Origin of the sequence: Blautia sp. MSJ-36, assembly GCF_018917985.1 — a bacterium.
Classification (GTDB): Bacteria; Bacillota; Clostridia; order Lachnospirales; family Lachnospiraceae; genus Blautia_A.
In genome coordinates this window covers 1-115,343 of the sequence record NZ_JAHLPQ010000001.1, presented here as the reverse complement: position 1 = coordinate 115,343, position 115,343 = coordinate 1, and the positions used below count along the sequence as shown (strand labels likewise).

General features: G+C 44.0%; 106 protein-coding genes, 1 pseudogene and 1 riboswitch (1 of these 108 running past the window's edge). Of the genes and pseudogenes, 7 read left to right on the top strand and 100 right to left on the bottom strand.

The features are described 5' to 3' along the window. Window positions 1–559, bottom strand: the 5' end (the start) of a protein-coding gene (locus KQI39_RS00535) for an HlyD family efflux transporter periplasmic adaptor subunit (RefSeq protein WP_216415744.1). The gene continues 2,072 nt to the left of window position 1, outside the view; the window shows 559 of its 2,631 coding nt (coding positions 1–559); it begins with the start codon at window positions 557–559; the stop codon falls past the left edge of the window. A 310-nt stretch (window positions 560–869) separates the two neighbouring features. On the opposite strand from KQI39_RS00535, the gene KQI39_RS00530 reads away from it, so the two are divergent. Further along, on the top strand, window positions 870–1,457 hold the full coding sequence (locus KQI39_RS00530) for a cytidylate kinase-like family protein (RefSeq protein WP_216415742.1): 588 nt from the start codon (window positions 870–872) through the stop codon (window positions 1,455–1,457). 604 nt (window positions 1,458–2,061) lie between these two features. On the opposite strand, the gene KQI39_RS00525 is transcribed toward KQI39_RS00530, so the two are convergent. From KQI39_RS00525 to ptsP, 56 genes and pseudogenes are all read right to left on the bottom strand, one after another. Next, the gene (locus KQI39_RS00525; RefSeq protein WP_216415739.1) at window positions 2,062–3,168 is read right to left on the bottom strand and encodes a DUF362 domain-containing protein; all 1,107 of its coding nucleotides are present in this window, start codon (window positions 3,166–3,168) and stop codon (window positions 2,062–2,064) included. A 5-nt stretch (window positions 3,169–3,173) separates the two neighbouring features. Then, window positions 3,174–3,827: an ABC-2 transporter permease gene (locus tag KQI39_RS00520; RefSeq protein ID WP_216415737.1), complete on the bottom strand. Its 654-nt coding sequence runs from the start codon at window positions 3,825–3,827 to the stop codon at window positions 3,174–3,176. Further along, the gene (locus KQI39_RS00515; protein WP_216415735.1) at window positions 3,824–4,675 is read right to left on the bottom strand and encodes an ABC transporter ATP-binding protein; all 852 of its coding nucleotides are present in this window, start codon (window positions 4,673–4,675) and stop codon (window positions 3,824–3,826) included. The genes KQI39_RS00520 and KQI39_RS00515 overlap by 4 nt, the downstream gene beginning before the upstream one ends. A 41-nt stretch (window positions 4,676–4,716) precedes the next feature. Then, complete coding sequence (locus tag KQI39_RS00510) at window positions 4,717–5,097, bottom strand: GntR family transcriptional regulator (protein ID WP_148446424.1); 381 nt, start codon at window positions 5,095–5,097, stop codon at window positions 4,717–4,719. Window positions 5,098–5,261: 164 nt separating this feature from the next. Continuing rightward, a complete protein-coding gene (locus KQI39_RS00505) occupies window positions 5,262–5,816 on the bottom strand; it encodes a helix-turn-helix domain-containing protein (protein ID WP_216415734.1) in 555 nt (184 codons plus the stop codon). A gap of 69 nt (window positions 5,817–5,885) precedes the next feature. Beyond that, window positions 5,886–6,734, bottom strand: coding sequence for an alpha/beta hydrolase (locus KQI39_RS00500; protein ID WP_216415732.1), 849 nt, complete (start codon window positions 6,732–6,734; stop codon window positions 5,886–5,888). A gap of 41 nt (window positions 6,735–6,775) precedes the next feature. Then, window positions 6,776–9,091 (bottom strand): transglutaminase-like domain-containing protein, encoded by a 2,316-nt coding sequence (locus KQI39_RS00495; protein ID WP_216415730.1) that lies wholly within the window; start codon window positions 9,089–9,091, stop codon window positions 6,776–6,778. A 14-nt stretch (window positions 9,092–9,105) separates the two neighbouring features. Beyond that, window positions 9,106–10,278: a DUF58 domain-containing protein gene (locus KQI39_RS00490; protein WP_216415728.1), complete on the bottom strand. Its 1,173-nt coding sequence runs from the start codon at window positions 10,276–10,278 to the stop codon at window positions 9,106–9,108. 1 nt (window position 10,279) lies between these two features. Next, window positions 10,280–11,227, bottom strand: coding sequence for an AAA family ATPase (locus tag KQI39_RS00485; RefSeq protein ID WP_216415720.1), 948 nt, complete (start codon window positions 11,225–11,227; stop codon window positions 10,280–10,282). Further along, a pseudogene (locus tag KQI39_RS00480) lies at window positions 11,224–12,522 on the bottom strand (leucine-rich repeat domain-containing protein); the annotation flags it as partial. The gene KQI39_RS00485 and the pseudogene KQI39_RS00480, both read right to left, overlap by 4 nt. 12 nt (window positions 12,523–12,534) lie before the next feature. Then, entirely contained in the window at window positions 12,535–15,420 is a 2,886-nt protein-coding gene (locus KQI39_RS00475; RefSeq protein ID WP_216415717.1) for a leucine-rich repeat domain-containing protein, read from the bottom strand. Next, window positions 15,417–16,505, bottom strand: coding sequence for a hypothetical protein (locus tag KQI39_RS00470; RefSeq protein WP_216415715.1), 1,089 nt, complete (start codon window positions 16,503–16,505; stop codon window positions 15,417–15,419). Before KQI39_RS00470 ends, KQI39_RS00475 begins: the two co-directional genes overlap by 4 nt. Beyond that, a complete protein-coding gene (locus tag KQI39_RS00465) occupies window positions 16,506–18,230 on the bottom strand; it encodes an ATP-binding protein (RefSeq protein ID WP_216415714.1) in 1,725 nt (574 codons plus the stop codon). 163 nt (window positions 18,231–18,393) lie between these two features. Then, window positions 18,394–18,996: a bifunctional phosphoserine phosphatase/homoserine phosphotransferase ThrH gene (gene thrH, locus KQI39_RS00460; RefSeq protein WP_148446440.1), complete on the bottom strand. Its 603-nt coding sequence runs from the start codon at window positions 18,994–18,996 to the stop codon at window positions 18,394–18,396. A gap of 226 nt (window positions 18,997–19,222) precedes the next feature. Then, window positions 19,223–20,614, bottom strand: coding sequence for an alanine/glycine:cation symporter family protein (locus KQI39_RS00455; RefSeq protein ID WP_216415712.1), 1,392 nt, complete (start codon window positions 20,612–20,614; stop codon window positions 19,223–19,225). A 248-nt stretch (window positions 20,615–20,862) separates the two neighbouring features. Continuing rightward, window positions 20,863–22,257 carry a magnesium transporter gene (gene mgtE / locus KQI39_RS00450; protein ID WP_216415710.1) on the bottom strand — a complete coding sequence of 465 codons (1,395 nt, stop codon included), beginning with the start codon at window positions 22,255–22,257 and terminating at the stop codon, window positions 20,863–20,865. 615 nt (window positions 22,258–22,872) lie between these two features. Then, window positions 22,873–23,436 (bottom strand): Fe-S-containing hydro-lyase, encoded by a 564-nt coding sequence (locus KQI39_RS00445; RefSeq protein WP_173737229.1) that lies wholly within the window; start codon window positions 23,434–23,436, stop codon window positions 22,873–22,875. A 1-nt stretch (window position 23,437) separates the two neighbouring features. Then, window positions 23,438–24,280 carry a fumarate hydratase gene (locus tag KQI39_RS00440; protein ID WP_216415709.1) on the bottom strand — a complete coding sequence of 281 codons (843 nt, stop codon included), beginning with the start codon at window positions 24,278–24,280 and terminating at the stop codon, window positions 23,438–23,440. Between the two features lie 51 nt (window positions 24,281–24,331). Continuing rightward, entirely contained in the window at window positions 24,332–25,942 is a 1,611-nt protein-coding gene (locus KQI39_RS00435; protein ID WP_216415707.1) for an FAD-dependent oxidoreductase, read from the bottom strand. Between the two features lie 13 nt (window positions 25,943–25,955). Next, entirely contained in the window at window positions 25,956–26,633 is a 678-nt protein-coding gene (locus KQI39_RS00430) for a 2Fe-2S iron-sulfur cluster-binding protein (RefSeq protein WP_216415705.1), read from the bottom strand. Window positions 26,634–26,902: 269 nt separating this feature from the next. Beyond that, window positions 26,903–27,757 carry an FAD/NAD(P)-binding protein gene (locus KQI39_RS00425; RefSeq protein ID WP_216415703.1) on the bottom strand — a complete coding sequence of 285 codons (855 nt, stop codon included), beginning with the start codon at window positions 27,755–27,757 and terminating at the stop codon, window positions 26,903–26,905. Continuing rightward, window positions 27,750–28,787 (bottom strand): 4Fe-4S dicluster domain-containing protein, encoded by a 1,038-nt coding sequence (locus KQI39_RS00420; protein WP_216415701.1) that lies wholly within the window; start codon window positions 28,785–28,787, stop codon window positions 27,750–27,752. Before KQI39_RS00420 ends, KQI39_RS00425 begins: the two co-directional genes overlap by 8 nt. A 3-nt stretch (window positions 28,788–28,790) precedes the next feature. Then, window positions 28,791–29,765 (bottom strand): 4Fe-4S dicluster domain-containing protein, encoded by a 975-nt coding sequence (locus tag KQI39_RS00415; RefSeq protein WP_216415699.1) that lies wholly within the window; start codon window positions 29,763–29,765, stop codon window positions 28,791–28,793. Next, window positions 29,753–30,196, bottom strand: a complete 444-nt coding sequence (locus KQI39_RS00410; RefSeq protein ID WP_216415696.1) for a hydrogenase iron-sulfur subunit — start codon at window positions 30,194–30,196, stop codon at window positions 29,753–29,755. The genes KQI39_RS00415 and KQI39_RS00410 overlap by 13 nt, the downstream gene beginning before the upstream one ends. After that, window positions 30,187–32,175, bottom strand: coding sequence for a 4Fe-4S binding protein (locus tag KQI39_RS00405; RefSeq protein WP_216415694.1), 1,989 nt, complete (start codon window positions 32,173–32,175; stop codon window positions 30,187–30,189). The genes KQI39_RS00410 and KQI39_RS00405 overlap by 10 nt, the downstream gene beginning before the upstream one ends. Window positions 32,176–32,179: 4 nt before the next feature. Beyond that, window positions 32,180–32,569, bottom strand: a complete 390-nt coding sequence (locus KQI39_RS00400; protein WP_118063559.1) for a 4Fe-4S dicluster domain-containing protein — start codon at window positions 32,567–32,569, stop codon at window positions 32,180–32,182. Beyond that, window positions 32,566–33,360, bottom strand: a complete 795-nt coding sequence (locus tag KQI39_RS00395) for a CoB--CoM heterodisulfide reductase iron-sulfur subunit B family protein (protein ID WP_216415692.1) — start codon at window positions 33,358–33,360, stop codon at window positions 32,566–32,568. Before KQI39_RS00395 ends, KQI39_RS00400 begins: the two co-directional genes overlap by 4 nt. Window positions 33,361–33,722: 362 nt before the next feature. After that, window positions 33,723–35,162 (bottom strand): L,D-transpeptidase family protein, encoded by a 1,440-nt coding sequence (locus KQI39_RS00390; RefSeq protein ID WP_216415690.1) that lies wholly within the window; start codon window positions 35,160–35,162, stop codon window positions 33,723–33,725. 217 nt (window positions 35,163–35,379) lie between these two features. Next, a complete protein-coding gene (locus KQI39_RS00385) occupies window positions 35,380–36,624 on the bottom strand; it encodes a 3-isopropylmalate dehydratase large subunit (RefSeq protein WP_021652999.1) in 1,245 nt (414 codons plus the stop codon). Window positions 36,625–36,643: 19 nt separating this feature from the next. Beyond that, window positions 36,644–37,135: a LeuD/DmdB family oxidoreductase small subunit gene (locus KQI39_RS00380; RefSeq protein WP_021653000.1), complete on the bottom strand. Its 492-nt coding sequence runs from the start codon at window positions 37,133–37,135 to the stop codon at window positions 36,644–36,646. A gap of 44 nt (window positions 37,136–37,179) precedes the next feature. Next, the gene (locus tag KQI39_RS00375; protein ID WP_118071372.1) at window positions 37,180–38,430 is read right to left on the bottom strand and encodes a 3-isopropylmalate dehydratase large subunit; all 1,251 of its coding nucleotides are present in this window, start codon (window positions 38,428–38,430) and stop codon (window positions 37,180–37,182) included. A 3-nt stretch (window positions 38,431–38,433) separates the two neighbouring features. Continuing rightward, window positions 38,434–38,916, bottom strand: a complete 483-nt coding sequence (locus KQI39_RS00370; RefSeq protein ID WP_021978214.1) for a LeuD/DmdB family oxidoreductase small subunit — start codon at window positions 38,914–38,916, stop codon at window positions 38,434–38,436. 139 nt (window positions 38,917–39,055) lie between these two features. Then, window positions 39,056–40,192, bottom strand: a complete 1,137-nt coding sequence (gene fliB / locus KQI39_RS00365; protein WP_216415688.1) for a flagellin lysine-N-methylase — start codon at window positions 40,190–40,192, stop codon at window positions 39,056–39,058. Between the two features lie 139 nt (window positions 40,193–40,331). Further along, window positions 40,332–41,714 (bottom strand): MATE family efflux transporter, encoded by a 1,383-nt coding sequence (locus tag KQI39_RS00360; protein WP_334300784.1) that lies wholly within the window; start codon window positions 41,712–41,714, stop codon window positions 40,332–40,334. Between the two features lie 126 nt (window positions 41,715–41,840). Further along, window positions 41,841–42,464 (bottom strand): collagen-like protein, encoded by a 624-nt coding sequence (locus KQI39_RS17605; RefSeq protein ID WP_305839028.1) that lies wholly within the window; start codon window positions 42,462–42,464, stop codon window positions 41,841–41,843. A gap of 126 nt (window positions 42,465–42,590) precedes the next feature. Continuing rightward, window positions 42,591–43,670 carry a tetratricopeptide repeat-containing glycosyltransferase family 2 protein gene (locus KQI39_RS00350; RefSeq protein ID WP_216415682.1) on the bottom strand — a complete coding sequence of 360 codons (1,080 nt, stop codon included), beginning with the start codon at window positions 43,668–43,670 and terminating at the stop codon, window positions 42,591–42,593. A gap of 140 nt (window positions 43,671–43,810) precedes the next feature. Then, window positions 43,811–45,115, bottom strand: coding sequence for a putative ABC transporter permease (locus tag KQI39_RS00345; RefSeq protein ID WP_216415680.1), 1,305 nt, complete (start codon window positions 45,113–45,115; stop codon window positions 43,811–43,813). Window positions 45,116–45,271: 156 nt separating this feature from the next. Beyond that, window positions 45,272–45,922: an HAD family hydrolase gene (locus KQI39_RS00340; RefSeq protein ID WP_253293007.1), complete on the bottom strand. Its 651-nt coding sequence runs from the start codon at window positions 45,920–45,922 to the stop codon at window positions 45,272–45,274. A 15-nt stretch (window positions 45,923–45,937) separates the two neighbouring features. Continuing rightward, on the bottom strand, window positions 45,938–46,411 hold the full coding sequence (gene ribH, locus KQI39_RS00335) for a 6,7-dimethyl-8-ribityllumazine synthase (protein WP_216415678.1): 474 nt from the start codon (window positions 46,409–46,411) through the stop codon (window positions 45,938–45,940). A gap of 29 nt (window positions 46,412–46,440) precedes the next feature. Beyond that, on the bottom strand, window positions 46,441–47,658 hold the full coding sequence (locus KQI39_RS00330; RefSeq protein WP_021977316.1) for a bifunctional 3,4-dihydroxy-2-butanone-4-phosphate synthase/GTP cyclohydrolase II: 1,218 nt from the start codon (window positions 47,656–47,658) through the stop codon (window positions 46,441–46,443). A gap of 18 nt (window positions 47,659–47,676) precedes the next feature. Then, the gene (gene ribE, locus KQI39_RS00325; protein WP_021977315.1) at window positions 47,677–48,330 is read right to left on the bottom strand and encodes a riboflavin synthase; all 654 of its coding nucleotides are present in this window, start codon (window positions 48,328–48,330) and stop codon (window positions 47,677–47,679) included. Next, window positions 48,312–49,439, bottom strand: coding sequence for a bifunctional diaminohydroxyphosphoribosylaminopyrimidine deaminase/5-amino-6-(5-phosphoribosylamino)uracil reductase RibD (gene ribD / locus KQI39_RS00320; protein ID WP_021977314.1), 1,128 nt, complete (start codon window positions 49,437–49,439; stop codon window positions 48,312–48,314). The genes ribE and ribD overlap by 19 nt, the downstream gene beginning before the upstream one ends. A gap of 275 nt (window positions 49,440–49,714) precedes the next feature. Further along, window positions 49,715–49,829, bottom strand: a riboswitch (FMN riboswitch). Between the two features lie 119 nt (window positions 49,830–49,948). Continuing rightward, complete coding sequence (locus KQI39_RS00315) at window positions 49,949–50,716, bottom strand: zinc ribbon domain-containing protein (protein ID WP_216415676.1); 768 nt, start codon at window positions 50,714–50,716, stop codon at window positions 49,949–49,951. Between the two features lie 183 nt (window positions 50,717–50,899). Next, window positions 50,900–51,838, bottom strand: coding sequence for a translation elongation factor Ts (gene tsf / locus KQI39_RS00310; protein WP_174087808.1), 939 nt, complete (start codon window positions 51,836–51,838; stop codon window positions 50,900–50,902). A 36-nt stretch (window positions 51,839–51,874) separates the two neighbouring features. Beyond that, window positions 51,875–52,618, bottom strand: a complete 744-nt coding sequence (rpsB, locus tag KQI39_RS00305) for a 30S ribosomal protein S2 (RefSeq protein ID WP_173762312.1) — start codon at window positions 52,616–52,618, stop codon at window positions 51,875–51,877. Window positions 52,619–52,797: 179 nt separating this feature from the next. Continuing rightward, window positions 52,798–53,565: a pseudouridine synthase gene (locus KQI39_RS00300; RefSeq protein WP_216415673.1), complete on the bottom strand. Its 768-nt coding sequence runs from the start codon at window positions 53,563–53,565 to the stop codon at window positions 52,798–52,800. Next, the gene (locus KQI39_RS00295) at window positions 53,565–55,748 is read right to left on the bottom strand and encodes a DUF6449 domain-containing protein (protein ID WP_148446479.1); all 2,184 of its coding nucleotides are present in this window, start codon (window positions 55,746–55,748) and stop codon (window positions 53,565–53,567) included. The genes KQI39_RS00300 and KQI39_RS00295 overlap by 1 nt, the downstream gene beginning before the upstream one ends. Continuing rightward, window positions 55,723–56,625 (bottom strand): ABC transporter ATP-binding protein, encoded by a 903-nt coding sequence (locus KQI39_RS00290; RefSeq protein WP_173762314.1) that lies wholly within the window; start codon window positions 56,623–56,625, stop codon window positions 55,723–55,725. Before KQI39_RS00290 ends, KQI39_RS00295 begins: the two co-directional genes overlap by 26 nt. Continuing rightward, window positions 56,618–56,992: a GntR family transcriptional regulator gene (locus KQI39_RS00285; RefSeq protein ID WP_173762315.1), complete on the bottom strand. Its 375-nt coding sequence runs from the start codon at window positions 56,990–56,992 to the stop codon at window positions 56,618–56,620. Before KQI39_RS00285 ends, KQI39_RS00290 begins: the two co-directional genes overlap by 8 nt. Before the next feature lie 309 nt (window positions 56,993–57,301). Beyond that, the gene (locus tag KQI39_RS00280; protein ID WP_253293006.1) at window positions 57,302–58,099 is read right to left on the bottom strand and encodes a CPBP family intramembrane glutamic endopeptidase; all 798 of its coding nucleotides are present in this window, start codon (window positions 58,097–58,099) and stop codon (window positions 57,302–57,304) included. 29 nt (window positions 58,100–58,128) lie between these two features. Beyond that, window positions 58,129–58,776 carry an HAD family hydrolase gene (locus tag KQI39_RS00275; protein ID WP_148446483.1) on the bottom strand — a complete coding sequence of 216 codons (648 nt, stop codon included), beginning with the start codon at window positions 58,774–58,776 and terminating at the stop codon, window positions 58,129–58,131. Window positions 58,777–58,821: 45 nt separating this feature from the next. After that, the gene (locus tag KQI39_RS00270) at window positions 58,822–59,793 is read right to left on the bottom strand and encodes a hypothetical protein (RefSeq protein ID WP_148446485.1); all 972 of its coding nucleotides are present in this window, start codon (window positions 59,791–59,793) and stop codon (window positions 58,822–58,824) included. Then, window positions 59,771–61,012 carry a protein kinase domain-containing protein gene (locus KQI39_RS00265; protein WP_173762316.1) on the bottom strand — a complete coding sequence of 414 codons (1,242 nt, stop codon included), beginning with the start codon at window positions 61,010–61,012 and terminating at the stop codon, window positions 59,771–59,773. Before KQI39_RS00265 ends, KQI39_RS00270 begins: the two co-directional genes overlap by 23 nt. Window positions 61,013–61,324: 312 nt before the next feature. Then, window positions 61,325–63,091 carry an arginine--tRNA ligase gene (argS, locus tag KQI39_RS00260; RefSeq protein ID WP_148446489.1) on the bottom strand — a complete coding sequence of 589 codons (1,767 nt, stop codon included), beginning with the start codon at window positions 63,089–63,091 and terminating at the stop codon, window positions 61,325–61,327. A gap of 39 nt (window positions 63,092–63,130) precedes the next feature. Next, window positions 63,131–64,000, bottom strand: coding sequence for a DegV family protein (locus tag KQI39_RS00255; RefSeq protein ID WP_177290201.1), 870 nt, complete (start codon window positions 63,998–64,000; stop codon window positions 63,131–63,133). Window positions 64,001–64,256: 256 nt separating this feature from the next. Then, window positions 64,257–65,873: a phosphoenolpyruvate--protein phosphotransferase gene (gene ptsP, locus KQI39_RS00250; RefSeq protein ID WP_148446493.1), complete on the bottom strand. Its 1,617-nt coding sequence runs from the start codon at window positions 65,871–65,873 to the stop codon at window positions 64,257–64,259. A 336-nt stretch (window positions 65,874–66,209) separates the two neighbouring features. Between ptsP and KQI39_RS00245 the strand changes: the two genes are divergently transcribed. Further along, a complete protein-coding gene (locus KQI39_RS00245) occupies window positions 66,210–66,467 on the top strand; it encodes a sensor histidine kinase (RefSeq protein WP_216416079.1) in 258 nt (85 codons plus the stop codon). 64 nt (window positions 66,468–66,531) lie between these two features. On the opposite strand, the gene KQI39_RS00240 is transcribed toward KQI39_RS00245, so the two are convergent. The 4 genes from KQI39_RS00240 to KQI39_RS00225 are packed head-to-tail and all read right to left on the bottom strand — an operon-like array spanning window position 66,532 to window position 72,008. Next, window positions 66,532–67,794: an ABC transporter permease gene (locus KQI39_RS00240; RefSeq protein WP_148446497.1), complete on the bottom strand. Its 1,263-nt coding sequence runs from the start codon at window positions 67,792–67,794 to the stop codon at window positions 66,532–66,534. 17 nt (window positions 67,795–67,811) lie between these two features. Beyond that, window positions 67,812–69,893 (bottom strand): hypothetical protein, encoded by a 2,082-nt coding sequence (locus KQI39_RS00235; protein ID WP_216415671.1) that lies wholly within the window; start codon window positions 69,891–69,893, stop codon window positions 67,812–67,814. Between the two features lie 4 nt (window positions 69,894–69,897). Beyond that, complete coding sequence (locus KQI39_RS00230; protein ID WP_148446501.1) at window positions 69,898–70,569, bottom strand: ABC transporter ATP-binding protein; 672 nt, start codon at window positions 70,567–70,569, stop codon at window positions 69,898–69,900. Continuing rightward, window positions 70,566–72,008, bottom strand: a complete 1,443-nt coding sequence (locus tag KQI39_RS00225) for an efflux RND transporter periplasmic adaptor subunit (protein ID WP_174096067.1) — start codon at window positions 72,006–72,008, stop codon at window positions 70,566–70,568. Before KQI39_RS00225 ends, KQI39_RS00230 begins: the two co-directional genes overlap by 4 nt. 218 nt (window positions 72,009–72,226) lie before the next feature. Here KQI39_RS00225 and KQI39_RS00220 point away from each other — a divergent pair, with 218 nt between their 5' ends. Then, window positions 72,227–73,387: a hypothetical protein gene (locus KQI39_RS00220; protein ID WP_216415669.1), complete on the top strand. Its 1,161-nt coding sequence runs from the start codon at window positions 72,227–72,229 to the stop codon at window positions 73,385–73,387. 78 nt (window positions 73,388–73,465) lie between these two features. On the opposite strand, the gene KQI39_RS00215 is transcribed toward KQI39_RS00220, so the two are convergent. From KQI39_RS00215 to KQI39_RS00140, 16 genes are all read right to left on the bottom strand, one after another. Further along, complete coding sequence (locus KQI39_RS00215; RefSeq protein ID WP_173762318.1) at window positions 73,466–74,221, bottom strand: TSUP family transporter; 756 nt, start codon at window positions 74,219–74,221, stop codon at window positions 73,466–73,468. A gap of 5 nt (window positions 74,222–74,226) precedes the next feature. Next, a complete protein-coding gene (gene aspS, locus KQI39_RS00210) occupies window positions 74,227–76,029 on the bottom strand; it encodes an aspartate--tRNA ligase (protein ID WP_216415667.1) in 1,803 nt (600 codons plus the stop codon). A gap of 19 nt (window positions 76,030–76,048) precedes the next feature. Beyond that, a complete protein-coding gene (gene hisS, locus KQI39_RS00205; protein WP_216415665.1) occupies window positions 76,049–77,302 on the bottom strand; it encodes a histidine--tRNA ligase in 1,254 nt (417 codons plus the stop codon). Beyond that, complete coding sequence (locus tag KQI39_RS00200) at window positions 77,235–77,870, bottom strand: HD-GYP domain-containing protein (protein WP_256443711.1); 636 nt, start codon at window positions 77,868–77,870, stop codon at window positions 77,235–77,237. The genes hisS and KQI39_RS00200 overlap by 68 nt, the downstream gene beginning before the upstream one ends. A 21-nt stretch (window positions 77,871–77,891) precedes the next feature. Next, the gene (gene hemZ / locus KQI39_RS00195; RefSeq protein WP_216415662.1) at window positions 77,892–79,445 is read right to left on the bottom strand and encodes a coproporphyrinogen dehydrogenase HemZ; all 1,554 of its coding nucleotides are present in this window, start codon (window positions 79,443–79,445) and stop codon (window positions 77,892–77,894) included. Next, the gene (locus tag KQI39_RS00190; RefSeq protein WP_216415660.1) at window positions 79,393–80,022 is read right to left on the bottom strand and encodes an MBL fold metallo-hydrolase; all 630 of its coding nucleotides are present in this window, start codon (window positions 80,020–80,022) and stop codon (window positions 79,393–79,395) included. Before KQI39_RS00190 ends, hemZ begins: the two co-directional genes overlap by 53 nt. 22 nt (window positions 80,023–80,044) lie before the next feature. Continuing rightward, window positions 80,045–82,375 (bottom strand): RelA/SpoT family protein, encoded by a 2,331-nt coding sequence (locus KQI39_RS00185; protein ID WP_021977279.1) that lies wholly within the window; start codon window positions 82,373–82,375, stop codon window positions 80,045–80,047. 77 nt (window positions 82,376–82,452) lie between these two features. Next, on the bottom strand, window positions 82,453–82,977 hold the full coding sequence (locus KQI39_RS00180; RefSeq protein WP_021977278.1) for an adenine phosphoribosyltransferase: 525 nt from the start codon (window positions 82,975–82,977) through the stop codon (window positions 82,453–82,455). A gap of 147 nt (window positions 82,978–83,124) precedes the next feature. Continuing rightward, complete coding sequence (gene recJ, locus KQI39_RS00175) at window positions 83,125–84,843, bottom strand: single-stranded-DNA-specific exonuclease RecJ (protein ID WP_216415658.1); 1,719 nt, start codon at window positions 84,841–84,843, stop codon at window positions 83,125–83,127. Window positions 84,844–85,021: 178 nt separating this feature from the next. Continuing rightward, on the bottom strand, window positions 85,022–87,445 hold the full coding sequence (gene secD / locus KQI39_RS00170; RefSeq protein WP_216415656.1) for a protein translocase subunit SecD: 2,424 nt from the start codon (window positions 87,443–87,445) through the stop codon (window positions 85,022–85,024). Between the two features lie 15 nt (window positions 87,446–87,460). Beyond that, on the bottom strand, window positions 87,461–88,825 hold the full coding sequence (scfB, locus tag KQI39_RS00165; RefSeq protein ID WP_216415654.1) for a thioether cross-link-forming SCIFF peptide maturase: 1,365 nt from the start codon (window positions 88,823–88,825) through the stop codon (window positions 87,461–87,463). Window positions 88,826–88,968: 143 nt separating this feature from the next. Further along, a complete protein-coding gene (gene scfA, locus KQI39_RS00160) occupies window positions 88,969–89,109 on the bottom strand; it encodes a six-cysteine ranthipeptide SCIFF (RefSeq protein ID WP_015524633.1) in 141 nt (46 codons plus the stop codon). 82 nt (window positions 89,110–89,191) lie between these two features. After that, window positions 89,192–89,542, bottom strand: a complete 351-nt coding sequence (locus tag KQI39_RS00155) for a TIGR04086 family membrane protein (protein WP_148446517.1) — start codon at window positions 89,540–89,542, stop codon at window positions 89,192–89,194. A gap of 55 nt (window positions 89,543–89,597) precedes the next feature. Further along, on the bottom strand, window positions 89,598–91,244 hold the full coding sequence (locus KQI39_RS00150) for a hypothetical protein (protein WP_173762324.1): 1,647 nt from the start codon (window positions 91,242–91,244) through the stop codon (window positions 89,598–89,600). A gap of 208 nt (window positions 91,245–91,452) precedes the next feature. After that, window positions 91,453–92,046: a YdcF family protein gene (locus KQI39_RS00145; RefSeq protein ID WP_148446521.1), complete on the bottom strand. Its 594-nt coding sequence runs from the start codon at window positions 92,044–92,046 to the stop codon at window positions 91,453–91,455. Between the two features lie 161 nt (window positions 92,047–92,207). Beyond that, a complete protein-coding gene (locus KQI39_RS00140; RefSeq protein ID WP_148446523.1) occupies window positions 92,208–92,972 on the bottom strand; it encodes an N-acetylmuramoyl-L-alanine amidase in 765 nt (254 codons plus the stop codon). A 192-nt stretch (window positions 92,973–93,164) separates the two neighbouring features. Here KQI39_RS00140 and KQI39_RS00135 point away from each other — a divergent pair, with 192 nt between their 5' ends. The 3 genes from KQI39_RS00135 (at window position 93,165) to KQI39_RS00125 (ending at window position 95,943) form a co-directional block, all read left to right on the top strand. After that, window positions 93,165–94,142: an ABC transporter substrate-binding protein gene (locus KQI39_RS00135; RefSeq protein WP_216415651.1), complete on the top strand. Its 978-nt coding sequence runs from the start codon at window positions 93,165–93,167 to the stop codon at window positions 94,140–94,142. A gap of 89 nt (window positions 94,143–94,231) precedes the next feature. After that, on the top strand, window positions 94,232–95,146 hold the full coding sequence (locus KQI39_RS00130; protein WP_148446527.1) for an ABC transporter permease: 915 nt from the start codon (window positions 94,232–94,234) through the stop codon (window positions 95,144–95,146). A gap of 2 nt (window positions 95,147–95,148) precedes the next feature. Further along, window positions 95,149–95,943: an ABC transporter ATP-binding protein gene (locus KQI39_RS00125; RefSeq protein WP_021977269.1), complete on the top strand. Its 795-nt coding sequence runs from the start codon at window positions 95,149–95,151 to the stop codon at window positions 95,941–95,943. Window positions 95,944–96,007: 64 nt separating this feature from the next. Here the strand turns inward: KQI39_RS00125 and KQI39_RS00120 are convergent, their stop codons facing one another. The 20 genes from KQI39_RS00120 to KQI39_RS00025 all read right to left on the bottom strand — a co-directional run bounded on the left by KQI39_RS00120 (window position 96,008) and on the right by KQI39_RS00025 (window position 112,480). Next, window positions 96,008–96,940, bottom strand: coding sequence for a DUF5688 family protein (locus tag KQI39_RS00120; RefSeq protein WP_216415649.1), 933 nt, complete (start codon window positions 96,938–96,940; stop codon window positions 96,008–96,010). Between the two features lie 245 nt (window positions 96,941–97,185). Next, a complete protein-coding gene (locus KQI39_RS00115; protein ID WP_216415648.1) occupies window positions 97,186–97,650 on the bottom strand; it encodes a low molecular weight protein-tyrosine-phosphatase in 465 nt (154 codons plus the stop codon). After that, window positions 97,541–99,325 carry a recombinase family protein gene (locus KQI39_RS00110; RefSeq protein ID WP_216415646.1) on the bottom strand — a complete coding sequence of 595 codons (1,785 nt, stop codon included), beginning with the start codon at window positions 99,323–99,325 and terminating at the stop codon, window positions 97,541–97,543. The genes KQI39_RS00115 and KQI39_RS00110 overlap by 110 nt, the downstream gene beginning before the upstream one ends. A gap of 233 nt (window positions 99,326–99,558) precedes the next feature. Beyond that, on the bottom strand, window positions 99,559–100,017 hold the full coding sequence (locus KQI39_RS00105; RefSeq protein ID WP_216415644.1) for a hypothetical protein: 459 nt from the start codon (window positions 100,015–100,017) through the stop codon (window positions 99,559–99,561). A 114-nt stretch (window positions 100,018–100,131) separates the two neighbouring features. Further along, entirely contained in the window at window positions 100,132–100,455 is a 324-nt protein-coding gene (locus KQI39_RS00100) for a hypothetical protein (RefSeq protein ID WP_216415642.1), read from the bottom strand. After that, complete coding sequence (locus tag KQI39_RS00095) at window positions 100,452–100,673, bottom strand: helix-turn-helix transcriptional regulator (RefSeq protein WP_216415640.1); 222 nt, start codon at window positions 100,671–100,673, stop codon at window positions 100,452–100,454. Before KQI39_RS00095 ends, KQI39_RS00100 begins: the two co-directional genes overlap by 4 nt. Then, window positions 100,670–100,876 (bottom strand): hypothetical protein, encoded by a 207-nt coding sequence (locus KQI39_RS00090; RefSeq protein WP_216415638.1) that lies wholly within the window; start codon window positions 100,874–100,876, stop codon window positions 100,670–100,672. The genes KQI39_RS00095 and KQI39_RS00090 overlap by 4 nt, the downstream gene beginning before the upstream one ends. A gap of 81 nt (window positions 100,877–100,957) precedes the next feature. Beyond that, on the bottom strand, window positions 100,958–101,281 hold the full coding sequence (locus KQI39_RS00085; protein ID WP_216415636.1) for a hypothetical protein: 324 nt from the start codon (window positions 101,279–101,281) through the stop codon (window positions 100,958–100,960). Between the two features lie 136 nt (window positions 101,282–101,417). Further along, window positions 101,418–102,065 carry a helix-turn-helix domain-containing protein gene (locus KQI39_RS00080; RefSeq protein ID WP_216415634.1) on the bottom strand — a complete coding sequence of 216 codons (648 nt, stop codon included), beginning with the start codon at window positions 102,063–102,065 and terminating at the stop codon, window positions 101,418–101,420. 6 nt (window positions 102,066–102,071) lie between these two features. After that, window positions 102,072–102,392, bottom strand: coding sequence for a hypothetical protein (locus tag KQI39_RS00075; protein ID WP_216415632.1), 321 nt, complete (start codon window positions 102,390–102,392; stop codon window positions 102,072–102,074). Continuing rightward, window positions 102,389–102,748: a DUF2577 domain-containing protein gene (locus KQI39_RS00070; protein WP_216415630.1), complete on the bottom strand. Its 360-nt coding sequence runs from the start codon at window positions 102,746–102,748 to the stop codon at window positions 102,389–102,391. The genes KQI39_RS00075 and KQI39_RS00070 overlap by 4 nt, the downstream gene beginning before the upstream one ends. 57 nt (window positions 102,749–102,805) lie before the next feature. Next, a complete protein-coding gene (locus tag KQI39_RS00065; RefSeq protein WP_216415628.1) occupies window positions 102,806–107,575 on the bottom strand; it encodes a LysM peptidoglycan-binding domain-containing protein in 4,770 nt (1,589 codons plus the stop codon). A gap of 79 nt (window positions 107,576–107,654) precedes the next feature. Continuing rightward, on the bottom strand, window positions 107,655–108,116 hold the full coding sequence (locus KQI39_RS00060; RefSeq protein ID WP_216415625.1) for a hypothetical protein: 462 nt from the start codon (window positions 108,114–108,116) through the stop codon (window positions 107,655–107,657). 23 nt (window positions 108,117–108,139) lie between these two features. Next, window positions 108,140–108,601 (bottom strand): hypothetical protein, encoded by a 462-nt coding sequence (locus tag KQI39_RS00055; protein WP_216415623.1) that lies wholly within the window; start codon window positions 108,599–108,601, stop codon window positions 108,140–108,142. A 40-nt stretch (window positions 108,602–108,641) separates the two neighbouring features. Further along, complete coding sequence (locus KQI39_RS00050; protein ID WP_216415621.1) at window positions 108,642–109,397, bottom strand: hypothetical protein; 756 nt, start codon at window positions 109,395–109,397, stop codon at window positions 108,642–108,644. Beyond that, window positions 109,390–109,584: a helix-turn-helix domain-containing protein gene (locus KQI39_RS00045; RefSeq protein WP_216415619.1), complete on the bottom strand. Its 195-nt coding sequence runs from the start codon at window positions 109,582–109,584 to the stop codon at window positions 109,390–109,392. The genes KQI39_RS00050 and KQI39_RS00045 overlap by 8 nt, the downstream gene beginning before the upstream one ends. 1,055 nt (window positions 109,585–110,639) lie before the next feature. Then, the gene (locus KQI39_RS00040) at window positions 110,640–111,143 is read right to left on the bottom strand and encodes a DUF3375 domain-containing protein (RefSeq protein ID WP_216415617.1); all 504 of its coding nucleotides are present in this window, start codon (window positions 111,141–111,143) and stop codon (window positions 110,640–110,642) included. 43 nt (window positions 111,144–111,186) lie between these two features. Next, window positions 111,187–111,633: a hypothetical protein gene (locus KQI39_RS00035; RefSeq protein WP_216415615.1), complete on the bottom strand. Its 447-nt coding sequence runs from the start codon at window positions 111,631–111,633 to the stop codon at window positions 111,187–111,189. Next, on the bottom strand, window positions 111,630–111,854 hold the full coding sequence (locus tag KQI39_RS00030; protein ID WP_216415613.1) for a hypothetical protein: 225 nt from the start codon (window positions 111,852–111,854) through the stop codon (window positions 111,630–111,632). Before KQI39_RS00030 ends, KQI39_RS00035 begins: the two co-directional genes overlap by 4 nt. A gap of 14 nt (window positions 111,855–111,868) precedes the next feature. After that, window positions 111,869–112,480, bottom strand: coding sequence for a sigma-70 family RNA polymerase sigma factor (locus KQI39_RS00025; protein WP_216415611.1), 612 nt, complete (start codon window positions 112,478–112,480; stop codon window positions 111,869–111,871). A gap of 176 nt (window positions 112,481–112,656) precedes the next feature. Between KQI39_RS00025 and KQI39_RS00020 the strand changes: the two genes are divergently transcribed. Continuing rightward, window positions 112,657–112,848 (top strand): type II toxin -antitoxin system TacA 1-like antitoxin, encoded by a 192-nt coding sequence (locus KQI39_RS00020; RefSeq protein WP_216415609.1) that lies wholly within the window; start codon window positions 112,657–112,659, stop codon window positions 112,846–112,848. Window positions 112,849–112,882: 34 nt separating this feature from the next. On the opposite strand, the gene KQI39_RS00015 is transcribed toward KQI39_RS00020, so the two are convergent. From KQI39_RS00015 to KQI39_RS00005, 3 genes are all read right to left on the bottom strand, one after another. Further along, window positions 112,883–113,353 carry a low molecular weight protein-tyrosine-phosphatase gene (locus tag KQI39_RS00015; RefSeq protein ID WP_216415607.1) on the bottom strand — a complete coding sequence of 157 codons (471 nt, stop codon included), beginning with the start codon at window positions 113,351–113,353 and terminating at the stop codon, window positions 112,883–112,885. A gap of 318 nt (window positions 113,354–113,671) precedes the next feature. Continuing rightward, on the bottom strand, window positions 113,672–114,886 hold the full coding sequence (locus tag KQI39_RS00010; protein WP_022214379.1) for a site-specific integrase: 1,215 nt from the start codon (window positions 114,884–114,886) through the stop codon (window positions 113,672–113,674). 104 nt (window positions 114,887–114,990) lie between these two features. Beyond that, window positions 114,991–115,212: an excisionase gene (locus tag KQI39_RS00005; RefSeq protein WP_330653902.1), complete on the bottom strand. Its 222-nt coding sequence runs from the start codon at window positions 115,210–115,212 to the stop codon at window positions 114,991–114,993. Window positions 115,213–115,343 lie beyond the last annotated feature (131 nt).

The following is a 115,343-nucleotide window of genomic DNA, read 5'->3' as shown; positions in this document are numbered from 1 at the left end:
AATCTCCTGCAGATACCCCGGATACTCCGCTGAGAGAAACTGCCATTTTTCCGTCCAGAGAAAGCACCATCAACGCACCATCACTGACCATGGTGTCCGAAACATCAGAACCGGCGGATACATTGATCTTCTTTACACGGCCACTGACGGAAGATTCGATCACATTCTCCTCATCACTGTCCTGGTATTCCTGGATGCTCTCATCCAGCTGGGAAATCTCATCCTGCACCTGCTCCATCGCTTCCAGGATCGAGCTCTCATCCACAACCGCGAGAACATCACCCTCTTTTACCTCATCTCCGCTCTCGACCATCACCTCACTGATCTCAAGACCGGAAGGTGCATCCTGATCCTCTGCCTCAGCAAGTTCCAGATTGCCGGTACCCACAATTGTCTTGGAAAGATTTCCTTTCTTTGCCTCTGCGGACTGCGCCTGTACTGTTACATTCTGTACCGGCTTCGTATGTGCTACTTTAAAATATCCCACAGTTCCCACGCCTGCCACGCAGACAACTGCCACCGGGATGATCACCATAAGCTTTTTTCGCCGTCGTTTCATTCCTTTAACCTCCAATATGTCCTGTATGTTCTCTCTGTTTTAAGAACATCTTAAAGGAAAAATGTGTAAAGACTTTGTGTGATCTGTGAAAACCCGGTGAAAAAGGTAGAGTATTTTTCGTACGCAAATACAGTTAATTGAATATAATTTTCTGTCTGTTTTTGTATTATTTTGTGTATTTTAAATATTATTTTAAATAATTTTCATTATTTTCTGGTATTTTTTACGGAAATATGTTATAAAAGAAATAAGAAAAAACACCGGAAAACAGACCTTCCTGCTTCCGGCCCGAGATAAAGGAGGTATCATTATGGCAAAACGTATTATCACCATCAATCGTATGTTTGGAAGCAACGGACGCCTCATCGGCAAGACTCTGGCAGAAAACCTGGACATCGGTTTTTATGATAAGGAACTGATCGATATGGCCGCCAAGAAAAACAATATCCCTTTCGACACCCTGGCAAAAGTAGACGAAAAAAAAGCCAGCCAGTGGGTATTCCCCGTTGACAGTGAGCTGCAGTTCACCGATAATTTTTCCTTTGTACCAATGAACGATGTGCTCTATGACCTCCAGCGGAAGATCATACTTTCCCTTCCGCAGAAAGAAGACTGCGTAATCGTCGGACGATGTGCAACCAATATCCTGAAGGATAAATCACTTAAGATTTTTATCCATGCACCGTTTGAGGAAAGAGTACAGAATGTGATCCGCCGCACCGACAGAGAAGAAGCCAGCGCACGGAAACTTGTCAAGAAAATGGATAAAGAGAGAAAAGCTTATTATGAATACTTTACAGATAGTAAATGGCTGGATATGACACAGTATGATCTCTGTATTGACAGCAGCCGGTTTTCTATGGAGCAGATTGTAGAAATTGTAAAGAGATGTCTTTAGGATTCTTTTTTAAAAAAGGTTTTTACGCTTTGGAAGCGTGAGTGAAACCGCAGGGGAGGGGAAGCACTCGTAGTTGCGAAAGGCCGTTTCCCCTCCCCTGCACCCCTTCCCTCTGGCCACGCCAAAAGACGTATGTTGTGGTTGTGTTACGTTATTGACTGGGCGATGGATTCTGCGTTTGTTTATGGCGATAGGTTGTGCCGATTTCTTGCGGATTCTGCTTATATCCTGTTTAGTCAGACCAATATTTACAATCCGCATTCGCTATGCAGCTCTACACCAAATAACTACAAAAAGCAGCCCTTCAGCGGGCTGCTTTCTCATCCACAAACCTCCAACCGCGGACGCTCAACTCACCAAACCGCAAGGACAGGACGCCCAGCGTCCGCTTCCGCCCCTCCGGATAAACCGTCAGCCTGGGAAGTGACAGTCTTCCGGGCTGCTGCGGAGGAGGGGTGATGATGGTTAGGGTGCGGGAGACGGCGTTATTGCGGAAGGGCTCAGCTGTTTGAGCCAACGGCGAGTTCTGGCCCTTCCGCAATGGTTTTAGCCGTCTCACGCACCCTTAGCAGCATCCCCCGACGGAGCCCTGCCTGGAAGACTGTCACTTCCCAGGCGTCCGTTCATTAACATATCTTTTCAAAAACTCATAAATCTCCCCCTCCAACGGCGGACACCCCTCCACAAAATTCTGAAACTTACAGGTACAATGCCCCACACCAAGCACTCCCGTCTTACCACGATACCCCTGCCCGATGCAGATCTTCTCATCCAGCTTCTCAAAAAGCCCCTCTTCTTTGAGCATCTCAAGCGCCGGGATCAAATACCCGTAACACGCACTACAGGACTCCACTTCCTCCACCGCATCAGCAAGCTCCACAACCTTTCTGGACACCGGCATCGCCTGATCCGCCTGATCTGCCAGAAACTGCACATCCGCTTTCGAAACATCCGGACATCCCACGCCAAGCTCACCGGCCAGCTTCACATAAGGAACATCCGCTACCTCATAATGCATCATCTGACACACATACGCATCCACAAGAACCGGGTCGCAGGCAGCCATCACACGGTTCATCACAACCGGATTCCCACCATCCTCAAAATCCAGATCCCCACAGATATTATCCACAACAATAAAATCCTGCTTTATCCCCATATTCAGATAGGCAATAGGCTTATGAAGCCCCAGAGAATGAAAACGCCGCTTCTCCTTATTCGGGATCAGCCCTTTCATATTTTTAAGCGCACAAGTGATCTTCGTCTGGCAATGCCCTTTCAGAACCGGTACATTGATCAGAAAATCAAGCTCCTTCACCCGCTCACAGACATTCAGCTCCATGCCTCCACAGTCCACAGGAACCCCTTTATCCTTCTGCATATCCCAGAACGGCACCTGATACTCTTCCTCAAGCCGGTCAAACCCACAGGTCTTATAAGCCTCTCTGGTCTTATCCCCGACCCAGGAACCCTCCAGCATCACCAGATCCCGGAAACCATGCTCCTTCAGATACTCAATAATTCCCGCGACCACCTCCGGATGCGTAGTTGCACCCCAGGAAGCCTCTGACGGAGAAACCAGATTGGGCTTGATCCCGATCTTTTTCTTTCTGTCCCCGATATGGGACTGAAGATCTGCCTTTTCCAGAAGCTCCTTCGTCATCTTTTTATATTCTGTATCACTGGTAATAAAAATCTGATTTTTATCCATATTTATCAGAATTCCTTTCTCTCCATAATATGGATGCTGACCCGGCAGGAAATATAAGAAGTAAGCCCAAGAAATACCAGAATGATCAGACTGATCAGGCCAATCCCCAGATTCTGCACCTCAAGCAGCATCTGATCCGGATCCACACCAAAACTCTGCATAACTTTCGCTATCAGATAAATCAGGCCAAAAGTTCCGCCAACAACAGCAGCCATCACAATTCTACCATTATCTGCACCAAACTTCAATTGAACCGGTATCAGCAAAACCATGCACAAAACTACAATCAGAATTCCCGTCTCACAGGTAAGCATCCATTCCCCCTGGTCCACAGCGACACCCCGGAAATGGTTTGCAGTCACAGAAACCACAAAGCCTGTCAGAAGAAGCAAAAAACTCACACCATAACCCAGGATATATTTTTCTATGGCATAGGTCTTTCTGGCAGCCGGAAGCGTCATAAGAAATCCCATTCCACGGTCTGCTTCATCATAGGAAATCGTTGATATGGACAGAAAACCTCCCATCATCCCAAGATAGATAATGATAAACGCATCATTTTTTACACTGACGAAAAAAAGAACCATTACTGCTACAAGTCCGAGAAAAGACCTGTTCTGTTTCAGAAGTTCTATATCTTTCTGTAAAAAGCCTCTCATAATTTCTCTCCTTTCGAGATCATGGTGATGATCTCATCCACTGATCCGCGCTCCACAACAAGTCCCGGATAATTTTCCAGATAAAACTGCTTCTCATTGGTCAGGCAGCTATATCCCCACGACTCTTTCGCCATCCGGAGAATCCCTCTTTTATCAAGATCCGCAAAGGCTTTTTCCTCCACTTTCAAAATCCCGTACTGGTCAAGAAGCACATCCATATCCTCATGAAGAATAATTTTTCCCTCATGAATCATATACAGATCGTCGCAAAGTCCTTCCAGATCCGAAGAAATATGAGAGCTGATCAGGATTCCTCTTCCTTCCTGCTCCATATATTCACGGAGAAGATCCAGAATCCGGTCCCTTGCCACCACATCAAGACCAGCAGTTGGCTCGTCCAGGATCAGCAGCTTCGCCTCATGGCTCAGTGCCAGAAGAACTTTCAGCTTCGCCCGCATTCCTGTGGAAAATTCCTTCAGACTTCGGTCCAACGGGATGGATAACTGACGACATTTCTCCAGAAAATCCTGCCTGTTAAATTTATGATACATTTTTTCCATAATATGTGAAATCTGCTGCACAGTCAGATAGCCGCTGAAAGTGCTGTCTGAAAGCACGACCCCGATTTCTTCTTTCTGTGCAGGTGTAAGACCGGTACTATCCTGTCCCATAATCCGGACTGTACCATCATCCACATGGATCAGCCCCAGAATCGCTTTAAACGCGGTACTCTTTCCTGCACCGTTTTTGCCGATCAGTCCTGTGATCCTTCCTTCTTCCAGCTGCATGGTACAGTTCAGCTGAAAATTCCCATATTGCTTTCTTACCTCCATAAGTTCTGCTAACATATCCAATCCTCCCATTTATCTCAGATCCCTATTTTTCACTTTCAGACCTGCGGGTCTTCCAGAATACAGGTAAACATTTCCCGGAGCTCCTCATCAGAAAGACCTCCTGACCTTCCCTTTCGAATCGCACGTTCCAGATCTGCCTCCACTTCCTTCTGCCGTTCTTCCCGCAACAGATTCCGGTTGGCTTCCGCCACAAAACTGCCCTTTCCGTGAACCGTAACGATCAGTCCTTCCTCATCCAGAAAATCGTAGGCCTTTTTTACCGTAAGTGCACTGATCTTCAGCTCTCTTGACAGTGTCCGGACAGATGGAAGCGGTTCTTTCTCTTTCAGTGAACCATCTATGATCTTCGCGCGGATCTGCCTGACAATCTGTTCATAGATAGGTTCCATAGATGTATGACTGATAATAATATTCATCGTTTCCCTCCTGTTGATAAACAGTATATAACAGCATATAACTGTTGTCAAGTGTTATATACTGTTTATTCCAAATAAGACAGATATTGACGATCTGTATCTGCATAAATGTATAAAAAAATATCCTCTCTACCAGTTCCCCGGTAAAAAGGATATTTTTGTGTTCAATGATAATCCAGAAATGTCACAGAAAAAACCGCTTTCCCTTTTCCATCATTTCTGTATGTATGAATCTGGTCCGTCTCAAAACGAAGCACATCTTCCGCTGTTACCAGATGTGAAACGCCCTCTGCTTCCACCATTATCTCTCCCTGCAGCACAGAAATATACTCCCGTGTTTTTTCTCCATGGCCACCGCTGATATAAGATTGCCCGGCTTCAATCTCGATCCGGTAGATCTCCACCAGCTGATTATCTTCATAGGGAAAACAGGTCCAGACTTTATACTGGCCTTCCATCTCTTTAGTTGGAACCATCTCCTGCACATGCACCAGGCAGGAATCCAGCGGCGGTGCCTGGATCAGTTCCTGAAAACGGATCCGAAGACCACTGGTAATTTTCCCAAGAACTCCAAGAGAAGGATTGGCTGTTCCCTTTTCAATCTGTGCAAGCATACTTTTGCTGACTCCGGTCTGCTCAGATACCACATCCAGGCTCATGCCTTTGGATTTCCGGATTCTTTTTAGATTTACTGATACATTATGGGTTAAATAGTCCATCCCGGTTCATTCTCATCTCCATTCCGTTTCTCTCTTCGGCTGGTCTTCCCGCCTGCCGCAAGCCTCAGCTTATCGGTCGATCTTTGCGCCGCCCCACCATGGAAATTCCCGGTTCAGCCATTTTCCAGCAAGCGCACTCCATGGTTCACAGGCTCTTACAATTCCTCTGCCGTTTTCGTTGGCAGTCAGCTCATTTGCCAGGCCAAGCCCGTGAGGTCCCTGTGGAAAAACATGATATTCCACCGGAATCCCTTTTTTATAAAGCGCCCGTACAAAAAGAAGCGTATTATCCAATAACACTGTCTGATCCTCAAAGGTATGCCAGATAAATGTTTTTGGTGTATCTTCCGTAACCTGGAATTCCAGGGACATCTGATCTTTCAGCTCCTCATAACGGTCTCCAAGAAGATTACGAAAACTTTCTTCATGGCCGAATTCCCCGGAAGTAATTACCGGATAATTCAAAATCATACCATTCGGCCGGATCATCTGATTATCCATTCCCGTGATCCCTGCAAGTTCCTCTGTATTCCAGAACACTCCCAGGGAAGCAGCCAGATGGCCTCCCGCGGAAAAGCCGGACACAATGATCTTATCTTTTTCAATATGCCACATTTCACTGTTTTTTCGAAGAAGTGCTACGGTTTTTGCCAGCTGCCGGAGAGCCACCGGATATCTGGCCGGTGCCACGCTGTACCGGAGTACCACCGCATGATATCCCATCCCCATAAAACGTACAGCAATTGCTTCCGCTTCCCTGTCTGAAGTCATACCATAGGCTCCGCCCGGGCAGATCACGATGGCAGGACGCTTCTGTCCCGGATAAAGTTCCTCGGATTCCTGCCAGAAATAAGTCTCTATCCAGGCCTCATTATAGTCTTTCGTTTTTTCTTCGATTACAATTCTTTCATTAATCATTCCAGCTTTCCTTTCTTCCCCTGCTTTATACTTTATCAGATCTACCGTGCATAAATATATCGCAGTTTAAGTTTTCCTGGAAAATGTTGCTTCTGGTACAGACATTTCTCGAATTTCTCTGTAATTCCTTTCAGCACCCGCAGTTCATGTGCCTGCAGCTTAATTCCACCAAAACGATATTTCTGGATAAGTTCACATGCACGGAAATATTCTTCCGGGCGGATTCCCGGAAAACCTTCTTTTATTTCATCATAAAGAGCCGTAGGGTCTGAAAAATCTCCCTTCACTCTGCCAATCAGAAATATTTTTTCCATTTCCGCCACATACCATTCTACCAGAAATCCTTCGGCAGCGCTTTGTTTTTTCTGATTTTTTCTGATTTTCTTTCGAAGTGCCCGCTGAAGTTCCAGAATAAGATACAAAACAAACATTGCATACAAAATAAAAACCAGAATTCCCAGAACTGTTTTCCAGTCATATTTCCGTACCGTCTTCTGCTCTTCTATTCCGGTTCCACCCTCCGTTCCCTCGTCTGCAGTATCTGCTCCGGAGTCATCCCGGACCTCATTTACACGATAGGAAGGTTTTCCTTCTACCAGCTGATCGGTGTAAGTTTCTGTATACATACCCGGTATCACCTCCACCGGCATCCAGCCGAGACCGGAAATATAGACTTCTGCCCAGGCGTGTGCATTTTTCGTTGTAAGCGTAAGCTCCTTTTCCCCGGCATCAGCAGCATCCCCGGCATCCATATCTGACAGATGATAACCTTCTGTATATCTTGCAGGATATCCCACCGCACGATATGCCATAACTGCAACCGAAGCAAAAGCAACCGCATTTCCCTCTTTTTCTCCATCCAGAAGCCAGCTCACCACATCTTCATCCGGCAGTTCTTCCGGTGTTTCCGTATAACGGATATGATTTCGCAGTCCCTGTCGGATCTGTGTTGTCAGTTCATCAAAATCCATTTCTTCTGGTGTTTTATCGCCCTGGAAAAATTCCTCCATAATCCTGGATTTGAGATCATCCTGGATTTCCGTATAGGAATCTACTACAAAAGAATGGTAAACCGATTCCGCATTCACATACTCTGTCTGGCTGTCTCCGGACGGATTTCCCAGCCAGTTTCCAGGAACCATGCCATCCGCAGTCGCCTGGCCTTCCGGTACCTGAAACTGATATCGGTTTGCTCCGAAAAAGCTTTTGGACTCTACATTCCAGTCTTTATGGTCCACACCATTCTCCCAGGCATCTGCTACTGCCGGAAGATATACATACTTTCGATAAGCACCTGTATTTTCTACCGTTACACGCATATAATCGGAATTCTTTCCGGAAACTTCCGCATTGATCTTGTCGTAGGCAGCAAACTGACTCAAAGGAGAAAAGCTGTTATTTTTCAGCCACTGAAGCATTCCTTCATAATCTCCCTCGTATGCAGAATATGGAAGCTCACTCCATTTTGTTCCCTCGTAAGAACCTCCCACAAAGCCCCTTAGATACAGCTGCTGAGGCTGATTCATGGTGATTTTCAGGGTTTCATCTTCCCCGTCAAGAAGTCCTGCCGCTTTTCTTAAATCACCCTTTGGAAGCGTATCTTCTCCATAACGGATTTTTTCAATATCCTCCACCATTTTCTCTTTCCACTGTTCCAGTTCCGCTGATTTCTTATATCCTCCAGCTGCCAGGCTGATTCCACCTACCAGTATGGCAATGACTGTAAGCGAAAAGATTCCCCTCATTCCAAAGGTACGGTTCTTTGTGCTGTATACAACAAAAATCCCGAAAAATCCGGCCAGTGACAGAATTACAGCCAGCCACATATCGGATTGTCCAAGAATCAGCCCCGCAGCAGCAGCCGGAATCATGAGTATCAGAATTCCATAAATATTATTTTTCTTTATCTGCGAAAGCATAAACGAAACAATAACTTCGGAAAAAAGCCCCCACAAAATAACAGATCCCACTCCTGCACTGCTTCCTACCGCAAACAGGGTTGCTTCTGTTTGGAATCTTGCATTACACATTCCAAGAAAACAGTCAGCCATGTAAAGAAATCCCTGTGTTGTCATTGTAATCGTTACAACAAAAATGACAATTCCCGATATATACAGGACCATTTTCATTCGTCCTTCTGCTTCCTCTGATTTCCCGGTTATCCAGTGCAAGATCATCACGATTATCCCGACAGAAAACGCAGCAGCCAGACACCACACAGAATAACTGAAATCTTTCAGAAAAAGCAGCATTCCCGAAAACAGGAAAAAGGTCAGAAGTGTTTCTGACAGCATTATATTTTTATTTTTTTCTTCTTTCTCATTAAGAACAAAAATTTCTTTTTTCTTTATGCTCATATTCTCTTCCCCGGTTATATCACAATATTGTGTGCTTTTTTCTGATAAGTATCTGCATCTACAGGAATTACCGAATAGCCGTGTGTTGCCATATATTCTTTACCGCTTCCCTGTGTTATCTGAATAATCGTCAGATCCAGTTCCCTGGAAAGCTGCCGTGCGGAGCTTTCCTCATAATCCGGCGTAATATAGATCAGTTTGGTATATTTCTGACGGATATCTTCCTGCAGAAAACGGTACATGGAATCTTCTCCATTTTCTTTTGGAACCGGCCTGCACAAAATATTCAATACCATCTGATCACAGGTTGCCAGAGAATATACCGGAAAATTCTGCATTTCTCCTCCGGAAGCGCAGCCCACATTATGTTCCAGATTCCGTTCTACCATACTGCGGCTCAAAGCATACGTAAAAGCAAGAACCGCATCATTGCGCTGATTGGAAATTTCATCTTCACCAGAACTGCTCTTAAGGTCATACAGAATAAGAATATTGTAATTTGACGGATAACCAAATTCCCTCACTACCAGATTATCCAGTTTGGAGGACAGTTTCCAGTGAATACTTCCAAGAGAATCTCCCTCTGCATAGTCTCTGAGGCCGGATACTTCGCTGACATCCTGCCCTTTACGGTTCTGGTCATAAAGTTCTCCGGATATAATGGTTTCCGGTCTTCTTAGAAACTGGGTATTCAGCTGCAGTTCAGCCGGATATACCAGAACTTCCTGCTGCGCGCTGCCCGGCTTTGTCCAACAGAAGAGCCCCAGAAGATCAAAGCATTTCACATAAAGAACGGTAAGTCTGACGCTGCCACAATTTTCCATTTCGATCAGATACTGAAACCTGGATTCTTCCTGTTCAGAAGCACATAATATTATGGTCTTTGTTTTTGTCTCCCCATACATGGTATTTTCCATCTCTAGTTCCAGCTGAATTCGGCCAAGAGGCCCTTTATTTTTTTTCCTGATGCAGATTTCCAGCGGAATTTTCTGCCCTACATGACAGGATGGCTTTATCGAGTATTTCAGCTCAAATCCTCTTAATCCGGCCAGCTCTATTCCCAAAGAAACCACCGGTACAATTACCAGGCACAGAAAAGCAGCCAGAGCTTCACTTCGATTGGAAATAATATAAATTAGCAGGGCAGCCAGAACTGCTGCCCCGTACCAGATTCGATATCTACGCATATTACCTCTGTTTTCCTCCCAGTGCAGGGCCTGGAACATCTTTCATAACCTGGCTCAGTACATCATGTGCTGTGACACCTTCAATCTTTGCCTGTGGTTTCATAACCAGACGGTGGGCGCAGACATCTTCAAAAACTTCCCTCACATCATCCGGCACTACATAGTCTCTCTCTTTAAGCACAGCACGGGCACGGGCAAACTGCGCCAGCGCCGCCGCACCTCGTGGGCTGACACCCAGCTCTACCATGGAATGTTCTCTGGTTGCGGAACAGAGATCGGAAATATAATACAGAATTTCATCTACAATCCGGATAGAATACAGATATCCCTGAATCTCCTTTACATCATCCAGGTTCATTCTCGCATTTACAAGCTCCAGGTCTCCGCTTCCTTTTCTGCTTTTCAGGATCTGTACCTGGCTGTCCCTTTCCGGATAACCGATACTTAAACGCACCATAAAACGGTCCAGCTGGGATTCCGGCAGTGCCTGTGTTCCGGCAGTTCCATAGTGATTCTGTGTGGCAATACAGATAAACGGTTTCGGAAGTACATGTGTCACACCGTCAACGGTAACGCTTCCCTCCTCCATAACCTCCAGAAGAGCTGCCTGGGTCTTCGGAGAAGTACGGTTGATCTCATCACCCAGAAGCAGATGACAGTCCGCCGCTCCCGGTTTGTATTCAAGTTCTCCTGTATTTTTGTTGTATACACTGAATCCTGTAATATCCGAAGGCATGGTATCCGGTGTAAACTGAATACGCTTGTAGGAAAGGCCCAGTGCCCTGGAAAAAGCAAGAGCAAGTGTTGTTTTTCCAACACCAGGTGCATCTTCCAGCAGGACATGTCCTCCCGCATAAATGGCCATCAGGACTTTTTCCACAATTTCGTCCTTACTGATAAATACTTTTTTTATTTCTCTCATTACCTGCTCTGACTGTTCTATAATCATGATTCCTTCTCCCTGGCTCCTTCTTCCTGTTTTGCGTTTTCTGCGTTCTGTGCGACATCTACATTTTCTGCAGTCTGCTGTGAATCCTCCGTTGCTGAATCCTCATCTTCCGGCTGCTGAGGAGTTTCCGACTCTTCTGGTGTTTCCGGTTCTTCCGGTTCCGGAGTCGTTTCTGTTTCTTCTCGTTCTGAAGTATTTTCTTCCGGTATTGTGGAAGGCCGCGGAGTTTCCGTAACTTCTTCAATCACACCTGGGCCATCGGTTTCTCTCTGAATTTCCGAAATCTCTGAAATTTCCCCGATGCCTGTATTATCTTCTGCTTTTCCATCCTCGGAAATTGTTTCCGCCTGTCGTTCTTTTGCACCGTCGGAAAATGAATCCAGAATCCGGTAAGCTTCCTCTTTTCCCAGAAGCTGCGTCAGACATTCCAGGTATGCCTTATAAATATAATCCTCCTGCTCCTGGCTGTCCGGTACTCGGATCAGGAAATCTTCTGCCAGATCCACGGTGGAAAAAGCACCAAATGCAGGCAGTGTTACTGGCTGAAGCCAGAGCGTATGGAACGACGTACATCCTGCAAATGCGGAAGCTCCAATCCGGTTCAGTGTGCCTGACATCATAACATTTTCGGTTTCTTCTTTATTCAGCATGGTATCCGCCATTGTAGCACAACCATAAAAAGCTCTGTCCCCGATCTCTTCCAGGTTGGCATATCTTCCAAGATTCCAGCTTGTAGATGAGGTAAGGGATGCACATCCCTCATAAGCACTTTCCCCGATTCGTTTCAGGCCATTGAACGCAGCGGCAGTTCCGCCCGTACGGATCAGCTTGGAACAGTTCTTAAAGCAGTCCTTCGGATATTCCTCCAGTCCGCAGTAAAAACTTACATACAGAATATTATTACAGTCCATAAAACAGCCTTCTCCCACATAGGTAACATTTGCCGGAACTGCCGGTTGTTTCAGTGTATCGCAGTTAGCAAACGCATAATCACCAATATAAGTGAGACCTGTCAGTTTCGAGGTCAGAAGGGCTGTCAGTTTCTCACAGTCACGGAAAGCACTGTTTCCAATCACTCTCATAGCAGTTCTTGCCGCCTCTGTGTACGCGATACTTGCAAGATTGGTACATCCCGCAAAACATTCGTCACCATAAACCTCTATCGCCGCACGTATTTCTATCGGCGAACTTGCGGCAAGTGATGTACAGTTCTTAAATGCCCGGACACCAATGCCCTGAATCTCTGCACCGGTGTTTCCAAGACTTAATTTTTCAAGTCCCGTACAGTCCATAAATGTTTCTTCACCCTACTCGGTAATATTTCCAAGCAGTTTCACGGTCTGCAGTCCGGTACATCCCTTAAAACAGCGGTTCCCCAGTACAACATTAGTTCCGTCCGCAGTGGCAAAACCAGTCAGCTTATCACAGCCTGCAAATGCATCGTCCGCAACACGTACGGTATCTTCCGGAAGAACATACTCTCCGCTTAATTCTTCCGATGCTTTTACCAGAACACGGCCTTCCTCTGTATTTTCAAAAAGAATACCTCTGATATACTCCTGTTTTTCATTGATCTCACCAAGAAGTGTCTCTGTTGTTCCCTCCCCGTAAACCGGATCAAGAACCGGCTGATATGCATCCTGATACTGGGAAAGCATTTCTTTTTTCACCCAGATATGGAGAAACTGCGGCAACTCATCTTTCTCACCAAAGACCCTGTCACCAAGTTCTACAACTGCATCTCCACCAAGCTGCACAATAGAAAGAGCATCACAGCCTTCAAAACAGTAATCCGGGATCTGTTGCAGATTTTCAGGAAGTTTGATATTTGTCAGATTTTTACAGCCTTCAAATGTTCTTGCTCCCATCACTTCCAGTCCGCTCTGCGCGCTGAGATCCAGTCTTTCAAGACTGGTACAGTTGCCAAAGGCACGGACACCAATTCCTTTTATAGAGCTGCTTTTTGCCAGAGAATCCTGGAATACAACTTCACTTAATGTGCGGCATCCATAGAAGCAGTACCTGCTGATTCCGTTGATAGTTCCGCCAATGACCACCCGCTTCAGTATGGTACAGTTTTCAAAACAGCTTTCTCCCATGCTGCTCAGTGTCTCCGAAAGAACCACCTCTGTAAGGTTGGTACAGCCGTAGAAAGCACTGTCTCCAAGTACTTCCACAGATGTGAAAATATCGGTCTCCATCAGGCTTCCACAGCCATAAAAGGCTTCATCTCCAATCTCCACAACACCTGGTGCAGTAATTTCCTCCATAATAGTACAGTTATAAAAAGCACCTTTTCCAATCTTCTTTACAGAATCTTCAAAAATAAATTTCTGGATATTGACACAGTTACGAAATGCATTGTCTCCGATTTCTGTCAGATTCGTACATCCTGTAAAGTTGACATACATAGATGACTCGCAGTTTTCAAAACAGGAATCTCCGATCTTCTGAATTGCAAGGTCATCCTGCAGAACAAATCCGTTTGGAAGTTTACAGTTTTTCATTGCATTTTTATAGAAAGCGGTTGTCTTTTTCCATATTTTTATATTTTCCGTATAATCCGTAGGCACATTGAGAAGCGTCCATCCATCAGCAGTATTTCCATACAGGATTCCGTTTTCCCAGCCAAAATCTGTAAATTCCTTTCCTTTTGTCAGAATTTCCACATCTGCCGCCGCACCATAGGTCTCCTCTGCAAAAAGTGTCCTGCTCTCAGAGGCAACCATTTCCAGGCTTTTACAGTCAGAAAGGAAATTCTTTCCTGCTGTTTTTACAGTTTCCGGCACCAGAAGAATCTCAAGATCCTCACATCCGGAAAATGCTCCTTCGCGGATCTCTGTGGTTCCCTCTTTAATCCGAAAGGCAGTTTTGTCGGACTGGTAAACACGAAGCAGCTGGTATGTTGTTTTTCCACCTGTGGTAATCTGCCGGTATTTCGCTCCGTCTTCATAGAGATAGCCATTTTCTTCTTCTGTCTGAAGTAAATTCTCTGCAGTTCCCTCTCCATATACCGGCTCCAGAATACTGCTCCATAATTTCAGCATCTTTTCATAATACTCAGTCGGAACAAAAATATTCAGATCCAGATTCACCTTATCCGTCTCCGGAGTTCCGAAAATATGGCCGGAAATCACCAGATCCGGGTTCTTAACCGTAACGTAATCTACCTGGCCTGAAAGAACCAGACTGTTATCTTCCAGTTTTTTTACATTTTCTCCAATGATAAGGTCTGTAAGAGAACTGCATCCCACAAAGGCTCCCTCTCCGATTGTCTTCACAGTTTCCGGAACTGTATATACGCCACGGGTATTCTGTGGCACAGCAGCGAGAATTCCATCGCTGCCTTTTTCAAACAGAACCTGTTCGTTGCTGCTGAATTCATAGAGATCCTTCTGTCCGTCCTCGGTTGCAAATACGAGGTTACTGCATTCATCTCCGAATCGGAACATATAATTTTTGCAGATGGTATTATAACTGGAAGACGGCACCTGGATTGTCCCTTTAAATCCGGTTTTTCCTTTAAGAACCGGAGGTTTCTCACTTTTAAAGGTTACAACTGCATCCTCTGACAATCCACTGAGACAGTTCTCACCCAGCGTTGTAACCGTTGACGGAATCTCCACATTTTTTCTGCCTGCCGGAACCGACAGCAAAGTCTTTCCGTCTCTGCTGTACAGAATTCCATCAGAAATGCTGAAATCCGCATGCAGTTCATCGCCCTCTGCCACTTTATATTCCTGAAGATTCGGAAGATTATTTTCAACAGAAAGAATATTGATATCCTGTACTCCCTGAGAGATCTCAAACGTTGTCACAGACTGGTTCATCTCATTTAACTCAACCCTAGTAACTCCCATTGGAACTGTCAACGCAGCATCCGTTCCCGTATATTTCTCCAGAACCTGATCTGCCTGATATTCTTCCGTTCCTTCATTTTCCGTTACACGGCGGATTTTATATCCTTCTGGAACTTCACTGACATAATCAACAACGCCTCTGGTAAGATACTCCCAGTTGCCCATGGGATAATAAAGATATGCCCGTTCCGTATCCATCAGCGTATTGGAAGTTGTCCAGCAAAATCCCTGAAGCATTGTTGTAAGGTACCCGTCACTGCTCTCAAGAAAAACCGTGTTCGAATAGTTTGCGCTGAGATTTCTGGCATCTTCACTCTGAAACGCTTCTTTCAAACTTGCTTATTTTTCACGATCTCTCCCGGAAAACTCATGGAATAGATTTTGTCATCCTCGGAATATTTTACCATATAGTTAAGAGCAACATTACATTTCAGAACTGTGTAATAGGCTCTCGCTGACATTCCCCTGTAAGTAAATACCGCAATCTGTCTTCCTGCTTTTACGGTGGAAAGAGTTACCGAATATCCGCCTGAACCACCATAGGAAAGGATTTTCTCTTTTGTTGTTCCGTCCTTCTGCCTGAATGTGGCAGTAACGGTTCCGTCTTCTGCCTGATAGGTTTCTCCAAATGTATAGTATTCTCTGGATATCTCCGCATTCAGGGCAATCAGCTCTCCGTCTTCCGTTGTCACGGAGTCTCTGTCATCGGTCCAAGGATTCGGAGTCGGAGTTGGCGTCGGGGTTTCGGGTACAGATGTTGGCACCGGTGTCGGCTGTGCAGGTGTTATCACTGCCGGAGTCGGACTTGGAGTTGGGTTGGATGGACTGCCCGTTGGAGTCGGTGCAGATGTTGGCACCGGATCATCGTTGGATGGAGATGGCGTTATGGTAGTTCCACCCTGATTGCCATTGCTGCCACCATTTCCGTTCTGTCCATTTCCATTACCGGTTCCTGAACCTGATCCGCTGTTTCCTCCGGATCCGTTTCCATTATTCTGGAGTATGGTATCCCCGTTTCCGGTATTGTCCGTCTGTGAAAGTTCAATACCGTTTCCCGCATTTTCCTGTGCATCTGCATTGTCACTTTCTTCCGGAACCGTCCCATTATCCGCAATTCCAAAACTGGAGGGATCGTTCAGTTTTCCATTGTCCTGTTTCTGCAGCTGAAGTACCTGCAGATTATCCCCTTTGTTTTTTTCTTTTTTTTGTGTGTTGTCACCAGATATATCTGTCTTTTCTCCATCACCGGATACGTAATCATATTCTTCAGATTTATAATTATTTTCAAATTTTTCAAATTTTCCGGGATTAAATACAGATTCCAGTTTTGATCCGTTTACCAGCGCTGCTGCTGCAACTCCGATCACGGTGGCTCCGGTCACTGCTGTCAGTGTTTTCTTTTTTGTTATCTTTTTCATTTAATGGCTCCTTACTGCCCAGAGCTGTTCCCCGATGATTCTGCGAACTTCATCGTAGTCCACCGGCTTGCTGATATGGCCATTCATACCTGATTCCTGTGACTTTCTCCGATCCTCCACAAAAGCGTTGGCTGACATGGCCAGAATCGGAATATCGATATCTTCTCTGTTCATTCTGCGGATTACTTTTGTTGCTTCCCATCCATCCAGTTTCGGCATCTGAATATCCATAAGGATTACATCGAAAGAATATGACTGGCTTTCCTTAAACATCTGTACAACTTCTTCACCATCACAGGCTCTTGTAAGAATGGCTCCTTCCATGGCAAGAATCTCCATGGCAATTTCTGCATTGATATCGTTATCTTCCGCAAGAAGAATACGGATTCCTTTTAATGTAAATGCTTCTATTGCACGGAGCATTGCCGGATCTTCTTCTGTCACATTCTGTATTGGTGTTTCCTTCTCATCCTGTGTTTCAGATACAGGAAGGGATAAATATACACTGAACTCCGTTCCTTTTCCTTCTTCACTTTCCACAAGGATCTGTCCATTCATCAGGCGTACCATACTGTCCGCAATGGCCATTCCCAAACCACTTCCTCCATAGTTATGTGCTGTGGAAGCATCTTCCTGCTCAAATGGCCGGAAAATCTTGCTGAGGAAATCTTCCTTAATTCCTTTTCCCGTATCACTGACACGGATCATAAAATGAAGATCGTTTCCAATCCGGTCCATCTGACGGAACAGTACCTGTACCGTTCCTCCCGGTGGTGTGAATTTGTTGGCATTGGAAATAAAATTAATGATAACCTGGCTGAGACGCATCTCATCACCAATTACATATTTTACATCAAAATCCTGCATCTCTATTTTCCAGTGAATTCCCTTGGCCTCAGCCGTACTGCGGAACATGGAATCCAGCTTCTCAGCCAGCTGTTCCAGTGAAAACGGGACCTCTTCCAGCTGAACTTTTCCACTTTCAATTCGGGACATATCCAGAATATCATTGATCAGTGTCAGAAGAAAATGCGACAGGTTCTCTGTCTTTTTAAGATATTCTTCTGCAGCTGCCGGCTGGTTTAAGTGTGCCTTCAGAAGACTTAACATGCCAAGGATTCCATTCATCGGTGTACGGATCTCATGTGACATCTGGGAGAGGAAATCTGTCTTGGACTGGCTTTCTTTCTGTGCAGCCAGAAGTTTCTGTTCCATTTCCCGGCGATGTTCATATTCCTCCGTAATATCAGAAAGAATCAGAAGATATCCCGACTCCTCCTTACAGTAAATAATCGTTATTTTTCCACGGTGCAGTTCTTTCTCACCATTTCTGTGATAATTCACCTCACTGGAAAATTCCTCTTCTTTATCCCATGTTTCCAGATTCCTGCCAATTATTCTAGCTTCTCTTCTTACAATCAGACCAGTCATAAGTTCTGTATCTGTTTTCAGATCTTCCGGCCTTATTCCTGTTATCAGTTCCAGATTTGGCGTTACATACAATACCTTTCTACCCTTTTCACTTACAAAGACATATGCAGTTTTCTGATTACTGCCAAAAGAACTGTAAAATTTCTCCCCGCCTTTCAGCTCTTCTCTTGCTCTTTTTGCCGCCCGTTTTTCTTTTCTGTAAAGATTCCAGAAAACTGCTGCAAGGATCATAACCCCCAGCAGCACAATCATATAGATCAGATTGTTCTCCGTGTATTCCAGTACTCTTCTCATACAGCTTTTGCTCCGCCCCTTTTTCGCTTTTTATTGATTTTTCAAAAATGAACCTATTTTATACAATTACACACTTCTCTGATATAAAAAGCAAAAAAAACAGGCACAAAATCGACATTATTTTGCCTGTTGTCGATTCTTTGCCTGTTTTTGATTATAACTGTTATTTCATTGCTTCTTTGATCGCTGCAAGGAGCTCATCGTACTCTTCATAAGCCGGGATTTCCGGATGGTCTGCCTGGATCTGCTCGGTACTGCGGAAAAGGAAGCCTGCCTTGCTTGCCTGGATCATTCCGAGGTCGTTGTAGGAATCTCCGCTTGCGATGGTCTCAAATCCCATGGACTGCAGTGCCTTTACAGTAGTCAGTTTGGATTTCTCACAGCGCATCTTAAATCCTGTGATCTCTCCGTTCTCTGCCACTTCCAGAGTGTTACAGAAAAGTGTGGGACGGCCAAGTTTCTCCATCAGGGGAGTTGCAAACTGTGTAAAAGTATCACTGATCAGGATCACCTGGGAAAAAGATCTCAGCTCATCCAGGAATTCCTTTGCTCCCGGGAGAGGATCGATCTTTGCGATGGTCTCCTGGATCTCTTTCAGACCAAGGCCATGCTCTTTCAGGATGCCAAGTCGCCAGTTCATCAGTTTATCGTAATCCGGCTCATCACGGGTTGTTCTCTTAAGCTCCGGGATTCCGCTTGCCTCTGCAAATGCGATCCAGATCTCCGGTACCAGTACACCTTCTACGTCCAGACATGTAATATACATTTTCATATCCTCCTCTTCATCCAGCTGATCGCTGGTATTTCACAGAGCCTGATCTATGTCTTATCCACATTACATATACACAACGTATATATGCATAGCCATCAGAACTCTTTATTCTTTTATCGCTTTACTTTGATATATTACCATATAGTTTCCGGGTCTGTAAACAGTTTTCTGGCGGACCATGACATTTTTCTGTCACAGTCCGCCGGACTTTTTATCTGTTTTATTTTTTCTTTTTCTCTGCTTCGTAAATCTTCAGTTCTTTCAGTGCTTTTTCCCCAAGAGGATATAACATGAAAATATTAAAGATCGTCATCAGACCAATTCCCACATCTCCCAGATCCCACACAAATGTATAGGCTGCGATTCCACCGATAAACAGCATCACAAGGGCCAGTACTTTATATCCTGTCTGGGATGCCCAGTTGTCACCGAAAAGATAGGCCACATTGCCTCTTGCATAAAACAGGATTCCCAGGAATGTGGAAAAGCTGAACATAAAAAGCGTTGCCGCAATAAAGATCACTCCAAACTGTCCCAGGTGATAATGCATGGCTGTCTGAAGAAGTTCCATTCCGGCAAGTCCCTGGACCAGATCTTCCGGGACCAGAAGCATAATCATAGCTGTACAGCTGCAGATCACGATCGTATCCACAAATACACCCAGGGCCTGGACAAATCCGGCTTTTACCGGACTGTCACATTCTGCTGCCGCTGCTGCACAGGGAGCGGAGCCGCTTCCCGCCTCATTGGAAAAAAGGCCTCTTTTTACTCCGTTCATCAGCACGACGCCAAATCCGCCGGCAACAGCCTGACGAAATCCGAAAGCTTCTTCAAAGATCCGTTTAAATACTCCCGGCATACTTCCAAGATTTGTAAATATAATAAACAGCGTAATCACAAAATAAAGCACTGCCATTACCGGCACCAGAAGATCCAGAACTTTAACCGTTGCATTCTTCCGAAGCACGATCACAGCTGCGATCACTACCAGCACGATGGTAGTATACAGCGGCGGAATATCAAAAGCATTTTTGAAAGACGCCGTGACGGAATTGCTGATAACCTGACTGATCCCACACCAGCAGATCAGGCCGGAAATGGCAAACAGAATGGAAAGCAGAACCTTTTTTCGTTTTCTGCCCTGTTTTTCTTCCCAGTAACGGTGGATATAGTAGGCAGGACCGCCCCTGTAGCCACCATAAAGAGGATCCTTTTCTTTATAGAGCTGTGCCAGGGTTGCTTCGATAAAAGCAGTGGAGGAACCGATCAGCGCCGTGATCCACATCCAGAATACCGCTCCTGCACCTCCTGCCGAGATCGCAGCTACCACACCGACCAGGTTTCCCATTCCCACACGGGTAGCTGTAGATACGATCAGCGTCTGAAATGCTGAAAGATTATTTTTGTCACTTTTCTTTTCTGACAGGGCTCGTACCATATCCGGAAAAAGACGGATCGGCAGAAGCTTTGTCCGGATGGTAAAATAAATACCGGTCGGAATCAGAAGCAGGATCAGAAGCGAGATCCCCAGCGTACTTCCTCCCGGAAGCGGGATCGTTATCAGATCTCCCCACAGAAATGTATAGACCTTTTCAATCATTGTTACTATCATGTTACTGTTTCCTTTCCCCAATCACCCCATGTGATCGTTTTGTTCTCTTTTTCTGCCCGTTGTTTGTATTTATTTCTGCAACGTTTTAAACGGGCAAAGCGTATCTCTCATTATAGTAGCTTTCTGTTTGTATGTAAAGAAAAATCCCGAATCTTTCGATCCGGAATTTTTTTGTATCGGTAATTTTTCTGTTATCCGACAGATTTCTGATATCTGTCTGTTTTTATGAACATAGCTGCATTTTCCTCTCAGCCAGCCAGGTGGAACATCTCGATCAGGAAGATCCAGCTCATTCCATAGTATGTTATCACGGCTACAAGATCGTTCACCGTAGTGATCAGCGGACCTGAGGCTACTGCCGGATCCACACTAACCTTTTTGAAAAACAGCGGTATGCAGGTTCCCACTGCACTGGATACCAGCATGGCCACCAGCAGGGATAATCCGATACAGCCGGATACCGCATAGGCAAATACGAGTGTTTTTCCTTTAAATAAGAAAATATACAATCCGATCAGTACAAAAGACAGAATTCCGAGCAGACCACCGTTGCAAAGACCGATCCGCATTTCCTTCAGCACAAGCTCTGCTTTCTGTCTGCCCGTCAGTGTCTCATCCATCAGTACACGGATGGTTACAGCCAGGGACTGGGTTCCAACATTTCCTGCCATATCCAGGATCAGAGACTGGAAGCACATGATGATTGGCAGACAGGTAACTACTTTTTCAAATATTCCCACAACAGAAGATACCACCATACCAAGGCCCAGAAGAACGATCAGCCAGGGCATTCTTTTTTTCATGCTCTCAAAAAGAGGTTCTTTCAGATCTTCCTCTGCAGTCAGACCAGCCAACTTTGCATAATCCTCTCCCATCTCATCGTCTACCAGATCGATGATCCCTGCGGATGTGATCACTCCAAGGAAACGATTGTCATCGTCCAATACAGGAATAGAATCTTCAGAATAATCCTTCAGCCGTTCCATACAGTCGTCGATCTGCTCAGTACCATACACATATGGATAGGAAGTTACGATCAGCTCTTCCATAGGATGGTCCTGTCTTGCTGTGATCAGGTCCTTCAGATCTAGAGCTCCATAAAACTCCCCTCTGTCCGTCACTGCAAAGATCGTAGAAATATTATCATTATCTGCCGCCTGGGAAACCAGCTCACTCATGGCCTGCTTTACGGTCAGGTTTTCACGGATCACAATGCAATTCGTTGTCATTCTGCTTCCGATCTCATCCTCATCAAAGGAGCGGATCATTTCAATATCTTTCCGCACCTGTTCATCCAGAAGCTGGATCAGAAGCTTGCGTTTTTCTTTATCGATCTGCTTTAAAACATCTGCCAGGGCATCGGTTTCCATTTTGGAAAGAATGGCTGCCGCTTTTTTTACATCCATCTCTTCCAGATATTGTACAGTTTCTTCTTCCTCCAGATATTCAAAAACATCTGCCAGCATACTGCTTTCCAGGATACGGTATAGTCTGCTGCGCTCCGCAGTGCTTAATTCTCTTAATACTTCCGCCAGATCGTTTTCGTGGAAATCCTGCAGCCTTTCACTTAAAACTGCCGGAGAAACACTGCTTCGGATCAGGCTCAGAATATCTTTTGAAAAATCCTGATTTCTCTTTGTCATTTTCTCATCCTCCTCACATAGTTTCGCACAAAATCCGCACACCAAAAACAGACATGTTAAAGCATGTCTATGTGCTGTTTGATCTTCGATTGTGTTTCCTTGGGATTTGAATGTAAAACGGAAAGAAATAATATACGTCCGTTTTACTGTATGAATTCTCAGAATGAGAAGAATGAAAAAATGTATATTATGACACTATTAAAACAGAATGGAACAATCCCGTCCCTCTCTGCGCCTTCCATCTTCCATTCCGAGAGCTACAACTTCGCCCATGAGAATCACAACTGTCCATTCTGTTCACCTGCCTTTTTTCTTAAAATATTTTTTTCAACCCGGCCATTATAACGTCCCCGGCCGGGTATGTCAACCGTATTTATGGTTAAATTTATCGTAAATCTGGGTAAAATTCCCCGCTCTGCAAAGTATCTCTTGTTTTTAGCTCAGCCATTTCCAATTTTGAAATCAAATTACACTTTTACATCCGAAGCAGTTTCGGTTAAATTAAAAAGCCCAACAATAAATGCTTCTGCACGGATCTTCAGCATTTACTGTCGGACTTTTATCCTTTTATTCCTTTTTGAAATATATCACAACATCATATTGTAGAGCAAAAGATTATTCTGCGTGATCTTTCAGGTACTCTGCACGTCCCTCTTCATAGAGGTTATTTCCCTCGCTGTCAATAATGACTACAAGCGGCATGTCTTCCACATAAAGCTTGCGGAGTGCTTCTGCGCCCAGGTCTTCGTAAGCGATAAGCTCTGCTTTTTTGATGCATTTTGCAAGAAGTGCACCCGCTCCGCCGATGGCTCCGAAATATACGCCGTCATATTTTTTCATGGCTTCTACGACTTCCGGAAGGCGGGCACCTTTTCCGATCATTCCTCTGGCGCCTACGGACATCATGGTCGGTGCATAGGCATCCATACGGCCGCTGGTTGTAGGGCCTGCGGAGCCGATGACTTCACCTGGCTTTGCAGGAGTCGGACCTACATAGTAAATGGTAGCGTCTGTAGGGTCAAAAGGAATCTTTTCTCCTTTTGCAAGGGCCTCGCACATTCTCTTGTGACCTGCGTCACGGGATGTATAAATGGTTCCTGTCAGTAAAACCTGGTCGCCTGCATGGAGAGTTCTTGCCAGCTCTCTTGTCAGAGGCAGTGTGATCTTTCTTCTTTCCATATTAAAGCACCTCCGTTTTATGACGTGTTACATGGCAGTTGATGTTAACTGCACATGGCATACCTGCGATATGAGTAGGCATAGTCTCAATGTTCAGACCGATAGCTGTGGTCTTTCCGCCAAAGCCCTGAGGTCCGATACCAAGCTTGTTGATCTTCTCCAGCATCTCTTTCTCAAGATCTGCATAGTAAGGATCCGGGTTCTCTGTATTCAGAGGACGCATCAGCGCTTTCTTTGCAAGAAGAGCACATTTGTCAAAAGTTCCTCCGATACCAACGCCAACTACCATGGGCGGACATGGGTTCGGGCCTGCTGTCTCCACAACCTCAAGAATGAAATCCTTGATTCCCTGAAGACCTGCGGATGGTTTGAACATACGGATCTGGCTCATGTTCTCGCTTCCGAAGCCTTTTGGTCCTACAGTAACTTTCACCTGATCTCCGGGAACGATCTCTGTGTAGATCATTGCCGGTGTATTGTCGCCTGTATTTCCACGGCGGACAGGATCTTTGACAACGGATTTTCTGAGGTAACCTTTGTCGTATCCGCGGCGTACACCTTCATTGACAGCCTCATTCAGATCTCCGCCTGTGAAATGGACATCCTGACCGATTTCCAGGAATACACATGCCATTCCTGTATCCTGACAGATTGGAACATTCTCACTGTCCGCAATATCAAAATTCTCAATGATGTTGTCAAGAATGCCCTTTGCGATCTCGCCGTCCTCGCAGGCACGACAAGTTTTGATGGCATCCTTCACATCTTCCGGAAGATGCTCATTGGCTTCGATACAGAGTTTTTCGATGACATCTGTAAGTCTGCTTACTTCGATTTCTCTCATAATAGACCCCTTTCGCTTATCTCATATGTTTTTTACTATAATAGCACATTTTCAGCGCTCGTGACGAGCATATTTTGGCAAAAGCATAGGAGATACTTCTCCTGTGTCGATTCCTGCGTTTTTCAGTTCCTCTTCATATTTTTTGATATGATCCAGATTCATGGTTCCAAGCTCTACCTCTTTGCATTTGGCAGCCGCTTTTTTACCTGCATTTCGTCCGAATACGATCACGTCAAGAAGAGAATTTCCCATCAGTCGGTTTCTTCCGTGGATTCCGCCTGCTGCCTCTCCTGCAACCAGAAGGTTCGGGATTTCTTTTGTAAAGCCGTCTCCGTTGATCTCAAGTCCGCCGTTCTGGTAATGAAGGGTCGGGTAGATCACGATCGGTACTTTTCTCATATCAATACCGTAGTTCATGTACATACGGAACATGGCCGGGATTCTCTTTTCGATGGTTCCCTCACCGCCAAGGATCTCGATCATCGGGGTATCCAGCCATACGCCTTTTCGTCCGCCCGGAACTTCCACACCACGACCTTCCTCACACTCGCGGATAACACCGGAAGCATTTACGTCACGGGTTTCCAGCGGATGAATATAAGCTTCTCCGTTTGCATTTACAAGCTGTGCACCAACGGAACGAACCTTCTCTGTTACCAGGGCACCAAGGATCTGTGACGGATAGATGGCTCCTGTCGGATGATACTGGATGGAATCCTGATAAAGAAGGGAAGCTCCTGCTCTGTATCCAAGTACAAGTCCATCTGCGGTTGCGCCGTAGTGGTTGGATGTTGGGAATCCCTGGTAATGCATTCTTCCTGCACCACCGGTTGCAATGACAACTGTTTTTGCTCTTGCAACAGAATAATCTCCGGTTTCCATGTTGAGAAGAACTGCACCTGCAACCTGGCCTTTTTCATCTTTCAGAAGTTCTACAGCGGAAGTAAATTCCACTACCGGGATCTTAAGATTTAAGACTTCATCACGGATAGTACGCATGATCTCTGATCCGGAATAATCTTTTGCCGCATGCATTCTCTTTCTGGAAGTACCACCGCCATGTGTGGTAACCATTGTTCCGTCTTCTGCCTTATCAAACTCAACTCCAAGGTCGTTGAGCCATTTGATCGCATCCGGTGCTTCCATTACCAGTCTTTTTACCAGCTCCGGTTTTGCAGCAAAATGTCCGCCGCCAAAGCAGTCCAGATAATGCTGTACCGGAGAATCGTTTTCTTTATCTGCTGCCTGGATTCCGCCTTCTGCCATCATGGTGTTGGCATCGCCGATGCGGAGTTTTGTAACGATCATGACATTGGCACCTGCATTATGTGCCTCGATGGCGCAGGAAGATCCTGCACCGCCACCACCGATCACAAGTACATCTACATCGTAATCGATTTTTGTAAGATCGATTTTTTCGTTGAGCAGGCGGCTTTCTGAATGGAGCATTTTTGTCAGTTCCAGCGGTGCTTTCTGTCCTTTGTTCGGGCCTACTTTGATCTCTGCAAATGCGTCCGGGTTATAATCCGGATGGAATTTTTTAAGAAGAGCATCTTTTTCATCTGCACTCAGACGTCTTGGCTCTGTTGCCATACGCTCTGCTCTTGTAGCCTCTACCTTTTTGATGGATTCCATCATATTTTCTGGATATGGTGCATACATGTTTTTCGCCCTCCTACTTTTCAATTTCTCTGTTGTTGTAAAGTTCCTGCATCTCTGTGATGGGTTTCTGCATGATCTGTTCGATCATGTCATCAAATTTACCTTCGTGGATCTCTTCCACACGTTTCTCCAGATGCTCACTTTTTGGTGCGATGTATTTACCTGTGAGACGTCTTGCCAGAAGGCCTACCATCGGATGGGAAATTCCTGCCGGACATCTTACGGAACAGCAGCCGCAGCTTACGCAGTCAAAAGATTCTTCTGCACATTTTTCGAGTTCGCCTCTCTGTGCGTATGCGATATACTGCATGACATTTAAGTCCTGAGTACATGCTTTTGTACAGGCGTTGCATCCGATACAGCTGTAGATCTCCGGATAGAGTTCCATCATTACCTGCTGGTTTGGCTTGAGGTCTTCTATATTATAAAGTCTCTTGTCTGTAGGGAAGAACGGGATACTTGCCACATACATTCCCTCCTGCACCTGTGTCTGACAGGCGAGACAGGTTTTCAGCTCATTCTGTCCCTTGATCCTGTAGATGGTCGCGCAGGCACCGCAGAATCCGTGTCTGCAGCCGCATCCTCTTTTTAATGTATAACCGGCATATTCCATAGCTGTCATAATGGTCAGATCACCGGGAACGCTGTATTTTTTACCGAAAAAATATACGTTTACCTTATTATTTTCCATGTTGGTGTCCTTTCTTTTATTCAAATCGTACGCCATGTGGAACAGCCATCTCACACGTGCCCGTCGCAACGCTCTGCTGAACTAAGTACTAACTGCGACTAAGGAGTTCAGGAGAGCCTTCACTCCTAAGTCTTCGTAAGTACTGGATTTCAGCGCCGCTAAAACCGCTCCTAAAATGGGCAGCTTAGCGAGATGGCTGTTCCACATGGCTGTGTGCTGGCTATAACCAGCGCATATATTTGAAAGTTTCTTAAGGTGCAATCTATAACTTAGTACTCATTAGGTAATTCATCAATCTCATCACATCGGAATACCGGGCCGTCTTTGCAGACGTATTTGTCTCCGATGTTGCAGCGGCCGCATTTTCCCACACCGCATTTCATACGAAGCTCCAGTGTGGTGTATACCTGATCTCTGGAGAAGCCCAGCTCTTCCAGTCCTGCCAGAACGAATTTGATCATGATCGGCGGGCCGCAGACCAGAGCGGTCTTATTGGTATCAAAACCAATCTCCTTCAGATAATTCGGAACAAATCCCACATGACCGTCCCAGCCTTCCTGCTCGCGGTCAATGGTAAGATATACATTTACACCTTCTGTTTTCATCCATACTTCCTGGATTTCCTTAAGCTGCACCAGATCATCTGCGGAACGGGAACCATAGAGAATATCTACTGTTCCGTAATCCTCACGGTTATCCAGCACATAATTGATCACGGAACGAAGAGGTGCCAGACCGATTCCACCTGCGATGAACAGGAGATTTTTTCCCTTTAACTTATCTTCCACCGGAAAATGATTTCCGTATGGTCCGCGGACTGCGATCTCATCTCCAACCTGAAGGCTGTGGAGATGATCAGTAAGAGATCCGCATTTTTTGATGCTGAATTCCTGATAATCCTTTACAGTCGGAGAAGAAGTAATGGAAAACATACCTTCACTGACGCCTGGTGCACAGACCATGGCACACTGTCCTGGCATATGCTCGAAAAGCTTTCCACCCTCCGGAGCTTCCACACGGAAGGTTTTTACATCCGGTGTCTCCTGACGGATATCTGTGATCACGCCAACCTTGGGGATCAGCGTATCCAGTGTATAATTCTTATGACAGGTACATTCACTCATTCTTTTCACCTCCCTGTTTTTCAAAGGCCTTGATGACTTTTACGATATTTAAAGATTCCGGACATTTCTCCACACAGCGGCCACAGCCAACACAGGAGAACATACCGTCATTATTTAACGGATAATAAACAAGCTTATGCATAAATCTCTGACGGAATCTCTGCATCTGGCTGGTACGGTTGTTTCCGTGAGCCATCATGGTAAAATCAGAGTACATGCAGGAATCCCAGCAGCGGTAACGGTGAACACCGTGCCCTGTGTCGTAATCCTTAATGTCATAGCACTGACAGGTCGGACATACGAAGGTACAGGTTCCGCAGGCAAGACAAGGCTTGTACAGTTTCTCCCATACAGGAGAATTGAAACGGTCCATGTATTCTTCCTGCGCCCATCCTTCCAGTGAAAGATGTGTATACGGGAGAAGTTCGATGATATCACGGATGGCCTTCTTTTCCTCTTCCACTTTTGCCTCATCGCCTTCGGCAAAAAGCTCCTTCACGGACTCTGTCAGGGTATTTCCCTTTTCTGTCAGAGGCTTCCAGTAGATCTCTCCTTCGATGATCCATGCTGCAACATCTGCAGTCGGATCTGCAGCATCAATACCAAATACTTTACAGAAGCAGCTTTCCTCCGGTTCATGACAGGCAAGCGCTACGATAGTTCCGTGTTCTCTTCTTGCCTGGTAAAAAGTATCCACCGGATCCCCAAGGAACACATTGTCGAGAACTTTCACGCCCTGCACATCACAGGCTCTCATTCCGAATACGACAAAATTCTGGTCTTTCAGTGCCTGAGGCTCAATGCTGATATTTTTCCCATCTTTTTTACAGGTATAGAGATTTTCACTCTGCGGAAAGAAAGCATCCTTCGGTGATTTCACGGTTTTCAGTGTTTCAAGAGAAACTTCAGCATCCTCGCTCCATGCCTTGAAGTTCACCTGCTCACTTACCTTTACCGGTAAATATAATTCCTGGTCTGCGGCAATTTTCCGGAATAATGCCGGCAGATTTTCTACTGCGATCTTATACATACATTATCCCCTTTCTGCCACGATCCCTGGCTCTACATCATCAAAGGTAAAGCTGGTAAGCGGACCCTTTGACTCCGCATCCTCACCAGCCTGGTACTCACCGTAAAACGCATCAATATCCTTGATAAACTTACGGTTAAACAGATGAAGGGGAATTCCCTGCGGGCAGACTCTGCTGCACTCGCCACAGTCCGTACATCTTCCGGCTACATGGAAGGCACGGATCACATGGAACATTTTTTCCTCAAAGGAATCCACATTTGCCTTCTGGGCGCTATCGAACTTGTTGCTGTCAAAAACGCATTTGCGGCAGCTGCAGGCCGGACATACATTACGGCAGGCATTACAGCGGATACATTTACTCAGCTCGCTCTGCCAGAATGCGAATTTTTCTTCCGGACTCATCGCCTCGATCCGCTCAACTTCTGCGAAACGGTCAGCGTCCTTTGTCTCCTTTGACTCACCGATCAGTTCATCGTAAATTTTATGCTCTTTTCCTTTACATACATGGCAGCGTTCCAGCATGGCATCTTTGTATGCACAGGTTTTTTCTCCGTAAACAGTATCCACAGTCAATGTCTCTGCATCTCCGGTAATCTCTGCTCCGGAAATTCCCCGGATACCCTTGATCCCCATTTTGCGGATCTTTTCAATATCCAGCTTTCCTTTACAGCCAACACCTACGATATAGGCTTTTTCTCTGTCTACACGATGCTCTTTCAAAAGCTGGTTAAAGCTGTATGTATCACACGGTTTCAGACAGACCAGAGTTTTTCCTTCCAGTTTGGAAGCTTCGATCATATATTTACTTAAATTGGCTCCGCAGAATCCGTCATAAACAAAATCCTTCAGAGATTCCGGTGTCTCAAAATAGGCCGGTTCCGGATTAAAGGCAAGATCTCCGGCTTTCCATCCAAGAACCCTCTCTACCGTGCCATCTGCAAGCAGTTCTTCTGCACGTTTTATCAGCTCCTGCATCTTATATCCTCCAATCTCACGTTTTTGCCAAGGGAATAGATCTTCTCAACAAACTCGTTCATCGTCTGTGAAAATTTTACACCTTCTGCGGCAGATACCCATTCTACACGTGTTCTTCCGTTTTCCACGCCAATGTAATCCAGCATGGAGAAAAGAAGTGTCATACGTCTTCTTGCGTAATAATTTCCGGTGCTGTAATGGCAGTCCCCCGGATGGCATCCGCACATGATTACACCATCGGCGCCTTTTTCAAAAGCCCGGAGGATGAACATGGGATTGACACGGCAGGAACAGGGAACACGGATGATCTTTACATCCGCCGGATAGCTTAAACGGCTGCTTCCTGCAAGGTCCGCTCCGGCGTAGCTGCACCAGTTACAGCAGAACGCCACGATCTTTGGTCTGAATTCTTCCTTTGTTTCTATCGACATATTGCATCCACCTCCGCGATAATCTGTCTGTTGGAGAAGCCCTGAAGATCCATGGCTCCTGACGGGCAGGCTACTGTGCAGGCACCGCAGCCCTGACAAAGTGCTGTATTGACAACTGCAATTCTTCTTGTCTCACGGATACCATGATCGTTGACCTCTTTCTCCTCATAGGAAATCGCTCCGTACGGACACACATTTGCACAGGTAGAACATCCGTTGCAGAGAAGCTCGTCGGATTTTGCCGTACATGGATTGGTGGTCAGCTTGTTCTTTGCAAGAAGGCCGATGGCTTTTACAGCCGCAGCTCCTGCCTGAGCAACAGTCTCCGGGATATCCTTTGGTCCCTGACATACACCAGAAAGGAAGATTCCTGCTGTGGGTGATTCTACAGGACGAAGTTTTGCATGGGCTTCTGTGAGGAAATTGTTGGTGTCAATACTTGCAGTAAGCATAGTAGCAATCTTACGTACATCCGGATTCGGCTCAATGGCTGTTGCAAGAACTACCATATCTGCTTTCTTGAAGATCTGCTTATTATCAAGAAGATCCGAGCCCTGAACAAGAAGTGTTCCATCCGGCTGCGGAATTACTTTTCCTAACTGACCTTTGATGTAGTTTACGCTATACTGCTCAACTGCTCTTCTGTAAAACTCATCAAAGTTTTTACCTGGTGTACGGACATCAATATAAAATACCGTCACATTGGTATCCGGATATTTATCACGGATCAGCATGGCATGTTTTGCTGTGTACATACAGCAGATCTTGGAACAGTATGGCTTTCCGCGGTCATCCGCACAACGGCTTCCCACACACTGGATAAATACGATCTCTTTCGGTGCTTTTCCATCGGAAAGGCGCTCAAGATGTCCTTTTGTAGGTCCTGCAGCATTCATGATACGCTCCAGTTCCAGGGAAGTGATCACGTCTTTACTCTGGCTGTATGCGTATTCATCATACCGGTCGAGTTTGATGGTATCAAATCCTGTTGCCACTACGATAGCTCCGTATTTCTGTGTCACGATCTCGTCCTGCTGATCATAATCAACAGCTCCTGCCTGACATACCTTGGAACAGACACCGCATTTACCGGTCTTGAATTTCAGGCAATGCTCCCGGTCGATTACCGGAACATTTGGGATGGCCTGGGCAAACGGCGTGTAGATGGCTGTCCGGTTGTTCAGGCCTCTGTTGAATTCGTTAGGGATTTTTTTGGACGGACATTTCTCCTGACAGACACCGCAGCCTGTACATTTGTCCATGTTGACACTGCGTGCTTTTTTGCGGATATCAACGGTGAAATCTCCTACGAAACCGGAAACCTTTTCCACCTCACTGTATGTATAGATATTGATCTTTTCGTGGGCTGCAGCCTCCACCATTTTCGGGGTAAGGATACATGCGGAACAGTCCAAAGTAGGGAAGGTTTTGTCAAGCTGTGACATTCTTCCGCCGATACTTGGCGTTTTTTCCACGATATCAACTTCATAGCCTGCATCAGCAATATCAAGGGCTGTCTGGATTCCGGCGATACCGCCTCCGATGATCAGTGCTCTCTTTGTAACGCGGCTTTCTCCCGGCTGAAGGGGAGTATTTAAATTTACTTTTGCTACTGCTGCCCTTGCAAGGATCACTGCTTTTTCTGTAGCTTCCTGCATATCCTTGTGGATCCAGGAACAGTGCTCACGGATGTTTGCGATCTCCACCATGTATGGATTCAGGCCTGCTTTTTCCGCTGCTTTGCGGAAAGTTGCCTCATGCATACGCGGGGAACAGGAACAGACAACCACACCTGTGAGATTTTTTTCACGGATGGCTTCCTGAATCCTGGACTGACCTGCCTCGGAACACATATACTGGTAATCCTCGGCGTGAACAACACCCGGCTCTTTCGCTATGACTTCCACAACTTTTTTTACGTCTACCGTAGCGGCAATATTACTTCCGCAATGACAGACAAATACACCGATTCTCTGCACGTTCTCACCTCCTGTATCTTCTGAATGCACTTACCAGCAGCTGCTGAGGAAGATCCGGATCAAGAAGTTCCGGGATCTCATCTGGTGAAAGATAGTTGCCACCTTTTTCCCGGACAACAAGCTGTCTTGCCCCGTCAATGATCTTTCCGGGTTTTACGTCTCTCGGACAGCGCTCCACACAGGCAAAACAGGAAAGGCATTTCCAAAGGGATGCTGAATTTACAAGTGCTTCGATATTTTCATTGATCACATAGGATACAAACTGATGAGGTTTGATATCCATCTCGTCAAAAGAAGGGCAGGTTGCGGAACATTTGCCGCATTTCATGCATTTTAAAGGATTGGTTCCACTGATCTCCTTTATTTTTTCCGCAGCAGAATGGTTATCTCTCATTTTGCCACCTCCTCTTTGACGCCAAGGGCTTCTGCCAGAAGCTCTGTAAAATAGTAAACCGGCAGTCTGTTTCCGGCATTTTTATTCAGATTATATTTGCACAGTGGACAGGCAGTGATCAGCATATCTGCGCCAAATCCGGCTGCACTTTCTTCGATCTTTTCACACATATTCTGTGACATTTCTTTTTCTTTCAGGGATATATATCCTCCACAGCATTCATTTCTGTAAGGATAGATCACAGGCTCAGCGCCAAGGGCACGGATAAAATCCTCCATGATCCTTGGATTTTCCGGATCATCAAATACCATGATCTTTCCAGGTCTCAGAAGCAGACATCCGTAATAGGCTCCGATCTTCTTTCCGGTAAAAGGATTTACTACTTTTTCTTTCAGTTTATCAAAACCGACTCTGTCCCGGAGAACCTCCAGATAATGGAGAACGGTTGTCTCTCCTTCATAGGGAGCTTCCAACTGCATATAATTGTTGGCTCTGGTCCGGATATCTTCCACATTTTTCATATCATCATTGACACGCTTGATCACATGATGACAGGCTGAACAGATCGTCACCAGATCCTGGCCTTTTTCTTTTGCCTGGTTTAACGCACGGACGGAAGAAAGCTTTGTTGCGATCTCGTCTGTGCCAAGCGGATAAACACCACCACAACACTGCCAGTCCTCGATCTCCTCAAGCTCAAACCCAAGGGCTGCGGCACTGGCTCTGGCATACTCATCCAGATCTTTGGCCTTTGTTCTCAGGGTGCAACCCGGATAATAACTGTACTTCATACTTTTCATTATCCTTTCTTAGTCTAAAATCTGACGGTTTAAATGCATCTTTTTTATCTAAATATTGTTTATTTTTTAACAATATATACATAAAAAAAGGAAACCTGACTAACACTTACTTGAGAATTTTTCTTAAAAGTGCTCAAATAAAAGAGGTAAAACACTCTTCCTCCGCAATTAAGAAGTGTATTAGCTCGATTTCTTGAACCATCATAACACGATATTCTTATTTCTACAAGTCATTTCCAGTAATTTCTTGTGTTTTTTTTAACACACTTTTGAAAATTCTTCTCATTAATGACACGGTGTTGTGATTTCCTGTGACATAAAAAAGCTCCGGATTTCTCCGAAGCTTTTTTCAATCAGTAAATAATGATCGGGTATCCCGCATCAATCGTCTCATAGATCAGTGCCGCCTGATCCTTTGGCAGGTTGATACATCCGTGGCTTCCGTTGGTCTTATACCGGTTTCCTCCAAAAGAAGACTGCCAGGAAGCATCATGAAGGCCCTGTCCGTAGACAAAAGGCATCCAGTAATTGACTTTTACATTGTATCCATACTCTGCACTTGACAGATTATACGGGCTTGCTTTGTAGGCAATGGGCCATGCACCACGGTATGTTTCCCGGCCCTTCACCGGTTTTCCGCTGACAATATCCGTTTCTGTCACAAGGTTTCCATCTTTATAAAGCCACAGATGCTGGGCATCCAGGCTGACTTCTATGTAGCTGCCTGCAAGATCGTCAGTTCCGTTTCTCTGATAACCGGTTTTGCTGTAAACGGGATCACGGGTAACTGCAGTACCACTTTTCAGATCTTCCACAAGCTGTGCGTACTCTCCGTCCTGGTCGATCCGGTATCCGTACTCATTCCCCTCAATGGTCACATCCGTTCCCGTTGAGGTATGAAAAGTACGGGGAACATAAATGGTATTGTATTTGTTGGCAAGATCGCTGATATAGGTTTTGATGGCATCCTCATCCAGAGTCAGGGTCTCACCTTCTGCTTTCAGCCAGGAACTGATGGTGTCTGCATCCAGCACAACCGTTTCACTTCCAAATGTGTAAGTCACTGTGGAACTCCTATATTTCTTCAGCTGGTCATTCAAACCTGCCACTTTATTTTCCATATCTTCCGTTGCTGTCACTGCCGGACTGATATATACATGCTTGTTCAACGGTACTGTAATGGCATCCCCCAGAAGAGCTGTATCAAATGCCGCATTCAGATTTGTGTCCACGGTGGTCTCCAGTTTATCCGGATCAATCTCCGTGCCCTGTACCTGTTTCACAAGGATGAATTCTTTTTTCTCCTCATTGTACTGAATGGATGCATCGGTGGAAGATTTTCTTTCTTCCGTTCCGAAATTGGAAAGATCCAGAGCCTGTTTTTCCTGCTCCTCATCTTCCTCGATCTGGCATTCCAGATTTACGTTTTCTTCCTTTGGAAAAATCTTCCGGTTCTCTTCTCTCTGTTTCTGAAGGTCTGTAAGCTTATTCAGAAGATCTTCCTCATTGAGGCTGTACCCCAGATCTTTGAGCGTCATGCTGTAAACCTCCTTGTCATTTTCCTGAAAAGATACCGGCCGGTTTTCAAATTCCGCAGCAATTTTTTCTTCTGCCTGCTTTGCGTCCAGCCTGGAAACCTCCACTCCCCACACGGAAATTTTCCGGCCCAGTGTGTTGTGATCTGCCATGTATGTGTAGCCAAATAACCCGGCCACAGCCAGGATTGCTGCGGCAATACAGATCCCAAGTATGATCTTCAGTGTCTTTTTACTGATGGTTGATTTTTTCTCCATACCCTTATCCCTCGAGTCTTATGTATTATATGTTATGTTGTCACATTGGCTGTTATTATAATACAACGAATCCCCCTCTTCTGTAAAAATGATTTATCCAGGATCCGCCTGAACCGGTAAAAAAAGACAGACTGCCACTCCTCGCGAAAATCTGTCCTTTCATACGTTTCTTTTTTATGTTTCTGTCAGCAGTATTTCCGAACGGATCTTCTGCTGCTTATTCCGGCATTACGATCTTACCTGCGATCGCACAGGCTGCTGCAGTTTTCGGAGATGCCAGATAGATCTGAACCTTGGAAGTTCCCATACGTCCCAGGAAATTACGGTTGTTGGTTGCCACAACCTTCTCCCCGTCTGTCAGGATTCCGCCGGTTCTTCCACAGCAAAGTCCGCATCCCGGATGTGTGATGATGGCACCTGCCTCAGCAAGCGTATCCAGAATACCAAGTTCAATGGCCTGACGGTAGATCTTGCGGCTTGCAGGAGTTACGATCAGTTTTACAAAGTCTGCAACTTTTTTGCCCTTCAGGACTTCTGCTGCTGCCATCAGATCTTCCAGACGTCCGTTTGTACAGGAACCGATAAATACCTGATCGATGGTCTCACCCTGAAGCTCGCTGACATCACGGATCTTGTCCACCTGTGACGGACAAGCCATAACCGGTACAAAATCCTCTGCCTTATAAGTCATGGTCTTCATATAAACGGCATCCTCATCGCCTACAAGACTCTTCTGGAACTCATCAAGCTCTGTCTCACAGTAAGCGGCAGTCTTCTCATCCGGTGTGAAAAGTGCACATTTTGCACCTGCCTCGATCGCCATGTTTGCCATGGTCATACGACTTGCCACAGACATGTTCTCAATGGTGCTTCCGGAAAATTCCAGTGCACGATAAGTTGCACCATCTGCACGAAGGTCGCCAATCAGGCGGAGGATGATATCCTTGGACATCACATTCTCCGGAAGTTCTCCGTCGATCACAACTTTAATGGTTTCCGGAACTTTGATCCACATGGTTCCTGTTCCCAGGATGCTGGCCATCTCTGTATATCCGATACCGGAAGAAAATGCACCGACACATCCGTAAGTGGTAGTGTGGCTATCTGTACCAAATACGATATTGCCAGGTTTTACGTAACCGGCCTCTGTCATCAACTGGTGGCAGATACCGTCACTTCTGTGCACGTTTTTCATACCGTATTTGGCTGCAAAAGCATCTCCCACATGGAAATGTCTGGTGTCGTCCTGCTGGCTTGCAGGTACAAGATGGTCATAGATCAGAACAACTTTGTCCGGATCCCAGAGTTTCTGAAAACCCATCTCCTCGAATTTGTCCGCTACAAACGGAATAAAGATATCATGGATCATCACTCTGTCAACATTGACCGTCACGATATCGCCAGGCTTTACTGCTTTGCCTGTGTTATGTCTGATAATTTTCTCAATGATCGTCTCACCCATTATTTCTCTCCTTTCCGTCTTAGTCCAGACCGTTCAGTTTGCGCATGGCTTTTACAAGTCCGCCAGCCTGAATAATATCCATCAGATTCTCCGGAAGAGAAGCAATCGGGTACTGTTTTCCGTTATGGTCTACATGCTCGTTCATCACAACTGTAACTTCATCTCCCTCTTTCACATTGTCGTGAAGATCCGGCTGTTCGATAAGAAGAAGGCCGTTGTTGATGGAGTTGCGGAAAAAGATCCGGGCAAAAGATTTCGCAATAACACACTGTACGCCCAGTGCTTTAATGATCTCCGGTGCCTGCTCTCTGGAGGAACCGCAGCCGAAGTTCTTTCCTGCTACAATAATGTCACCTTTCTGGATCTGTCCTGCCAGCTCCGGGCGAAGGGGACTGAATCCGTACTGTTTCATATCGTCAATGGTTTTCAGCGCCAGATACTCGGTCGGAATGATGATATCGGTGTCAATATCATCGCCCAGTACCCACACTTTTCCTGTAAATGCTTCCATATGTATATTCTCCTGTTTATTCCTGAATATCTTTTCTGAGGTTTTTATACTCTGTCTGCAGTTGCGATCTCACCTGCAATGGCAGATGCGGTAACCGTTGCCGCAGACCCCAGATAAACCTTGGAGCTCGGATGTCCGGCACGTCCCTTGAAGTTACGTGTTCCGGTGCTGATAAGAACCTCGTTCTCACCGATCACACCCTGGCAGCTTCCCCAGCATACACTGCAGTTCGGGTTCATCACAATAGCGCCTGCTTCCATGAAGATATCGATCAGGCCTTCTTTTAATGCCTGGCGGTAGATGGTCTGGCTTGCAGGAACGACCAGGAAACGAACGCCTTCTGCAACTTTTTTACCCTTGATCACCTCTGCGCCTACACGGAGGTCTTCAATACGGCCGTTGTTACAGGAGCCAAGAAATGCCTCGTTGATCTTGATGCCGCAGGTTTCCTCAGCCGGAACTACATTGTCAACGAAGTCCGGTTTCGCTACAACCGGGCGTACTTTGGAAAGATCGAAGGTGTACTCTCTTGCGTAAACAGCATCCGGATCGCTGTGATATACAGCTTTTGGTTCACGGCCATGCTCTTTCAGATATTCCAGAGCCTTGTCATCTGCCTCAAAGATTCCGGTCTTCGCACCGGCCTCAACAGCCATGTTGCAGAGAGCCATACGGTCGCTGATGCTTAATGTCTTTGCGCCTTCGCCGGTAAACTCCATTGCCTGATAATTACATCCGTTTGCTCCGATCTCTCCGATAATGGTAAGGATCAGATCTCTTGCATAAACACCCTCAGGAAGTTTCCCTGTCAGGTTGAATTTCACAGTTTCCGGCACCATAACCCAGGAAGTTCCGGTTACCATTCCATAAAGGAAGTCTGTACATCCTACACCGGTACCGAAAGCGCCAAGTGCTCCATAAGAACAGGTATGGCTGTCTGCACCAAAGATCAGCTGTCCCGGGCGGACATAATTCTCGATCATGATCTGGTGGCACACGCCTTTTCCTTCCCAGAAATCAATGTTGTTCTCTCTTGCAAAATCTCTCATTTTTTTCTGGGACGCTGCTGTTTTCGGGCTGTCAGACGGTACGTTGTGGTCTACGATAAATACCAGTTTCTTTGTGTCTGCGATATGTGGATTTTTTAATTTGTTGTTGTACATGTCAACAGTCAGATGTGTGGTTCCGTCATTACTCATCAGATGATCCAGCTGAACTGTATAGATATCTCCAGGTTTTACGCTGTCCACACCGGCTGCTGCCGCGATGATTTTTTCTGCGATCGTCATTCCCATCTCTTATTCCTCCTCACGGTTCAGAGAAGCGATAAGTCCTCCCTGATTCAGTATATTCTGCATGTATTCCGGCAGTTTTGTGCAGGAATAAGTCTTTCCGTTGGCAACCGCTGTTCCCTCGGACATATGAAGCTCCATGGTATCTCCGGTCTTCACATCATCCGGGAGGTCCTTACAGACAATTGCCGGAAGTCCGATATTGATGGCATTGCGGAAGAAAATACGGGCAAAAGATTTCGCAATGACTGCCTTTACTCCAAGTGCCTTAAGAACGCCCGGTGCCTGCTCTCTGGAAGATCCGCATCCGAAGTTCTCCCCTCCCACTACAAAATCTCCCGGTTTCACCTTCTTGGAAAAATCCGGATCCAGTGACTCAAATGTGTGGCTCTTCATCTCATCCAGATTCGGCAGAAGCAAGTACTGGGATGCAATGATCTGATCGGTATCAAGGTCATTATGAAATTTAAAAATTGTTCCCTTATCCATAAAACAAGTTCCTTTCTGATTGTTATCCATTTCCGGGTTAACATTCCTCTGTTACCCTTTTCGTCCTATATTCTAACACAAAACGTCATATAATTAAAATGTATATTTTTAATACTTAATATAACTTTAGGTTATAAAGTCATTTCCCTGTGATCAGCGCAAAATATCCCCACTCCCACAGAAGCTCTTCAAAACTGTTCTCAAGATATTCCCGGATATCGTCTTCCTCATATCCGGTCATTCTGGAGATCACTACCATATAATCCCGGAGTGTTTCGTAGGGAAGAGATCCCCGTCCATCTTTCTGCCACCGAAGAAAAACAGCCTGGCGGATGGTAGCATATTCCATACCGATCCACTGCATATGGACCAGGGCATCTTCCAGATCTCCCTCCGGTGTCAGAAGATCTGAATATACTTCGTTGGCAAGAAAGCTCCGGAGAAGGTCTTCATATACACGAAATTTCCGATAAAAATCCTCCCGGGCTTCCACCAGTTCCTCTTCCTCATATTCTTCGGACAATTCCTCCGCAAGTTCCATCACCGGCTCCAGATATTTCCGGTAAAGTCCCTCTTTCCGGTAATTTACAGCCAGGTCCTGCAAAAGTTCATTGCATTCGTCCATGGTATCCAGAACAGGCAGCTCTATCTCATTAATAGCATGTTCCAGTTGGCAAATCGTTTTCTCTGAAAAATAATCTTCCACAAGCTCTGTGGTAAGCGGCATGTTCCGGTGAAGTTCCTTCAGAACATAAAAACTTTCAAGAAGGATTTCCTCCGGTGTTTTTTCAGGATCCATTATAAGATCCATAACCTTCCGGCGCACAAGAAAAAGCGGCTGTTCCTTTTCTTTTGGAGTTTCCGGAAAAGCGATTCTTTTCTTCTCCTTCCAGATGTCCAGGACAGCCGGGCAACAGGGCATCATGGTCGCTTCCTTATGATCCTGAAATTCATGGATCTCCCTTGGAAAAATCTGGCAGGTCTCTGAAAGCATCGAATCCCCATAAGCACTCACCAGATAGCACAGTCTGTTCTTTGCAAAAAAAGGACAGTCGTGCTCTTCCGTCATCTTCATGATCCGGCTGCCGTCCTTTTTCATGGTATAGGCCTGCAGGCAGCTTCTGTGTCCGGGCACCTCTGACGGCGGCTGGATGGTTTTCCAGTTTCTGTAAGTTTCATCATCTATGTTGATCTTCCATTCCCTGCAGCAGCTGATGGTGCATTTGTCTGCAATACAGGTAAATTCGTCGTAATAATCAGGTTTTAATAATTCCATGTTTCCTCCATATTCTTTATTTTTCAGCTCCAATGTCTCCTGTTTGCAAAATGGACATGAGTTGACCTGTTTTATTTTCCCCGTAAACACAGAAAAGCGGAATTCTATCCGCTTTTTCTGATATTCTGTGTATTCGTTTTTATTCTGCAGTCTCTCCCAGAAGCTGCCTGTGCACTTTCCGCCTTACAAACCAGAAACAGGTCACCTGCATGATGATCGTAAGGATCCATGATGCCGGATAAGAAATAAACAGTACTTTCAGTGATCTGTGAGCCGGGAAAATTCCGAAAATCCACACAATTCGAAGGCCGACCGTTCCGATAATAGACAGGATCATCGGCACACCGGAGCGTCCCATTCCACGCAGTGCTCCCGGAAACAGATCCATCTGTCCGCAGAGGAAATAAGTAACTGTGGTATAGGCAAGGATCTCCATTCCGCACTGGATAACCTCCGGATCTTCCGTATAGATTTTCAGAAGCTGCGGGCCAAAGAAATATGCTCCACATCCCATGGCAAAGGACACCACAAAGGACAGGATCAGACAATCCACCAGCACCCGGTCCATACGTTTCGGTTTCCGAACACCGTAATTCTGGCTGGTAAAACTCATACATGCCTGGGTAACCGAATTCACGGACACATACAGAAATCCAAAAATATTATTGGCTGCTGTATATCCTGCCATAGCAATGGAACCAAAGGAGTTTACAGAAGACTGAAGAAGTACATTGGAAAAATTGATCACTGTACTCTGGATCCCGGCAGGCAGTCCCACCTGGAAGATCTGCTTCAGGTACTCTCCCTTTATGGACAGTTTTGAAAAACGCAGCTGATAGCTTCCCTCTGTCTGATACAGACACCGAAGGACAAGAATGCAGGAGATCAGCTGAGAGATCACCGTTCCGATTCCCACACCGGCCACGCTTAAATGACACACGATCACGAAAAACAGATTCAAAAGCGCATTGGCACAGCCGGAAATGATCAGAAAGACCAGCGGCCGCTTGGTATCTCCCACAGCACGCAGGATCGCCGCACCATAGTTATACAGCATAAAAAACGGCATTCCCAGGAAATAAATACGCATATAAAGAGTAGAAAGATCGATCACATCGTCCGGTGTATCCATCAGTTCCAGGCAGATCCTGGCAAAGAGCACTCCCAGAAATGCCATGATGACCCCGCTGACCAGAGCCAGTAAGATCGATGTATGTACTGTTTCTGACATTTCTTCATCCTTACCGACAGCATAAAATCTGGCTGCCAGCACATTGGCACCAAGAGAGATCCCGATAAAAAGGTTGGTAAACACATTGATCAGTGCGGTAGTGGAGCCTACTGCCGCCAGTGCCTCACTTCCGCTGAAACGTCCCACTACCACGATATCCACTGCATTGAACATCAGCTGCAGGATACCGGACAGCATCAGCGGCAGTGAAAACGAGATCAGCTTGTCCATGATCGACCCATTGCACATATCGATCTCATACTTGTTTTTTTTCACGATTTCATCCCCCATAATCATACTTACATAAAAATATTATAGCACCTTTCGTCGAAAAGCTACAATGAAATATTTTCATGGAGAATATGCAGCGGCTGCATAAAATACGCAGCCGCACAGTAACGTGTGTTTATCATTTCACTATCTTTCCAGGAGTCCTGCATCACGAAGGTTTGCAAGAAGTGCATTAAAATCCTCCACAATATCATCTACGCTTGTTGCATTTCCCACAGCAGCTGCCGGAGTTACTGTTCCGGCAGGACCGGTGGCTCCCGCTGCTCCTGCTGGACCAGTGGCTCCTGTTGGGCCGATTGCTCCCGCTGGGCCAGTGGCTCCGATTGCACCAGCCGGACCCGTTGCTCCTGTTGCTCCTGTTGCCCCTGTTGCTCCTGCCGGACCCATTACTCCTGCCGGACCGGTGGCTCCCGTCGGACCCATTGCTCCCGCTGGACCCGTGGCTCCCGTTGCTCCCGTCGGACCTGTTACTCCTGCCGGACCGGTGGCTCCTGTTGCTCCTGCCGGACCCGTAGCTCCCGTATATCCCTGTATTCCCGGTTCCCCCTGCGGCCCCTGAGGACCCATAGGCCCCGGAACTCCCGGACAGCCCCTGGGGCCGGTTGGTCCTGTAGGTCCCACAGGACCCGGACAACCTCTTGTTCCACATCTGTCACATCCACAGGAACTATGATTTCCATAACAGGACATACAGGACAAATCCTCATGACTGTCCTGCTGCATTTCCATTTCCTTACATTTTCGATGCATGAACAGCATTCTGCGATCACCTCATAGGAAAATAACTTTCCCTACAGTATATGACAACAGCATTTACCTGTGCATACGATTCCCGCAAGCCTGCACCCTGCCAGGACAATAAAGATATCTTTCTTTTTATACCAGACCATATTTTTCCCGAAAATATTTCTGATCATACAATACTCCCGGATCCTCCGGCTTCTGTTCACTCGCCTTCTTATGAAAAAAGAATGCCTGCTCCGGGCATCCCATCCTATCATAACAAACGCAAAGCTGCATATATGGTACAAATCCATGGCATTCTGCTATAAAAAATCCACCGTTTTTCTTATCTGTCGGCACAGCAAGTGCCTGCCCGTACCAGTAGGCGGCCTGTCTGTGCAGCTCTCTTTCCAGAAAAATCCCACCAACCTCACAGCAGATTTCTGCCCTCGGTACATCCATAGTCAGACTATACAGAAAAGCTTCCAGTGCGTATTCTTGTTCTCCCATTTTCCGGTAGCACTGTCCAAGTACGAAACAGGCATCTATCTTATTTTCCAACCATCCGGACGGATTTTTCAGAAACTCCACCAGCACAGCCTCTGCCTCCGGATACCGCTGATGATAATACAGTTCTCTCCCGTAATAAAGCTGATGTCTTGGTTCCAGCTTTTCTCCTTCTGCCAGCATTTTTTCATAGATCTGCAAATTCCTGTCCGGATCTCCCTGCACACATTTCCGGTGCTGAACTTCGATATCTGAATAAAAAATATTTCCCCTTGGCATTACCGCCTCATGTACTCTTCCACTCCACCGAAATCCCCCGGAAGTCTTCAGAATCCTTTCCCTGTAATAGGAAAACGTTGTCTTCCCATTAGTATCAAAGCCAACCGCATATTCCATCATCACTACATCAGTCTCTCCATCCAGAGCTGCCTTCAGCTTCTTCATTTTTTCCAGATTTTCCTCATTCAGGACATCATCCGCATCCATCCACATCCAGTAATCGGTGCGGACTTTTTCCAGAAGAAAATTACGCGGAGCAGAAAAATCGTCACACCAGGCAAAATCAAATACCTGCGACGTATACTGTTCTGCAATTTCTTTCGTTCTGTCCGAAGAACCTGTATCCGCAATCAGAATCTCATCCATGATTTCAGAAATCGGTTTCAGGATTCTCTCCAGCACAGCTTCTTCATTTTTTACGATCATACAAAGACTGAGAGAACTCATATTTAATAATCGACCTTCATAACTTTATAAAATTTATGTACCTCTCTTTCGTTGTATGCCCTCTGTCATTTTTCCCACATAAATTAAGAGAGCCTCACGTCGGCTCTCTTACCTGTTTTATCTGATGCTGTTTCATTAAATCAATCCGTTGCCTTAGCCTTCGGATAAATCTGTTTCATCCTGCCATCATCAAAATGTGTATCTACCCATTCCAGGACTGTATTCTCCGTTTCAATTCCTTTAGCCCTCTGATCGTAACGCACAAGAGCCATGGAAGAAACAATAATATTAACAAACATGAAAACTGTCAGCATCCATGTAATGATCTTTCCAGGAAGAACGGGGATCTTCTCGATCCATGCGGATAAAACAGGATACACTTTTTTAAACCAGATCACAGCTGCAAATCCCCAGAAAAAGCAGTACAGAAGATTGATCCTGCCGCCCAGATTAAACGGAAGCTCACTGTAGTCCCAGAATACTTTTCCAAAAAAGATCTCTGTAAACACACTGCAGAGATATTCGTAACCTCCTCCCAGCAGTGTTCCCATCAAAAACAGAAAGCTGTCACTTCGATCCTTATATTTATACAAAAGCAATGTTACAAGAGCCAGCGCCAGTCCCCACACAATACTGAATGGTCCCCAGACAAGGCTGCTCCGGCTCATCCAGTACCCCATAGTGATCCGGCAGAAAATGGTCTCTACAATATCTCCCAGAAAAGCTCCGCTGATAAACAGAAGTATGAGTTTATAAAAGCCGCACCCTTCTGCAAAAACACCTTCCTCCGCAGATTTCTCTGCTTTCCGAACCTTCTTTACTTTCGGATAAGCTTTCCGAATCCTTTTCTCGATCCACTGCGTGATCAGGAAGCTCAAATGATCGCTGACTTTATCCAGCTGTTCATTGGCTGCTGCCCACTGTTCCAGATTGGGACCTTTTTTTATCAGAAGCAAAAATGACGCTGTGATATCTATCGCCATTACTGCCATCAACACCAGCAGCAGAATATGCATCAAAAGTGTCGGCAGAAAAGAAAGCAGTTTCCATGTCAGGGCATTCCCCCATGTCACGCTCACAAATCCGAGAATACCCCATAAAAAAGATGCCGGAAAACAGATATATCCATCCAGGTTCCATTTTACATCAGAATAATCCCACCATCTCTCCTTAAAAGCCTTCTCGATCAGATGCCCGCCGATCCATTCGATCACTGTCGCATAAACCATAGAAAACAAAAACAGCCAAAATCCTGTCAACTCCTGTAAGCCCACCGAGATCAGCACTGCTGTAATACCATACATCACACAAAACGGACCGTTTACCAGACCTCTGTTTGAAAACTTTCGCTGCCGCAGTGTGGCTGTCACTGTCTCCAGAATCCATCCCAAGAATGAATATAAAAAAAACAGCCACAGCAATTCATACCCTGAAAAAACTCTCATTTGTACTTTCTCCTATTGTCATTCTCTGTTGTAACATTTTTATCAGAGTATATCATAAAGCAATATACTTTCTCAACAATACCCAGGCGTTTTCTTTTATTTTTACAGAAGTACTTATTTTTATCTTTTTTCCTTCAGATTTTTATATTGCAAAAATCATATCACCAGCTGCAGTATATCCTCTATATGTTCTGCAAGATGATCTGCCCCGTTCAGCTCCCCTCTCTCACCATATCCATACAGGCATCCTATAAATGGGCTTTTGCAGGCTCTGGCACATTCCAGATCCTGCCTCCTGTCTCCGACCACCAGATAAGGACCTGTATATTCCCGAATGATTTCCTGCACAATCTCTGTCTTTGGACGGAATCCATACGATTCGCAGTCATAAAAATGATCGAACCATCGTTCCATCCCAAATTCCTTCCAGTGCGCCTCACGATAGGAAGCTTTACAGTTGCTTAAGATCACAAGATGATATCCCCGGTTCTTCAAGGCTGTAAGCATCTCCTCTGCTCCCGGATACCACACTGCCTTATGCTTCCTGATCTGTCTGACCATCAGTTCTCCTACCATCCTGCTCGCCTGCTCTTTATAACTCTGATCCAGCTCCGGCAAAAATGTATTCCACATCTCCTTACTGTTAAATCCCAGCCAGCCGGCAATTTCCGCCGAGCCTATCTCCCGTTCTTCTGCAGCCTTCTGTTCTGTCAGCCACTGATAGGTTTCACGAAATGCCGGTTCATAGATTCCAAGGGTATGATGGATCGTTCCATCATAATCAAATATGATCGTTTTTGTCATCATTTATTTCCCTATCTATTAGAGCTGCTTCATCAGATTGACCATCTCGATCGCAGATAATGCACAGTCATAGCCTTTATTTCCCGCTTTGCTTCCTGCACGCGCAATAGCCTGCTCGATATTCTCAGTCGTGATCACTCCGAATAAGACCGGGATCCCTGTTGCAAGTCCGACCTGTGCGATCCCCTTGGCAGATTCATTGCACACCAGATCATAATGTGAAGTATCTCCACGGATGACAGCTCCCACGCAGATAACTGCATCATATTTTCCTGACTGTGCCATTTTCTGTGCTGTAAGCGGGATCTCAAATGCTCCCGGCACCCATGCTGCAGTAATATTCTCTTCTTCTACTCCATGTCTTACCAGTCCGTCGACTGCCCCTCCCAATAATTTATTCACAATGATCTCATTGAATCTCGCTGCCACGATACCAACCTTCATTCCCTCCGGTGCTACTACTTTTCCTTCTACTAAATTGATCTGTCTCATTTTTTCTTCCTCCTGCTATTTGCTGTTTTTTATAAATTTATTTCTTTAAAAATATGACCCATCTTTTCCTGTTTCGTCTTCATATATTTCCGGTCATATTTTTGTACCGGAATCTCCAGAGGTACTCTCTCATTGATCTTCAGCCCGAATTCACCAAGCCCATAGACTTTATCCGGGTTATTGGTCAGTAATCTTAATGATTTCACACCAAGGTCTGACAGTATCTGTGCCCCGACCCAGTACTCTCTGAGATCCGGTGCAAACCCTAACTTCACATTAGCCTCCACGGTATCGTATCCCTGTTCCTGAAGCGCATAAGCTTTGATCTTGTTGATCAGTCCGATTCCTCTGCCTTCCTGTCTCATATACAGAATGATCCCTCTGCCTTCCGCCTCTACCTGGCGCATCGCTGTCTGCAGCTGCAGGCCGCAGTCACATCTGAGCGATCCGAATGCATCTCCTGTCAGACACTCCGAATGTACACGGCAAAGCACATCCTCACCATCTCCTATATCACCTTTTACCAGTGCCAGATGATGTTCTCCTGTAATGTCATTGATATAGCCATACATTTTAAAATCACCGTACTGCGTTGGGAGGTTTGCAGCTGCTTCCTCCTTTACATGCTTTTCATGTATTCTTATATAATCCTGCAGATCACGGATCGTAATAAATGTAAGGTTATGCTCTTTTGCCATTTCCCATAGCTGTGATGTACGCATCATAGTGCCATCTTCTTTCATAACTTCACAGCACACGCCGCATTCCTTCAGTCCGGCAAGTCTCATAAGATCTGTTGTTGCCTCCGTATGGCCATTCCGTACCAGAACCCCGCCTTTTCTGGAAATAAGCGGAAATACATGTCCCGGTCTTCTGAAATCCTCCGGTTTTGACTGATCATCCACACACTTCATAATGGTATAGGAGCGTTCTGCCGCAGAGATACCGGTGGTTGTATCTACGTGATCCACTGCCACGGTAAATGCTGTACTGTGATTGTCCGTATTCTCAGCAACCATCGGAGGAAAGTTCAATCTCGCCGCAAGTTCCGCACTCATCGGTGTACAGATAAGACCCTTTGCATAGGTCGCCATGAAATTAATATTTTCCCGGGTTGCAAACTCTGCCGCACATATCAGATCTCCCTCATTTTCTCTGTCCGGATCATCTGTGACCAGAACTATTTTTCCTTTCTTAAGATCCCTGAGTGCCTCTTCAATTGTGTTGTACTGATAATTTTGTGACATACTGTATATCCTCCTGTTCTAAAACCCGAATTCTTCAAGAAACTCCATCGTAATTCCGGATTCTTTTTTCTCTTCTTCATTTTTTCTGATGCCAAGCAGTTTTTCTACGTATTTTCCGATCACATCATTTTCCAGATTAACCAGATCCCCCGGCACCTTTTCCAAAAGGGTGGTTTCTTCTCCTGTATGTGGAATGACCGACACCTGAAAACCAGCTTCATCAATCCTTGCAACCGTCAGGCTGATCCCATCAATACAAACGGATCCTTTTTCCACGATCAGATGCAAAATCTGTGGCGATGTCTCAATCGATACCCAGATGGCATTTTCTTCCCGGAGCATGGAACGTATCACGCCAGTCCCATCAATATGGCCGCTTACTATGTGTCCTCCGAACCTGCCGTCTGCAGCCATTGCACGTTCCAGGTTTACCTGGCTTCCGGCCTTGCAGCTTCCAAGACTGCTTCTTCTGATAGTCTCTGCCATCACATCGGCGGTAAATCCGTCCGGCTGGATCGACGTAACTGTCAGACACACACCATTCACGGCAATACTGTCACCGATCCTTGTTCCTTCCAGGACCTTCCGGGCTTTCACTGCCAGGATCCCTGATTCTCCTGTCAGCTGTATATAACGGACTTTTCCTTTCTCTTCTACGATTCCTGTAAACATGATTCCTCCTGTTTTTTCTCACACACCTGACATCTTATCCGGATGTCCTCACCAATCTGGCAGATATCTGTATATTTCAGTTCCACTGCTTCAGACGGGAATTCAACTCCGATACCTTCTACCGGTGTCTTCCCGGCCACACCGCCAAACAGCTTTGGTGCCACAAAAGCCTGTACTTCCTTTACAATTCCGGCTCGCAGGGCACTGTCATTTAACGTACCGCCTCCTTCCAGGAGAATACTGTCAATGCCTTTGCTTCCAAGATCTGTCATCAGCTTCTTAAGGTCTATCTGATTCTTTTCATCTGGACAGTAAATGGTCTCAACTCCCATGGTATGTAATATTTTTATTTTTTCTTCTGTATTTTTCTGATCTGCATAAGCCACGATCGTCCGGTACTTTTCCGCACTTTTTACGATCTGACTGTCCGGCGGGATCCTGAGCTTACTGTCGCACACAATCCTGACAGGACTTTTCCATCCTTCTACCCGGACGTTTAACATCGGATCATCTGCAAGCACAGTTCCAATGCCTGCCATAATTCCCATGTACTGATGCCGCATATGCTGTACTTCTTTTCGTGCCGCTTCTCCGGTGATCCATTTTGATGCTCCTGTCTTCGTTGCGATCTTCCCATCCAGTGTCATGGCATACTTCATCACTACATAAGGAGTCTTCATAGTAATATAATGAAAAAACACCGGATTCAGCTGATCACATTCTTCTCTCATAAAATCTTCAACTACTGTTACACCGGCTTCCCTTAACATCTGTACACCTTTTCCCGCCACTTTCGGATTCGGATCCCGGGAACCGATCACCACTTTTCTTATCTTCTGTTCAATGATCGCTTCCGTACATGGAGGTGTTTTTCCATGATGACAGCAAGGCTCAAGCGTAACATAAATCACTGCACCTTCTGCTGATTCTGTAAGAGAAGCAATAGCATTACGTTCTGCATGAAGTTCTCCATACTTTTTATGATAGCCTTCCCCGATGATCCTTCCGTCTTTTACGATCACTGCCCCTACCATCGGATTGGGATTCGTCCAACCTTCTCCTTTTTTAGCCAGCTGGATCGCTCGAAGCATATATTCCTGATCCGTCATTTTTATTCCTTCTTTCTTATTCCTGTTCTTTGCCTGGTAGGCCGAGGCTTTTAGCCCTGTGCAATCGGATTCACAGACAAGTGAGTGGTATATTTATTTCGAAAACGATGTACCAGATACAAAAAAATCCTGCAGAAATATCTGCAGGGTGGAATTGATCTGTTACATATGATCGATAAATGAATGTCTGCTTATTTTCTACATAAAAAGCTCTGAAATGGATCACCATCTCAGAGCTCTGATACTACATTCATTCATACAAAAATCAACTGTACTATCATCTTCTTCCATCCAGACTGTACTGTCGGCCCCGGAATTTCACCGGATCATACCTTTCGGCTCGCGGGCTTTACCGCCGGTAGGGAATCTCACCCTGCCCTGAAGATATCTTTTTGTTTATTTTAATACTTTATCTGTTATTTGTAAAGCGGAATTTTTATTTTACTCATTCCATGCGGAATATTATCAGTGAACGGTAACGAAACTAATCACTAATCCGCATACTATACTCATCTTTTTTTGTATATAACCAATTCTGGATTTTCACCATCCTTCTCATATGTACATACCAGAATAAAATCCATACTTGCCAAAATACCGAAGCACCTGTCTCCTCCAAATTCAGACTCCAGTTGATTCCCCAGATAGGTTTTCTGATCATCAAGGAATTTCACTTTTTGTCCATTAGGCAGAGTATATTCCAGATTCACATATTTCCCCACAAGTGCATTTAGCTTGTCTACCCTTGGAAGTCCATCTATATGTAAATCATTTATTTCATTTATCAATTGCTTTTTAAACTCTTCAAACTGCCCATTGTCACTAAGTTCATCATACCTTTTCCAGTAATCTAACTTTGGAAGCATTTCTTTCAGATAAGTGCGTGCCTGTTCTTCGGTAAAGCTTTCATTTACCATATTCTTTACACAAACATCAATCAATTCATCCATATCATTATATGTGTATGTTCCATCTGCATAGCACCATTTACAATACTCCTCATTTAATGCGCCATCCTTATCACGTCCCAATATGGAATCATCATCAATTGGCATCCCGCAGCACTGACAGATCAGCTTTCTCGGTTCTCCCAGAAGCGTATTGATCGAGACATCAAATTCTTTCGATAAGAGCTTAAGTGTATCAGTATTCGGAACGGTATCTCCATTTTCCCAACGTGATACTGCCTGCCTTGTTACCATGATTTTATCTGCCAGCTCGTCTTGTGACATTCCTCTTTCCGTTCTAAGTTTTAAGATTACATTTTTTGTTTCCATAGCCGTCACCTCCATTATCCTATTATAAAGATAGATCCATGTTCTGAAAAGCAACTTCCTGTTACTATAGTCTATCCATATTTTATAATGTAGTATATGAAGTGGATAATATAAGAAAAACCCTTGAAAATACTGGATTTTCAAGGGTTTTATGGATCTTATTAAAGATATACAGATAACAGATTATTTACCCATCTGTTTTGCAACTTCCTCAGCGAAGTTCTCTTCTTTTTTCTCAAGACCATCGCCTGTCTCGTAGCGAACGAAGCCTTTAATCTGGATCTTAGCGCCGTTCTCTTTTGCTACCTGCTCTACGTATTTAGCAACGGACTGTTTTCCGTCCTCTGCTTTTACGTATGTCTGGTCAAGAAGGCAGATCTCTTTGAGCTCTTTCTTGATACGTCCTGTGATCATTCCCTCGATAACCTTAGCCGGTTTCTGGGACTCCTTCGGATCGTTCTGGATCTGAGCCATAAGGATCTCTTTCTCATGCTCGATGTACTCAGCGCTTACTTCTTTGTCGCTTGTGTACTGCGGTTTCAGAGCTGCGATCTGCATAGCTACGTTTCTAGCCATCTCTTTCACTGCATCGTTAACAACGTCTGTCTCAACGTCTACAAGAACGCCGATCTTTCCACCCATATGAGTGTAGGAAGCGATGAATCCGTTCTGCTCCTCAACCTGAGCAAATCTACGGATGTTCATGTTCTCGCCGATTACTGCGATCTGAGCTGCAAGAGCCTCTTTTACAGTCTTAGTTGTATCAAGTGCCCATGCCTCAGCAAGGAAAGCATCGATATCAGCTGCTGTTGTGTTAAGTGCCTGTGCTGCAACATCTGCAACATAGCCCTGGAATTTCTCGTTCTTTGCAACGAAGTCTGTCTCAGCATTAACCTCAACAACGACTGCTTTCTTTCCATCCTCTGTTACCAGAGTTTTGCAAAGACCCTCTGCTGCGATACGGCTTGCTTTCTTCTGTGCTGTAGCAAGACCTTTCTCACGCAGGAACTCAACTGCTTTATCCATATCGCCTTCTGTAGCTGTAAGAGCTTTCTTACAATCCATCATTCCGGCGCCAGTCATCTCTCTTAACTCTTTTACCTGTGCTGCTGTAATAGCCATTGTTCGTTTCCTCCTGAAATATTCTGTTTATACGAATTATTCCTCTGTAGCTGCAAACTCCTCAGACTCAGCCTCGATCTCGCCATCTGCCTCTGCAGTTCCCTGCTTAGCCTCGATAACAGCGTCAGCCATCTTGGAAACGATGAGTTTTACTGCACGGATAGCATCGTCATTTCCCGGGATCACATAGTCAAGCTCTTCCGGATCACAGTTAGTATCGCAGATACCGATAAGCGGGATTCCCAGTGTATGAGCCTCCTGTACGCAGATTCTCTCTTTCTTAGGATCTACGATAAAGATAGCATCCGGGATTCTCTTCATCTCTTTGATACCACCAAGGTTCTTCTGAAGTTTAGCAAGCTCTTTGCGAAGCTCGATAACTTCTTTCTTAGGAAGTACGTCGAATGTTCCGTCAGCTTCCATAGCCTCGATCTCTTTCAGTCTTGCGATACGGCTCTGGATTGTCTTGAAGTTTGTAAGCATACCACCAAGCCATCTCTCATTTACATAGAACTCTCCACAACGCTCTGCCTCTGTACGGATAGCATCCTGAGCCTGTTTCTTAGTTCCTACGAAAAGGATGTGTCCACCGTTAGCTACGATGTCTGCTACTGCATTGTAAGCATCGTCAACCATTCCTACAGACTGCTGAAGATCGATAATATAGATACCATTTCTCTCTGTGTAGATGTACGGAGCCATTTTAGGGTTCCATCTTCTTGTCTGATGTCCGAAATGAACACCTGCCTCTAAAAGCTGCTTCATTGAAATAACGCTCATGTCTTTTCTCCTTTTTGGTTAAATTCTTCCGCACAGGTCGCCTTCCCTCTGGACCCATCCTCACACCGTAGGGCACCATCCTTATAGAATCGCCGTGCGTGCTTATTTTTGCAACTTCTGAATTATAGCATAGAAAATCCCCTTATGTAAAGGGGATTTTTCCAATTTTTTTCTGTTTTTCAGCGGTTTCCGGCAGATTTCAGAAGCTCCAGCTCTTTTTCGGTGAGCGAACGATATTTTCCTGTCGGAAGATCTGAAGGAAGCGCCAGCGGTCCCATGGATAGTCTTTTCAGATAAGTTACTTTTTTTCCCAGTGCCTCCATCATCCGTTTTACCTGATGGAATTTTCCCTCGTGGATGGTAAGTCGGATCTCAGATTCCCAGTTCTTACCGGCTTCTGCAGATTCTGTACCGGACTCCCAGGTGGAAAGGATCTCCATCCTTGCCGGACGTGTGAGATCCTTTTCCCCGATATCCACGCCTTCTGCAAGCCTCGCAACGTCTTCTTCTGTTACTTTCCCGGATACTTTTGCATAATAGGTTTTATCCACATGCTTTTTCGGAGAAAGAAGCTCATGTGCAAGAGGACCGTCGTCTGTGATCAGAAGGAATCCTTCTGTATCTTTATCCAGACGCCCTACCGGAAAAAGTCCCTTTCTTCTGTCTTTTTCTTCAATATAGTCGAGAACCGTTTTATCTCTGGAGTCCTCCGTTGCGCTGACACAGCCTGCCGGCTTGTTAAAAAGATAGTATACATATTCCGGTGCAGCATGGATCTCCTGCCCGTTCATAACCACCTGATCTTCTTCCGATACTTTCAGCTCCGGTTTTTTCGCAGTTTTTCCATTGACCTGCACCTGACCCTTCTGTATGTATTTTTTTGCCTCGCTTCTTGTACCTGCGCCGGCATCTGCCAGAAATTTATCCAGCCGGACTGGTTTTTCCATTAATCATTTACCTCCCATTCTGTTACATGGGCTGCCTTTGCATCTGCTCTGATAAAATCCGGGATCTCACCGGCAAATGTCATATAAAGTCCGGAATCCCCGCCGGTGCTCTCCTGTCCTTCCAGAACCACTTCCATTGTGACATCTGCATTCCAGATAGTCCATCCGTTTACCAGCTGTGATGGACGGATACATTTTTTCAGAGCTTCCAGCTGTTCCTTTTTATCGTAACGGACTTTATAACCGTTCTCTGTTTCTTCAAGATCCGAAAGGGGCTCAGTGTCGGAAAAAGCTTCATCATCTTCGCCGGCAGCTTCGGAGCTGAAGTAATAAACATCAATATACTCAACAGACAGCTCATCCATGGAAAGAGGATATCCTGTTTCTTCCAAAATTGCAAGTGTTCTCTTATATGCCGGATACACCAGAACGGAGGTAGACACCCTCTCTCCTTCCTGAACAGCCGGTACATTCATTCCCCATTCATCCATGTATCCTTCTGACGGAATTCCCGCATAATCGAACATCAGCATTGCACATGGCTGGTCTTTTACTGTCTGACCGCCGTTTTCCAAAATGTCCTTTCTCAGCGCCTCTGCCAGTGCCTGACGCTTCTCTGCATTTTTCTCAAATAAGGAATGAATATCTCCGTCACAGAAAATACCGGTGACCTCTTTCAGATACTGTTTGTCCAGCTGGAAAAATGAATATCTGTCTTCTTTCCATGTCTGCTCGTCATACAAGGCTTCCATAAGATTCTGCGCCTGTGCAGAAGATACACTATAGCTTCTGCATACACTGAATCCTTGTTTATTTATGTAACGCACATACATGCGCCTTCCTGATTTTTTTCCTTTTTCATTCTGAAGCCTGATATCCTTCAGACTGTTATACAATGCTTTACTTTTCATCACCGGCTGATCCAGCAGACCGGAACTATTGTCTGAGGTAGCAGTATACCGGATCTTATAGATTCCATTTTCTTTTTTTTCCACATTGCAAAGCTGCTCAGTATATGAGAGATTGCATACATTTACCACAACTCCCTGAAGATTGTCATAAGCCGGAAAATATCTGTCATATCCCAGAAGATCTATTTTCATGGTCAGCGCACAGATCGCCACAACACCTCCAAAGATCATAAGCTGCACTTTTCTGCGGAAAAATCTGCGAAAATCCATTTCGTAGATCACTTCCAGAACTCCATGGACCAGGATCGTTCCCAGTATCATTCCGAAGATCCACCATGCTGTTTTGGATGAATCTTCCGGGATCATATAAAAGATCAGACCAATACCCAGTCCGGATGGTATTGTGATCAGAGCACTTAAGACCGGTTCCATCCAGGTATATACCAGTGCTTTTCCGGTATTCTCTGATTTTCGCCTGCAAAATGCCATCCAGGATAATACTGCCATAAGCAGCAGCACAAAGATCAGTATCAATAACTGTTTTCCATAGTTCCCGCTGCTGTATTTATCCATAAAGCTTACGATCACCATAAGGGGAGAGCCCAGGTCCCGCACTGCTGCCAGGATCCCGTAACTGCCTTCGTACCAGGTATCAAAGAATAAATGTCCGCTTATCTGCAGCATCGCTGCCAGAATGATACTGTAGGTAAACAGCCCTGCCCATGCAAGTGCTCCCATCAGCATGGTACCGGTGCAGGCGATCACCAGCGCTGTGGAGAAATATACCAGCAGATACATCAGGAGATGGATCACCAGCAGTATCAGCGCCTTTTTCATGATGGAAAGGCTGTAATATCCTCTGGCTGCCCCGATGCATACCGCAGCAAATTCCATGATCACATATGGTACCAGATAATAAAGAACAGCCAGGAATACTCTGTGCAGAAACAGTGCACTTCGCTTTACCGGAAGGCTGTGATAGAAATCCACTTTTCTCGGGGAATACAGATACCAGAAGCCGCTTACTGCTGCAAAAAATGCTGTTACCGCAGCCACAACTGCTCCCATTGTGAGAAAGTCACTGCTCCACAGGCTGGAATACAGATAGGAAAGCTGACTTTGAGTATAACTGCGCTCATTCCATTTTCCCATCAACATAAGTTCCGCTACCGGAAATGCCAGGAGAAATGCAATCATGGCAAATGCCGGGATCCACCTTTGTCCTTTAGAAGAAGATTTCATATATTCACTGGAATAAATTTTTGACTTCATAGCCTGCCACCTCCGTTTCGCTGATAAATATTTCTTCCAGAGTCAGTGGGAGCACTTCACAGAAAAGAGGATTTTTTGCCTGTATCTTCTCCATGATCTCTCTTCTTGTTCCCCTTGCAGTAATAAGCAGCAGGGAGCCCTGATGCTCTGTTTTCAAAACATCCAGCTCTTTCTTTAATTCTTCTTCTTTCTTTTTGTCAGTAAGTACACACTGGATCTTATGGATGTGGAATTTCATATCCTCCAGATCTCTGGAAAGGAGAATTCCTCCCTGATGAAGAAGCCCGATGTGATCGCAGATATCTTCCAGCTCACGGAGATTGTGGGAAGCGATCACCGGCGTAAATTCACGACTCATGATCTCCGATGCAAAAATGCTTTTTACTGCCTGGCGCATTACCGGGTCCAGACCGTCAAAGGTTTCATCACAGAACAGATATTTCGTTCCTGTACTGATTCCCAGGATCACCAGAAGCTGTTTCTTCATTCCTTTGGAAAAAGTGTTGATTTTTCGTTTTCCATCCAGATGAAACTGCTTCATCATTGTCTCAAAACGTGCCTGCTGAAATCCCGGATAAATACACCGGTAAAATTCTGCCATGTCCAGAGCATTGTAGTTTGCCGGAATATATGCATCATCAGGGATGTAGAAAAAATGCTCTTTGATCCGTTCATTTTCAAAAACCGTTTCTTCATCCATCAGCACTTCTCCTCTGTCCTGACGGATGATCCCGGCCATGATACGGAGCAGAGTACTTTTTCCCGCACCGTTGGAACCGATCAGTCCAAAAACCTCCCGTTCCCCGATATCCATGGTTACCTTATTTACTGCCTGTATCTTGCCAAAAGCTTTGCTGCAGTTTTTTATTTCAATCATTGTTTCCCTCCTTATAGCATGAGCGGATCACACCGATCATTTCTTCCTCCCCTACTCCCAGAGCCATTCCCTTTTCTGCGATCTCTTTCAGCTCGCTTAAGGTTTCTTCCATACCAATCTGCCTGATCCTGCTGCTGTCTGTAACAAAACTGCCTTTTCCCTTCACCGGGCAGATCAGCCCCTGCTGCTCCAGTTCCATATATGCCCGTTGGATGGTATTGGGATTGATGGATAATTCCACGGCCAACTGTCGCACAGACGGCATCTTGGAAGATGGCTCCACAGCTCCTGACAGGATCAGCATCCGGAATTTTTCTACAATCTGTTCGTAGATGGGACGCCTGTCCTGATAGTCCAAGAATAACATACGACGCTCCTTTCTCTGTAATCCGTGTATTAAGTGTATTAATTCTTTTAATACACTTATGATAGCACGGGATAGAAACATGTACAAGAAATGGTTTCTTAAATAAATATAAAATCTGTATAAATTTCCCACCCGGCAGAAGTATTCCCGTATACTTTTTTATAAAAAAAGAACCTGCAATGGTATCACTATGTTGTGATCCCACTACAGATCCTCTGTAAAAAACAATTATTTACATTTCATCTTTCATTCCGCCCGATCCAGGGACAGACAGCTATCGAACATCTACAATCTACATCCGGTTAACAGTTAAACAGCCCGGTAACCTCTCTTTTCTCCCCGGCGTGCAAAATACTGGTATCCTCCGATCATCACCACTGCAAAGACACCATAGATTATCAGAAGACTTCCTGCTCCTGTTTTTTCTACCAGGGTCTGAGCATATTCGCTGAAAATAAGTATCCAGGTATTGGCTCCGATATGCATCAGCACACTGGTCCACTTATTGCCGCCCATCTCCAGGAACCACGCAGAAAGTCCTCCCAGGATAAACGCATATACAGCTTGCAGGACATTTCCATGGTAGATTCCAAAAAATGCAGCGGAGATCACAGCAGAAACCAGTACGGAAAAATGATCCCGAAGTCTCAGATAGACCAGCCAGCGAAAGATCATTTCTTCCGCAATTGGTGCTACGATTCCCATCCAGAAAATCATCATAAAAAGACTTTTCCCTGAAGTGATCTTCGTCATAGTCTCTCCATAGCTGGATGAGATCCAGTTCTGCAAGATCGCCACCAGCACATTGGCATACTGGGCAAATCCGGCTCCTGCCGCAAGAAGAAGCAGCATTTCCGGGACAGAAAGCCTCTGCTCTTCAATGGAAGTTAAACCACCGATCAGCCTTCCTATACAGTCTTTCCGGTAAAAATATACTGCCGGAAACATAACCAGCACTCCCGTAAGTCCTGTGATTACCAGAGTATAACTGTAATAAGATTCCTGTGCATTGCTGACATGATTCACCAGCCAGAGAAGCACGGCACTTCCAAGGATCTGTCCGATCAGATAATGGATTCCTACCGGATAAAGTTCCCTCCACACCATTTGAAAAATGTTCTGTCTGTGCAGAGGGGTCAGTCGAAAAAATTCAGAAGTTCATCTGCGGAAGCTACGATCTGAAGGGGCTGTGCCGCCTCCAGCTCTTCTCTGCTGCCATATCCGTAAGATACAGCCACACACTGGATCCCGCATCGTCTGGCGCCAAGAATGTCATGCTCCCGATCTCCCACCATGATCACCTGGTCACGATGATCGGAAAGGCTCATTCTTTCCAGCGCTTCCTCGATCACCTGGGATTTGGAAACTTTCGGACCGTTGAGGTCCGTTCCTGCGATCACCTCAAAATAACGGCTCAGATTAAAATGATCCATGATCTGTGTCACGTAAAAAGTAGGTTTCGCAGACGCCACAGCCAGCCGGTAGCCACGACGTTTCAGCTCCGCCAGGGCATTTTCCACACCCGGATAAACGGTGTTCTCATACATTCCTTTTTCTGAATACCGTTCTCTGTAATATTCGATTCCCTTCTGTGCTGTCTCTTTATCAAATCCTGCATATTTCATAAACTGATCCAGAAGCGGCGGTCCTACAAAAACTTTCAGCGGCTCCAGATCCGATGCTGAAACTCCAAGTTTCTCCAGTGCATACTGTACAGATTTCGTAATTCCCTCTCCGGATTCTGTCAGTGTTCCGTCCAGGTCAAAAAAGATTGCTTTATACATAAATTCCTCCTGTTGTGCAAAAAATCAGTAAGTATGCCTATTGTATCACTGTTTTTCTGTTAAGTCCATGCTTTCATGGTACAGCTTCCCGGATTTCACAAAACCAAGAAGTTCTGCTTTCCAGGGCTTTCTGGTTTTTTCCGGCAATTTCGCCAGGAGTTTTTTCCCATACCAGTAAAAATCACATTCTTTTCCGTTGATACGAAATGAAAGAATCTGGAAGGGAATATCCGGTCTGATCTCTATCTGAACCCTGTTACCGTCTATTTCTGCATGGATCGTCGGTGTTTGTTCTTTTTCCGCTTTCTTATCCGGCGTTTCTGCTGGTTCTGTCTGGTAGTAGGATAATGCCGGATTCTGGTCTTTCTTTTTCCTTGATGCGCCTGCTGTTGGCTTTTGAATTGATTTACGAACTGATTTTGGAACCGGCGTCGCAGATAGAATTGCTGACGATGTCTGTGTGGGAACCGGTGGTTTTGTTGGCATTGGTGTTTTTGTTGGTGCCGACGTTTCCGTAAGTCCTTCTGCCGGTGTGTTAACTGTATTTGCTTCCTCCTCAATGGTTGTCCCCGGATTTTCATTTTCCTGGATATCCGGTTCCTGAAATTCATATCTTTCTCCGTTACCACCGGAATTTTCTGATGCAGTATTTTCGTTTTCCATGGAATTTTCTTCCGGAGAATATACTTCTTCTGCCTGGAAATCCGGGTTCCATTGGTAAGAATCTTCCTGTTCATTTTCTGTCACTGTCCCGGTATTTGGATCTTCTCCCGTTTTTTCAGTATCCCGGTTACTGTTATCATTTTCTGTTCCTCCATAACTTCCTTCCCAGTCTTCCGGCAGCTGCCCGGCTCCTTCTCCCACATTCATATCAAATCCACCGGTATCAAAACTATCCATCCCTGACATATCAAATCCATAAACGATGATAGAGCTGACCATCCAGCTGCATAAGATCAACAGAGCTAATGCAGCCGAGCAGCATTTTTGCCGTTCATTCTTTCGTCTTTTTCTCATTGATCTCCTCCCAAAGTTTCAGATTCCTGCTTTCACCTTTCTCCAACAGCTCTGCTTTTTCTTTCTTTTTATAATCTTCCCACAGTTTTCTGCTGGCTTCTTTCTGACCGATCCGAAGTAAAAACATTCCATACTCTCCGTAGGCCACAGGATATTCCTCATCATACAGAAGAATATTTTCATAATACAAAGCCGCTTTCTCCGGTTCCTGCAAAAGCTCCGCATTCCATGCCAGCAACAGCTCAATACGGCGCTGCTGTTCTTTTTCCCTGTAATTTCTGTTTAAGTTCTGTAGTTTCTTTTCCGCTGTTATGCAGTACCTTTTCCGGCTCCTAGAGTCTTCCGGATACTGTCTGGCTTCGTAATACAGGTCTGTTACTTCTGAGAGCGCCACAGAAAACGCTTCCTGTTTCAGTAATCCCGCTGTCAAAAATAATACTCCTATCAGAACCCCGGCGGCAACCACTTCCAGAAAACGTTTTCGCCAGGTAACTGTCTGATATCGGTTTTCCAGTTTCCGGATCCTTTTCTGAACTGATGACATATCCGAATATCTGTATTTTTCCTGTTTTCTGGTACATCGAAACAGAAACCAGAAAAATTCCGGATATAAAAAGCACTGCCATTTCTTTTTTCCGCAAAGTTTTTCCATGGTTTTCCCCAGGGCATAAATATCGCTCCTCGGACTTAAGTAACCCTGATATTGCTCCGGTGCCGCATAGCCTTTCGTTCCTTCACAGATCTGTTTTCTTTTTCCACGATCAGACATGGCACTTCCCAGATCGACCAAATACAGATGTCCGGTTTCAGAGATCATCAGATTATCCGGTTTCAGATCTCCATAGCAGACCGGCGGTTTCCGGCTGTGGAGATAACCCAGTACTCTGGCAATCTCTTTTCCCCTTATAAGCGTTTCCTGTATGGAAAAAATTTTTCCTGAACAAAGAAGTTCTTCCAGTGACTGACCTTTGATATATTCCATGATCAGATAGCAATATTCTTCTGTTTCCATATAATCCACAATCTTTGGGATCGCAGGATGTTCCAGGCGTTGCATCAGCATGGCTTCTTTTTTCTTTGCGAGGGGGATTTCCTTCACAGCACGAAAAATGCCAAGTTCCATATCTTTCGCCAGATACAGGCTTCCGCCTCCGCCATGTCCAATCCGTTCTATAACGCAATAACGTTCTTTCAGGACAGTTCCAATCAGACAGATCACCTTCCTCTCATTTCTGCCAGATACTATTTGTAATTATATTTCTTATTTGTTTGGGATCATCCGGTGAATTCCGGTTTCAGAAAAAATAGAATCAGATAAATAACTGCAAACAAATATATAAGATCCATATTCGTTCAAGATGGATTTTATTATAGCATGTCACATTCCTTTTGCAAAGAGCTTTTGCCCAATAAAAACAGAGTAAAAAAACAACCCGCCGGATACCGCTGACAAAAAATTTCTTCCTGTCCCTGTATCCTGGCGAGTTGTCATTATTTATGATGCTTATACCTTAATCTTTAAAGCTGTACCTTACATACGGTCTGGTGCAGAGAATCCAAGAAGGTCGATGCTTGTCTCAAGCACTCTTCTTGTAAGCTGGAGAAGCTGAAGGAAAGATTCCTTCTGTGCCTGATCCTCTTCGCTTAAGATCTTTGTCTCATGGTAAAAGCTGTTAAATGCATTGGATACCTCGTAAATATATGCACAGATCTTATGTGGTGCTTTTTCTTCAAAGGCATTCTCAACCATTGCCGCAAAGCCGGAAAGCTGGAGCATCAGGTTCTTCTCGCTGTCATTGACTGCCGGAAGGATCTTGCCCGCGCTTAAATCTCCACCCTCCTGTACATAACGGTTCAGGATGGATTTGATACGTACGATGGTATAAAGGATGTACGGGCCTGTATTTCCCTCAAAGGAAGTAAATCGGTCAACATCAAAGATATAATCCTTAGTTGCCTGGTTGGAAAGATCTCCGTATTTGATTGCGGAAAGTCCTACGATCTTGGCAGTATCCTTGGCATCTTTATCTTTTACGCTGCGGTTCTCCACGATCTTGCGGTACATTTCTTCATCAATATCTGCGATCAGGTTCTCCAGACGCATAACACCGCCTTCTCTTGTCTTAAACGGTTTACCGTCTTTTCCGTTCATGGTACCGAAACCAAGGAAGGAAAGTTTGGTCTCCGGATTTACAAGACCGGTCTTTCTTGCACAGCGGAATACCTGGATAAAGTGAAGTTCCTGACGCTTATCAACAACGTAAAGGATCTCATCCGGCTGGAAGAGCTTCATACGCTCTACGATCGTAGCAAGGTCTGTGGTTGTATACAGGGAAGCTCCGTCAGATTTCAGAAGCATGCACGGAGGGATCTCCTTGGTATCGCTCTCTTCTTTTACATCTACAACAAGAGCTCCCTGATCCTCATAGGCGAACCCACGTTTCTTCATATCCTCTACCATATCCGGAATGTACGGCTGCGCGTCGGATTCTTTTTTCCAGAGGTCAAATTCTACGTTCAGATTTGCATAATTTCTCTTAAGGTCTGTTACAGATACGTTCATAATGTGATTCCAGAGAGCCATGTATCCAGGTTTGCCCTGCTGAAGAAGATGGGTTGCCTCCAGTGCTTCATTGCGGTAAGCCTCGTCCTCTTTGGACTTGCCGCTGGCACATGGATAGATCTCTTCCAGTTCGCTGATGGTAAACGGTGCTTCTGTGGGATATTCCCCGGTAAAGCTGTCATCAAAATATACCAGCTCCGGTTTCCGGTGTTTCAGCTCTGTGATGATCAGTCCCATCTGAAGGCCCCAGTCTCCAAGATGCACATCGCCGATCACCTTGTGTCCTACAAAACGTCCGATACGCTTGATGCTCTCGCCGATGATCGCAGAACGGAGATGTCCTACGTGAAGGGGTTTGGCAACGTTTGGTCCGCCGTAGTCGATGATGATCGTCTTCGGGTTCTTGGCAGTTTCAACGGAAAGCTTCTCATCTTCTGCCATCTTATTCATATATTCCGCAACGAATTCCGTCTTCACATCCAGGTTGATAAATCCAGGCTTTACAACTTCTGCTCTGGAAAAGATCTGGCTGTCTGAGAGCTGCGCTACCACATCATCCGCAATCATAAACGGAGCCTTGTGGTATGTTTTGGCTCCAGCCATGGCACCGTTACACTGATATTCGCATAAGTCCGGTCTGTTGGAAACAGTAACTTTACCGTAGGACGGATCGTAACCTGCTTTTTCAAATGCTGCGGAAAGTTCTTCCGCCATCTGTTCCATAATCTTCTTCATGTTTCAAACTCCTCATATCTTTGTTTCTGTATTTTATGCTTATAATGTCACTTTTCTTGAGCATGCAACTGCAAGGGCACCGTAACCGATATGGCAGGCAACACTTAAGGAAAGGGGATCCATATGTATCTCCACTCCCGGGAATACTTCCTGGATCTCTTTTTTAAATTCTTCTGCTTCTTCCAGATTACCTGTATAAGCAGCCTGCAGACACATCTCACCATTGGATACATATTCCTTAAAACGTGTCTCCCAGTCATTCTTCATGGCTTTCAGCATGGCACGTTTGGCCTGCTTCTTGCCACGAACCTTGGCATAGGCATCCAGTTTCTCTCCCTGGATCTGCAGTACCGGTTTCAGGTTCAGAACTGTTCCGATAGCTGCTGCCGCCGGTGTGATCCTTCCGCCCTTTTTCAGATATTTCAGGGTATCCAGTGTGATATAGATACTGGAATCAAATTTCTGGTCTGTAAGGATCTTCTTGATCTCTGCTGCGCTTTTTCCTGCCTCTGCGAGCATCTTTGCATCCATTACGGACTGTCTCTGTGTTACGGAAATCCTCTGATTATCTACTACCTGAACACGGCCGTTATAGTCAATGGCAAGTCCCATTGCGGTAGAACAGGATGCGCTCAGTCCGCTTGACATTGGGATGTGAACGATCTCTTCATAATCTCTCAGAAGCTTATCCCACAGATCACAAAGATCTGCCGGACTCGGCTGAGATGTAGAAATCGTTTCATCCTTTTTAAGCTTCTCATAAAACTCTTCCTGTGTGAGAGTTACACCTTCAAGGTACATTTTTTCATTAATATAAAACGGCATCGGAATCACATAAACACCAAGCTCTTCGGCCTGGGACTGTGTGATACCACTGTTGCTGTCTGTTACAATGGCGATTCTGCCCATTATCTATTCCCTCCTGGTTTGTTCTCTCGGCGGTCTAAAGAATTAATACATCAGCCCCTGATGGACTAATTCTTTAAACCGCCCTAAAAAAGCCATAATTGTAGTGTATCATATTTTTTTCTATATCACAATTGGAAATTTCCCATGAGTATTTTCCATAAATATTCCGTAAAAAACAGCTGCCATACAGATTTTGATGTACAGCAGCTGTCACATTATTTATGGAAAATATCTTTATCCATTTATGATCTGTGTCTTATTCCATTTCTCTTACGATCTTTCTGACCGGAAGCACAAAGGTCGGAGATACAGAAAGCTCGTCCAGTCCCATTTCCACAAATCTCTCAGTAAGAGTGGTATCCGCACCAAGCTCACCACAGATTCCAGCCCAGATGCCCTCTTTGTGTGCATTGTCCACAACCATCTGGATCATACGGAGAACTGCCTCATGATGAGAATCATAAATGTTATCCAGTTTCGCGTTCTGACGGTCGATCGCCAATGTGTACTGGGTGAGGTCATTGGTTCCGATACTGAAGAAGTCAACTTCTTTTGCAAGAAGGTCACTGATCATAACAGCAGCCGGAGTCTCGATCATGATACCCTGCTCCACATCATCGCGGAACGGAATGCCCTGCTCGGTAAGCTCTGCTTTCACCTCAGCTACGATGGCCTTGATCTGTTTTACTTCTGTTACGGAGATGATCATCGGATACATAATGGAAATATTTCCGAACATGCTTGCGCGGAAAAGTGCACGAAGCTGTGTCTTGAATACTTCCGGGCGGTCCAGACAGATACGGATCGCACGATATCCCATTGCAGGATTCTCCTCGTGTGCCATGTTGAAATAATCGATCTGCTTGTCTGCTCCGATATCCAGAGTACGGATAATGACTTTTTTGCCGGCCATGTTCTGTGCTACAGTCTTATAAACCTGGAACTGCTCTTCCTCTGTAGGGTAATCTTCTTTTTCCAGATATACAAACTCACTTCTGAAAAGTCCGATACCCTCTGCATCATTGGCAAGTACATTGGCAACATCACCGGTACTTCCGATGTTTGCGTAAAGGTGGAGTTTCCGTCCGCTCTTGGTAACAGTTTCTTTTCCTTTCAGTTCCTTGAGCATTGCACGCTGTGCAAGTTCATCTGCACGCAGGTCTTCGTATTTCTTAAGGGTCTCCGCATCCGGATCAACGATCAGATTTCCGCTCTTTCCGTCTACGACTGCCATTTTTCCGTCCATGGACTCGTCGTATTCAATATTGATCAGTGCCGGAATGTTCATAGTTCTTGCAAGGATCGCGGTATGTGAGTTGGAAGAACCTTTTCTTGTAACAAATGCAAGTACCTTGCTCTTGTCCATCTGCACGGTCTCACTTGGTGCAAGATCTTCCGCAACTACAATCACCGGTTCCGATGCCTCAAGATTTCCGTCACCGTGACCGGAAAGTACACGTACCAGACGGTCGGAAATATCCTTCACATCAGCAGCTCTTGCCTTCATGTAATCGTCGTCCATCTGTGCGAACATAGATGAGAAGTTGTCGCCAGTTGTTGCAACCGCATATTCTGCGTTTACAGACTCTGTACGGATAATGTTGTGGATGGAATCCAGATAGTCATCATCATCAAGCATCATCTGATGAACTTCAAAGATTGCCGCTCCGGACTCTCCAACTTCCTGAAGAGCCTTGTCATAAAGCTTCTGAAGCTGTGCCACAGCCTGCTCCTTGGCTGCCTCCACACGCTTTACCTCTTCTTCCGGATCCTCCACGTGAACACGTTTTACACTGGTGTCAACTTTCTGAAGAATTGAGATCTTACCGATCGCAATACCGGAAAATACAGATTTACCTTCCAAAACCTTCATGAAATTATCTCCTTCTGTTTTTATATTTGCCCACTTATGAAGTATTATAACACACAATCCGGAGATTCTGCCATGCTTTTTTCGTGATCTTTAAAAAACCTGTAAAAATTCTATTTATGCTTTCTTTTTTTGCCATATATACAGCAAAAGTGACAAAACAAACGCTGCCGTTCCGCGAAAAATGCCTTGTATCCGTTCTGCCTGGATGGCTGTCTTATTTTCCTGTTTCCGGACTGTTTTTAAAATTTCTTCTGCCCGATCCTGATCCGGATAACTTCCTTCCAGAAAAACGGAAAGAGAATTTTCCCCGGGTATAGATATAAATTCCCTTAATCCATACAGAAAACACAATCCGGCAAGCTCTGCTTTTCTGTTTCCGATAATGGGCCAGGCATTCCGAAAACTTCCAGAGAAGATGTTTTTCGCCGTTTCTACCGCATGGATTCTTCCAGAAAAGATAAACAACATTTTGGCCTTGGACTTTCCATCGCCCGGGAGATTGTTTCTCTTCATGGCGGAACTATTGCGGTTTCCGAAACTCCTGGCGGCGGCGCAACATTTACCATTGTTCTTCCCATACGTTTTCCAGCATAAAAATACAGCACATGCAATCAAAAAAGATTTTTTTATGCATGTGCTGTATTTTTAATTATCTGTATTATTCACTGCGAAGGGCATCAATAGGATTCAAATTGGCAGCTTTCACAGATGGAAGAAGTCCGAAGATCAGGCCGATCAGCATGGAAAATACTACTGAGCCGATAATAGCCGGAATACTGATAGCCGTCGGTGCCCCGGACACCTGGGCCACCACCTTTGACAGTATAATTCCAAGAACTACTCCTATAATTCCTCCGATACTGGTCAGCACCGAAGCCTCTGTCAAAAACTGTCCCAGAATGACTTTTTTCCTTGCCCCGATGGCCTTTTTCAATCCAATCTCACTGGTACGTTCTGTGACAGATACCAGCATAATATTCATAACACCGATTCCACCAACCAGAAGAGAAATACTTGCAATCCAGATAAGCTGCTGATTAGTACTCTCACTGAGTTTCTGGAGATTTTTAACCTTCTCCATGATATCTTCCGCTTTATATTTAAAGTTGGAATTGCTTTTTTCATTCTGGATTCCTGTATTTAAGACATCCTCTGCAGCCTTTCCTACAGAACTCATGTTATCCGTACTGTCTGCACGGACAGTTACATTCTGTGGCTGATCGAATTTGAATACAATAGGCCAGGTAGCATCCGGAATCATCACGCTTCCCATAATTGTCTGGGAATATTCCTCATATTCCGAAAGTGTATTGATCTTCGGCATGTTATCCTCGCTCTGAGTAATCACTCCTACAATAATATAAGGCTCTGATCCCACCTCAATGGTTTTTCCTACAGGATTCTCACTTCCGAAAATATTCTGTGCGGCATTGGAATCCACAAGGGCAACTTTCCGGTAACTGTCATAATCTTTCTGCACAAAACCCCGTCCGGACTGAACCAGATATCCCATCGTCTTCAGATAGCTGCTGTCGATTCCGTACACAGTTCCACCCTGAAAGCTTGTGTTCTTATAATAAACACTTGCAGACTGGCTGCTGTAATAAAAAGTGGAACTGATCACATGATCCAGATCCGCAATCGCTGTTTTCTGAGAATCGGAAATCACCGGCGGAGTAGCGGAACTTCCATATGATCCGTAATCCATATCGTAAGTGCTGTCTCCATCATAGAGCAGTACCTGTACCGTGTTATTTCCGGAACCAATCAGATCTTCTTTAATCTGTTCACTGGTTCCCTTAATCGTAGATACAATTGCAATAATAGATGCAATACCAATAATAATACCAAGCATGGTCAGAAAGGATCTCATCTTATGTGACCATATTCCCTGAAAAGCCAGGCGTATATTTTCAAGCATGAAATTTCTCCTCTCCGTTATTGATTATACATATCATCCAATGTTACTTCTTTTGTTTTGGCCCCTTCTGTAACTGCATCGCCATAAGGAAATGCCAGAAGATCATCCGATTTCAGTCCACCGGTTACCACTGCATAATATCCGCTGTTTACAATACTTCCCACGGTAATCTGCTGCTTTTTCAGAGTTCCCTTAACATCTTTGTAAACATAACTGTTTCCATTTTCCGTCCGAATAAAGGCTTTCATTACAACCAGACTTCCCTTGGCAAGTTTATTGGATTTCAGTGATACCGTTACATAATCCTGATCTGTAAACTGCAGTGACCGGTCTGTAATTTCCGCATTAAAAGTATAATAAGATACATTCGGGTTGGAATCCCCTCCATAAGAGAAATAGCTGGAAGATTCTACCGGATAATCCGATACATTCAGCACTTTTGCCTCAAAGCTTCCCGAGTCATAACTGGTACACTGAAGAAGTGCTCCTTCCTGCATCTGGTCCCTCATCAGCTCACTGACTGTTCCGGTTACATAGAAGCCATCTTTACTTTTTACTTTCAAAAAAGCATCTCCATTGTAGGAACCTGTCGCCTCATCCCCGATATAAGCTACGGTTCCGTCCAGCTTGCTCGTTACCAGCTTATTTTTTACTTTATTTTCAAGTTTAGTGATATTCAGATTATTTTCTTCAATATCCAGTTTCAGGCTTGCAATCTTGTTCTTCTGGATCTTGATGGCATCCTCTCTTGACATGGTTGAGCTATCTGTACTGTCGTCTCCAGCGCTGCCGTCATCCGGAATTTCGTCATCTGTGGTGTCATCATAGGTGGATGCTCCATCCAACGTAAACTCTGTCTCTGCATACATATAAACTGGGTTTTCCAGAAGGCTTCCATCAATCAGATAATAGCCGGTACAGGAAAGTTTTCTGTCCTGAAAATCAGCAATGGTATCATTTTCGTGAAATTCCAGCTGAAACCAGCTGCCACCTTCCTGCACTACTTTGGTTCCATCTGCACTGTAACCTGCCATCCGGTTAAAAAACGAACCCATAACTGTAACCTTGCCTTTTGCACTACTTACAAGAAAAACATATGGATCCTCTTCTGTTCCTGTTCCTGTAAAAGGCTGCGATGTATCATCCAGTTTCTGATAAAACTCCGGTTCTCCGTCTGTAATTCCGGGAATTTCCTGTTCTGTTCCGTTTCCATTGGGATCAGGAAGTTCATCTGGTCCCAAAGTAGGTGTCGGCGTAGGGGTAGCTGATATTGCAGGTTCATCCGGATTTTCAGTCGGATTTTCTCCGTCTGTAATGTCATCTACCTCCGGATCCTGATAGGACGGCTCCATAATCAATCCATCACCCAAACCATCAGAACCGGATTCTGTACTTTCTGATTCCTGGTCTGCACTGCCGGCAGATGGAACTTCTTCTCCCTGAACATCTTCCATCTGCCCGGAAATATCCTCTGTAGAATCGGATTCTACATCTGTAAAAGCGCTGAGGAGCAATGGCTGAGTCGCAGCCGCTAGGTAACTGTCGCTTCTATTCTCTGCTGCTGACCCCGTCGTAGACTGCATATCTCCATCTCCATTTCCGCTGGAAGAAGGATCTGTTGAAGACATTTCATCATCTCCGGCACTGCCGGTATCTCCTGTGGAAGTATCCAGTTCGTCGGTACTGTCTGTACTGTCCTCAATAGGCCCGCCATTCTGAAGACTTGTGAGACGGTTCTGTGCTTTTGTAAGATCCTGTTCCTGTTTCTGGAGTTTCAGTTTTGCAATATTCAACTCCATTTCCACAAGTGTCATATCAAAAGAGATCAGATTATCTCCTTTTTTTACATCGTCTCCCTGAGAAACATAAATTTTCTCAATGATCATATCTTTATCCATGTTTATATTCTGAGAAACATTTGTGGTGATGGTTCCATCCAGTGTTGTTTCCGAATACCAGTCCGTCAGGAGGTTGCTGACGCTGGTTACCGGCACTTCTGTCACCTTATTTTTTTTCACATGCACAAGTCCTGTGTAAATTCCTCCGGCTGCCAGTGCCACAACCAGTACGCCAACAATAACTCTTTTCACCACTTTCATGCTATCACCTCTTTTCCTGCAGCTCTCCATCCCGGATTGTGACAACTCTCTTGGCATGTGCCGCAATTTCCGGATCATGCGTGATCATCAGTACAGAAACTCCCTCATCATTCAGTTTCTGAAAAAGTTCCATAACCTGTGCACCTGATTTGGTATCCAGCGCACCGGTCGGTTCATCCGCAAGAAGAAGCTTTGGATTATTTACAATTGCTCTTGCAATGGCAACTCTCTGCATCTGTCCACCGGATAACTGATTGGGCTTAAAATTCACTCTGTCCGCAAGTCCCACACGTTCCAGAGCTTTAAACGCCCGCTCTCTCCGCTCTTTTTTCGGAATTTTTGCATAATTCAGCGGCAGTTCCACATTGGTCAGTGCGCTCTGTCTCGGAAGAAGATGAAAACTCTGAAATACAAATCCAATTGTTTTCAGACGGAGATCTGACATTTCATTTTCCGAACACTTCGCAATATCTTCCCCATTCAGAAGAAATGAGCCTTTTGTTGGCTTATCCAGACATCCGATGATATTCATCAGAGTGGTTTTTCCTGAACCGGATGGCCCCATGATCGCCACATATTCTCCCTCTTCCATGGAAAAATTAACATCTTTTAATACAGGAACTGTCATTTTCCCCTGCTGGTAATCTTTATATATTCCCTTTAAATCCAAAATCATTCCGTCGGCGCTCCTTCCATCGGAACAAGATCATCTCCCGAAGAAATGTCCTCTGTCGCATCTGTCATATCGCTGTCCTCGATCATCTCCGGCTCAGCTCCGTCACTTTCCAGATCACTGTAATCTTCTCCGCTTTCATCCAGAGAATCTTCTTCATCCGACGTGTCCCACATGGCAGATGTTGTCTGATCAGCAGTTCCCTCCACAGCAGACATACCTTCTTTCAGTTCGTCTGTCGGAAATGCGATTTTATCTTTCTCAGTAAGTCCATCGGCAATTTCATATTCCGCAAGATTTTCGTCATACTGTCCAAGCACAACATCCCTCTTCACCAGTTTATTTCCAGCATCTGCAATCCACACATACGGACTGTCTGTATCTGCATCCACAATAAAATAATCATTCAGCCAGATACCTACTTTATTGTCATCCTGTCCTTCATCCAGCTCAATATAAACATGCTGTCCGAGCATCAGGCCGTCAGAGGAATCCAGATTCACATAGAACGGATATGTACTGGACGAAGTCTGATCATCGCTGGTACTGGACATTCCAAACATTGCCATATCCGAACTGTTATTACTTGCGGAATTATCCATATCCACAGAACCCATGGTTCCTTTCCATGTCTTGGACGAGTCAACTCTGGAGCGGATAATTACCGGCGTTCCCTCTATGATAGAATCCCGGTTCACCTCATTTACCGTTCCTTTCACACGATAGGCTCCCGTACTTAAAATTGTGATAAATGCATTACTGGAACTGTCTCCGGAACCGGAATCACCAGAATCAGAGGAGCCTTCTGTGAGCGTATCATCTACGCCATCTGAATCATCTCCGCCCATCTTCGAAGTATCAATCTTCTGAATCACACCATCAATTTCACTGCGAACCTCTGTATTCTGTGTGGCCTGGGAAAGTTTTTCAATTTCCGCCTGTTTACTCTTCTGATCATATTCATTCTTCTTGAGATTCATTTTCTGAGTTTCAATTTCTATTGTATAAGAAAGCTGATTGTCTGCTGTAGCTTTCTTTTTCTCAGCTTCCAGAGTTGTAATCTGATCTGAAATACTTAAAGCCTCATTTTTAAGCCGATCCAGTGCCAGCTGTGCTTCCTGAAGGCTCTGCTGGATGCTTCCCAGATCATACTGAAAAAGAAGCTGACCTTTTTTTACTTCCTCACCGGTTTTTACCTGTACTTCTTTTACTTTCCGTCCGCTTTCAATTTTTACCTGAACGGTTTCCTGCGGTTCCACTACACCAGCGTAGCGATTTTCCACTCCGGAGTCCATTTCTGAAAGCTTACTTATCTTCGTTACATATACAGTATCACTGCCACTTTTGGATCCTGCATGGTGTGTATAATAATACCAGCCACCAGCTCCAATCCCCGCTGCCAGTATCAGAATCCCAAGGGCAATTAAAATACGTTTCTTCATATCTGTCCCCTTTTCCCAGCATAATGTGGAAACTACAAGTTACTTAAAATATCATAGCAGATTGAACCGAAAAAGAAAAGTCTTTGCGGAAAACGATGCAAATTTCACAAATTTTTCACCGTTTTTTTATAAAAATCGTATAGTTTTAAGGGATTTTTGACTTTTGATGCGATATCTGATAAAATGAGATGTAAATTTTTTTGAAAGGAAAGAACGATATGAAGACAGTGAAATACCTGCTGGCTTTCTTTTTTGTTTTTCTGGCAGTTTCTGTATGTGGCTGCTCTTATTCGGCAAAAACATCCGCAGAGAAAGCAATCAAAAAAGATCTGGATCTTCTGAAAAATCTGGATTCTGAAACAACCATGAAATACATATCGTACCAGGAACTGTTCCCGGATTCTGATGATAATACAGAACTTTCTGATGATATAAAGGAAGTTTTTTCTCTTTTTTTTCAGAATTTTGATTATAAAATTCTGGATGTCTCTACAGATCAGAATCAGGAAACCGCTTCTGCCCAACTCCGGCTTACCACTCTGGACGCTCAGGCACTTGCCAGGGATTTTGTATCCCAGAGCCTTCAGGACGAAATACTAAAAGCCGCCTCTGGTGATAAAAACACAGAAGAAAATGAAAATTCCCTGGAACAGCGTTATCTCCGGCTCCATAAGCTTCTGAAAAACAATTCCTACAAAACCGTAGATCGTAACGCTTCCATTCAGCTGATTAATCATGGATCTTCCTCCAATCCAAACTGGGAGATCACACACAGCTATTCTCTTGAAAATGACCTGGTTGGTGGTCTGATCACTTATCTGTCCGATCCGGATCTTGTACCACCCGATGAAACTCTTGGCGTTTATCTAAAAACACTGCAGGAAATGGATGTGCAGCAGATGTCCAATTATCTTGGACTGGATTCCATTCTGAATACTTCAGATCCTGCAAAAAATGCAATTGCCTCCGCGCTTATGGAGCAGTTTCATTCCTGCTTCAATTATAAAATCACCGATACTTCTGTTTCCGGTTATCTTGCAGAAGTTCAGGCGGATCTGACTACTTTTGACAGTGATTCGATCCTCTCTCAGTACGAAGAAGAACTGAATACCTATCTTGCATCAGCAGACGCAGTTATAGACGGTTCTCAGAAACGGTATAATAAATCTCATGAACTGCTTCTTGACAGCATAAAAAACAATACAACTACAACTACGGCTAATGCAACTTTTCATCTGACAAATGACGGTGTCTCCTGGAAACTAGAGGATGCCGGCACAGAACTTGGAAATGCTATTTTCGGAACACTTACCGCTTCCCCGGTCCCGGAAGATGCTGCCGAAGATGAAAACGCTTCCGATTCTGATGATAATGAATAAAAATCTATTCTGCAAATAAAAATACCCGTTTGGATTTTGTTTCCGCCTGACAGGCAGCAAAATCCAAACGGGTATTTTTTATACTCCGGATATGATCTTTATAAAAAGCAGTGCAAGGACTATAAGGATAATCGGCCGGATGATCCGGCTTCCGTTTTTCATGACCATTCCCGCACCGGTATAATGTCCGGCAATAGAAAATACAGACGCTGCGATTCCAAGCATGATCACGATCTTTCCGCTGAGCAGAAATACGGTAAGGGCTGCTACATTGGAAGAAAGATTGGTGACCTTCATGGTACCGGACGCTTTTGCCACGCTCATTTTTCCAAGTCCTGTATACAGAAGCAGGAGAAAAGTTCCTGTTCCCGGGCCATAAAAACCATCATAACATCCCACCGCAAGAGAACATAAGGCACAGATCAGAATCTGCTTCTTTCTGGCGATCTCTCCGCCTTTTTCATCCATATTCTTCTTACGCAATACATAAAAAGCAACCACCGGAAGTACCGGGATCAGCATATAACGCAAGATTTTATCACTGGCAATAAGTGCTACATGTGCTCCCATTGTTGATCCCAGAAGCGCCATCGGGATACACGGAAGTACCAGAATCCAGTCTACAAACTTATTCTTACACAGACGTACCGTAGAGATCAGAGTTCCCGTTGCCGACGACAGTTTGTTAGTAGCAACAGCATTATGTATGGGAACTCCGGCCAAAAGATAAGCAGGCAGGGAGATCAGTCCTCCCCCACCTGCTACAGCATCTACAAATCCGGCAAGAAATACAAGTGGACAAACGATCAGAAATGTATAGATTGTCGGCTGCATGATTTTTATTCTTCCTCTTCTTCCTTCGCAGGCTCAAGATCAAGTCCCAGCTCGTGAAGCTGTGCCTCACTTACCTGGCTTGGTGACTGAGTCATCAGGCAGGAAGCATCTTTTACCTTCGGGAATGCGATAACGTCACGGATGGTATCTGCCTTTGCCATAAGCATAACAAGTCTGTCAAGGCCGTATGCCAGTCCAGCGTGAGGCGGAACTCCGTATTTGAAAGCGTCCAGAAGGAATCCGAACTGCTCATGTGCAGCTTCTTTTGTGAATCCAAGTGCCTCAAACATTCTCTCCTGGATATCATCCTGATGGATACGGACACTACCGCCACCGATCTCATTTCCGTTAAGAACGATATCGTATGCTTTTGCACGGACCTTTCCCGGATCTGTGTCAAGAAGCGGCAGATCCTCTTCCATAAGCATAGTGAACGGATGGTGCATCGCTGTGAAACGGTTCTCCTCCTCGCTCCACTCAAGAAGCGGGAACTCTGTTACCCATACAAAACGGTACTCGTTCTTGTCAAGAAGATCCATCTGTTTTGCAAGCTCAAGACGAAGGGCACCAAGTACATCGTATACCAGTTTTGTCTTATCTGCTGCGAAAAGAAGAAGATCTCCCGGTTTTCCATCCATAGCTTTTACAAGAGCATCCATCTCTTCATCTGTCATAAATTTGGCAAAAGAAGACTTTCTGGTTCCGTCCTCTGCGATGGCAATGTATGCAAGGCCTTTTGCACCGTAGCCTTTTACGAACTCAACAAGTTTGTCGATCTTCTTTCTCGGCATTGCGCCCTGGCCTTCTGCGTTGATACCACGAACGCTTCCGCCGTTCTCAAGAGCACCTGTGAATACACCGAAACCACAGTCTTTTACGATATCGCTGACATCATGAAGCTCCATGCCGAAACGCATATCCGGCTTATCAGAACCGAAACGGTCCATAGCTTCCTGCCAGGTAATTCTCTGGATCGGAAGTTTTACATCGATGTCCAGAACTTCTTTGAACAGGAATGCAAGATATCTCTCATTAACATCGATAACATCATCTACGTCTACGAAAGAAAGCTCCATATCGATCTGTGTGAACTCCGGCTGACGGTCAGCACGAAGGTCCTCATCACGGAAGCATCTTGCAATCTGGATGTAACGGTCAAATCCGGAGCACATCAGAAGCTGTTTGTACAGCTGCGGAGACTGTGGAAGTCCGTAGAAGCTTCCCGGATGAACACGGGATGGTACCAGATAGTCTCTGGCTCCCTCCGGAGTACTCTTTCCAAGCATTGGTGTCTCGATCTCAAGAAATCCCTCGTTTGTGAAGAACTGTCTTGTAAGCTGAGCAACTTTACTCTTCATCATGATATTTCTCTGAAGATCCGGTCTTCTTAAGTCAAGATAACGGTATTTCAGACGGATCTCATCTTTTGTCTTGCTGTTCTCCTCGATCGGGAATGGCGGTACATCTGCCTCAGCAAGAACACGGAGGGATTTTACACGAAGCTCGATCTCACCTGTTGCAAGATTCTCGTTTACGGCTCCTCCACGTTTCTCTACAGTACCGGTTACGGCAATGACAAACTCGCTACGGAGTTTGCCGGCTTTTGTAAAACCTTCCTCGTCAATGCTGCCATTTTCAAAAATCAGCTGCATGATTCCGGAACGGTCACGAAGGTCTACGAACACAAGACCTCCTTTATTTCTGGCTTTTGCCACCCATCCCATTAATGTTACTTCTTTTCCGACCATCTCTGTGGTCACTTCTGCACATCGGCAGGTTCTGTGCAGTCCCTGCATGCTTTCAGCCATCTCTTTATCCTCCTCAATTTCAGTCTCTATTGAAAAACTCTACAAATTCTGTATAACCATCTGCTGCCAGCTGGTCTTTCTGGAACTTTTTGTTCTTCTTCATAATGGAGATATTGATCTGTGTACCGGCACTTCTCTCCTCTGTTGCCTGTTTCAGGATGTTCAGAAGCTTGTCTGCCGGCATATTCTTCTCGATCAGGTATGCTTTCTTGCCATTCTTGGTCGGGATCTCATAACCTTTCTCAAGAAGCAGCATAACGATTCTCTCAAATCCGATGGAGAAACCGCAGGCACAGGTATTATTTCCTGTGAACTTGCCGATCATCTCATCGTAACGTCCGCCACCGCCGACGCTTCCACCGAACTCGTCCATGGAGATCTCGAAGATCGGACCTGTGTAATAGGACATTCCACGTACCAGTGTCGGATCAAAGGACATCTTGAAATCTGCTGTTTTTACAGATTCTACCGTATTGATGATGGTCTCAAGATCCTCTGCGATACCTGCATCCAGAACATCGGAAAGTTTCTCTTTAATATAACGGACACCCTCAACATCGTTGGTGATCTCACGGAAAAGTCCCAGATAAGTGTCAATACTCTCTTTTGCAAATCCTTCTTTCTCAAGCTCCTCAGCAACACCCTCGATGCCGATCTTATCCATCTTGTCAAGAATAATAAAGACAGTATCAAAGCTCTCTGCCGGGAATCCGCTGTACTGAGCCATTGCCTTCAGGATCCTTCTGTCATTGATACGGATCGTAAAGTTATGGAAATCCAGTTTTCCAAGAAGTGTTGTTGTTGCAAGTACAAGCTCGATCTCGGCAAGATAGGTCGGCTCACCCAGGATATCGATATCACACTGCATAAACTGACGGAAACGACCTCTCTGCGGACGGTCAGCTCTCCATACATTTCCCATCTGAAGTGCCTTAAACGGAGCCGGAAGCTCGTTTGCATTATTGGAATAATATCTGGAAAGCGGTACAGTCAGGTCATAACGAAGTCCGGAATCTGTCAGATCATTTTCTGTTTTTGCAGTATCCAGTTTCAGTTTCTCGCCTCTCTTCATGATCTTGAAGATCAGTTTTTCATTTTCACCGCCCTGCTTGCTGCAGAGATTCTCAATATGTTCTACACAGGGAGTCTCGATCGCGGAAAAACCAAAGGTTCCGTACGTCTCTCTGATCATATTCATCACATAGTTACGGATTGCCATTTCCTTCGGTAAAATGTCCTTCATTCCTGTAACCGGTTTCTTTTTTAATGCCATAGTTTCCTCCTTTATGAATCACCCTCTGAAATGCAAGAAACACCTGCATGTCAAAGTTTTTAATCTCATCGATCATAAGTTTTAAGGCCTCATCGTTCTCAAGTGCTTTCCGGTAAGGTCTGTCCATGCTTAACGCTGCATATACATCACACACTCTCAGGATTCTGGCACCTATGGGAATTTCTTCGCCGCTTTTGTTACTGGGGTAACCACTGCCATCAAAATTCTCATGGTGGTAGAGAATACTTTCCAGAACGTAATCTGAATATCCCTGATCTTTCAGGATCTCATAACCCAAAGTAGAATGCATACGGACATACTTCAGTTCTTCAATGACCATCGGATTCTGTTCCTGTCCGTTGATATATCCTTCCAGCTTCAGCTTGCCGATATCATGGAGCATTCCGGCAATGGCCAGCTGATAACATTCTTCCTTACCAAGGCCAAGCTCCTTTGCCACATCATAGGCAAGATTGCTGACAACAACTCCATGTTTCAGTTCTGCGGAAAGATCCATTTCCAGAATCCGGTCCTGCGTAGTTTCATTTATCTTCTGTACGCTTTTCAAGGATCCGTCTCTCCTTTCCGTCTACAGCCATTTTGCAATGCCCTCGCGTTTCCTCTCGATCATTTCATCGATGCGCGTAATATAGTTGAGAACGTCTTTTACGTTTTCCACACGCTCGATCCTCTGACCATGATCAAACACAAGCTTGGAGGAACCACCTGCACCCAGTGCGATGATCGGCTGCTTTTCCTCCATAATCAGTATATTGTAAATCCCTGCTTTGTCAACCTCAGAATAACCTACATTCTCGAAATTTCCCTTCATATTCTTCTGTCTATACAGATAATAAGGGCCCATTCCCATCTCATAGGCAGTTTTCATGGTCAGGTTCATGATCTCCTGATTATTTTCAAAAGTCATCTCCTGGTATTGATCGCGGAAAATATTCAGTCTTGCCGCACGCTTCACAGCAAGAGAATGTACCGTCAGGCTGTCCGGCCCGAGAGCTTTTACCTCATCCAGTGTATGCTGCACTTTCGTGATATCCTCACCTGGAAGGCCCACGATCAGATCCATGTTAATGTTGTCAAACCCGGCTTCTCTTGCCAGATGAAATGCATTTTTTGTCTGCTCTACCGTGTGACGTCTGCCGATAATATCCAGGGTTTCCTGATTCATGGTCTGTGGATTTACGGAAATTCTGGTAACCGGAAATTCCCGGATCGCCTGAAGTTTTTCCAGAGTGATACTATCCGGTCTTCCTGCCTCAACCGTAAATTCCTCCAGTTCCTCACAGGGGAAATATTCTGTGATTGCGCCAAGAAGCCGCCGAAGCTGATCCGGTTCCAGTGTGGTCGGTGTTCCGCCGCCGATATAAACTGTATCCAGTTTCCGGTTCTTCATCATCTTGGAAACCGCCTGGATCTCTTTGATCAGTGCATCCAGATAGTCTTCTACGTATTTACGCCATCTCTCAAGGGGATAGGAACTGAATGAACAGTACAGACAGATACTTGGACAGAAAGGAATTCCCACATAAAGGCTGTAACCGTTCTCATAATCAATATTTTTCAGGATGTCCCTCTCACGGTTGGCAATGGTAACTGCAAGTGCTGTTTTCTCCGGGCTTACCAGATACTGTTCCCTCATATATCTGGCGATCTCTGTATTTTTCATTCCAGACTCCAGCATACCCATGGCCATTTTTACAGGACGGATACCTGTAAGATTACCCCAGGGAAGCGTCTTTCCTGTAACACTGGAAAGCATCTGATACAGGGCATATTTGATGGCGTCCTTATTTTTTCTGCGGGTATCATGGGCGTCATCGCAAGAAATAAGGGCATCCGAAGCTTCTCCACTGGATTGCCCTTCTGTCACAGCCCCATGGGCTGTTTTTTTCTCTATTCCGTTATCGTAACTGATGGTATAACCTTCTTCATCACGGGAAACCCGGAAGCGGATATCATAATCCGCATCATCTTCCTCATAAAGAGAAGTGATCTCATTTCCGGGGTAAAACGCTTTGATCAGCTCATACACATCATGTTCAAAATCTCTGTTCTGAAACAAAATGCCAATCTTATACAAATGGATTATACCTCTTTTCGTAACCAATGGTTGTGGATGTGTCATGTCCCGGAAATACTTCTGTATCCTCCGGCAATGTATCCACAAGCTTGTGAAGGCTTCTTACGATCTCCGCGGAACTTCCGCCTGGAAAATCGGTCCTTCCAACAGAGCCACAGAACAATGTATCTCCGCTGAAAAGTACGCCCTCATCCTCAATATAGTAGCAGCAGCTTCCCTTGGTGTGTCCCGGTGTATGGAACATCTGGATGGAAAATCCGGCTGCTTCAAAAATCTGACCGTCATCCAGAAGAACATCCGGCTTAATGGAACAGGATCTTCCATAAACAGCAGTCATATTTACTGTGGGCTCAGCCAGCATTGCTTCTTCCTGTCTGCAGGCATAAACCGGGATCTGATATTTTTCCTTCACTTCCTTCACAGCCATGATGTGGTCAAAATGGCCATGGGTCAGAAGGATTCCCACCGGTTTTCCCTGCATAAGAGCTACCTTCTGAAAAACCTTCTCCGCATAGTCTCCCGGATCTACGATCAGCAGCTCTCCGGTCTCCTTATTCTTCAGAAAATAACAGTTGGTAAACACCTGTCCCAGCACGCACTGCTGCATTTCAAGCTTACTCATAAAATTTCCTCCATTTATCGGGTCAGCCCGTTGTTCTTTCTACATCAAGAACACTTTCAACCTGACGGATCTTCTCGATCAGGGAATTTAGTTCCTGTTTACTGCATACATTAAAGGACATGGAGATCGTCGCACGTTCCTGCTTGTTGGTACGGCTGTTGATGGAACGAAGATCGATCTTCCGCTCTGTAAAGATCTTGGAAATATCTACCAGAAGTCCGGTACGGTTGTTTGCGTAAACCTGGATCTCTGCCTCATATTTCTCAGAATCAGCCTTATCCGGCATCTGCCACTCTGCCTCAATGAGACGTTTCCGGTCGATCTCCGGCATATTGAGGACATTCACACAGTCCGTACGGTGAATGGTGATTCCTCTTCCTCTTGTGACAAATCCCACGATCTCATCTCCAGGGATTGGACTGCAGCATTTGGAAAAGCGGACTGCCACATCGTGGATACCTTTTACCACAATGCCACTCTTGCTCTTGGCAATGTGCAGCTTCTCCTGTGACTCGGAAGCAGCTTCCAGAACCTGCTCATCTGTAAGATTCTTCTTGTGCTCCCGCTCATAGGCTTCTACCAATTTATTGAACACCTGGCCTTCCTTCAGGCCGCCATGTCCGATAGCTGCCAGTACGGAATCCCAGTCACGGAAACCGTATTTATGCATTACGGATTCCATATACTGCGGCTTGGTGTACAGGCCTGGTTTAAATCCTTTGGTCTTGGCATACTGATTCAGCATGTCCTTACCTTTCAGGATATTATCTTCTTTCAGTTCTTTCTTAAACCACTGGTTGATCTTGTTCTTAGCCTGTGTACTCTTTACAATCTTCAGCCAGTCACGGCTTGGGCCCTGAGAATTCTGAGATGTGATGATCTCAATACGGTCGCCGTTTTTGATCTTGTACTCAATAGGAACCAGTTTACCATTGACTCTGGCACCTACCATCTTATTTCCTACTGCACTGTGCACGCTGTATGCAAAATCGATTGGTGTGGAACCATTGGGGAGAGTTTTGACATCACCCTGAGGCGTGAAACAGTAAACACTGTCTGCAAAAAGATCCAGGTCGTTTTTCAGAAGGCTCATGAACTCCCGGTTATCGGACATGTCTCGCTGCCACTCCAGGATCTGGCGCAGCCAGTTCAGCTTCTCCTCCTCGCTCTTGCCAGGTTTCTTGCCATCGGAAGTTTCCTTATATTTCCAGTGGGCTGCAATACCATATTCTGCGGTTTTATGCATTTCGAATGTACGGATCTGGATCTCGAAAGGCTGTCCGTTGGGGCCAATCAGTGTTGTATGCAGAGACTGATACATGTTGGCTTTCGGCATTGCGATATAATCTTTAAATCTACCCGGGATCGGCTTGTACATCTCATGGATAACACCAAGTGCTGCATAACAGTCTTTTACGGTGTCCACAATGATACGCACGGCAAACAGATCATAGATCTGGTCAATGGTCTTGTCCTGGTTGACCATTTTCTTATAAATACTGAAGAAATGTTTCACACGGCCATCCACCTGCGCCTTGATGTTGGCATCTTCCATGTGCTGCTTTACCTGCTTCACAATAGAATTGACAAACGCTTCACGGGCACTTTTACGAAGGGCTACTTTTTCTACAAGGTCATAATAAACATCTGGTTTCAGATATTTAAGTGAAAGATCATCCAGCTCTACCTTGATCTTGGAAATACCAAGACGCATGGCAATGGGAGCATAAATATCCATGGTCTCTCTTGCCTTCTCCTGCTGTTTCTCCGGTCTCATATACTGCAGGGTACGCATATTATGAAGACGGTCTGCAAGTTTGATCAGGATAACGCGGATATCCTTGGCCATCGCAAGGAACATCTTCCTTAAGTTCTCAGCCTGAACCTCTACCTTATCCTTGGAATAGGACAGCTGTCCCAGCTTGGTAACACCATCTACCAGAAGTGCTACCTCAGAACCGAATTCCTTTTCCACTTCTTCATAAGTCATCCAGGTATCTTCTACTGCATCATGAAGAAGACCTGCCACAATGGTCTCCTTATCCAGCTCAAGATCCGCAAGGATGATCGCTACACAGAGAGGATGAATGATATAAGGCTCACCAGATTTACGTTTCTGATCCTTATGTGCCTCACTAGCCACTTTATAGGCCTTTTCGATCATGGAGATATCTGTGGACGGATGATATTTCTTCACGCTTTTTATCAGCTCCTGATAAAGAACCTCAGGGCTTGTAAAATCATGCATGGATTTCACCGCCGCATCTGCCTTCCGGACAGATTCCATTTTTTCTTTTTCTTCTTCCTTCTGTATTTCAATGTTCTGTTTTTCCGTATTTTTTGTCTCTGCCATTAAATCCCACCTGCCTGTGCACAATTTCATACTGCCGTATGACTACAACAGTTCACATCCCCTTCCACCGACAAAAATTACTTTCCGTCGTAGCAGATCACAGATGCTACATCATAGCCTTTCAGACGCTCACGTCCTTTCAGGCCTGCAAGCTCCATGAGGAAAACAACTTTCACAACGATGCCGCCAAGCTCTTCCACAAGCTTAATAGCTGCTTCCACGCTTCCGCCTGTAGCGATCAGGTCATCTACGATTACAACCTTCTGTCCTGGCTTGATAGAATCCTTATGCATCTCGATCGTTGCACTTCCATATTCCAGATCGTAAGTTCTGGAAATGGTCTCACATGGGAGTTTTCCTGCTTTACGTACCAGAACGAATGGTTTATGAAGATTGTATGCGATCGGCATACCAAAGATAAAGCCTCTGGATTCAAGACCTGTGATCACATCGAAATCTACACCTTTCAGACAGTCCTGCATGGAATCAATCGCAAGCTGTAATCCATCCGCATCCTGGATAACACTGGTAACGTCACGGAAAATAATCCCTGGCTCTGGAAAGTCCGGGATACTTCTTACATATTCTTCTATTTTTTTCATAATAACCTCCAATGGTTTAATTTGTCAATCAGATGATAGATAGTATAGCACTTTTTCTGTAGGGAATCAATGTGCAACCCGACAGAACTCGCAGAATTCCGACAGGCTTTGGATTGCATATTGCCCAGTGTACAGCCGAATCTCCTTTTATTCCGTAAGATAATTTCGGATCACAATCTGCAAAGTCTCTCTTCCCTGGTATCTGTTGATCTCCGGATAATAGGTTACCGCAATAGAGCTGCTGTTTTTTACCTGATTTACAAATTCATCTGCTTCTCCAAAATAGACCGCTTCCATCACACAGCCGGTGCTGTCTGAGAGCTGAAGTTTGGCCACATTCCTATTTTTACCAAGAACACGACTGCTTAAAACACGAAGTCCTTTCTGGGCAAAAATCGGCTTGGTATTTCCTTTTCCGAAAGGTTCCAGCAGGGATATCTCTTCCACAAGCTCCTTATTAATATAGGAAACCGGCATCGGCACATCGATAACGATCTTTGGCATCAGATCTTTTTCTGTCAATGTACAGTTTTCGTTTAACCGTCTGCGAAATTCTTCCACATTTTCTTCTTTGATGGATAATCCTGCAGCCATGGGGTGACCTCCATACTGTTCCATCAGATCACCGCATTTTACCAGTTCCTCAAACATGGAATAGCTTTCTATGGAACGGCCGCTGCCCTTTACCATTGTTTCCCCTTTTGTCAGAACAAAGACCGGTTTATTGTACTTTTCCCGGATACGTCCTGCGATAATTCCGGCAAGACTTTCGTGACAGTCCGGTAAATAGATCACAAGAACACGGTCCTGTCCGATTTCTGTCTCTTCCACAATACGGATCGCTTCTTCTTTTCCTTCTTCGGTAAGAGCTTTTCTGCTCTGATTCAACGCGGTCAGATCACCGGCAAGTTTTGCTGCTTCCTCTTCCGTCTCCGCGCAGAGAAGTTTCAAAGAGCGTGCAGCGGTATCCAGTCTTCCGCTGGCATTGATACATGGCCCCAGCACAAATCCTACATGATAAGCAGTAATCGGCCCATCCTCCAGACCGTTGGCACGGATCAGTTCACGGAGGCCTTTGTTGGAAGTGTGAGAAAGTCTTCTCAGCCCTTCTTTTACAAGGATACGGTTTTCTCCCTGAAGATCCATGACATCTCCTACTGTGGCAATGGCCCCCAGTTCCAGAAAGCCCTCCAGCTCTTTTGAGGGAATACCACATGCTTCATAGAGAGCTGTCACAAGTTTCAGGGCAACCACTGCCCCGCAGAGTCTTTTTTCCGGGTAGTTACAATCCGGCTGTTTTGGATTTACAATGGCGTCGGCCGGCGGAAGGATCAGCTCTCTTCCATCTTCCGTTTCTTTATAGGGAATCTCATGATGATCGGTTATGATCACTGTCATTCCTTTTTCCTTTGCCATCGCAATTTCATTGTATGCTGCAATCCCGTTATCACAGGTAACAATTACATCAATCCCGTCATTCACTGCTCTTTCAATCAGGTGCTCATGGATTCCATATCCATCAGCCACCCGGTCCGGAATGTATGTATCTGCCAGTGCACCTACTCGCTTCAGTCCTTTAATGAGGATGAACGTGGACACTACGCCATCAATATCATAATCTCCGATAATACGGATACGCTTTTTTTCTTTTATCTTGTTTCGCAGGATCTCCACTGCTTTATCCACATCTTTCATTAAATGCGGAGAAGCCAGTTCTTTTACTGTTCCGTGAAGGTATCTGCGGATCTCCTCTCTGTCCTGTACATCACGGTTCCGGATCAGTCTGGCGATCACCGGATCGATCCCGAACTCTTTTCCAATTGCCGCAAAATCCGCCCGTTTTGCAGCAACAACCCATCGTTCCATGTTGTTTCCTCCTTGATGCTCTGCCGCTTTCTTCCTTCAAAGCGACACAATAATAATATTGTAACCCATAATCCTGCATGGCTGCAAGTTTTTTGTTCCGCACAAAAAATGCCACAAAAAAACGTTCCGCCGGGAAATTATCTTTCCCGGTACGGAACGTTTCTGTTATCTGGCAGTTTTATTCAGATTTCTCCTCATCATTCTGCTGTTTTGCTGCTTCCTGCGCTGCAAGGCGGTCTGCAACTCTTTTACGGTTTTTCTTCTTTGGCTGCTGCACTGTCGGCTGGCCAGATGGCTGTTTAGCCTTTTTCTCAGATTTCTCAGGGGAAGTCTTAACGGATGCTGCTGCAGCTGCCGGTGCGGCAACGCGGTTCTTTCCGAAAGTCTTCATGGTGTACCACAGAGCACCTGTGATGCATACAGAAGAATATGCTCCACCGATGATACCTACCATCAGAGGTGCTGCAAATTCTTTAATAGAGGAAACACCCATCACATAAAGAATTGCGACCATTACAAATGTTGTCAGAGATGTGTAAATGCTTCGTGTCAGAGTTTCTGTAACACTGGCGTTTACGATCTCTTTCAGTTTCTCATCTTCAACTTTCTTTCTGCCCTTCATATTCTCACGGATACGGTCGAAGATAACGATGGTGGCATTGATAGAATAACCTACAATCGTCAGCATACACGCGATAAATGTATTTCCCACAGATGTTCTGGAAATAACATAAAATGCAAGTACAACCAGGACATCATGAAGAAGTGCAAGTACCGCACTGCTTGCAAAGCGGATATCCTTGAAACGGAACCAGATGTAAAGAAGCATGAAGATCGCAGCTACGATAACGGCTACGATAGCATCTCTTCTCATCTCATTGCTGACGGTAGCGGAAATATTCTCAGATGTGATCAGGCTTGTGTCTACATCAAAGTTTTCTTCCAGTGCCTTGTTCAGTGCTTCACGTTCCTTAAGGTCCAGAGAACGTGTTTTGATCACTACCTGATTGGTTCCCTGAACTTTGGTCGGCTGTACGTTCTTATCTCCTGTCACGGCCTCAACAACCGGTGTTACCTCAGAGTCGATCTCTTTGATATCCATCTCTTTGTTGAAAGTTACATTGGTAGAAGTACCGCCGGAGAACTCCAGGCTGTAATTCATGGCTTTGTCACCGATCACATTGCTGTGAACCAGCATTCCCACAGGCCCGCAGAGGATCAGGATAATGGAAATGGTAAAGAAGATCTTTCTCTTTCCAACAAAATCCACAACCTTACGCTCTTTGGCAACGCCGTAGAATTTCGGATCACGGATACCAACTGCGTATACTGCATTGATGACAAGTCTGGACACAACCAGTGCTGTAAACATGGAGATCACGATACCCATTGCCAGTGTATAGGCAAATCCCTTAACGGAACCGGAACCCAGCCACATCAGCACGCAGGCTGCGATCAGTGTTGTGATGTTTCCATCAAAAATAGCGGAAAACGCTTTGCCAAATCCGCTCTTGATCGCTGCATGGACCGAAAGACCTGCTGCGATCTCCTCACGGATTCTGGCGTAGATGATAACGTTGGCATCCACCGCCATACCAATGCCCAGGATGATACCTGCAATACCCGGAAGCGTAAGGGTGATATCAAAGGCATTCAATGTGATCAGCATTAAGGTTGTATAAAGAACCAGTGCAACAGATGCAACCAGTCCAGGAATACGGTATGCGATGATCATGATCAGCATAACGATCACAAGGCCGATCGCTCCGGCTTTCACACTTGTAGCAATAGCTTCCTCACCAAGCTGTGCAGCAACTACACTGGAACGAAGCTCAGTAAGCTCAAGGCTTAAGGAACCAATTCTTATGTAAGAAGCAAGGTTCTGTGCCTCTTCGGTACTTGCCATTCCGGTGATCTGTGCTTTTCCACCGGAGATCTCCTCATTTACATTCGGAGCACTTAACACCTGATTGTCATATACGATTGCGATCTGCTTGCCAACATTTGCCTTGGTAGCTTCCGCAAATTTGGTTTTTCCATCTTTTGTAAGAGTCAGGCTGACTGCGTATTTCTGGGAGCTTGTGGATGAATCCTGATATGCACCTCCCTCAGCATCTGCAACGTCTGTACCTTCCAGTACAACAGAGCCGGCCTTCTGGATATCCTCAATGCTTCTTGCAAGGACATATCCGCTCTCGCTGTTTCCTGTTGTAAAGTTCTGGTTTCCGTCTGCATCTGTCTGATCAATGAAATACAGGGAACCTGGTTTTCCAAGTTCCTCCAGGATCGCATTTGCATCTGATACTCCCGGAATCTCAATGGTAATACGGTTGGAACCTTCCTGATACGCCTGTGCCTCAGTACTGTACTGAGAAACACGCTGCTGCATCTTGTAAACAGTATCGGACATGTCTTCCTTGCTCGGATTGCTGTCCTTAGCCTGGTATGTGATGCTGACACCGCCGGCAAGATCAAGTCCGGTGTTGATGTTCTTAGCCGAACCTGTACCTGTAGGGCCAATGCCTACCGCAGCCACATAGCAGAAGAATACTGTGACAATTGCTGTCAGAAGCAGCACTGCAATTCCTCTACTTTTCTTCATTTTCTTTTTCCTCTCTTATTCCGCCAAAGCGGCTTTTATCATGATAGCGCACTCCACACGCTTCCTCTGGAGTTCGCATCCGATCTTATAATTCCCCCGGATATCTCCGCCGAAATGATAACCATTTGCCGCACAGCCACCGCTGCAGTAGAATCTGGCAAAACAGTCTTTACAGTCCGGTTTTGTGTAGACGTTACATCTTCCGAAATCTTTTACGATTTCAGGTTTTGTGATTCCCTCGTCTACATTACCCATGAGGTACTGCTCCTCACCGACAAACTGGTGACATGGATAAAAATCTCCCCACGGTGTGACAGCCAGGTACTCGGTTCCTGAGCCACATCCGGAAAGACGTTTGTATACACACGGACCACCGGTAAGGTCGATCATAAAGTGGAAGAAGTTGAATCCTTTTCCCTCTTTTTCTCTTTTGATCATTTCTTTTGCAAGAATGTCATACTGTTCCAGGATCTGAGGAATATCCTCCTCACGGATGGCATACTCTTCTGTATCTGCTGCTACAACCGGCTCCACAGAGATCTGTTTGAAGCCAAGGTCAGCCAGATGAAGAACATCCTGGGAAAAATCAAGATTATGATGGGTAAAGGTTCCTCTTACATAATACTTGTCCTGATTTCTGGACTCCGCAAATTTCTCGAATTTCGGCATGATCAGATCATAACTTCCTGCACCTTTACGGAACGGGCGCATGTAATCATGGACTTCTTTTCTTCCGTCCACACTTAAAACTACATTTCCCATCTCTTTGTTACAGAATTCCATAACCTCATCATTTAAAAGAACGCCATTGGTTGTCAGTGTGAAACGGAATTTCTTATTATGAAGCTTCTCCTGCTCTCTTCCATATTTCACAAGATCCTTTACAACCTGCCAGTTCATAAGCGGCTCGCCGCCAAAGAAATCCACTTCCAGATTCTTTCTGGAACCGGAATTGGCGATCAGGAAATCCAGTGCCTTCTTTCCAACTTCAAAGGACATCAGCGCACGTCTTCCATGATACTCTCCTTCTTCCGCAAAACAGTATCTGCATGCCAGATTACAGTCATGGGCAATATGAAGGCAGAGAGCCTTTACAACGGTCTGACGGTTCTTGGTAAATTCGTCAATGATATTCTCATAAATATCCTTTGTAAAAAGCATTCCCTGTTCCTTTAGCTTCTTACATTCAGTTACTGATGTTTCCACATCTTCTTTCTTAAAACGGTCGCCAAGCTTCTCGGCAATAGCATCCGTTTCCATGCCTTCTTCCAGATACGGCAGTACCTCGTAGGTTACTTCATCTACAAGGTGGATACAGCCGCTGTTGATGTCCAGCACGATATTATATCCATTACTCTGATAACGGTGAATCAGACTCATCTTCCCGCAATCCTTTCTAAAAATCTTTTATAACCCGACAAAACGCGCCCTCCGGCGCGTTTTGCTGGATACCTGTTACTTTCAGATAAAACAAGTGAAGCAGCGGGTCTCCCGCTGCTTTCCACTCATTCAACGGCTGCTTCTTATTTATGCTCGCAGCTCTGGTTTCCTACTGTACAGGAAGTCTTGCAAGCAGACTGACAGGATGTCTGACATTCACCACATCCACCCTTCTTAACCGTGTTCTGAAGGTTCTTTGTATTTAATGTCTTGATATGTTCCATGATATATCCTCCTTTATGTATTCTATTCTCCGCCTAGTATAGCATAAAATTGTCGATTTTCAAAGCATTTTTTTGCAAGCTTTTACGACAGCATTCCCCCGATGGCTCCACCGCCCAGGCACATAAAAAAAGTAGTCACTGCATGAGCAAAAGTCATATCCCATTTTCCCTGTGCCAGAAAAGATACTAAAAGCAGAAGAACATAATAAGAAAGCCCTGTAACGATTCCCCACAGGTAACGGTTCTTACGCATAATTTTACCGGCTGCCAAACCTCCGGCCAGGCAGGATGCCACATAAATAAAAACGGTTCCCGCAGCTGCCGCTCCCTCTCCCAGTTCAAACTGAAAAAGAAGAAAAGCCAGTAACAAAAGAAAAATTCCTGTCAGTCCGTAAGCCAGCAATAGTGACCATAACACTGTTTTTACACGCATAAAAAGCCCTCCCAGTCTCATTATACGGGAGGGCTTCTGCTCTTATTCTTGTTATTTATTTCTTTCTCTTTTTAAGAAATACCACCACGCCGGCTACAACTGCCGCTGCCACAAACAGGATCACAAACGGAAGAATCTGTGTCGTATCTCCGGTATTTACCTGTTTCTTGGATTTCGCCTGTGAAGACTGATCTTCGGACTCACTGCTCTCCGTATCGTTCTGTGAAGAAGAGTCTGTCAGCTCTGCAGTTCCGGAAGACAGATCTTGGGACGTATCCATTTCATCTGTACTTTCACTGCTGTCGCTGGAGGTATCCACAGAACTGCTTGCTCCTGTATCTGAGGATGAAGTATCCGCTGCCGGTGTCACTGTCACACTGCTGTCACTTCCAGCATCCGGTCCTACCAGAGATTTACTTCCTGCAATACCGAACGGGCTGAAGGAATGTGTACTAAATGTCATAGTATCTCCGTCAACACTTGGAATGATCGTTTCCATAGCGCCATTGTCAAGAAGATGCTCAATAGAATATGTATAGCCTGCTTTTACCGGCACGGTTACGCTGATGTACTCACCATCCGGAATTTTATACTCTGTATTCTTCTGTGTATCCCAGAGCTCAAATTCATAGGATTTAAAAATAGCCGCATCTTCTTCGTTTGTGAACTGATAATCATCTCCGCCGGAAACACGGAACTGTACATACCATGGAAGATCTATACCGGATACTGTAATTCCATCACAGGTATGATTCTGCTGTGCAATCGCTTCCATCTCTGTCTCTGTAATGTCTGTAGCTGCATTCTGTGGACGTTTATCTTCCGGCTCATCTTTTCGGTCAAAGATATTATCTGTATTTTCATCCGGATTTTCCGTTATTTCCGGAATCTCTGTTATTTCAGAATTGTTCTCTTTTTTATTATTGTCAGTGTCCTCTGTATTATCGCCTGTATCACTGGCTGCCGGTGTCACAGTTGTCTCAGCAGTTTCTTCCTCTTTTTCTTCTGTGTTCTGGCTGTCATCTTTCTGAACCGGTGTTACCGTAATATCCGGAACTTCTGTTACCTCCGGATCTTCCTCATTCTTATCCTCCTCAGCCGGATCTTTCACATCTGTGGAAGAATCTGAATTTTTGTCTGTACTGCTGTCAGCGGAAGAACTGTCACTGGAAGAATCCTCCTGATCTGCATTCTCATCCTTACTGTCCTGCTGTGTCTCTTTGTCAGAAACATCTTTGCTGTCTTTATCACTGTTTTCTGTGTCATAAGATTCATCAGACTGAGAAGAATCTTTCTGTTCATCATTATCGGTATCTTCCGATGCGCTGTCCAGGCTGCTCACAACAACTGTCACATATCCGGTAAGAGTCCCGGACGCACTGTCCCACCCTGGAAGTCCGGAAAGATCTGCACCTGCGGAAGGTTTAAATACAACTTCACAGGACTGGACCCGTTTCTGTGGGACATAAGAACCATCAACCCAGGAAAGTGTTCCATATTCATTCGATGGAAGTGCGACATTCGCCAGAGCTGTAGGAGTGTCAATCGTAATATTATCCGGAATCATGGCTCCTGTCTCAATCCCGGAAGAACTGCCCGCATATGTCGGAAAAGCCTGTCCACCGATTAAAGTCATAGACAACGCCGCTGCCGCCAGTATTGAAAAGCTTCTGCCAAAAGTATTCTTTGTATTCTTTTTCATAATAATCTGCACCTCTATATTCAAAATCTTCGTTTTATATCTGATTTTTTTCTGAAAATTCTTCTATATAAAATATCGAACGCATTTATCACGCGCCCGAATCAATATTTCTCCAAAAATTAATATCTTGTTAATCTTTCGTAACAGATATTTCGTTTTTTCGTCAAAAGCATTATAACACAATTCTTTTTTTTACGACACCCCCAAATTAATTTTTTTTAAGCATCAGTGAAAACTGTTTGATTATTCGTGTTATTTCCCCCATTACCTCATCAATTCCTTCATTTGTCTCACTCCATGTGCTTTTATCTATCGAATCCACACAACATGGAACTACAAAGAATTTTGTATCCGGATACAGCATTTTGTAATACATCAGCGCACGTCTTGCATGACAGGTTTTACAGCAGAGAATCGCCTTCTGAATATTCAGCTGTTCTCTGTCTGTTACCTGTCTGGAATAAATTGCGTTTTCATACGTAAATGTAGCCTGATCTTCTTTCAGAATCATTTCTTCCGGTACTCCGTTTCTCATAAGAACATCCCTGAGAAATTCCCATTCCGTCCCGTATGTTCCTCCATAACATTCCTTTTTATCCAGCACCCCGGCAAATTTTCCCACAGTAATGCTGTATCTACCACTTGGCAAAATCTTCTGCGCCAGTCCTTTCCGGTACAGTTCGGCCGCTTTTTCTGCCATCTGCGGATATCCGTTTCCCGGAACAAAAATTATGTCCGCTTTTTCCGGCAGATCCTCCACAAATATAAAATCTTCGATCTGTTTCAGAAATTCCTCATACATTTTGTGCGTTTCCTTCCTTATTTGTGTATTTTTAACGGAATCCTAACGCCAAGCATTCATTCCGCTTTTTTCTCATATCATATCAGCTGTATCATAGCACTCTTTTTTATAATACGCACCAGCAGATTGTAAAACTCACATCTACGATCCTATTCCCGGCATTATTTTGTTACAATCACAGTACTGTATCCACTGTCTCTGAGACGCTGTTCCATATTCACTGCATTTCCAAGCTGCATATATGCGCCTACCTGAACTTTATAGAGATCATTTTCTTTCAGAATAAAAGCCGGAAATCCCTGGTCCGTCAGCTGGTACAGCATCCGGTCCGCATTTTCACGATTACGAAAAGCGCCTGTCTGTACACGGTAATACAATGGTGCATCTACGGTTTCCTCATCCAGCGTCCCAAGAATTGCATCTGCAATACTTCTGGCGATTTCTTCGAATTTCTCATCAAAAAGCTGATTGTCTTTTTCTGAATTGATAAATCCGGTTTCTATCAGAAGTGCCGGCATTTTTGTTCTGCGAAGTACAACAAGTCCAGGACGTTCTTTTACTCCCAGTTCCTGAAATCCCAGTTCACCAAGAGCGCCTTCGATGTTCTGCGCCATCTGATACTTGATTCCTTTTTTATCATATACCAGAACCTCCACACCATTGTATTGCTCAGATTCCGGACTGCTGTTTCTGTGAAAAGAAATAAAATAATCCGCACCAGATTCATTTGCCAGCCTTGCTTTTTCAAAAGGAGTCTGATAAATATCAGTAGTTCTTGTATAAACTACATCCACACCCTTATCCTCCAGTATTTTTCCCACAGCAAGCGTAAGTTTCAGATTATCGTCTTTTTCTTTACGCTCTTTATAAACAGCTCCTGGATCTTCCCCGCCATGACCAGCATCCAGAATAATCTTATACGCCATATTTTTCTCCTCGCAATACCTTCCGTCATAATAGGATATGAAAATATTTTTTCTCTGTGCATAATTTTTCTTATCAACGTATTTTCACATTAATTCTTCTTGACTTTTAAGCGTTAAAGCGTTATACTAACACAATCAGTGTTGCATTTATAAAATTAAAAAATGCAATTATATCGTGAGGAGGAAATGAATATGAAAAAGCGTGTTTTAACAGCTGTACTTACCGCAGCTCTCGTAACCGGAACCTGTGTTGCTACTGTAAGTGCAAAAGAAGAAAAGACTTATACCATCGGTATCTGCCAGCTGGTTCAGCATGACGCTCTGGATGCGGCAACCAAAGGCTTTGAGGATGCCATTACCGAAAAGATGGGTGATTCCGTAAAATTTGATGAGCAGAATGCACAGGGTGATTCCAATACCTGTTCTACTATTATCAACAGCTTTGTTTCTGAAGGAACTGACCTGATCCTTGCAAATGCAACCGCATCTCTTCAGGCTGCTGCTGCCGGAACTTCCGATATTCCGATCCTTGGAACAGCCGTTACAGAATACGGTGTGGCTCTTGGAATTGATGATTTCGACGGCACAGTAGGCGGAAACATTTCCGGTACTTCTGACCTTGCTCCACTTGATGAGCAGGCAGATATGCTCCATGAGCTTTTCCCGGATGCAAAAAATGTCGGACTTCTCTACTGTTCCGCAGAGCCGAATTCCCAGTATCAGGTAGATACTGTAAAAGATGCTCTTGAGAAGCTGGGTTATACCTGTGAATATTATGCATTCTCTGATTCCAACGATCTTTCATCCGTTGTTACCACAGCTGCCAATGACAGTGATGTGATCTATGCACCTACAGATAATACCGTAGCATCCAATACTGAGATCATCAATAACATCTGTCTTCCGGCAAAGGTTCCGGTAATCGCTGGTGAAGAAGGTATCTGCCAGGCATGTGGTGTTGCAACACTTTCCATCAGCTACTATGATCTTGGATACAAAACCGGCGAAATGGCAGTCAGCATTCTTCAGGATGGTAAAGATATTTCCAAAATGCCGATTGAATATGCACCAAAATTCACAAAAGAATACAACAAAGACATCTGTGACGAGCTTGGTATTAAAATTCCGGACGGATATGAAGCAATCGAAACAGAAGAAACAGCTGAATAATCAGTAAAAAAACCTATTATACACTGATACAGCGAGAAGGGTTCTCCCCTTCTCGCTGTTCGTGCATAAAAAAGAGGAGGATATTTAACATGCAGATTATGAGTTTATTCACTGCACTTCCCGGAGCAGCCGCACAGGGACTTATCTGGGGAATCATGGCAATCGGCGTATATATTACGTTCCGTATTCTTGATATTGCGGATCTTACCGTAGATGGAACTTTATGTACCGGCGGTGCTGTATGCATTATGATGATGCTTAGCGGACACAACGTATGGATATCCATGCTGGCTGCAACAGGTGCCGGACTTCTGGCAGGACTTGCCACCGGTATTTTTCACACCTTTATGGGGATCCCGGCCATCCTTGCCGGAATCCTGACACAGCTTTCCCTTTATTCCGTAAACTTAAAAATCATGGGAAAAGCAAACCAGGCGATCAATGTTGATAAATTTAATCTTCTGGTATCTCTTCGACGTGTTAAAGGTGTTTCCCTGACACAGAACACTCTTTTTATTGTAGCCATTATGATCGTTATTCTGATTGCGATTCTTTACTGGTTCTTTGGAACAGAGCTTGGCTGTTCCTTACGTGCTACCGGATGTAATCCAAGCATGTCCCGTGCACAGGGTATCAACACCGACCGTAACAAAGTCCTTGCTCTGATGCTTTCCAACGGACTGGTTGCTCTTTCCGGAGCTCTTCTTACACAGTACCAGGGATTTGCGGATATTAACATGGGACGTGGTTCCATCGTTATCGGTCTTGCTGCCGTTATCATCGGTGAAGCAATCTTCAGCCGTATTTTCCGCAACTTTGCACTGAAGCTCTTAAGTGTTGTATTTGGTTCCATTCTTTATTATCTGGTACTCCAGGTTGTTATCTGGATGGGAATTGATACGGACCTTCTGAAAATGCTTTCTGCCCTTGTTGTTGCACTGTTTCTTGCATTTCCATACTGGAAGGGCAAATATTTTACAAAAGCCAAACAGGGAGGTAAATAATCATGCTGAAACTGATTGATATACATAAAACATTTAATCCGGGTACTATCAATGAAAAAGTTGCCTTAAATGGAGTGGATCTCCATCTGAACGAGGGCGATTTTGTTACTGTTATCGGTGGAAACGGTGCCGGTAAATCCACTATGCTGAATGCAGTTGCAGGTGCCTGGCCTGTAGATTCCGGAAAGATCATCATCGGTGGAACTGATGTCACAAAACTTTCCGAATATAAAAGAGCTGCTTACCTTGGCCGTGTATTCCAGGATCCTATGACCGGAACCGCAGCTACTATGGGTATCGAAGAAAACCTTGCCCTTGCAAAACGCCGCGGAAAATCCCGTCTTCTCCGTCCAGGTATTACCCGTCAGGAACGGGAAGAGTATCACGAGCTTCTGAAGATTCTCGGTCTGGGCCTCGAAGACCGTCTTACTTCCAAAGTCGGCCTTCTCTCCGGCGGTCAGCGCCAGGCTCTGACTCTTCTGATGGCAACCTTAAAAAAGCCTCAGCTTCTTCTTCTGGATGAACATACCGCAGCTCTCGACCCAAAAACTGCTGCCAAAGTCCTTGAGATCACTGATATGATTGTAAACCGCGATCACCTGACAACCATGATGATTACTCATAACATGCGTGACGCTATCACTCATGGCAACCGCCTGATCATGATGTGGGAGGGAAAAATCATTCTGGATATCCAGGGTGAAGAAAAGAAAAAACTTACCGTTAAAGATCTTCTTGATAAATTCGAAGAAGCCAGCGGCGAAGAATTTTCCAATGATTCCGCTCTTCTCAGCTAACATTATATATTAAGAAAACCAGGTTGGAATTTTATTTCTGCAGTAAATTCCAGCCTGGCTTTTTTTATTCCAGTTCTACCGAAAACTCACCGGTTCTTCGGCTGTACCGATAAATAGAAGATGTCAGATAATCTTCCGGAGGCGTTGCTTTTTTGATTGTATCCATAAGAACATCCTTCAGGTCTTCCGGATAAACCATATCCGCACTATGTACCATCACTTCATGAACACTGGTAAATACAAGATACAGATCCGCTTCCATCAGCTCCGCAAGACGTCTCGCCACTCCCGGAAGAAAAATTGCAGCTGCACCATTGGTGCGTTTTTCCGTGCTGAGACAGTTTCCTGCAATTCCTTTATTTGGCTGATAAGTTTCCAGAAGGTCCATAAAATTATCTCCTGTATAGGTTTTATCAAACAGCATTTTTTCCCAGTGGTAGATTCTGGGCGGACTGATAAAATAGGTGTTTACAAGGGCAGCCTCAAAAACAGCATCCGGATCTTTTCCCCACTGTTCTGGAAAATGTTTCTTAATTTTCGTACTCAGGATATAGCCGTCTTTTTCACCTGCCAGATAATACAGAACCAGTGCAATATCTCCGACCTGATGATAAATCGTGTCTTTTAATACCTCCCCGTTCCGCTCTGCACTGAGAAGACGGATAAAAAGTTTTCCTTTGATTTTTTCATAGTCTTCCAGATCATTTATATCGCAGACCACACTGGTTTCATCTGCTTTTTTTATCTCACAGACACAGTCATGGACAATATTATTCAAGTTATGCTCCTGACAATATCGTTCATAAAGTTCTTCTGTATGCAGACCACATATCTTTTTTGCTTTCTCAATATGTCTGCATTCCACAAAAATCCTGTCCCCTGTACATCCATATTTTTCCCCTTTTTTCGCAAAGTAAATCTCATCTTCTTCCAAATCCATAGCAGCAAGAAGAAGCTTTCTCAGATCTGTGACAAAAGTTTCATAGCCTTTTTCCATATTAAATTTTCCTTTCTGTGAGACAATGCGGACGAATGTCCTGATTAGAATGAGTATTTTACTTGAAATACTCCCTGTAGAAAACAGATTTCTCTGCCAGATTTGAGTTGTCTGCTGTATGAAACAGTATAAAAGATGTTTCTGTATTTGTAAAGAAGTTTTCATCGACAGAAAAAGCAGCTTCCGCTGCTTTGTACTGTCAGATTTTTGATATCCTTTTGGATTTTATGTCTTTATTTCCGTATTCAGTGATAAATTTCTCCCTGTTCTGTCAGATATTTCAGAAATCCATCACAACCTTCCATTACATCCTCATAAGTCTCATCAAAATTTCCTGTATACCACGGATCTGCGATGTCTCTTCCAGTTCCCGCAAAAGTAAGAAATTTATAAATCTTTCCTTCCGGATCATTTCTCAGCATCCGGTTCAGATTCCTTATATTTGCAGTGTCCATACCAATAATATAGTCGAATTTATTATAATCCGCCCACGTGATCTGTTTCGCTCTGTGCGGAATCAGTGGGATTCCCACTTCACGAAGTTTATTAACAGTTCCTCTGTGCGGCGGATTTCCAATCTCCTCGGTACTCGTCGCAAAACTATCGATTATAAACTGCTCTCCAAGACCAAGCTCCTTCACTTTGTAGGTAAAAACACTCTCGGCAAGAGTTGATCTGCATACTTTCCCTATCAAACGGTACAATTTCATTCTCTGTTATACCTACTCTGCTTAATTCTTCTGAATCATACTCATCCATAGGCACTACATGGAATCTTGTATCTGTTTTATCAATGAAAAGAACGGCTCCTGCTACCCTGTCTAAAGTTACAAATATGTCATTATTACTCAACACTATAATCTTTTTAATATGCTCTGTAATAAACTGGATCTTTTTCTCTTCCACCATAGTCTGATCCTCATACAATGCCTCTATTTCTTCATCAATATTCGCTATGGTATCCTCAATAGCTTTAATGTCTGGATTGACCTCCTGTGCTTCTAATAGAGCTTTCTGTTTCTCCAGTTCATTGTCCAGTTCTACAGATTTACTTTTAAATTCTGCTTTTGTAATAAGTCCATCTGTATAAAGATCTATGAGATTTCCTCTCTTACGCTCCAGATCTGCCATAGCCTTTTCTACTGCCTCATTATCCGTAGGAGTAGAAAGCTGATCCTTAAGATCCTCCAACCATTTTAAGGTTCTTCTTTTCAAGAGATTCTTGCTATACTCTATTGTACTGTAATCTAAAAGCATATCTGCCATTTCCACCAGATACTTATTGAGTTTTACTCCTGACACTGTAGCCGGATCACTACAGGCTAATTCTCCTCTTCCTATCTTACCACTGCAATACCATTGTGCATAGTTCTTGTATCCGTGTTTTCTTCCCTCTTTAGTCTTATATGAGCCTTTTGACATATGTTTCCAGAGCACTCTACCGCAACATCCACAAAAGATTTTCCCACTGAGAGGAGTAGTACCATTTCTTTTCCCTCTTCTTCCTGAGTTTCCTTTATTCCTGTGGCTCTGGATCTCAGCATTTACATTATCCCAAAGCTCCTCTGACACTATAGCCTCATGATCGTTCTTTATAATTACCCACTCTTTCTCAGGTTTCTCAATGATTTCCTTACTCTCAAAGTCTCTATGATGTCTGTTTAAGATCACCCAGCCTTTGTGCATCACATTTTTTACAACTCTGCCAATTACCTCCTCAGTAAACAGATTTCCTTTCTGGTTTCTGTATCCCTGTTCATTGAGAGCATTTCTAACTTTACGAATACTATGGAGCTCACTATAGAGCTCATACATCTTTCTTACCACTTCCCTCTGGCTCTCATCTATCACCCATTTACCCTCGACAATCTTATACCCGTATGTCTGACCATTTCCCATAGCAGATACAGGCTCTCCAGCTCTTGCTTTTGCAATTCTTCTTTTATTAGCATTGTTGAGCTTTTTACTGAGATCTCTTGAGTATTCCTCCGCTAAAATAGCTTTAATCCCTGTTATAAGAGCATCCTCTGAGGGCTCGTAAAATTTATTATCCATATAGAGGAACAGTCTTTTCTTGTTTTTATTCAGCAGATCTGTAAATCTATACCAGTCAAAAGTATTTCTTTGTAACCTGTCCTGAGACTTCACAACGACAATCTCAAACTTATCCTGTTGCATATCAACTAAGAGCTTTTTATATGCCTTTCTACCATCTGTTTTAGTTCCGCTCTTTCCCTCATCCACATAACCATCTATCAGCTTCCAGCCTTTAGAAGCAATCACATCTTTGCACTCCTCAACCTGTTTGGGTAATGCTTTTAGCTGTTCCTCCTCAGCAGTAGACACTCTGGCATAAAATACCGCTCTTAATTTCTCCTGTACCATCCTGTTTCCTCCTGTTCTTTGCTCATTACTCAGTTTATAAGTAATAACCACATCAACATAAGGAATTAGACAGCTCTCATCTTTTCTTATTCCTCAATTTTCTATAATTTGAGGATAACGCCTGTAACGCTGTATTTGCCCCATATAGTCATTTTATATTTTACCTTTACAATTTACCATTGGAGCATATTTATTCCAAAATAGGCTATTCTCAGGCTCTCTAAAGTATATGTCTAACATATATCCAACTCATCACTCTGTCCATTCCACTGTAAAAGCTCTTCCCACGTTACTCCTCTCTTGATACACTCCCGGTACATCTTAGCAATGCCTCCATACTTCTCAGGATCTGCCTCTATTGGCATACCTGTAGTAAATCCAAAAGGCTCCCCTCCTACTTCCCGGTTGTAATCTAAGTAACTTGCCGCTATGCTCCGTGGATCAGCACCCGATACCGCTCTTAACAATTTCTTATCCTCCTCTGCCAGAGAGTTCTTAAGGTTGAACCCTACCAGCTTTCCAGCTATATGAACGGGCATATATTCCCTGTTATACCTGTCTCTCCATTTCTGGCTCTTTGCATCCCAGATCACCCTCCTCTTGCTGGAAAGTGTATAGCTTTCGCTCTCATATCGCTCTTTAGTCTCAGGATCCACTACAGACTCAATAAAATGCTTTACCACATTGTACACGCTCTCACTCCTTTTCACACCTTTTCCCTGAGTATATCCCCTTGTTATCTGATCTGCAAATAAAAAAAAGTGCCTCCAGAGCTCTTATTTACAATTCTCTGGAGGCTTACCTCTTCATACTAAAACAACTGGAGCATTCAGCAATCTGATACACATTTGCTCTCTGATTATTGGTGATACACTTGTCTGATAAATAGCAGATATTACAGCACTAATGCTGACCATTTCCCGGCTGTCCTCTGGCTTACATTCCTTATACACCTCAGTACACTCATGATCTAAACGAAACCCTTTAAGGCTCCTATATGCTTCTCGAATACCTCTGTAATCGAAATATACAGTACCATTTACCTCAGTAATCAATACCGGATTCTTTCCCTCTACAGGAGCTACATAACAGCTCCCATTCTCAGGAATCTTAAATTTCTTATAACTCATGCCTGTGCCCTCCTGTCCTTGTTTCCCTCTTTTGTAAAATCCATGTACTCCAATGGAATTTTATAGAGCAAGCTCAGCTTTAAGCCTACAGCCATCTCCGGGGAATAAATTCCTTTCTCCCAGTTTATCACTGTCATTTCACTGACTCCCATAGCCTGAGCTACCTCTTTAATCAACATTCCAGCCTGAACTCTACACGCTTTTAATCTCATTTTCATTTGTCTTTTCTCCCTTCCATTTTTCCGATCTGATAAGCAATGTTAATAAGAAAACTGTCTGTGTTCTTAGATTCTCCTGTAAAGTAAGGAGCATACCATTTACTAAGTCCCATAACAATCTGATAATCTTCCTCTGACAGACTTTTCTTAAATGCTTTATCCATCTTCTTAGTGATCCATTCTCTACGCTTGTTTTCTTTCATATCCTGTTGCCTCCTGTTTGATCCTGTTATTGTGTATCTGTAACATAATAACTAAGTGGATCAGCAGATTTAGGCATACGATTAGAAAACTCTGCACTTTCTTCTTATCCGGTGCATCCCTATAATCCTCAGATACTCCTCAGCCTCTTTCACCGCCGCTTTTGCCTCTGGCTCCAGTTCTCCCGGCTGGATCTGCTCCGATAATTTCTGGATCTTATTCTCCTCCCTGTGATATTGTGCCTCTGAGATCTGATAAGGCATATTCTGCCGCCAGTAATATACCACTAACGTAGATAAGCCTTGTAACACTTTTCGATTCTCAGATAATAGCTCATGTCTTGCACATCCCATCAGCCTCTCTTTGAATTTATTAAAAAGAATATCCTCTCTACTACTTACAACCATTTCTAAAGCCCTCCATTTCTACTGAAAACACTGCATAAAAGCCCCTGTTTCTCCTCTTTGCCTCCCTGTCAGCTCACATTTTTCTTTCCTATTATAAATAAACAAAACTTTCGTTTATCTTAATTCAAAAATTCTTTTACTGTAGTAAACTATCTATAATCGTTTTGAAAACAGGTATACACTCTGGATGTTCTTCAATAAATGTATAAATAGCCTCTTTATCTTCCTCCTCACTACATACTGGTTGACATCCTTTATTTTCTCTATATAATTCCATTACATCAAGATTAGAAAACAACTTTTCCCCGGATTCTGATATTTTTTCTGGTTTTAATTTTCCCTCGCTGATATATCTCTTTACTGTTCTAAGAGAAACCTCCATGTATGCCGCTACATCCCGGATATTCCATAATTCTGTCCCGTTTTCAATAATCTGATCCAGCTCCTCCTCATCAATTCTGGAGAAATAGTCCAGTCCATCTAATATATCTTTTTCTGCCATAATGCCAACCTCCTGAAAAGCAATTTTTAATTCTAACTGTTTATCATACTGTTCTTCGAAATACCTAACCATATAATCCCTTGTCCCGTATATTGCCGGATATTTCTTTCTTATCAGACATTTTTCCAGACTGAGTAACTCTATCCATATCCGTTCTCTCCCGGTTTTTCTATATTTTTTCTTAACCGTTCTCAGCTCTCCTTTTTTGATATAGTTCCATACAGTTCTCTCAGTCACATCTAATGCTCTTGCTGTTTCGCTTACTGAAAAATAGTGTTTCATAAGCAATTACCATACAAATAACTGAGGTAAGTATTCTCTGGTTCTATCTCTGACCGTGATCCACGTTCTTTTTCCATTAATTTTTTCTGTATAATCCATATTTTCCGCTACCTCATCCATTTTCATTAAAAAACTTTTTCTTTCTTCCCCGGCTACTTCATACGCCTGAAATAACAGTTCTAATATTTTCCGTACATTTTTACCATTGTTAGACTCTCTGATCTTTTTTCCCGGAAACATATCTACCATGAAGTAGTCAATATACTCCTCAGCAATAATTATTTTTTGAGGAATATGAAATTGTATGATTTTACAATTATTCTTCATGGTTTTACCACCTTTGCAAGAATCACATAAGTATTATTATCATTGCATTTCATAACAGCTACTAAGTCTCCCTTTTTAAGCCCGGTCTTTCTTACAGCCGGATTAGTGGTTTTAAAACTTCCGTCATAATGTCCGAATGTTACATCTGATACATAAGGAACTTTCAGAGGAAATTGATACCCAGCCATAAGATAATCAGCTATATAGATATCATCTTTCTCAAGAATTAATCCATCAATTTCTACTGATGTAGCACTAACCATAGTTCCAATCAAAAGAGTCTCCGGGTTATCTTTTGATCCCTCCTCTCTCATAACACCCATTAACTCAGCATAAAACTGATCTGCATTAGCCATTTATATACCTCCTTATTTCCGGGGAAAGAGCCATACTTTCTCTTTCCCCAATTTCTTTTATGCCATGGTCATTTGCACCTTTCTTAGCTTTCTTACAAACTCCTCTATGAGAGTATCCATATCAGCCGGATTATTAATCACAGGATCATTGATATTTACCACAATATCATTGTTTTCCTTAGTCTGCTTTGTTTCCTGTTTGGTAAGGAGTTTCTCTCCCTCATGTGCAAGAATAGGAGTACCGTCCTCACGGATTTCTCCTGTACCCATTGCTCTACTAACCATTCTCACTCCCCTTGTGGATCGTTCATACTGGTTAGCTTCGTTCTTAGTCAGGAGCTTCTCTCCCTCATGTGCCATGATAGGATAGTTGTCATAAGGTACACGGTCTACACCCATTGCTCTACTTGCTCCACCAGCACCCTTAGGCATACTTGCCGCCGCACTTGCCGCACGACTTACCGCCGACTGGATACTTGCCGCCGCACTGTTTACAGCCGCCGCCGCTGAGCTTGCCGAACTTGAGATACTTCCCATTGCTGAGGAGAATGATCCAGCAAGTGAGGACAATGTACCAATAATAGAACTACTGTAAGAAGAGATACCACTCTGAGCACTTGCAAAAGCACTCAATGTAGAACTCCAGCCGGATACTGTAGTTGATACAATGTTACTCATTCCTGAGGACATTCCAGAGCTTAAGGTTGTAAGAGCTGTCTGGATAGCTGTCATAGCTGTAGTAAGAGCTGTCTGAGCTGTGGTGAAAGTCTGTGTAATTCCCGTCCACCCTGTTGTCAAACTTGTGTTAAGGGTAGTAATGCCAGTAGTCAAGGTAGTAAATACCTGATTAACTCCTGTCCACCCTGTAGTTACTGTTGTAGAGATCTGAGTAAACGCTGTTGTAAACGCCGTACTCAACTCTGTGAGAGCTGTAGTTACTGTACTGTTAGTAGTACCGATACCCTCAGCTCCAGTGTTATAGGCTTCTGAGATAGAAGTCCATGCACTCTGTACTTGAGGAGCAACCTCATTCATCTGATCGAAAGCTGTTTGATAAGAGGCTACATTTGCCTCAGCCGTAGGAGCTGAGTTTCCAACCTCCTCAGATCCACCAGAGAAGAAATCACAAATATTTCCCCAAGCGTCCCCGATAAATGAGCCGACACTTTCAAGAGCACTTGTTACCGTCTGTCCAATTCCGTCAAGAACTGAGCCGACTCCCTCAAGAGCCCCGGAGAGTAACTCTTTTCCAGTATCAAAAGCACCGGAGATAGTTGTCCATGCTCCCTCCACAATCGGAGCTACAGCATCAAGAGCACCGGAGAATACATCACCAATGCCATCCACTACAGAACCAATACCGGATACCGCTGTGGAAATTGCTGAGCTTGCTGTGTCGAAAGCACTTGTAATAGCCGACCAAGCCCCCTCTGCTATGCCCTGAGCACCCTCAAGACCACCAGAGAAAAAGTCTGCTATACCTGAGATCACCCCAGAAATTGTACTTACCACCCCAGAGATTACGCCGCTTGCTGTCTCGAAAGCTGACTGTATAGCCCCCCAAACAGTAGAGACAACCCCGGAAATAGCTGAGAAAATTCCAGAGAATACGCCAGACAGTGTAGAAATTACGGATCCTACCGTACTGGATGAGGAGGATACTCCCTCTGATCCACTGGAGAAAAATCCTGTAATAGCCGACCATACTGACGATACAATAGAGCCGATAGTTGAGAAGATACCAGAGAAAACACTATACAGTGTTGAAATCACCCCGGAGATCACACCTACCACACTACTGATAATGCTACCAGCCACACTAAAAGCTGACTGGATCACGCTCCAAGCCGCCGATACAATCGGAGAAATAGCTCCGAAAATTCCAGAGAAAACACTCTGCAATACTGAAAGGATACTGCTGATAGTGTCAATCACCGCAGAAATTACGGTTCCGGCTACCTGAAAAGCTGTGCTTATTACACTCCATACCATAGGGATATATGGAGCCAGAAAACTAAATACTGACTGTACCCCACTCCACAAAGTCTGGAGAACAGGGACGATAATACCGACTACCTGACTTATCAAGTTTCCGGCACTTGTAAAGGCTGGTTTTATTCCCTCCCATGCTGATTGAATGTAAGGAGCCATCTGGTCAAATATTTGAACAAAATAATCCTTAAGCCATCCAATAGCTGAGCCTATAGCTTCTGAGGCTGATAACAGGAAAGATCCAGCACTCTCAAACGCTGAGGAGATCATACTCCAAGCATCTGATACTACAGGAGCAATAGCTCCCATTACACTCTCCACTATACTCAGAATAGCATCCAGAGCCGAAGAGATTACATTTCCAGCCGCCTCAAACACCGTACCTATAAAAGATACCGCTGTTGAAATCACAGGAGCTGTAGCCCCTATAACACTGGAAATAAGCCCCATATGATTGCCAATAGTTTCATAAATTCTCTTAACAACATTCTGTATTTTTACAAAAGCACTCGAAACAGGAGCCGCTATATTCTGAATAACACTATTCAGACTATTTACAACACCTACAACTATAGGCTGAACAGATATAAAGGTTTCTTTCCAAGCATCCATAATAGGAATAAATCCATTTACTACTGCTGTAATTGCATTAGTTATTCCAGGAAGTACACTAACAATTGTACCTACAGCCGCTACTGCACATTCTTTCAAACCATTAAAAGCTGTTTGCACCATATTAAAACTTGCTGAAGCAAGGGATGCAAAAGAACTGATAATAGGATTATCCATATTAAGCTCTGTTTTTTGTGTGGTTTGTGGCACCTGATTTTCTGAGGAATTATTTTTCCTCTTTTCTGTGACTGTTGTTGGAACCTGAATTGTTTGACCTGTAAAGATCTTGTTAGGATCCGGGATATTGTTGTAAGCCGCAAGATCCTGATATGTGGTTTTATATTGCTTTGCAATGGCTGAGAGTGTATCTCCACTCTGAACCGTATAATCTACATACTTAGATACCTGTGAGGCTACCTCTCCTACCCCTGAGCCAGCCTGTTTAACTGATGAGGCTACATTACTCACAGATGTAGTTACCTTTTTCATGGAATCCGGTAAGAGATCCATTAAGCCACTTGATAAGCTCTTTACTATAGAGGCTCCAGCCGCCTTAACCTTAGGAGCTCCTGTCTCAATAGCTGTAGCAATGGCTGTAGGTAACGCTGAGAAAATGTTACCAATCATAGGAATAGCATTATCAAACGCAAATGTAACAGCACTTCCAACTAACTGAGACATTGATGTTTTTACATCCCCACCAATGGCTAAATTACCTAAGAGATTTTGAGCCGCCGCTTTCATGGAGTTAAATGATCCACTGAAAGTAGTAGCCGCCTCTTTTGCTGTTGTACCAGCAATGTCAAGATTTTCCTGAATTGCATGAACCGCATTATAAACGTCTGACAGGTTACTAATATCGTACTTCTGCCCCGTGAGCTTCTCAGCATCAGAAAGGAGCCTTTCCATTTCCGTCTTAGTACCGCCATATCCTAACTTTAAGTTATCCAGCATGGTATAATTTTGTTTCGCAAAACCTTGATAAGCGTTCTGGATATCTTCCATACTGGTTCCCATCTTATTAGCATTGTCTGACATATCAACTACAGCCATATCAGCCACCTGAGCCGCTTTTTGAGTATCTCCACCCAAACTCTGCAACAATGAGGCTGAGAAAGCTGTTACTGTTTCCATGTAGTTATTTGCTGATAATCCGGCTGTCTGAAAGGCGGCATCTGCATTTTTCTTTACAATGTCTGCACTGTCCTTAAACAGTGTTTCAACACCACCTATACTCTGCTCAAGTTTTGAACCCTCTAACAGGGAGCCAGTCATAACAGCGGATACCGCTATAGTAGCTCCTTTAGCTAAAGTCTTGAGCATCCCTCCAATCTTGCTCAGTACAGCACTTGCCATATCCTTTACTTTTACCAGTGGAGCCGCTACAGCACTTCCTAAGGCTGAAAGTCTGCTCCTTACATTATTGATAATACCTGAGGCTGTATCTCTAATTCTGATAAAAGGACTTGCTACCATGTGTCCTACTGCTCTGATTCTACTTGTTATACTGGAGACTATCCGGGAGGCTGTGTCTCTCACCCGGATTACAGGACTTGCTATAGTCCTACCTACAGTCCTCAAAGTATTCCTCACTCTTGTCAGAGCGGCTGAGGCTGAGTCTCTCAACCTCACAATCGGAGCCGCTACATGAGATCTGATACTATTTAGCCTCTGCCTGATCTGGTTCAGTCTATTTGTAGCTTGATCCCTTAACCTGACAAAAGGGGCGGCTACTCTGCTACCAACACTGGAAAGCGTTGATCTTATGCTTTGTAGCCGCCTACTTGCTTCATCCCGTAACCTAACTACTGGAGCTGTTACCATACTCCTCAGGCTTGCCAATCTCTCTCTCAACGCTGACACACGCTGAGTAGCTCCTGAGTCATTGACATTAACCTGAGCATCTACTGTCCCTCTTAATCCATCCAAATTCTCTCTGAGCTGTTCAGTCTCTCTTTGAGCCTCTGAGGTATCAGCCTCCACTGTAGCTGTAGTATCAGTGCCATTTACCTGATCCAGTACCTCTTGTATCTGATCTACCTGTTGCTGAGCCGCTGAGGTATCAACGTCAACATCTGTACTGTAATTACTACCTGTAGCTCTTTCCAATGCCGCTCTGGTTTCTTCAACCTGTGCCTGTAACTGTCTTTGTGCCGATATGTTTTTCTGAATCGTTGCTATCATTTGATCCTGTAAAACAATTCTTGCACCAAATTCAATCAAATTTCTCACCTCCAATAAAAAAAAAATAAATCCAGCCTCTGAATCTCTCAGAAACTGGATTTATTTTTTCTGTATTCAATTAGCATCCCATACTCTGGAGACATTCAATCTGACGTTTTACCTCCTGTTGAACCAGTTTATTAAACTCTCGCTTAATATCAATAACTCGCTTTTTGAGCTCCTGTTTTATTTCTACTGGATTTTTAAGGATTAAGAGATCTTCATAAGGGATCATATCTCTAAATCTGCTGTCTAAGCCATTTTCAGCAACCAGATCTATTATATCCAGCCGGGTTCCTCTTATCAAGAGTTCATGGTCATTAATCTCTCGCTCCTTACGTCTTTCTGCCTCTTCAATCTGTTTGAGTTTTTCTATGCGAGCTAAAGACTCTGCCGCCTCTCTGCTTCTTTTCTTTTCCCATTTTTTACGGGCTTCGGCAATTCTCTGATCTACCCTTTTTTCAAAATCAGCCTCCAACTCAGCAGTTACTTTCTCTCTGACTTCTTTCTCTGTTGGCATAGTATTTTCAATATCACTCATAGTACAGTTCTCCTCCTCACAATCTACTCATTTACTTCTGTAAATTCTGCATCTACTCTCTGATTAATAAATTCTCTAAGAATTTTAATCTCCTCAGAACTTGAGGTAATATATCGGTTCTGATTTTCTCCCCGATTGAATACAAAAGTTCTTCCCCCTGCTGATGTAGTTCCTTTATAAATTGCTGGATATAACTTAGTAAGAGGCGTTCTACACTCAAATACAGCTCCCTCAGGATCTGCTGGTACATTTCCCTCTGCATTCAATTCTACAATGAGATAATCACCTCTCTGAGCAATATAAGCTCTCATACCCTCGATAGCATCCTCTCTCTCCAAAGTAAGTTGATTATGTTTTTCTCCCTCACAAAAACAGTAAGAACAATTTACCATCTCAGGATCAGGAAGTTTCTGTAATGCCTCCCACTCTGCCTGAGAACCTAACCATTTACCATTAACATCATATGATGTAATTACTACTCCCACATGAAAAAGCTCCTCATGTGCCACCTGTAAATATGATTGTTTACTCTGAAATATTACTTTCATCTTCTTGCTCCTCACTTTCTTCCGCTTTCTCCTCAATTTCTTTTGATTTTTCTTCAGCTTTCACCTTAGCGGATTTTACAATTCCTAACTCTTCCAATAAGCCGCTCTCTTCAAATTCTTTTCTACGATTATTTTCCTGAGCCTCACGGATCAGATCAGCATTCTGTTCCATATAGTCAGCCTTTGCTACAGCTATAGCATTTTTATCGGCTTTTGCCTGTAACAATTCATTCTCCAGTTCTGCATATTTTTGATGAGCTTCAATTTCCCTCTCCTCAGTGCCATAAGTTCCAATAATATTATTATCTACCAGAGTTTTCACTTCCACTTCAACACGTTCTTCACTCCATCCAGCAACTTTACTACAAGACTTTCTATAAAACTTTTTTACTTCCTCAATAAGTGAGGCTTTTCTCTCTTCAATATCTTCTATAAGATTACTTACACGGCGTTCCTCTGTCATTAGATTACTGATGGACTGTCCAATATACTTTGACGCCGCATATTTCCCGGTAAAGACTCCCTGTTTAGCAAAATAATCTACAAATTTATTATCAAGACTTTCCATTACTCTCTGATTGATCGTTCTTTCAATCTGCTGTGATTCCACATCTTTCTCTCGCTCAGGTTTTACAACTGGTCGTTCTAACATCCCTGCAAATTTTCCTGAAAGCATACTCTTAACTTCATCATTAGGAGTTACAAATCTCCTTGTTTTTTTATTGTCACTCATTTGCTTTTACCTCACTTTCATTCCTTATATATCTCGCTACACTTGCTACAGTTATGTACCGTTCCCTGCCTTTTTTAGTCTTTTTTATAACTCTCTCCAGTGTTCCATTTTTAAGGTATCTCTGTATTGTTCGTGAAGACCTTCCAATCTGTTCTGCACACTCTTCCATTGTAAAAAGTGTTTTCATAACTGAGCACCTCTTTTCTTTGTTTCGTCAAAAACCTTATTATCAATGGCAATAAGTTATTTGTTTTTGTCATTATGTTCTCATAATATAGCGTGCTTATCTCGCGAAAAGTAAGCCTTTTTAAATATAATTTTTTTCATTCTTATAATTGCATAAATATTCATCATGTATGTTAAATATATTCATTTTTCATGTATTGTTATTTCATAAATAATGTAAATGAAAAAGAAAATCTCTTTTTTAGGAAATTTAGGCATAGATCTCCTAAGAAAAAGGAGGGGAGCCATGCCTAAAAGAATCTCTTTTTTGAGGTTTCTTAGTACCCTACATAGTTTAGCATCTCAGCTAAATATTACAGCCACTCCAGAGGGGGAGCGTGACACATTTCCATCCATGCTTTACTGTAACAATCTCTCTTTGGAAACTTCCATAGCCCAACTTCTTTCGTTTTATATCGGTTTTCAAGTTGTATGAGATCCGATTGAGGAGGAGCTGGAGTAGGGTGCCCCAAATTCTCCCCCTGTAGATTTATTATTTAGGCTCTACAACACCACGCTTTTATAAAGCGGTTACGCTGTCCGCTTACCGTTATGCAATTAAAAAAGGAGCCTCTAAGACTGTTTATAATCTTATAGCTCCTGTGTTATCCTTTATTATCCTGTATGATCCTGTAACAGAAAAAGAGAGCTAAGGTAAAGATTACTCAGTACCTTAGCTCCCTCAAAATATACAGGAAAAGAAATGATTTAGGCTCTCTCTTTTAAGCTAATTTTATTGACTTCTGAAAGTCCACCCTTTATAATAATTGGTGAAATATCAGTTGCCTCTGGTGGTGTAGAGTATCTCGTTTACCCTATATCCTTACTCATTGCTGGTAACATTGAGTAAGAACTGACAGCACCCTAACCGGGTGCTTTTTTTTTCTGTTGTAATTTACAATAATGTTTCTTACCATTTTTGTCAAGTCCTTTTTTCATTCAGTATTAACCAAAACCAAGAAGAAATTTAGACAAGAGAGGGAAGATCCCTAAAGATCTTCCCAAAATAATCAGCTATTATTTAATCACAATGTTATCTGTATCTATATAATCTGTAAATCCGTCACCCTTAATTATGTGAAACTTTGTTTCTATGTTCTCCACATCATCCATAGGATTTTCCTCAGCATCATCTCCAAATACGGTAAGCCCGTCCTTAGCTTTCTTTCCCGGAGCAACCTCTATAGAACACATAGGATCTATCATAACCCCGTTAATAGACGTATCTCTTACCTGTACTGTAAGTTTCTGATCTGAGGTATTTTCTATCACAAAATTAACTTTGTATCCCAGACTACTCTCTTTCATTCCATCATAAGTAATAGTTAAAAGATCATCCTGATACAATACCTCACTCTCAGCCTCTTCTCCTTTCAGCTCCTTTAACTCTGCCTGTAATTCTGCAATCTGAGCCTCAATTTCAGCTATTCTTTTAGAGTTATCTTCCTGAGCCATTACAGTAGTACCAAAAGGAACACATAACGCTACTGATAACATTACAGCTACAATTTTCTTACCCATACATTTTACCTCCTGTGTATCCCTCAATATATTCCTCATTATACTACTTTTCTTGTGCAACCTCAATCACAAACTGAGCCCACGCCCTACTATCATCCTCCCCATACATCCTGTATATACAGTCCTGATAAGGGATCCTCCAGTATTCTCTCCCGGCTCCCTCAGCGGTCAGCCCACGCCGCTCATATTTCCTCTCTATGTTTTGTAAATGATGTCTGAATTGATGTAAGAAACTCTCAAGATCCGGCTCAGTGAGGTATATCTCTCCTGTAGCCTGTACATAGTTATCATCCCTTACCCAGACTGTTATAACCGGGATAGATACTTGATAGAGGTCTGAGAGCTCTGTGTCAAGCTCTCTCAGAGCCTCTAAAGCGTCCAGTTCATCATTTATAGTATTCATTTTATCCATATACTTTCTAACCGCCGTAGGAGCCTCTGAGGCTGTGTACAGCTTCTTGTACAGTTTTACTCTGTCCTGTATATTCACTCAACCACCTCAGAAAAACTGTTTAATGCACTTCTAAGGCTTTCCATACCTTGTGATGGATTATAGTGTGTTCTGAATACCAGATCATCCTGTACATTTCCTACTGTAAATCCATTTAAAGCATAATACTTAACAAATCCCTTTACAATCTGTGAGTCGGTCAGATTCCCATGTGCTAAATCAAATAGCCAGATTTTATGATCCTCTGTTGCTCTGTTCATTGCTTAATCCCCCTTTATGCATAAATACCAGCCGCTATAAGTTTCTTTCCAATACGTTTTACATAACTGTGTACAGACGGAGTCTTTACTCCCAGTTTCCGGGCAATGTCCGGTTTAGATTTTCCCATTAGTAAAAGGTTAATAACTACTCTTTCATTATCCGATAATTCTAAGCTGTCCAGTAGCATTTTCATCTCTACCATGTCGTAATCTTCACACTCTACAGAAAACTCAGAAGATCCGGCACTGTCCCCCTCTTCCTCATATTCTGAGTGATTATTGATCTGCTCATAACTATGCACAAAACAACCGGGATTTCTTTTCTGACAATTAGCCATTGAAAACAGTGTATTATAATTTCTTTTGAGACATCCACAAAGGTATGTAGTAAAGCTACACTCTCTTGTATCATCAAATGTCTGGATAGCGTCCCATAAAACAAGATCTCCCTCACTAACCAGATCTTCCAGCTCAGCTCCTATAATGGATCTGGAGTAACTTCTTGCAAATACATAAATAAGACCTTTCGTTTTTTCCATAATCTCTGCAAATACGCTTTCGTTTCTGTCCTGTTTGTACTGAGCCACCAGCTCATCAACTGCATAATCGTTGTAATTTTTCTTCATTTCCTGTGTCCTCCTGTTTCAATCCTTGTGTATATGTTTAACATATATCTCATTTTTAATATAGTATATGTTAAACATATATGTCAAGGGTTATTCCTCACTTATTCCTCATTTTTCTTTCAAAACACAAGAAATGTATGTTATAATCTCCTCAAATAGTGAGGAGATACTTATATATGGGAGCTAAATACACTGAAGCTCAGAAAAGAGCTACTGCAAAATATCAGAAAGAAAATACCAGCCTTATAGGTATTAGAGTATCAAAAGAAAAGAAAGAACTATATCAGGCTCATGCCACTAATGCCGGGAAGAGTCTCAGTTCTTACATTATTGACGCTATAGAAGAGCAAATAAAAAAAGAGGAATGATCCAAAACGGTCATTCCTCTTCATACTTTTATCTTTAATTGTGGAGTTCTCCATGTTCTTCCAGATACTTTAAGAAACCCTCACATCCCTCAATTACATCATCATACGTCTCATCAAAATTTCCAGTATACCACGGATCCGCTATATCTCTTCCTGATCCGGCAAATGAGAGAAACTTATAAATCTTTCCCTCAGGATCTCTCTTTAGCATCCTGTTAAGGTTCCGTATATTGGCGGTATCCATGCCAATAATATAATCAAACTTGCCATAATCCGTTAACGAGATCTGCTTAGCTCTATGAGGCACTAAAGGGATCCCTACTTCTCTCAGTTTATTTACTGTACCTCTGTGTGGAAGGTTTCCTATCTCTTCTGTACTGGTTGCAAAACTATCAATAATAAACTGATCCGCTAAGCCCAGAGTCTTTACCTTGTAAGTAAAGACACTCTCAGCTAAAGTTGATCGACAAATATTTCCATGACAGCAAAAAGCTACTCTTATCATTGTTTTCTCCTCTATATCCCTATCGTTATTGATAACTTAGTTTGTCCTGTTTGTATGGTAAAGTACATATGTTGCCGTGGCAGACAAATAACACTCTTATCATTGCTTAAAACTCCTTGAAATGCTGTATTTACGCTGTTTACAGGCATTTTCCGATAATCTTCAATCCTGTCATTTTCCTGTATATCACAGCATAAATTCGTATATTTTCTTATCCAAATTTAGTAACTTCTTAGTAATAACCAGCCTGGAAAACAGGCTTTCTAAGAACCTTATAATCAGATTATTTTTAATTCTTTTTTCTATTATTTTATCATACTATGCCAGTTTTGCAATCCTATTCATCTCTTCTTTTGCATCAATTAATCCCAGATGCGTATATACATTTAACGTAACCCCTATATCAGAATGTCCCATTAAATATTGGAGTGCTTTCGGATTCATTCCAGCTTTCGCCATATTGGAACAATATGTGTGCCTGCATACATGAGGCGTGATCTTTGGCATTTGTTTCTCATGAGTACGATTATACTTTCCTAACGCCCATTGAAAATGTTTTTCCCAATGGAGTGCTACCTCAGGCATATCTTTTTTATCCAGGAATAGAAATCGACTATATCCATCTATAATCGGCTCAACCCTTACTTTTTTACGGTTTTTCACAATCTGTTCAAAACATTCATAAACTTCATCTGTCATCGGTAACATTCGTGTTCCACTTGAAGTTTTGGTATCTTCAATGACGTACTGCATTCCTCTGGTTCTCTGAAGCTGATGATTCACATTGATTTTTCTCTCCTGAAGATCAATATCTTTCACTGTCAATCCACAAAACTCAGAAATACGAAGTCCAGTCTTAAACAAAATAAACATTCCATTATAGTATTTTGAGTAATGGTCATCATTTCGGATAAACTCCAGAAATAACTCTTCCTGTTCTTTTGTAATTGCCTGTCTTGTAACACTGTCATTTACGACAACTGTACATAATTGAAATTCAAAAGGATTCTTGCGCAGTAAATCATCTTCAACTGCCATCTGAAATGCAGGTCTTACAATTCCACGCACACTGTGAATGGAACTGTATCCTCTTCCATCTGCTTGCAGCTTAATAAACCATGCTTTTGCATCCGACAATTTTATTTTATCTATTCTTCTGGTTCCGAATTCTTCTTTTTTTATTATATTGATCACAAAATCATAGTTCGCCTGAGTATTATGACGAACCCCCTTTTTTTGTCCAATATATTTTTGAACCAAATCCAAAACTGTTAAATTTCCTCCGTAAGGTACTATACCATCATGTAAATCTCTTTGGATATTTTTTTCTTTTTCCCTTAGAGCTAAGCATGGTCTGCATCCAGTTGGCAGAGAATCTGTTGGCTCTAATTTCCAACTATACAAAAACTTCTGCTTTCCATAACAATCTGTATATACAAACGCATATCTTCCATCTTTTCTCTGACTTTCTCCGTTTCGTAAAATTCGACCTTTTTTATCTCGTCGTTTTTGGTCACGTTTTGTTTTACCCAAACGTCTTCGCCCCTTTCTACGAAGAAGCCCTAGCACGATATAGGTATTATATCATACCAGGACTAACATTTCCACTTTAAAGCGCTAAATTGTTCGTATATTTTTTACAAAGACGTAGTCTGATCCAGAAAGGCCTCAAATTTCTTACGGTTAATCAATGACTTACACCCCACCTGGACTGTAAAGCAACATTTTGAATTTAGATGTTCCGAAATAAGCATCCTTATTTTCTTTTCACCTATTCCAAAATATTGCACTGCTTCATCCACCGTAAGCATATATTTTTCCCAAATTGGAATCTTACCTTTTTCAATTTTAATCGCCACTCTTCTCTCCTCCTAGTATAATAATGATGTAGTCAATCAAGACTACTTGGTTAATAAGTTTCTATAAATCAGATAACAGAAGAAGGGGTTCTTCCTTCATCAGATGTTATCCGTAATAATGATCATGTCTG

Coding starts and splice junctions, on each gene's coding strand:
- KQI39_RS00115 (WP_216415648.1), bottom strand. CDS start 97,650: ATGAAATTGTACCGTTTGATAGGGAAAGTATGCAGATCAACTCTTGCC.
- KQI39_RS17605 (WP_305839028.1), bottom strand. CDS start 42,464: ATGCATCGAAAATGTAAGGAAATGGAAATGCAGCAGGACAGTCATGAG.
- aspS (WP_216415667.1), bottom strand. CDS start 76,029: ATGGCTGAAAGCATGCAGGGACTGCACAGAACCTGCCGATGTGCAGAA.
- ribE (WP_021977315.1), bottom strand. CDS start 48,330: ATGTTTACAGGAATCGTAGAAGAGAAAGGAAAAGTCCGTTATATACAG.
- ptsP (WP_148446493.1), bottom strand. CDS start 65,873: ATGAAGGTTTTGGAAGGTAAATCTGTATTTTCCGGTATTGCGATCGGT.
- KQI39_RS00045 (WP_216415619.1), bottom strand. CDS start 109,584: ATGAAAACACTTTTTACAATGGAAGAGTGTGCAGAACAGATTGGAAGG.
- hemZ (WP_216415662.1), bottom strand. CDS start 79,445: ATGACACATCCACAACCATTGGTTACGAAAAGAGGTATAATCCATTTG.
- KQI39_RS00085 (WP_216415636.1), bottom strand. CDS start 101,281: ATGGTTGTAAGTAGTAGAGAGGATATTCTTTTTAATAAATTCAAAGAG.
- KQI39_RS00315 (WP_216415676.1), bottom strand. CDS start 50,716: ATGGAAACAAAAAATGTAATCTTAAAACTTAGAACGGAAAGAGGAATG.
- KQI39_RS00040 (WP_216415617.1), bottom strand. CDS start 111,143: ATGGGTAAGAAAATTGTAGCTGTAATGTTATCAGTAGCGTTATGTGTT.
- KQI39_RS00410 (WP_216415696.1), bottom strand. CDS start 30,196: ATGTCGATAGAAACAAAGGAAGAATTCAGACCAAAGATCGTGGCGTTC.
- KQI39_RS00370 (WP_021978214.1), bottom strand. CDS start 38,916: ATGGATAAGGGAACAATTTTTAAATTTCATAATGACCTTGATACCGAT.
- KQI39_RS00020 (WP_216415609.1), top strand. CDS start 112,657: ATGGGAGCTAAATACACTGAAGCTCAGAAAAGAGCTACTGCAAAATAT.
- KQI39_RS00435 (WP_216415707.1), bottom strand. CDS start 25,942: ATGTATGCACCATATCCAGAAAATATGATGGAATCCATCAAAAAGGTA.
- KQI39_RS00345 (WP_216415680.1), bottom strand. CDS start 45,115: ATGAGAGTTTTTTCAGGGTATGAATTGCTGTGGCTGTTTTTTTTATAT.
- KQI39_RS00455 (WP_216415712.1), bottom strand. CDS start 20,614: ATGATAGTAACAATGATTGAAAAGGTCTATACATTTCTGTGGGGAGAT.
- KQI39_RS00120 (WP_216415649.1), bottom strand. CDS start 96,940: ATGGAAAAAGGCTATGAAACTTTTGTCACAGATCTGAGAAAGCTTCTT.
- KQI39_RS00225 (WP_174096067.1), bottom strand. CDS start 72,008: ATGAAGAAACGTATTTTAATTGCCCTTGGGATTCTGATACTGGCAGCG.
- KQI39_RS00130 (WP_148446527.1), top strand. CDS start 94,232: ATGCAGATTATGAGTTTATTCACTGCACTTCCCGGAGCAGCCGCACAG.
- KQI39_RS00030 (WP_216415613.1), bottom strand. CDS start 111,854: ATGAACAGAGCAACAGAGGATCATAAAATCTGGCTATTTGATTTAGCA.
- KQI39_RS00300 (WP_216415673.1), bottom strand. CDS start 53,565: ATGGAAAAACCAGTCCGGCTGGATAAATTTCTGGCAGATGCCGGCGCA.
- KQI39_RS00070 (WP_216415630.1), bottom strand. CDS start 102,748: ATGGCTAATGCAGATCAGTTTTATGCTGAGTTAATGGGTGTTATGAGA.
- KQI39_RS00220 (WP_216415669.1), top strand. CDS start 72,227: ATGAAGACAGTGAAATACCTGCTGGCTTTCTTTTTTGTTTTTCTGGCA.
- KQI39_RS00235 (WP_216415671.1), bottom strand. CDS start 69,893: ATGAAAGTGGTGAAAAGAGTTATTGTTGGCGTACTGGTTGTGGCACTG.
- KQI39_RS00050 (WP_216415621.1), bottom strand. CDS start 109,397: ATGAGTGACAATAAAAAAACAAGGAGATTTGTAACTCCTAATGATGAA.
- KQI39_RS00375 (WP_118071372.1), bottom strand. CDS start 38,430: ATGGGAATGACGATCGCAGAAAAAATCATCGCGGCAGCAGCCGGTGTG.
- KQI39_RS00025 (WP_216415611.1), bottom strand. CDS start 112,480: ATGAAGAAAAATTACAACGATTATGCAGTTGATGAGCTGGTGGCTCAG.
- rpsB (WP_173762312.1), bottom strand. CDS start 52,618: ATGAGCGTTATTTCAATGAAGCAGCTTTTAGAGGCAGGTGTTCATTTC.
- KQI39_RS00395 (WP_216415692.1), bottom strand. CDS start 33,360: ATGAAGTACAGTTATTATCCGGGTTGCACCCTGAGAACAAAGGCCAAA.
- KQI39_RS00180 (WP_021977278.1), bottom strand. CDS start 82,977: ATGAAAAAAATAGAAGAATATGTAAGAAGTATCCCGGACTTTCCAGAG.
- KQI39_RS00420 (WP_216415701.1), bottom strand. CDS start 28,787: ATGTATAAGATCGCAGTAGAAAATCTGCCGGCATTATTCCGGAAAATT.
- KQI39_RS00380 (WP_021653000.1), bottom strand. CDS start 37,135: ATGGAAGCATTTACAGGAAAAGTGTGGGTACTGGGCGATGATATTGAC.
- KQI39_RS00095 (WP_216415640.1), bottom strand. CDS start 100,673: ATGAAAATGAGATTAAAAGCGTGTAGAGTTCAGGCTGGAATGTTGATT.
- KQI39_RS00330 (WP_021977316.1), bottom strand. CDS start 47,658: ATGTCACAAAATTATCAGTACAACACAATTGAAGAGGCACTCAGGGAT.
- KQI39_RS00285 (WP_173762315.1), bottom strand. CDS start 56,992: ATGTTATTCTTGGACTATCAGGACAGGCGTCCCATCTACGAACAGATT.
- argS (WP_148446489.1), bottom strand. CDS start 63,091: ATGAAGAAGATTATGGAACAGATGGCGGAAGAACTTTCCGCAGCATTT.
- KQI39_RS00150 (WP_173762324.1), bottom strand. CDS start 91,244: ATGAAAAAGAATACAAAGAATACTTTTGGCAGAAGCTTTTCAATACTG.
- KQI39_RS00520 (WP_216415737.1), bottom strand. CDS start 3,827: ATGAGAGGCTTTTTACAGAAAGATATAGAACTTCTGAAACAGAACAGG.
- KQI39_RS00275 (WP_148446483.1), bottom strand. CDS start 58,776: ATGTATAAAGCAATCTTTTTTGACCTGGACGGAACACTGACAGAATCC.
- KQI39_RS00190 (WP_216415660.1), bottom strand. CDS start 80,022: ATGAGTAAGCTTGAAATGCAGCAGTGCGTGCTGGGACAGGTGTTTACC.
- KQI39_RS00360 (WP_334300784.1), bottom strand. CDS start 41,714: ATGGGGGATGAAATCGTGAAAAAAAACAAGTATGAGATCGATATGTGC.
- KQI39_RS00145 (WP_148446521.1), bottom strand. CDS start 92,046: ATGTATGAGGAATTTCTGAAACAGATCGAAGATTTTATATTTGTGGAG.
- KQI39_RS00185 (WP_021977279.1), bottom strand. CDS start 82,375: ATGGCAGAGACAAAAAATACGGAAAAACAGAACATTGAAATACAGAAG.
- KQI39_RS00075 (WP_216415632.1), bottom strand. CDS start 102,392: ATGAAGAATAATTGTAAAATCATACAATTTCATATTCCTCAAAAAATA.
- KQI39_RS00425 (WP_216415703.1), bottom strand. CDS start 27,757: ATGAGTGAATGTACCTGTCATAAGAATTATACACTGGATACGCTGATC.
- KQI39_RS00490 (WP_216415728.1), bottom strand. CDS start 10,278: ATGCGTAGATATCGAATCTGGTACGGGGCAGCAGTTCTGGCTGCCCTG.
- KQI39_RS00135 (WP_216415651.1), top strand. CDS start 93,165: ATGAAAAAGCGTGTTTTAACAGCTGTACTTACCGCAGCTCTCGTAACC.
- KQI39_RS00525 (WP_216415739.1), bottom strand. CDS start 3,168: ATGGATAAAAATCAGATTTTTATTACCAGTGATACAGAATATAAAAAG.
- KQI39_RS00290 (WP_173762314.1), bottom strand. CDS start 56,625: ATGATTGAAATAAAAAACTGCAGCAAAGCTTTTGGCAAGATACAGGCA.
- scfA (WP_015524633.1), bottom strand. CDS start 89,109: ATGGAACATATCAAGACATTAAATACAAAGAACCTTCAGAACACGGTT.
- KQI39_RS00240 (WP_148446497.1), bottom strand. CDS start 67,794: ATGCTTGAAAATATACGCCTGGCTTTTCAGGGAATATGGTCACATAAG.
- scfB (WP_216415654.1), bottom strand. CDS start 88,825: ATGAGTCTGATTCACCGTTATCAGAGTAATGGATATAATATCGTGCTG.
- mgtE (WP_216415710.1), bottom strand. CDS start 22,257: ATGACAAAGAGAAATCAGGATTTTTCAAAAGATATTCTGAGCCTGATC.
- KQI39_RS00340 (WP_253293007.1), bottom strand. CDS start 45,922: ATGATGACAAAAACGATCATATTTGATTATGATGGAACGATCCATCAT.
- KQI39_RS00415 (WP_216415699.1), bottom strand. CDS start 29,765: ATGCAGGAGCTGATAAAACGTGCAGAAGAACTGCTTGCAGATGGCACG.
- KQI39_RS00015 (WP_216415607.1), bottom strand. CDS start 113,353: ATGATAAGAGTAGCTTTTTGCTGTCATGGAAATATTTGTCGATCAACT.
- KQI39_RS00155 (WP_148446517.1), bottom strand. CDS start 89,542: ATGCGTGTAAAAACAGTGTTATGGTCACTATTGCTGGCTTACGGACTG.
- ribH (WP_216415678.1), bottom strand. CDS start 46,411: ATGAGACAGATCAATTTAGTAGAAGGAAAAGTAGTAGCACCGGAGGGA.
- KQI39_RS00080 (WP_216415634.1), bottom strand. CDS start 102,065: ATGAAACACTATTTTTCAGTAAGCGAAACAGCAAGAGCATTAGATGTG.
- hisS (WP_216415665.1), bottom strand. CDS start 77,302: ATGGCATTAAAAAAGAAACCGGTTACAGGAATGAAGGACATTTTACCG.
- recJ (WP_216415658.1), bottom strand. CDS start 84,843: ATGGAACGATGGGTTGTTGCTGCAAAACGGGCGGATTTTGCGGCAATT.
- KQI39_RS00140 (WP_148446523.1), bottom strand. CDS start 92,972: ATGGCGTATAAGATTATTCTGGATGCTGGTCATGGCGGGGAAGATCCA.
- fliB (WP_216415688.1), bottom strand. CDS start 40,192: ATGGAATTATTAAAACCTGATTATTACGACGAATTTACCTGTATTGCA.
- KQI39_RS00215 (WP_173762318.1), bottom strand. CDS start 74,221: ATGCAGCCGACAATCTATACATTTCTGATCGTTTGTCCACTTGTATTT.
- KQI39_RS00255 (WP_177290201.1), bottom strand. CDS start 64,000: ATGGGCAGAATCGCCATTGTAACAGACAGCAACAGTGGTATCACACAG.
- KQI39_RS00110 (WP_216415646.1), bottom strand. CDS start 99,325: ATGGTACAGGAGAAATTAAGAGCGGTATTTTATGCCAGAGTGTCTACT.
- KQI39_RS00270 (WP_148446485.1), bottom strand. CDS start 59,793: ATGAGAAAAAGACGAAAGAATGAACGGCAAAAATGCTGCTCGGCTGCA.
- KQI39_RS00495 (WP_216415730.1), bottom strand. CDS start 9,091: ATGAGCATAAAGAAAAAAGAAATTTTTGTTCTTAATGAGAAAGAAGAA.
- KQI39_RS00390 (WP_216415690.1), bottom strand. CDS start 35,162: ATGGAGAAAAAATCAACCATCAGTAAAAAGACACTGAAGATCATACTT.
- KQI39_RS00400 (WP_118063559.1), bottom strand. CDS start 32,569: ATGAGAGATAACCATTCTGCTGCGGAAAAAATAAAGGAGATCAGTGGA.
- KQI39_RS00440 (WP_216415709.1), bottom strand. CDS start 24,280: ATGAGAGAAATCGAAGTAAGCAGACTTACAGATGTCATCGAAAAACTC.
- KQI39_RS00295 (WP_148446479.1), bottom strand. CDS start 55,748: ATGAAGTCAAAAATTTATTCCAGTGAATATATGAAATCTTCTTCTAAA.
- KQI39_RS00230 (WP_148446501.1), bottom strand. CDS start 70,569: ATGATTTTGGATTTAAAGGGAATATATAAAGATTACCAGCAGGGGAAA.
- KQI39_RS00515 (WP_216415735.1), bottom strand. CDS start 4,675: ATGTTAGCAGAACTTATGGAGGTAAGAAAGCAATATGGGAATTTTCAG.
- KQI39_RS00505 (WP_216415734.1), bottom strand. CDS start 5,816: ATGGACTATTTAACCCATAATGTATCAGTAAATCTAAAAAGAATCCGG.
- KQI39_RS00125 (WP_021977269.1), top strand. CDS start 95,149: ATGCTGAAACTGATTGATATACATAAAACATTTAATCCGGGTACTATC.
- KQI39_RS00090 (WP_216415638.1), bottom strand. CDS start 100,876: ATGAAAGAAAACAAGCGTAGAGAATGGATCACTAAGAAGATGGATAAA.
- KQI39_RS00385 (WP_021652999.1), bottom strand. CDS start 36,624: ATGGGTGAGACGATCATTGAGAAAATTATCAGACATAACACAGGCAAA.
- KQI39_RS00445 (WP_173737229.1), bottom strand. CDS start 23,436: ATGGAAAGAAGAAAGATCACACTGCCTCTGACAAGAGAGCTGGCAAGA.
- KQI39_RS00470 (WP_216415715.1), bottom strand. CDS start 16,505: ATGAAAAAGATAACAAAAAAGAAAACACTGACAGCAGTGACCGGAGCC.
- KQI39_RS00530 (WP_216415742.1), top strand. CDS start 870: ATGGCAAAACGTATTATCACCATCAATCGTATGTTTGGAAGCAACGGA.
- ribD (WP_021977314.1), bottom strand. CDS start 49,439: ATGACGGATCAGGAATATATGCTTCGAGCGATCCAGCTGGCTAAAAAA.
- KQI39_RS00465 (WP_216415714.1), bottom strand. CDS start 18,230: ATGAGAAGAGTACTGGAATACACGGAGAACAATCTGATCTATATGATT.
- KQI39_RS00500 (WP_216415732.1), bottom strand. CDS start 6,734: ATGATTAATGAAAGAATTGTAATCGAAGAAAAAACGAAAGACTATAAT.
- KQI39_RS00350 (WP_216415682.1), bottom strand. CDS start 43,670: ATGAGTTCTCTCAGTCTTTGTATGATCGTAAAAAATGAAGAAGCTGTG.
- KQI39_RS00485 (WP_216415720.1), bottom strand. CDS start 11,227: ATGATTATAGAACAGTCAGAGCAGGTAATGAGAGAAATAAAAAAAGTA.
- thrH (WP_148446440.1), bottom strand. CDS start 18,996: ATGTATATTACATGTCTGGACGTAGAAGGTGTACTGGTACCGGAGATC.
- KQI39_RS00280 (WP_253293006.1), bottom strand. CDS start 58,099: ATGGTGTGGAGGGAACTTTATCCGGTAGGAATCCATTATCTGATCGGA.
- KQI39_RS00510 (WP_148446424.1), bottom strand. CDS start 5,097: ATGAATATTATTATCAGTCATACATCTATGGAACCTATCTATGAACAG.
- KQI39_RS00100 (WP_216415642.1), bottom strand. CDS start 100,455: ATGAGTTATAAGAAATTTAAGATTCCTGAGAATGGGAGCTGTTATGTA.
- tsf (WP_174087808.1), bottom strand. CDS start 51,838: ATGGCTATTACAGCAGCACAGGTAAAAGAGTTAAGAGAGATGACTGGC.
- KQI39_RS00060 (WP_216415625.1), bottom strand. CDS start 108,116: ATGAGTGATATTGAAAATACTATGCCAACAGAGAAAGAAGTCAGAGAG.
- secD (WP_216415656.1), bottom strand. CDS start 87,445: ATGAAGAAAAGTAGAGGAATTGCAGTGCTGCTTCTGACAGCAATTGTC.
- KQI39_RS00430 (WP_216415705.1), bottom strand. CDS start 26,633: ATGGAAAATAATAAGGTAAACGTATATTTTTTCGGTAAAAAATACAGC.